The sequence below is a fragment of the Propionibacterium acidifaciens DSM 21887 genome (genome assembly GCF_000426605.1).
GTDB lineage: Bacteria > Actinomycetota > Actinomycetes > Propionibacteriales > Propionibacteriaceae > Propionibacterium > Propionibacterium acidifaciens.
The window spans coordinates 43,732-148,519 of the sequence record NZ_KE384545.1; the positions used below are offsets into that span (position 1 = coordinate 43,732).

The following is a 104,788-nucleotide window of genomic DNA, read 5'->3' on the forward strand; positions in this document are numbered from 1 at the left end:
GTCAGCCCCATGTCGTGGCACAGCTGCGCCACCCGCACCGAGCCCTGCATCGTCCAGAAGTGCGGGTCGGCCAGCGGGATCGACACCGCCTGGAGCAGCAGCGTCGAGGCCATCTCGCGCCAGGTCGTGGCGACCATGTTCGTGGCGGTGGGCATGCCGGTCAGACGGCGGAACTCGCCCAGGGTCTCGCGGCCGGAGAAGCCGTCCTCGGCGCCGCAGGGATCCTCGGCGTAGGCGAGCACGCCGAGCAGCGGTGCGCACAGCTCGACGGCCCGGTCCAGCGACCAGCAGCCGTTGGGGTCGAGGGTGATGCGCGCCTGCGGGAACCGCTCCTTGAGCCTCGTGACGGCCTCGACCTCCTGCTCGGGTTCCAGGACCCCGCCCTTGAGCTTGAAGTCGCGGAAGCCGTACTCCTCGTGGGCGGCCTCGGCCTGCCGGACGATGGCCTCGGGCGTGAGCGCCTCCTCGCGGCGCAGCCGGTACCACTGGCAGTCGCCGTCGTCCTCACGCAGGTAGTCCAGGTCGGTCCTGTCCGGGTCGGCGACGAAGAAGAGATAGCCGAGGACCCGGACCTCGTCGCGCTGCTGCCCCTCACCGAGCAGCTCGGCCACCGGAAGACCCACGAGCTGGCCGAAGAGGTCGAGCAGGGCCGCCTCGATCGCCGTCACGGCGTGGATCGCCGTGCGCTCGAAGGTCCAGAAGGCGGTGGTGTCGTCGCGCCCGGCCACGGCACGGGCGACATCGCGCAGGATCCTCCGGTGGCTCGTGACGGGCCAGCCGATGACGGCGGCGAACCCATCCCTGATCGCCGTCGTGATGCGTCGTGCCCCGGGGACCTCCCCGAGGCCGAGGCGGCCCTCCGAATCGGTGAGGACGACGACGTCGCGCGTGAACCAGGGCTGGTGGGCGCCGGCCAGGTTGAGGAGCATCGAGTCGTGTCCGGCGACCGGGTAGACGTCGGCCTTGACAATGGTGGGAGCCTTCATGGACTTGTTCCTCCTCTGCTGGGGGTGCGGCTCATGCGTGGATGAAGAGGCTCAGGAGCAGGCAGCCGGCCAGGCCGAGGACGGCGAGCACCGTCGTGTAGGTGGTCCGCACCTTGAGGGTGTCCTTGACCGACAGGCCGAGGAACTCCTTGAACATCCAGAACCCCGGATCGTTGAGATGTGAGGCGATGACGGAACCGCACGCCGTGGCCAGCACCATGAGTTCCGGGCTGACGGCCCCCGCGGCCACCAGGGGCTGGGCGATGCCGGCGGCGGCCACCACGGCCACCGACGCCGAGCCGAGGGCGATGCGCATGAGGGCCGCGATCGCCCAGGCGAGAATGATCGGGGAGACGTCCCACCCGCCGGTCAGCCCGATGATGTAGTCGGAGATGCCGCCGGCCTGGAGGACCTGTTTGAAGGCGCCGCCCGCGCCGATGATGAAGATGATCATCGCGATGGACTTGATGGAGGAGCTGCACGAACCCATGAGGGTGTCCATCGGCACCCTGCGCACCAGCGCGAAGTAGCAGATCGCGGCGAGGAGCCCGATGAGGAGGGCGACCGGGGCGTCGCCGATCGCGGCGAACACCCGGGTGATGATGTGATCCTCGCCGAGTCCCAGCTCGAAGACGGCCGATCCCGCGATGAGGAGGACGGGCAGGGCCGTGATGCCGAGCGAGACCCCGAAGCCAGGCATGGTCTCGTCGGTGAACTCCTTCTCGCTCACGAGCCCCTCGGGGGCGGTCGCGGTGACGTTGCGGACGAAACCGAGCCGGGGCCAGACGAGGGCGACCACGAGGCCGACGGGCAGGGCGATGATGAGCCCGAAGAGCAGGGTCTTGCCGATCGAGGCCTCGTAGATGCCCGCCACCGCGGTCGGCCCGGGGTGCGGTGGCAGGAAGGAGTGCATCGAGGACAGCGCGATCGCCAGCGGCATGGCCAGCCACATGATGGACAGTTTCTCCTGCCGGGCGACGGCGAAGACGATCGGGATGAGGATGATCCACGCCGTCTCCCAGAACAGGACGACGCCGACGAGGAAGGCCACGATGATGATGGCCAGCTGGGCGCGTTGCACGCCGAAACCGCGGATGAGCGTGGTGGCCAGCCGGTTCGCGGCGCCCATGTCGGCCATGAGGACCCCGAGCATCGCGCCGAAGCCGAGGATGAGGATGAGGTCATCGACCTGTCCGCCGACGCCGTCGACGATCGAACTCATCACCGTGACGTCGTCGCTGTCACCGCTGATGAAGGGCAGCCCCTGCAGGAGACCGACCACGACGGCGACGAGGACGAGTGAGATGAAGCCGTTGAGCTTGAAGACGAGCATGAGCAGCAGCAAGAGTGCTATGCCAACGGCGAGAATGACGAGGGGCATGGAGTCCTCCCAACGTGAGCCGGAGGTGCGGGAAGCCGCGCTGCGTCCCGCGACGCGTCCGGTGATGCAGTTTGCGGTTGTGGACCGGGGCGGACGAGCCCGCTCAGCCGGCGGTGACGGCGCGGACCGCCGTGCGCAGCGCTTCGCGGTACTGCTCGTCGAGCTCACGGGCCGGCGCGAAGCAGTACCCGGCCTCCACGCCCGCACACCTCAGGCCCTCCTTGAGAACGACCGGGAAGGTCGCCTTGTCGACGAGGTTGCGCAGCGGGGAGAGGCGCTCCTGCAGTTCGAGTGCACGGGCCCGGTCGCCGGCCACGAAGCTGTCGTACAGACCGGCGAGCAGTCGTGGCGCGATGTTCGCGGTGGAGGCGATCGCACCATCGGCGCCCATGGCAAGGGCGGGGTAGATGAGGGTGTCGCGGCCCATGAGGACGCTGAAGCCCTCCGGCGCCTCGCGGATGTAGTCAGCGGTCAGGGTCATGTCGCCGGCCGAGTCCTTGACCCCGATGATGTTGTCGACCTCGGCCAGCTCGAGGACCGTGCAGAGCGTCACCGGCACCTGGGTACGGCCCGGATTCGAGTAGACGAGGATCGGGAGATCCGTCTCGGCGGCGATCGCCCGGTAGTGCTCGACGAGTTCCGACTGGGTCGGCGTCATGAAGTAGGGGGTGAGGACCGACAGGGCCTGCACTCCCCCGACGCTCTGGACCATGTGCGCCGTCGCGATGCAGTCGCGCGTCGTGATCTCGGAGGCGCCGGCGTAGATCGGCACCCGGCCGGCCACGTGCTCGACGGTGATCTCGACGACGCGGCGTTTCTGGACCTCCGACAACCCGTAGATCTCGCCGGAGGATCCGAGGACGAAGACCCCGTGCACCCCGTTGGAGATCGTGTAGTCGAGCAGATCCCGCAAGCCCTGCTCCAAGAGCTCGCCGTCCCTGTCGAGGGGGGTCACGAGGGCCGGGATGATCCCGTGGGGCCTGAACGGCATGACCGTCTCCCTTCCCGCATCGCCGATGATGCGTTCGCGTCGTGCCAAGCCTAGCCTTTTCGTAGACTCATGTCCACATTTGTAGACATACGTCTTAAGAGGAGAACACTCATCGACCATCGGGGACAGTCGTCACGCGACACGCGCACGAATCGAGAGCCGACAAGGGATCGGGCTATCGTGTTGACGCGTCCAACGCCATTCGGCCCGTCCTCGCGACGGGACGAGACGGCGGGAGGCCTTCCGCGGGCGGACGCCACCGGTGAAAGGATCCCCATGACGAGCACTCACGACGCGACAGGTGGTGTGCGCGACGTGAAGTCCGCGGGCCGGGCGATCGAACTCCTCGAGTTCCTCGCGCGCCGCCGGGCAAACCCGCCCCGGCTGAACGAGATGGCACAGGCACTGGACGCCCCGCGGTCGTCCGTGTACGCGATCCTCAGGACGCTTCAGGCACGTGGCTGGGTGCAGACCGATGGCTCCGAGGGGTACTCCCTCGGCCTCAGAGCACTCATCACGGGCACCTCCTACATCGACGCCGATCCCCATGTGAGGATCGTCGGCCCGCTCCTGACCGACCTGGCCACCCAGTTCGACGAGACCTTCCATCTCGGACGCATCGACACCGACAGGATCGTCTACCTCGTCACCCAGGAGTCCCGCCAGGACATCCGTCCCTACTCGCGCGTGGGACGGCGCATGCCCGCCACCGCGACGGGGCTCGGCAAGGCCGTTCTCGCCGAGCGGCCCGAACTCGTCCCCGCCACGTTCGAGCAGCTCACGCCCCGCTCCATCACCGACACGGAGGCCTTCGAGGCCGAGATGAGGGCGACTCGCCTGCGCGGCTACGCCATCGACAACGAGGAGAGCACGACGGGCCTGCGGTGCATCGCGCTGGCCCTGCCGTACACCGAGCCCGTGACCGATGCGATCTCCTGCTCGATCCCCGCCTCGCGCTGGACCCAGCAGCGGGAGGACGAGATCGTCGCAGCGATGCGGCTCGCCGCCGAACGGGCGGTCGCCCAGGCCCCCCTGCGCTCCTGATCCCCCGCGCACGCCCGAGGTCACCGGCTGCGGCGCCCCACCGGGAGGACGGCACGGTCGACAGCCCGGCGACCGCGGGAAACCGCCTGCGAGGTGCGCGGGAGCCGACAGAAAAAGCCCAGTCCGCAACGGACCGGGCCTCGCTCTGCTCCCCCGACTGGACTCGAACCAGTAACCCTCTGATTAACAGTCAGATGCTCTGCCGATTGAGCTACAGGGGATCGGCCCGACGCTTCGTGCCCGAGGCGTCCGGCGCGTGAAAACACGCTACCAGCAGCCCACCCGAAACAAAAATCGGGGCCGGCGCCGTCACAGGCCGTACTCGGCGGCCAGCCGTTCGCCCTGGCCGACGATGAACTCCTGCACCGCCGGGTCGTCCATGGCGACCCTGGCCGAGGGCTCGGCCATCCACGTGACCCCGCCCGTGCCATCGGGGTTGCGACGGCCGCTGAGCACGACCGATCCTCCGCCGGGGACCTCGACCCGCTCCTGGACGAGGATCGAGGCCTGCACGCGCTCCATGAAGGCGCCGGGGAGCAGGCCGGCGCCGGGGAGCACGACGGCGTCCCGGGTTCCGTCGACGAGCTCCCACGCCAGACGGCCCTCGTCCTCGGCCCACGAGCCGTGCTGGATGCTCTGCCAGCCGACCTGGCTCCACCGTCCCTCGCGACGGACGGCGAGCGCGTCGCGCAGGGCCACGGCGAGCACGCCCTCGCCCCGCCCGTGGGCGATGACGTGCGGGGCGCGGCCCCGCAGCGCGCGCAGCTGCCGGAGCTCCTCGCGGGTGGGAGGGGCTGCGTCGTGTCCGGTCATGCGCATGACCCCATTGTGGCCGCCGCCGGGCCGGGTTCAGGCGGCACTCGCCTGCGCGGCGAGTCGCCGGCCCCGCTCCAGGGCGCGGCGCTTGGTGCGCGCCACGCTGGCCACGCTCACGCCCATGGCGAGGCTCATCTGCGCGAGCGTCCTGGGCCCGTGGCCGTCCAGACCGAAGGCCATGACGAGCACGCGTCGCTCGTCGCCGGGCAGGGCGGCGATCCACTCGATGCCGGCGCCGGTCTCGTCGTGGTACTCGGCGGCGAGGCGCTCGCCGACGTCGGGGCTGCTCGTCCACAGGGAGCTCAGGCGCAGCGGCTCGCCGTCCGCGCCGGACAGGCTCCTGGCGAGCGCGCGCCCACCCATGCCCGCGCTGTGCTCCTGGGCGCCGAGGGCGCCGACTCGCTGGGCGACGATGAGCCAGGCGAGGGTGCTGAAGCGGGCCCCGCGGCGCCAGTCCCAGCGGTGGATCGCCTCGACCAGGGCGGCGGAGCCCTCGGCGACGAGTTCGTCGAGCTCCGCCACGCCCGGCTTGTCCCACTTGCGCGCGATGCGGCGCACCATGGCCATGTTGGCCCGGTGGAAGACGAGAAGGGCGCGTTCGCCCTGCTCGGCGACCAGTTCCAGCTCGGCGGCGCTGGCGTCGGCGCCCCACAGGCCCCTGGTCAGGCAGCATCGGGCGTAGAGGCCGGCCTCGATGGCCTTCGCCAGGGCGACCTCCTGCTCGGCCCCGAGCCTGCTCGGTTCGTTCTCGATGACGTCGATGGCATCCATGGCCCCAGCCTCACGGCGGCCGCCGGGCGGCTCCAGCGCTGTGGATACCGGGGAACGGACAACACCGTTTCCTGTGGACAGGCCCCCGGCACGCCCGGTGCGTGCTAACGGCTCACTCCAGGAAGCCGATGCTGGTCTCGGCGAGCCTCTGACGGCTCGTCTCCAGGGTCAGCATCTCGTCGAACATCGCGTCGTAGCCGGCCTCGTCGGTCACCGGGTTGGTGCGCTGCAGCCGCGACTTGAGGTCGTCGATGCGCCGCATCGTGGTGAGCATGCGCAGCTTGGCGGTGTACGCGGCGGCGTAGCGCTCGGTCGGGTCCTCGCGCAGCAGCGGTTCGACGAGCAGGGCCACCTCGAGCTGCCGGGCCGTCGGGTCGGCCGTCGCGGCCTGCACCTGCTCCGCCCAGCCCTGGGGCCGGTAGCCGGTGTCGGCGATCGCCTCGAAGACGGCGCGCAGGGCCGGGTGGGTGAAGTCGTCGGCGGTCACGCCGTTCCAGGCGGTGTCGAACAGGGTGGGGCACTGGAGCATGAGCTTGAGGGTGCCGCGCTCGACCTCGAGGCGGTGGTCCCTCGGGTCGGGCCACGGCAGGCCCACCGGTGCGGGCATGACGGGCCCGGGCTCGACGATGCGCGCCGGTGCCTGCTCGGGCCCGGGGCGGCGGGGTCCGCGGCGGCGCTGGCCGTTGACGATCCGGCGCACCTCGTCGGGGTCCATGCCCACCAGGTGCGACAGATCGCGGAGGTACTGGTTGACCAGGGAGGAGTCGCGGATCGAGGTGATCATGTCGGACGCGGCGCGCACGGCGGCGACCCGGCCGTCGGCGCGGTCGAGGTCGTAGCCGTCGATCGTACGGGCCATGACGTACCGGTAGAGGGGCTCGCGGCGCCCGATGAGCTCGCGGACGGCGGCGTCGCCCTGGGCCATCCGCAGGTCGCACGGGTCGAGGCCCCCCGGCTCGACGGCGACGTAGGTCTGGGTCGTGAAGGAGCGGTCGAGCCGGTAGACCTTGAGGGCCGCCGCCTGGCCCGCGCGGTCGCCGTCGAAGGTGAAGACGACCTCCCCGCGCGTCGCGTCAGAGTTGCCCATGAGGCGCTGGAGGAGGCGGGCGTGGTCCTCGCCGAAGGCGGTGCCGCAGACGGCGACGGCCGTGTCGACGCCGGCCAGGTGGGCGCTCATGACGTCGGTGTAGCCCTCCATGACGACGGCCTGGAGCTTCCTGCCGATGTTCTGTCGGGCCAGGTCGAGGCCGTAGAGGACGTGCGACTTCTTGTAGACGGGGGTCTCGGGTGTGTTGATGTACTTGGCGGGCAGGCGGTCGTCGTCGTAGAGGCGGCGGGCGCCGAAGCCCAGGACGGAGCGGCCCGAGTCCTTGATGGGCCAGATGACGCGGCCCTGGAAGTAGTCCCAGCCGCCGTGCTCGCGGATTAGGCCGGCGCGGACGAGCTCGTCGTCGCGGAACCCCGCCCTCGTCAGGTGGCGGTGCAGCGCCCGGCCGTCCTTGGGGGCGTAGCCCACGCCGAACCGCTGGGCGGCGGCGCGGTCGAAGCCGCGCCCGTCGAGCATGCGGCGGGCCTCGATGGCCTCGGGGGAGGCGAGCTGGGTGGCGAAGAAGTCGGCGGCCACCTGGTTGGCCTCCATGATGCGCACCCGCTGTCCGGGCGGCGCCGCCGGGCGGCCGTCGTCGACGATGCGCAGCTGCACGCCGGTCCGGTCGGCCAGGGCCTGGACGGCCTCGCCGAACGAGAGGTTGTCGATCTTCTCCATGAAGGTGATGACGTCGCCGCCCTCGCCGCAGCCGAAGCAGTAGAACAGGCCGCGCGCCGGCGTCACCTGGAAGCTCGGGGTCTTCTCGTCGTGGAACGGGCACAGGCCCTTGAGCGAGCCGCCGCCGGCGTTGCGCAACGTGACGTACGAGCCGACGACCTCGTCGATCCGGGCGCGCTCTCTCACGAGGGCGATGTCCTCGTCGTTGATGCGTCCGGCCATGCCCGAATTCTATGCGTCCGGCCCCTCAGCCCCTGCCCTCGGCGACGGCGACCATGCGCAGCGCCGCGACGGTCGCCTCGTAGCCGTGGTCCTTGGCGGAGCCGGGCAGCCCGGCGCGGTCGCGGGCCTGCTCGGCGTCCTCGCAGGTCAGCAGGCCGAAGCCGACGGGCTTGCCGGCGTCCAGGCCGACGCGGGTGAGGCCGGCGGTGGCGGCCTCGCAGACGTAGTCGAAGTGGGGGGTGCCGCCGCGCACGACGACGCCGAGGGCCACGACGGCGTCGTGGCCGTGCAGGGCGGCCTGGGCGCCGAGCGGCAGCTCGAAGCTGCCGGGCACCCGCACGATGTCGGGCTCGATGGCGGCGTCGGCGCAGGCCCGGACGGCGCCGGCGATGAGGCCGGCCATGATCTCGTCGTACCAGCTGGCCGCGACGATGGCGACGCTCACGGGTCGTCCGTCCTCGTGCAGGCCGGCGTCGGCGGTGAGGGTGGGAAGGTCGATGGCGTTGGCCGGGGCCCCGTCGGTGCGGGTCATGGTTTCCTCCTTCAGTCCAGGTCCAGCAGGTGGTGCATGCGGTCGCGCTTGGTGCGCAGATAGCTGATGTTCTCGGGCCGGGCTCGCACCTGATCGGGCTCGAGGGCGACCACCTCGATGCCCGCGGCGCGCAGGCCGACGGCCTTCGCGGGATTGTTGGTGAGCAGCCTGATGCTCGTCATGCCGATGCCCCGCAGGATCGTGGCGGCCGACCCGTAGTCGCGCGCCTCGGCGGGCAGCCCGAGCAGCTCGTTGGCCGTCACGGTGTCGGCCCCCTGCTCCTGGAGCCGGTAGGCGCGGAGCTTGTCGAACAGGCCGATGCCCCGCCCCTCGTGGTCACGCAGGTAGACGAGGGCCCCTCCCTCGTCGGCGATCCTGTCCATGGCGGCGTGGAGCTGCTCGCCGCAGTCGCAGCGGTGGGAGCCGAGCACGTCGCCCGTGAGGCACTCGGAGTGCACGCGCACGAGCGGGGCGCCGGCGGCCCCGATCGGCGAGACGAGGCTCATGTGCTCGACGCCGTTGATGCGCCAGCACTGGGCGGTGAAGGTGCCCCACTGGGTGGGCAGCGTGACAGGGTCGGTGCACTCCACTCCCGGCGCGATCTCGGTCATGGCGGCCTCGGCGGGCATGGCGTCCATCCGCTGGGCGCTCACGTGCGGTTCCCCGCGCAGGACTCGTCGGGCCCGGACGCGAAGGCCATGAGCCGGCTCACGTACTTGGCGAGGACGTCGGTCTCGATGTTCACCAGCTCGCCCTCGCGCAGTCGGCCGAGGCGGGTTCCGGTGAGGGTGCTGGGGATGAGGCCGACCTCGAACCAGCCGTCGCCGTCGTCGGGGGCGCCGACCGCGGTGACGGTGAGCGAGACGCCGTCCACGGCGATGGCGCCCTTCTCCGCGATCTGCGGGCCCAGGCGCGCCGGGACGCCGACGCGCAGCGTCGTCCACCCTCCCTGCGGGGTGATCGACAGCACACGGCCCGCGCCGTCGACGTGGCCCTGGACGACGTGGCCGTCCAGACGCCCGTCCGCGGGCATGCAGCGCTCGAGGTTGACCGCGTCGCCGGGGGCGACCCGGCCGAGGCTGGTGCGGTCCATCGTCTCGCCCATGAGTTCGGCGACGAACAGGCCGGGACGCGCGGGGTCGGCGATCGAGGTCAGGCAGACGCCGTTGACGGCCATGGAGCCGCCGGCCGGCAGGTCGTCGGCGATGCCGTGGGCGTCGACGACCAGGCGCGCGACGCCGGGGGCCGCGCCGGGGTCGAGCTCGACGACGGTTCCCAGTCCATTCACGATTCCGGTGAACATGCTTCTCCTAGTGGGGTTGACGGTTCCGCGGCCAGGGGGCGGCGGGGCGCGGGTCGAAGAGTGATCTCGAGGTCCCCCCCGAGGACGCGGACGGGCCCGTCCAGCCGCCAGTGGACGGCCTCGCCGAGCGTCCCGACGGTCAGGGGGTCGGTGGCCCCGGCGCCGGGGCCAAGCATGAGGGGGGCCTCGTGGACGACGAGCGTGTCGACCAGGTCGGCCCCGATGAAGGCGCTCGTGACGGACGGGCCGCCCTCGACCAGGACGTGCCCGACGCCCCGGTCGGCGAGCTCGGCGAGGACCCGGGCCGGGTCGTGGTCGGCGATCCGCACCCAGGGGCCGTCGCGCAGGGCGGCCCCGGCGGGGACCGGGCGAGCGCCCATGACGACGTGGAGGGGCTGGTGCTCGAGCGGCGCGTCGTGCTCGTCGCGGGCGGTGAGCCTCGGGTCGTCGGCGAGCACCGTGCCGGTGCCGACGAGGACGGCATCCGCGCGGGCGCGCAGGGCGTGTCCGCTGCGGCGCGCTTCGGGGCCGGTGATCCACTGGCTCGTGCCATCGGCCGCGGCGACACGGCCGTCGAGGCTCTGGGCGATCTTGGCCGTCACATAGGGACGGCCCTGCGCCGTGGCGAGCAGCCAGCGCTCGTTGAGCTCGCGGGCGCGCCCGGCGCCCGGCCCCTCGACGGTCTCGACGCCGGCCGCGCGGAGCCTGACCGCACCGCCCGAGGCGACCGCATGCGGATCGGCCATGGCGTAGACGACCCGGGCGATCCCGGCGTCGACGAGCGCCCGGGCGCAGGGGCCGGTGCGCCCGGTGTGGTTGCAGGGCTCGAGGGTGACGACGGCGGTGGCACCACGGGGGTCCTCGCCGCGCTCACGGACGGCGCGCAGGGCGTCGATCTCGGCGTGCGGGGTGCCCGCCCCCCTGTGGCGACCGACGGCGAGGATCCGCCCGTCGTGGATGATCGCCGCTCCCACGAGTGGGTTCGCGCCGCGGACGCCCTCGGCGGCGGCCCGCAGCGCCAGGTCCATGGCCCGCGCCTCGAGCCGCGTCACGGCGGGACGCGCCTGTCCGGCGCCCCGGTCCGTCTGCGGGCTCATCGGTTCCCCTCCCAGGCTTCCTCGCCCGGGGTCGTGGGACGTCGACGGGAGGTGCTCGGCGGCCGGCGACCGCGCGCCGCGCCGGCGTCATGCGCCTCCCCTCCAGACTCTGACTGTCGGTCCTGGAATTCCACCAGATCGGCCGGCCCACTGGCCGGTTCGCGGACTCTCACCGCCGGTACGGAGTTCCACCGTCCCCGGGACATGACAGGGCAAGTATGCCACTCGCCGGCGGACGCCGCGGACCGTCCGGCGGTGGCAGGGCTGCGGCGGCAGGCCTAGTGTTGGCTCGGTCCGGACGGAGGGAGGCCCATGCGGCACAAGATTCACATGGAGCTGGGCGAGGTGCGTCTGCGCCCGGCGAGGGCGCAGGACGGCGCGGCCCTCCAGCCGCTGCTCGACGAGCGGATGTGGGCGGGCATGGCCACGCCCTTCCCCGCGAGCCCGCAGGAGTTCGCCCGGGCCTACGGGGAGAAGATCGCCGACCCAGCCACCGTGGTCTTCAGCGTCGAGTACCGGGGCGAGCTCGTGGGCCGCACCTGCTTCTACGACATGCACGTGCCGCTGCGCCTGGAGCTCGGCTCGACGTTCTACCTTCCGGCGGCTCAGGGCACGACGGTGAACCCGTCGTGCAAGTATCTGCTGCTCGAGTACGCCTTCACGGTCTACGAGGTGCAGCGCGTGGGCCTGCGCTGCGACGTGCGCAATGAGCGCTCCGCGAGGGCGATCGCCGCGCTCGGCGCGACCGAGGAGGGGGTGGCGCGGGCATTCCGGCGCGGCCCGCACAGCGAGCCCGTCGACACCCGGGTCTTCTCGATCACCGACGGCGACTGGCCGCGCGTGCGCGGCACGCTCCGTGAACGCCTGGGGCTGCCGCCGGATGGCTGAGCCCGGGTGTCAGGAGCCGGGGCGGTCCCGGTGGATGCGGTGGCCGGCCTCAAACATGGCCTTCACGGCGACGCCCGCCAAGGCCCGATCGAGCAGGTACGGGTCGGTGACGACGAAGCCGGTAATGGTGTCAACGCCGTAGTCGAAGAGCATCGGGGGCAAGGGCGTGGAGGGGCCGACGAGCACGGTGTGAGCTCGGCGTGACAACTCCAGCAGCCGCGGCGCGGTCTTGTCGACGAAGCTCGAACTCGAGATGAACACGTAGTCGCACTCGGGCAGGAGGTACTCGCAGGCGGTGTCGGGGTGATCGCCCGGCCGGGGGACGCGTTCCGGACAAGTAGTATTCAGCGGCCCGTTCCAGCGCCTTCCGGGGCGGAATCGAAGTGCCCAACGACGGCCACCCCCTTGCCGGCGACGGCCTGCGCGCAGGGGGCGAAGACCCGCTGTCAGGCGAGGGCCTCCCCCGTCGCGACGAAGCCCTTCTCGGCGGCCGACTCGGGACGCGAGTACCACGAGTCGATGGAGGCCTGGCCGATGGAGGCCTCGGCAGGGTTCCAGCTGCAGACGAGCCCGGCCGCAGTGCGCATCGGCAGACCGTCGAGCACGGCCCCCTCGAAGATCTCGGGCCGCGACCGCTGGTCCATCGTCCAAGCCATCCCGCCGCCCCCGGCGGAGTTCACCACCCGGGTCCACCGGACGCCGACGTTCACCGTCCCGACCACCACGTCCTGAGGAATCTCGGCGATGAGGTCCTCGTAGACACGCCATGCGTCAGGCATCGTCATCCCTCCTTCGTCCCGTCCGTCCAGATGCCCATCACATTGAAGGCGAGGCCACCCTAATTAAACACGGCGTCGCCCAGAGCCTTGGGGCGGACAGCCGGACGTGTCCGCCGATCCGGGGCCAGGCCGGCCGCCATGGCGCTGGTGTTGCTCGTCGCCCTCACGATGCTGACCGCCGGGCCAGCCGCTTCGGCCTCCTCCGATCCGTGCCGCCAGCCGCAGTGCGCGCCGTGATCCAACCGTTCGCCGTCCCGTTCATCGTCGTCGCTGCGGTGACGAGGCTGGGGCGGTCGTGCTGTTCGTCCTCGCGATGTTCGTCGTCGTGGACGACGACCGGACGGGTCCGGAGCCGATCGGCGCCGACGATCTCGGCGGGGTCCAGACGGTATGGCGATCGTCTTCGCCACCGGCGCGGCCCCGCTGAACGGCACATCGATCGTGCCGATCGGCTCCATCATCATCGGCAATGCGATGAGGACCCCACGCTGAACGGGCAGTGGGCCTCACCGCGCCGTGCGAGGGGTGCGAGGTCCTCGGCGGCTCTCACCCTCGGATCCATCCGGCCCGAGACGATCGGCGTCGTCGCCCGCCCCGTCGCCTGGGAATCGCTCATGCACCCTCGGCACGACACGGAGGGCGGGTCTGGTGACGCGCCTGGGGCCTTCATCGGCGTCCTGCTCGGCGGCAGCACGGCCCTCCAGGGCCGGCGCCGCGCAGGTTCCCGTGGTCAGCGGGACCTCGCCGGGGGTCGGTGGCGGTGCTCGTGATGAACGCGCTCGTCACCGCGGCGAGGCCCCTGCCAGGGATCTGGCCGGGACGCTGCGCACCTGAGCGCCGCACGAGGGCCCCGGCGGACCGGGGACGATCCTCAGGCCCCGTGGCCGATGCCCCGCGGCAACCTGGCCGGCTCCCAGCCGAGCAGGTGCTCGGCGCAGTCGAAGGCGAAACGGTCGGTCATGCCCGCGACGTAGGTGACGGCGCTGCGCATCGGGTCGTCGCGGTCGCAGTGCTCGGCGGGCAGGTCGTCGGGGTGGTGGAAGTAGTACGAGACGAGCTGCTGGAGCACCTCGATCATCGTGTGCGACTGGGCCAGCGACTCCGGGCGCGTGTAGATCTGCTCGTAGTTGAAGCGACGCAGCACGGCCAGCGCCCCGGCGGTGCGGGCGTCCATGCCGACGACGCCGGTGCGGCAGGTGGTGTCGACGACCGCCCTGATGAGAGCGGACAGCTGCTCGCGCAGGGGCAGCCCGATGACGTCGACGACCCGCCCGGGCACGTCGCCCGGATCGACGATGCCGGCGCGCAGGGCGTCCTCAAGGTCGTGGGCGCAGTAGGCGATGCGGTCGGCCCAGCTCACGATCTCGCCCTCGACGGTGGACGGCGCCGGGCTCGACCAGGAGTGCCTGGCGATGCCGTCGAGGGTCTCGGCGCACAAGTTGAGCCCGGCGAGGGCCACCCGGGCACCCCACGGGCCGTGGTCGAAGCCCTCGGGCAGGAAGACGTCGAAGGCCTCCTCGGAGGCGTGCCCGCCGGGGCCGTGGCCGCAGTCGTGGCCCAGGGCGATGGCATCGGTCAGCGCCATGTTGGCCCCGATGCCCCGGGCGATGGAGCCGGCGACCTGGGCGACCTCGATGGCGTGGGTGAGGCGGGTGCGCTGGTGGTCGGTCGGGTAGACGACGACCTGCGTCTTGCCCGCCAGGCGCCGGAAGCTGGTGGAGTGGACGATGCGGTCGTGGTCGCGCTCGAAGCAGGTGCGCTCGGCGTCGGGGGCCTCGGGGCGGGCCCTGTCGCCGGCGCCGTGCGAGCGGGCCGCGCCCTCGCGCAGCGTCGCGGCCTCGAGCTCCTCGCGGGCGAGCCGCCCGATGGGCTCGCCGCAGCCGATCCGCAGGTGGGAGTCCGCGTGGGGACGCACGACGCCGTCGCCGTCGACCTCGTGCTCGTGTCCGCTCATGGTGGTGGCCCACGCCCTGGCGCGCGCGGTGGGGACCGGGACGCGACCGCCGTCGCCGGCCTGCTCGCTGCTGCTCGTCATGGTCCCAGTATGGCGGCGGGCGCCGACATTGCGGTCGCGAGCCGCGGGGCGCCCGGGGAGGCTCAGGCGATCCTGCCGGAGTAGCCCAGCTCGGCGTCGGACAGGTCGAGGTCGCGCCCGTCGCGGTCGTCCAGCCAGCCGGTCGGCATGGCCACTCTGCGGCGCGCCGAGCCCTGGCGCCCGCGAGGGCGGCCCAGCTCGCGGACCGGGTAGGGGCAGTCCACGCCGGCCTCGTCGATGAGTGAGGCCAGCAGTTCGTCGAGGCGTTCGAAGGAGTCGATCATGCCGAGCGCGTGGCGCAGTTCGCCCCCGACGGGGAAGCCCTTGAAGTACCAGGCCATGTGCTTGCGCAGGTCGGTGAGGCCACTCCTCCCGCCCATCTGGCGGGCCAGCAACTCACCGTGACGGCGCACGACCCGGCAGATCTCGCCCAACGTGGGCAGGGTCAGGCGCTCGACGCCGGTCATCGCCGCGGAGAGGTCGGCGAACAGCCAGGGGCGACCGAGACAGCCCCGCCCGATCTCGACGCCGGCGCAGCCGGTGCGCTCCATCATGGACACCGCGTCGCTGGCCTCCCAGATGTCGCCGTTGCCGAGCACGGGGATGTCGACCCGATCGACGAGCTCGGCGATGACGTCCCAGTGGGCATGGCCGGAGTAGGCCTCCTCGACGGTGCGCGCATGGAGACAGATGGCGGCGGCGCCGGCCTCCTGAGCGATGTCGGCGATGTCGCGCCACGTGGTGTGCCCCTCATCGATGCCGATGCGGGTCTTGACGGTCACAGGCACGCCGTGCCGGTCGCCGGCGCGGACGGCGGCGGTGATGATCTCGCGCACGAGCCCGGTCTTCCAGGGCAGGACTCCCCCGCCGCCCTTGCGCGTGACCTTGGGCACCGGGCATCCGAGGTTGAGGTCGACGTGGGCGGCGCCGTGACGGGTGCACAGCAGCTCGACGGCCCGCGCGACGACCGGCGGGTTCGTGCCGTAGGTCTGGACGCTGCGGATGCGCTCCTCGTCGAAGAAGGTGAGCATGGCGTCGGTCCGGCGGTCGCCGCACACGAGGCCGCGGCTCGTGATCATCTCGCAGAGGTAGAGCCCCGCCCCCTGCTCCCGGCACAGCGTGCGGAAGGCCGCGTTCGTCACGCCGGCCATCGGCGCCAGGACGACGGGGGTCCCCGCCTCGACGCGCCCGCCCGAGGGCGAGCGGAGGACGAGCGGTTCGGCCGGAATCACCAGGCAAGTCTAGGTGCCGTCGGTCATGGTGGCGCGGACGCCCCGGCCGGCGGGGCGGCGCTCCGGCGTCGAGGAGCAGCGGTGCCGGCTCACACCGCGGGGACCGACCGCAGGACCGCGCGCACGCTTACACCTGCCTGCGCGCAGCTCCAGGCCCGCCTGGTCGGCGTCGAGAATGCGGAGCATGCCCGTCAGGGCCGCGGGGCTGTACCGGCCCGTCCGGTTCACCGCGAGCAGGGCCTTCCGCTGGGCGTCGATGACCTCGAGGGCGTGCCGGCCGGCCAGTTCGGCGAGCCGCCGGTCGGCGGGGAGCCGCCCGGCGGCGCCGGCCCTGCCCAGCAGGTTCTGGGCTCGGGAGACGAGCTCGGTCTCCTCGTCGGCCCCCTCGCCGCCACCGCCGTGCGCGGCGGCCGCGCGCAGGTCGTCGAGGGCCTCCCGCAGCTCCTCGGGCACCGGCACCCGCAGCGCCGCCTCGCGCATGACCCGGTGCAGCTCGGCCCTCTCCTCGGCGAAGACCGGAGCGGCGGCGGCCGGGTGCACCCCGGCGACGAAGCGCCCCAGAGTGCCGCCCTGCATCCCGAGGGAGATCGCGGCGACGCAGAAGGCGATGAGGATCATCGCCGTGCGCCCGGGCAGCCCGCTCGGCAGCGTCTGCGCGGCGGCGACGGTCACGGCGCCCCGCATGCCGGCCCAGACGATGGTCGCGCCCTCCCGGGTGCCGAGGCGCTCCTGCACGTAGTAGTCGATGTCCGACAGCGTCCGCTCCATGCGCCGGATGAGGCGCACCACCCTGCGGCGGCTCCGACGCGAGGCGTGGTGCTCGCGCTGGTTGTGCCAGACCGTCATGAGGGCGCGCTCGACGGCCGGCCTGCGCCTCACGTGCCGGGACGAACGGTGCCTGGCCGCGGCGAGCATGAGCGCGACGACGAGCGCCTGGACGACGAGCAGGAGCGCCAGGACGACGGCCCGCGTCGGCGGCACGTCCTGCTCGTCGGCCAGGGCCGCGGGCAGCTGGAGCCCCATGAGCAGGAAGACGCTCGACTCGAGCACGAGGGAGATCTCGGCCCAGGTGGCCTGGTTCGTCGACCGCTGGGCGGCCTCGAGCGCCCTCGAGCACGGCGATGATGCGCTGGCTGACGCCGGCCCGGCGGACGATCGACGTGGCGACGGCGTCGGTCGGGCTGACGACGGCGCCCAGGGCGATGGCGGCGGCAAGTCCCAGCCCGGGCACGAGCGTGTGGAGGACAGTCCCGACGACCACCGCCGAGAGCGCCACGAGCAGCACCGACAGGGTGGCGATCGGGCCCAGGTTGCGTCGGAACTCGGGCATCGGCATCTTGACGGCCGAGGCGTGGAGGAGCCCGGGCAGGATGACCTCGAGGATGATGTCGGGGTCCGCGTGCATGGCGGGCACGGCCGGGATCGCTGCGACCCCGGTGCCAAGGACCAGGAGCAGCACCGGGGCGACGACGCCCGCCCGATCGGCCGATCGCTCGCTCATCGCGATGACGAACAGGGCGACGACGGCGATGGGGAGCATGACGGACACGGCCTCCAGGATCCACGCGCCGGCCGCGTCGGGGGCGGATCCGTCCACCGCCCGGAGACGACGGGGCCCCGACCTCGACGCACCCGCCCGAGGACGTGCGGAGAACGAGGGTCCTGATGCGTGGTACCGTCAGATCCAGGCGGTGGGATCAGCCGCATGTCCCGGCCCTCCGTCCGTCACGTGAGGGTGGGCCCGAACCTCATGAGGCGCCCGCCCCGCCGGCGTTCCGATCACCTCCATGTTCAGCCGAGCCGCTGCCCGCGGCGCTTCATGAGGGCGGACACCGAGGATCCGGCCAGGGGCAGACCGCCAGTGATCAGGAGAAGATCACGGGCCGGGCCGCCGCCGGTCGGGGGCAGGGGTCGCGCCCCGAACTCCTTGTTGACGAAGGCATCGCTGAACTCGTACCGACGGGTCAACGGGTCGGTCTTGAACTCGTGCTCCTTCTCGTCGGTCACGTAGCCGGACGGCGCCTGCACCTCCTTCAGGTGGAAGGGGGAGGCTGGTGCGGCGGTCAGCCCCTTCACCATGAATCGAGCCCGGAGCCGGGTCCTGGTCCGCGCAGGGATCCTTGCCGCACCCGTCAGCGTTGTCCGCGACACAGTCGGTCACGTCGACGGCGACCTTGCCCGCACCGCCCCTGACGTGCCAGACGGAGCCGGCCAGCGGCTTTCCGGAGTCATCGTCCTTCCTCCACACGACCGTGCCCTTGGGGTTGTTGACGATCTGCCCCCGGTCATTGACCAGCAGGATCCTCGGACTGCCCCGATCCAGACCGGCGCGGCGCTCGGCTTCCCCGGTCATCGATCAGCAGGACCTCGGACTGCCCCCGGTGCTGCGCGGCTCGAGTCTCGCGCTCAGGCCACCGACCTTGATCGAGGGGAAGACACAGGTGGCCGTGGAGAACTTGTCGTAGCCCTCGGGCGCGTTCAGCTCCTTGATCCAGTAGTAGAACAGGCCGAGCCCATCGATCCTGAACCTCCCCGGTTCGGGGTCCTGGTCCGCGCACTCCCCCGGCCGGCAGTCGCCGGTGCAGCCCTCGACCGTCGTCCAGTTCTGGGTGTCGTAGCCTCCTTGGATCCGCCAGGACGACCCCGCCAGCAGATTGCCCTCGGCATCGACCTTCTCCCAGGAGAGGGAGCCGCGGAGCTCGGCGGTGGTGCAGGCATCGTTGTTCTCGGGGCCGTCGGCATCGTCCTCCATGGTGACCTTGTCGCAGAGGCCCCCGGTCGGATCCGAGTCGTTCCCGCCGTCGCAACTCCCGAGAGCATCCCGTCCGCTCGCCGTGATCGCATTGGGCTCCACCGCATAGTGCACGGTGATCCTGTCCTGCTTCTCCTGCCCCGGATCCAGGTGGTCGCCCGAGCTGAGTCGGTAGGCACCGCCGCCGAGTGCGGCCGCCGGCTGTCCATCGACATCGACGCCGTCCAGCCGGAAACCCCCCCCCGGGGACCCCCGGACGGTCGATGATCTCGGGGAGGCCACCGCCGGCGGGGCCGGTGGTGCGGGCAGTCACCGCGTACCGACGGTGCAGCTCGGTGTCGCCGCCGTTGATGATCGCCCTGTCCTCGGAGGTCCTCCTCCCGGCGGTGAAGATGGGGATGTTTCCGGGGAAGGTGTTGACGACGCAGATCCTTCACATCCGCAGGCGCGTTGTCGGCGAAGGTCAGGGTCGCCGTGTTGTCGCCGACCGTTGCACCGCTGTCGGGATTGGCCACCGAGTAGCGCACCGCCACTTCCCGGGGGAAGGTCCTTCTCGCGGATGGTGCACGTGGCGGAGGACTTCGTCGATGCCTTGTTGGTGCTCCCCCGACAGTGGTCGGGAAGAACGGCATGAAGTCGTCTCCGAGGCACTCGTACTCGAAGACGAACTCCTGGCCCGCCTCAGGCTGACCGTCGCCATCAGCGTACTTGATGATCGAGAAGGTCGCGGTCTCGCCGATTCCAGAACCACCGGATTGCGGCACCTCGGCATAGGCCCTCCATGTGGTCCGTCGTCATGCCCGGATCGGGCCGACTGGCCTCCTGAGGACTGTTGTCGACGTCGACCACGTTGTGCAGGCGGTCCCAGTCCTTGTAGTCGGGGGTCAGCCGCCCGTTGACGATGATCATCAGTGCTTCGTTCCACCGGACGTATCGGCCGAAACGATCCGGTTCGAAGGTGACGGTGACCCCACTGTTCTCCTCCCGGCAGGACCAGCGGTCGGTGTCGACGTAGTTCTCGTCGTCGATGCCCGTGTACGGCGAGGGGTGCGATCGGCGATGGTCATCCCGTCGCAGCCGAGTACATAGCCGTCACCACCGGGGTCGTGGATGACCGTCGGCTCGTGGACGTCGCCGGCGGTGGCGCTGTTGAGACCGATCCACCGGATGATGTTGGAGTCGGCCTCACTGACCGAGCCGCTCTTGCCGTTCTTCTGGAAGTAGCCCGGCGGGGGCTCCTGGAGCAGGTGCGCGGGCAGGGTGCCGCCGCTGCCGTCACAGCCCCCGAAAGTTCAACTGGTAATCACCGGGGCGGGTCTCGCCCTGCCAGTCGACGCCGAAGTTCGCATCCCCGGAGACATTGCTGTGGGTCTCGACGTAGTCCGTCAACGTGAACTCTGGTGGTCTGCCCGTCCCAGGTCACACGGGCGATGTGCTCACCGGTGGGCGAGTCGAGCCAGAACGGAGCGAGCGTCCGCTCGCGTCTGATGGGTTCGGGGATCTGCAGGGTGAAGTAGTCGCCAGCGCGTGAGCCCTCCTTGACCGACCAGTGGAAGACGACCGTGGCGGCCCCGCCGAAGGCGGCTTTCGAAGACGCCGTCGTCGGTCACGCTGACGCCCTCGCGCCAGGAGAAGTCCAAGAACGAGCCGGCGCAGGACTGCTCCGCGAAGGCCGGCTCCCAGTGCCCCTGGAGTACGGCGAGCATGGTCATGAGGAGCGCACACCAAGTGCAGCAGCCAGCAGACGACGCGCTGATCAGTGCCGCGGAGGGCGCCGCGAGCAGCAGGTTCGCAGACACGTTGACGGCCTTGTCAGCCCCGGGAGCATGGCGTTCCACCCTTCAGGTAAATCTGATTTTCAATCTTTTCACACAAGAGTCCGCACCGACCCTGCCTGTCAAGCCGCCTCGCCCCGGAAGCGCCAGGGATCCGAAAAATGATGAAATACCTTGTGAAGACGGCGAAACGATGATGCTGGCCCCCTGATGACCACCGACGCGTCACATGATGGGGCAGTTGACAGAGACCATGGGTCGCCTCTCGGCGATGGAACGCGATGACCGGACCCGGATCCGGACCGGATGACGGAAGGGTCCGGTGCTCCGGCACCGGACCCTTCCGTTCAGGATGATCGATGGTCGCGATCAGTTCTCACGCGAGTGGCGCCCGCGCAGGACGGAGCGCCAGCGCTCCTTGTTCACCGTGGCGATGGCCGCCAGGGAGATGCCCGCCGGGCAGGACACGGCGCACTCGCCGTACAGCGAGCAGGGGCCGAAGTTCTCGTCGAGCATCGAGACCATCTTGCGGGCCCGACGGCTGCGCTCCTGCCTGCCCTGCGGCATCTTGGCCAGGTGAGCGAGCTTGGCGCCCGCGAACAGCATGGCCGAGCCGTTCGGGCAGGCGGCGACGCAGGCGCCGCAGCCGATGCAGATGGCGTAGTCCATGGCCTGCTCGGATGTCAGGTGGTCCTGCGGCACGGTGTCGGCGTCCGGGGCGGTGCCGGTCATGACGTTCACGTGGCCGGCGGCCTGGACGAGCTCGTCGAGGGCCGAACGGTCGATCGCGAGGTCGCGGATGACCGGGAAGGCCGCCGAGCGGAAGGGTTCGATCGTGAAGTGCGTGACCTCGGGGAACGAGCGCAGGTGCTGACGGCAGGCCGGCGTGTTGGCCAGCGGGCCGTGCGGCTTGCCGTTGACGAGGAAGCCGCAGCATCCGCAGACACCCTCACGGCAGTCCGACTCGAAGACGATCGGCTCGCCGCCGGCCCCGACGATCTCGTCGTTGAGCTGATCGAGCATCTCGAGGAGACTGAGCTCGGGCTCGACGTCCTCCATGACATGGGTCTCGAAGTACCCCTCGGCGTCGGGTCCGTCCTGACGCCAGATATCGAGTGTGACCTTCATCGGTAATCCCTCACCTGCAGATCGATCAGCGAGAAGTTGAGCGGTTCGCTGTGGCGGACATGGGTGCCGTCGGGACGGGTCTCCCACGCGGACACGGCGCACCACTCGTCGTCGTTCCGCTTGGCCTCGCCCTCCGGGGTGGCGTACTCGGTGCGGAAGTGCGCACCGGCCGACTCACGGCGGTCGAGGGCGTCGAGGACCATGACCTCGGCCAGTTCGAGGAAGTCGGCCACCCGGCCCGCCTTCTCGAGCTCCTGGTTGAGACGGTCGTCGGAGCCGACGACCGTGACGTCGCGCCAGAACTCCTCGCGCAGCTCCCGGATCTCGCCGAGGGCCCTGCTCAGACCGGCCTCGTCGCGGCTCACGCCGCAGCCCTCGTAGAGGATGTCGCCGAGGCGGCGGTGGAACCACTCGGGACGACGAGTGCCGTTGTTGCTCGTCAGCTTGTTGATGCGGTCCTCGACGTAGGCGATCGACTCGCGCACCTCGGGGGCCTCGGTGGACAGGACCGGCTTGCCGACGAACCCGGCGAGGTAGTTCGGCACCGCCAGCGGCAGGGTGAACCAGCCGTCGACACTGGCCGACAGGAGCGAGTTGGCGCCCAGGCGGTTCGCACCGTGGTAGTTGTTCGACGCCTCACCGCCCACGAACAGGCCGGGGATGTTGCTCATCTGGTCGAAGTCGACCCACAGGCCGCCCATCGAGAAGTGGGCGCCGGGGGCGATGCGCATGGGCACCTCGTACGGGTTCTCGCCCGTGCAGTCGAGGTACATGTCGAACAGGTTGCCGTAGCGCTCCTTGATCGTCTCCTTGCCGAGACGGCTGATGGCGTCCTTGAAGTCCAGGTACACCGAGTTGTGCAGCGGGCCGACGCCGTGGCCGGAGTCGATCTGCGTGCGGGCGTTGCGGGAGGCGACGTCGCGGGGGGTCAGGTTGCCGAACGACGGGTACTTGCGCTCCAGGTAGTAGTCGCGCTCGTTCTCGGGGATGTCATTGGCGGGACGGTCGTCGCCGGGCTTCTTCGGCACCCAGATGCGGCCGTCGTTGCGCAGCGACTCGCTCATGAGCGTGGTCTTGGACTGCCAGTGCTGGCTGACCGGCAGGGCGGTCGGGTGGAACTGGAGGAAGCAGGGGCTGGCGAAGTAGGCGCCGTGACGGTGCGCGCGCCATGTGGCGGTGGCGTTCGAGCCCTTGGCCAGCGTCGACCAGTGGTAGACCGAGCCGTAGCCGCCGGTGCACAGCACGACGACGTGAGCGGTCCAGCCGCGGACCTCGCCGGTGAGCAGGTCGCGGGTGACGATGCCCTGGGCGCGGCCGTCGGCCACGACGAGGTCGAGCATCTCCATGCGGTTGTGCATCTTCACGGTGCCGGCGTCGACCTGCTCCTGGAGCGCCTGCGAGCAGGCCACCTCAAGCTGCTGGCCGGTCTCGCCGCGCGTGTAGTAGGTGCGGGAGACCTGCACGCCGCCGAACGAGCGGGTGGCCAGCTGGCCGCCGTACTCGCGGGCGAACGGGGCGCCGATGGCGTACATGTGGTCGATGACCTTGACGGACTCGATGCCGAGGCGCACGGCGTCGGCCTCGCGACCGCGGTAGTCGCCGCCCTTGACCGTGTCCTTCACGAAGCGCTTGAGCGAATCGCCGTCGATCTTGCGGGCGCGGGCCGCGTTGATGCCGCCCTGGGCGGCCACCGAGTGGGCGCGCCGCGGCGAGTCGTGGAAGCAGAAGCAGTCGACGTCGTAGCCGAGTTGGCCGAGCGTGGCCGCCGCGCCGGAGCCCGACAGGCCGGTGCCGACGATGATGATCTTCATCTTGCGACGGTTGGCCGGGTTGACAAGCCTGTACTCGTCCTGACGACGGCTCCAGGCGGTCAGCGGATCTCCCTCGGGGACGTGGGCGTCGAGCTCGGGGCCCACCTCGTAGCCTGCGGCCTTCTGCGCCGGGCCGAGCACGTCGCGCTTGCGCGGGGCGTCGTTCGGACGGACGAGGGGGCGGCTGGGGTCGTGCCCGGCGGCCGCGGGGGCCGGAACCGGGGTCGCGCCCGCCGGCGGCGTGACGTCGAGCTTCTCGGCGACCGCGCCGATGACGTTCTTGATGATGTTGGTCATGAGATCACCCCAGACAGGACGAGCATGGGCAGGGCGCCATTGCAGACCATGATGATGAGCGCAATGAGCAGGAAGGCGATGAGCCAGATCTTGCGCAGACGCGGGCCGGTGCCGCCGAAGTCGTTGACGGCGTTCCAGCCGCCCTGGCCGATGTGCAGTGCGGCGACGATCATGATGACCGTGTAGAAGATCGCCATCCACGGGCGGGAGAAGCTGGCGACAAGGTTCTCGTAGGCGTGCGCGTGGACGACCATCTCGTTGCCGACCATCTCGTGGGTGGCCTCCTGGAACCGGGAGGGCGCGAGGCCGCGGCCGATGGTGAGGTCGAGCAGGTGGACGATGATGAACGCGAGGAGCAGGACGCCCTCGACGACCATGTACTTGGCGAACCAGGCCTTCTTCTTCATGCCCTTGCGGGAGAACCCGCCGCGGGCCCTGCGACCGCGGACGTAGATCGTCAGACCGGCCCACACGTGCAGGATCAGGCAGACGCCGAGCGCCAGGCGCATGACGTAGAGCAGACCCTCGTAGGGCAGGAACGGGAAGAGGAAGGTGCGCAGGAAGGCCGCATACGCGTTGTAGTCCTCGGCGCCGAGGAACAGCTTGAGGTTGCCGACCATGTGGACAAAGACGAAGAGAACGAAGATCGTGCCGGTGGCGGCCATGATCAGCTTCAGGGTCACGTTCGACGGATGCTGGTTCAGCTTCTGCCGGACGACCGTGTCCCCCTGTCCTCGCGCCTTCTCGGTGACGCTCATGGGTTACTCCAATCGGGTGATGAATTGGTCCTACCATATGCCCTTCGCCGGGGGCACGCGGCATCGGGACGCACCTTTGGGACGATTTGCAGACCTATTCGGTCGGGGCGACCGGATTCACTGGTCTGAGAACCGCAAACGGGTCCGTCACGCGGTAGCCGGATGATCCAAACCTATAGGTGCGGGCGGGCCGCCCTCCACCGGCCCCGGGGGTCGACAGGCGGCCCGTCGCGACGATCTCGCCCCGTCTGCCCAGGACGCGGCCCAGGTTCGTCGCGTCGACGTCGTGGCCGAGCACCTCGATGTACAGGTCGCGCAGCCGCGCGAGGGTGAACTCGGCCGGGGCCAGGGCGTACGCGATGTTGGTGTACGACAGCTTGGCCCGCACCCGCCCCAGGGCCGCCGTGACGATGCGGCGGTGGTCGAAGGCCATCCCACCCAGCCCCGCGAGGGGCTCCCAGCGGCCTGCCGAGTCGCCGCCGGGCTCGACGGACGGCCCGACGAGCCCGACGTAGGCGGTGGCGATGGTGCGCTCGAAGGGGTCGCGCCCGGGGTCGGACAGGGTCACGAGCTGCTCGCAGTGCCCCAGGTCGGTCAGGTCGAGCTTCGTCGCCAAGTGCCGCTCCAGGGCCTCGTCCATCGTCTCCCCCGCGTCGACCGGGCCGCTGGGCAGGGCGAGCCTGCCGGTGAAGGGTTCACGGGTCCGGCGCCAGACCAGCACCTCGAGCCGCGCGCCCCCGACCGGCGACACGCGGAGGATCACGGCGATGACCTCATGGCGGAACTTCGCCACGCCATGACCATCGCGGAAGGGCTCACTCGACACGGCATGATGGTACCGCCCCCGAATTTTCGACTTGGAGACGATATTAAGCTATGTTATCGACTCATGAGCAGTAACTTGATCGGCAGCGATCCCGAGGACGGGAGGAACCCAATGACCACCACCGCGACCACCGATCCCGCACCGGCCGTCCGCGCCTGGGCCGACGCCGTGCGCCGGGAGGCCGCCGGGCAGGATGCGGTCATCCTGGCTCACAACTACCAGCCGCCGCTGATCCAGGACGTCGCCGACCACGTCGGGGACTCGCTCGCGCTGTCGCGCATCGCGGCGGACTGCGACGCGGGCACCATCGTCTTCGCCGGGGTGCACTTCATGGCGGAGACCGCCAAGCTCCTGTCCCCCGGCAAGCGTGTCCTCATCCCCGACGCGGGGGCCGGCTGCTCCCTGGCCGACTCGATCACCGCGGACCAGGTGCGGGGCTGGAGGCGCGAGCACCCCGGCGCGGTGGTGGTGAGCTACGTCAACACGACCGCCGAGGTGAAGGCCGAGTCGGACATCTGCTGCACCTCGTCGAACGCCGTCGAGGTCGTGGCCTCGGTGCCGGCCGACCGGGAGGTGCTCTTCTGCCCCGACCAGTTCCTCGGGGCGCACGTGCGGCGCATGACCGGGCGCGACACCATCCGCGTGTGGCCCGGGGAGTGCCACGTCCACGCCGAGATCTCCCCCGCCGAGCTCATCGACCGGGTGCACGAGCACCACGAGGCCGAGCTGTTCGTCCACCCCGAGTGCGGGTGCACGACCGCCGCGCTGTGGCTCGCCGGACGCGGCGAGCTGCCGCCCGGGCGCACCAGGGTGCTGTCGACCGGCGGCATGCTCGACGCCGCGAGGAGCACGCGGGCCGGCGAGGTGCTCGTCGCGACGGAGGTGGGCATGCTCCACCAGCTGCGCCGGGCGAACCGCGCCACCCGCTTCACCGCGGTGAACCCGCGCGCGGCCTGCCCCTTCATGAAGCTCACGACCCCGGAGAAGTTGCTGCGCTGCCTGCGCGAGGGCCGGGACGAGCTCCATGTGGACGAGCGGATCGCGGCCCGCGCCCGCGTCGCCGTCGAGCGCATGATCGCCATCGGGCGCACCGGCGGGGGCGAGTGAGGGTGGGCGCCGTGCACGGCTGGGAACTGCCCCACGGAGCCGAGGACAGGCCCCTGCGCACCGGCGTCCTCGTCGTCGGTTCCGGCGTGGCCGGGCTCACGACCGCCTGGTGCCTCTGCCGCTCGGGCGTCCCCACGACGATCCTCACGCGGGCCTCGCTGTCCGACTCGAGCACCGACTGGGCGCAGGGCGGGCTCGCTGCGGTGTGGTCGCCCGAGGACTCGACCCGTTCGCACGTCGCGGACACGCTGACGGCCGGGGCCGGGCTGTGCGAACCGGGCCCGGTGCGCGCGCTCGCCGCCGAGGCGCCGGAGGCGCTGCGCCGGCTCATCGCGCTGGGCGCGCGCTTCGACACGGGCCCCGACGGAGGCGCCGACCTGCACCTGGAGGGCGGCCACAGCGCCCGGCGCATCCTCCACGCGGGCGGCGACCGGTCGGGGCACGAGGTGCACCGGGCCCTCGTGGCGGCGCTCCGCGGTCGGGCCCGCCTGGACGTCCGCGAGTCGGTGCGCGTCGTCGACGTCCTCACCGACGCCGACGGCGAGGCCTGCGGCGCCCGGGTCCTCGACGGACGCGGCCGGACGGGAAGCATCCTCGCCGGCGCCGTCGTGCTCGCCTCCGGCGGGATCGCCGGCCTGTGGCCGACCTCGACGAATCCTCCGGTGTGCACGGGCGACGGCCTCGCCGCGGCGCTGCGAGCCGGGGCGCGGGCCCGCGACGTCGAGTTCCTCCAGTTCCACCCCACGGTGCTCGTCGTCCCGCCGCGATGGCGCCGACCCGGCGACCGCGGCGTCCTCATCTCGGAGGCCGTGCGCGGGGACGGCGCCCTCCTCGTCGACCACGGGGGCGCGCGGATCATGGCGGGGGTGCACCAGCTCGCCGACCTTGCGCCGCGCGACGTCGTCTCGTCCGCCGAGCACGCCCACATGGCCCGCACCGGGGAGCCCCACCTGTTCCTCGACGCCACCGCCTTCGGCGCCGCCGCCTGGCGGGAGCGGTTCCCCTCGATCCTGCGGATGTGCCGCGAGCGCGGCGTCGATCCCGTCACCGAACCGATCCCCGTGCGCCCCGGCGCCCATTACCACTGCGGCGGCGTCCGGGCCGACATGGCGGGACGGACCGACGTGCCCGGGCTCCACGCCGTCGGCGAGGCCGCCTGCACCGGGGTCCAGGGGGCCAACCGTCTCGCCTCGAACTCCCTCACCGAGGGGCTCGTCATGGGGCGGAGGGCCGCCGAGGCCATCATCGCCGACTTCCCCCGTCCCGGACCGCCGGTCGCGCGCCCCTCGTCCCCGCCGGCGGACGGCGGCGCCACCGGGGGCATCCGCCGGCTCCTCGCCGAGTACGCCGGGGTGCTGCGCACCGACGAGGGCCTCGCCCTGGTCGAGGCGGCGGCGCAGGAGCCGGGGCGGGCCGCGGGGCTGGACGACGCGAGCCTCACGGCGACGAACACGGCCCTCGTCGCGGCGCTCCTCGCCCGCGCCGCCCGGCGCCGACGCGAGTCGCGCGGCTGCCACCGCAGGGCCGATCTGCTCGTGGAGGACCCCGCCTGGCTGGTCCACCAGGACTGGAGTCTGGACGACGAGCGCCGACCGCGCGTCCGCGACGTCCCGGTGGGCCGGTGCGACGACGCGGAGGGTCCGCGATGAGCGCCCCGGGGACGGCGCCCGGCGTCCTGGGGCCCGAGCGGGTGCCGGATGCCCTGCGCGCCGCCGGTCTCGACCCGCGCGGCGTGCTGGAGGTCGTCGACGGGGCGCTGCGGGAGGACCTGGCCCTGGGCCCGGACGTCACGACGGACGCGATCCTTCCGGCCGGGGCGCGGGGCTCGGCATCGGTCGTGGCGCGGGGCGACGGCCGTCTGGCGGGGATCCCGGTGGCGGCCGCGGTCGTCCACCGCCTCGCCCGGGCCCGGGGCGTCGACGCGACGGTGGAGGTCCTCGTCGAAGACGGGCGGCCGGTGTCCGCCGGACGGACGGTGCTGCGCATCCGGACGCAGCTGCGCTGCCTGCTCACCGCCGAGCGCACGATGCTCAACCTGCTGGGGCAGCTCTCGGGCGTGGCGACCGCGACGGCCGCCTGGGCCGACGCGCTGGCGGGCACGGGAACGGTCGTGCGCGACACCCGCAAGACGGTGCCCGGTCTGCGGGCCCTTCAGAAGTACGCCGTGCGCTGCGGAGGAGGGGCGAACCACAGGATGGGGCTCGGCGACGCGGCACTCGTCAAGGACAACCACGTCGCGGCGGCCGGCTCGGTGGCGGCGGCCCTCGAGTCGGTCCGGGCGCACGCGCCGCGACTGCCCTGCGAGGTGGAGTGCGACACCCTCGAGCAGGTGCGGGAGGCCGTCGCCGCGGGGGCCTCGCTCGTGCTCCTCGACAACATGGAGCCGGCGTCCATGGCCGAGGCCGTGGCGCTGTGCCGGCCCGTGGGAGTGCGCACCGAGGCGAGCGGGGGCCTCGTGCTGCCCGACGCGGCGGCCGTCGCCGCCACGGGGGTCGACTACGTCGCCGTGGGGGCGCTCACCCATTCATCCCCCGTGCTTGACCTGGGCCTGGACCTGGACTGACACGGCGGGGCCGACGCGGACGCGGCGCCGGGCGGGCTCAGCAGCCGGCCAGCCGGACGGCCAGGTAGTCCTTCACCCGGGCGAGCCCGACTCGCTCCTGGGTCATGGTGTCGCGCTCGCGGATCGTCACGGCGTCGTCGTCGAGGGTGTCGAAGTCGACCGTCACGCAGAAGGGGGTGCCGATCTCGTCCTGGCGGCGGTAGCGCTTGCCGATGGCCTGGGCATCGTCGAAATCGACGTTCCAGACCCCGCGCAGCTCGTCGGCCAGGGAGCGCGCCTTCGGGGAGAGCCGCTCGTTGCGGCTCAGCGGCAGCACGGCGACCTTGACGGGGGCCAGGCGCGGGTCGAGCCGCAGCACGGTGCGCTTGTCGACGCCGCCCTTCGTGTTCGGGGCCTCGTCCTCGGTGCAGGCGTCCACGAGGAAGGCCATGAGGGAGCGGGTCAGGCCGGCCGAGGGCTCGATGACGTACGGCAGGTAGTGCTCGTTCCTGGCCTGGTCGAAGTAGGTCAGGTCGGCTCCGGAGTGCTCGGCGTGGGTGCCAAGGTCGAAGTCGGTGCGGTTGGCGATGCCCTCGAGCTCGCCCCAGTCGCCGCCGGCGAAGCCGAAGCGGTACTCGATGTCGACGGTCCTCTTGGAGTAGTGCGAGAGCTTCTCGGCCGGGTGCTCGTAGAGGCGCAGGTTCTCCTCGGCGATGCCCAGGCCGGTGTACCAGGCCTTGCGGTGGTCGATCCAGTACTGGTGCCAGTCCTCGTCGGTGCCGGGCTCGACGAAGAACTCCAGCTCCATCTGCTCGAACTCGCGGGTGCGGAAGATGAAGTTGCCGGGCGTGATCTCGTTGCGGAAGCTCTTGCCGGTCTGGGCGACGCCGAACGGGGGCTTCATGCGCGTGGTGGTGAGGATGTTCTTGAAGTTGATGAAGATCCCCTGGGCGGTCTCGGGGCGCAGGTAGTGCAGCCCGGACTCGTCCTGGACCGGACCGAGGCAGGTCCTGAGCATCATGTTGAAGTCGCGCGGCTCGGTGTACCGGCCGCGGGTGCCGCAGTTGGGGCAGGGGATCTCGGCGGCCTCGACGGTGTCGGGGTCGGCGATGCCCTTGCGGTTCGCGTACTCCTCGGCCAGCTGGTCGGCGCGGAAGCGCTTGTGGCAGGACAGGCACTCGACGAGCGGGTCGTTGAAGACCGCGACGTGGCCCGAGGCCACCCACACCTGGGGCGGCAGGATGACCGACGAGTCCAGACCGACGACGTCGCCGCGGCTCGTGACCGTGCTGCGCCACCACTGGCGCTTGATGTTCTCCTTGAGCTCGACGCCCAGCGGTCCGTAGTCCCAGGCCGCGCGCGTCCCGCCGTAGATCTCGCCGCAGGGGAAGACGAATCCGCGCCGCTTGCACAGGCCGATGACCCTGTCGAGTTTGCTCTCTGCCACTGATGGCTCCTTCGTCATGCCGGATGACCGGCGACGGGCCGATACCTGGCTGGCACCGGCGCGGGCCCGCTGGCCCGTGGCCCATCATGCCCGAAGCGGGTCCGGCGGTGCCCCGCGCACCGCAGCGCGGACGCCCCGGCGGGCCCGGGCCGGGGCGACCCATCTTCTTGCGAATCATTTGCATTTAGAGCCGAGCCGATCCAGAATGGCTCTCATGAGACTTCGATCCGCACCCGTGACCCTGCGCGCCGCCGCCGCCGTGCTCGCCGGCGCGCTGACCCTGAGCGGCTGCTCGTCGTCCGGCGCCGGCGGGAGCACCGACGGCCTCGACGTCGTGGCCGCCTTCTACCCCTTCCAGTTCGTCGCCGAACAGGTCGGCGGGGACCTCGTGCAGGTCACGAACCTGACCCAGCCCGGCTCCGAGCCGCACGACCTGGAGCTCACCGCCCAGCAGACCGCCTCCCTCGGCCAGGCCGACCTCGTGCTCTACCAGACCGGATTCCAGGCGGCCGTCGACGACGCCGTCGCGCAGAGCGCGCCGAAGGCCTCGATCGACGTCGCCTCGATCGTCCCCCTCGCCGATCCCGTCGAGTCCGTCGACCTCGGCGAGGACGACGCCGGGGACGACGACGAGCACTTCGCCAAGGACCCCCACGAGTGGCTCGATCCGCGGAACATGATCACGATCACGAACGCCGTGCGCGACGAGCTGAGCGAGCTCGATGCCGAGCACGCCGAGCAGTACCGGGCGAACGCCGACACCCTCGTCGAGCGACTCACCCGGCTCGACGCCGACTTCGCCGCGCTCGGGGAATGCCAGCAGAAGACCTTCGTGACGACGCACGCGGCGTTCGGCTACCTGGCCACCCGCTACGGGCTGAACCAGATCGGCATCTCGGGGCTGTCCCCGGACGAGGAACCCTCGCCGGCGCGCATCGCGCGGGTGCAGCAGCTGGCCCGCGACAACGGCGTGACGACGATCTTCTACGAGACCCTCGTCTCCGACAAGGTCGCGAGCTCGATCGCCGGGGACCTGGGCCTGGCCACAGACGTGCTCGACCCGCTCGAGGGCATCACCGACCAGTCGCGGGGCGACGACTACATCGAGGTCATGGAGTCGAACCTCGCCGCCCTCAGGACGGCGAACCGGTGCGGGTGAACCGCCGGGCGCCGGACACGGCACGCCGGGCACGACGAGGAGGAGCAGGGATGGACGGGACGACGAGGGGGCGCACGGCCGCCCCGGAGGACGGGGACGGGACGGTCCTGGAGTGCCGCGGGCTGTGCGTCACCCTCGACGGGCACCAGATCCTCGTCGACATCGACGTGCAGGTGCACCGGGGCGAGGCGGTCGCCCTCCTCGGCGCCAACGGGTCGGGCAAGTCGACCCTCGTCAAGGCACTCCTCGGGCTCGTCCCGACCAGCGCCGGCAGCGTCCGGCTGTTCGGTGAGCCGCTCGCCCGCTTCACGCGGTGGCGTCTCATCGGCTACGTGCCCCAGCGCGGCGAGTCCTCGGTGAGCAATGCCACCGTCCGCGAGATCGTCACCACCGGGAGGCTCGCCCACCGCAGGCCCTTCCGTCCGCTGAGGGCCGCCGACCGTGCCGCCGTCGGCGAGGCCCTGGAGCGCGTCGGCCTGACGGACCGGGCCGGCGACCCGCTGCGCATCCTCTCGGGCGGGCAGCAGCAGCGCGCGCTCATCGCACGGGCCCTCGCCGGCCGGGCCGAGCTGCTCGTCATGGACGAGCCCCTGGCCGCCCTCGACGTGGACACCCAGGAGAGCCTCGCCGGGCTCTTCGGGACGCTCAAGGCCGACGGCCTGTCGATCCTCGTCATCATGCACGAGCTGGGGCCGATGGCCGGGCTCATCGACCGCTCGATCGTGCTGCGCACCGGGCACAAGGTCCACGACGGCCCGCTCGAACCGACCGGCGGCGGGAGCGGCGACCACCACGTGAACGCGCCGCGGGCGGGCGCCTACCTGCCCGACCCCCGGATCCTGCCCGGCCCCAGGGTCGTACGGCTCCACGCCGGACAGGAGCACTGAGATGTCCTTCCTCGCCCTCGCGTTCATGCAGCGCGCGCTCGTCGCGGCGCTGCTGTCCGGCGTCATGAGCCCGGCCGTCGGCACCTACATCGTCCAGCGGCGGCTCTCACTGCTCGGCGACGGCCTGGGCCACGTGGCCATCGCCGGCGTCGGCCTCGCCCTGATCACGGGCTGGGCGCCCACACCGATCGCCATCGCCGTGTGCGTCGCCGGCGCGGTCGCCATCGAGCTCGCCCGCCAGAGCGGCCGGGCGCCGGCCGACGTCGGGCTGGCCATCCTCTTCTACGGCGGGCTGGCCACCGGCGTCCTCATGGCGGGCATCTCGGGCCGGGGTTCGGGGGTGCTCTCGCAGTACCTCTTCGGCTCGCTCACCACGGTGAGCACCTCGGACGTCGTCGTCGTCGCCGTCATGGCCGTGGTCATCGTGACGCTGTGCCTCGGCCTGGCACCGCAGCTGTTCGCCGTGTGCGCCGACGAGGACCACGCCCGGAGCCAGGGCCTGCCGGTGCGGGCGCTCGAACTGTGCATCGTCGTCATGGCCTCGGTCACCGTCGCCGTCTCGATGCGCACCGTCGGACTCCTGCTCGTGAGCGCCATGATGGTCGTGCCCGTGGCGGCGGCGAACAACCTCGTGACCGGCTTCCACCGCGCGCTGCTCACCTCGATGGGGATGGGCCTGGTGGTCAGCGCGGTCGGCGTGATCGGCTCGTACTACTGGAACACCGCCTCCGGAGCGACGATCGTCGTGAGCGCCATCGTCGTCTTCATGGTCAGCGCACCGATCGGCTCGTGGCTGACCCGCAGGAGGTCGCTGAGGGCCTCCGACGACCCTATAGTGAGGACAACGGGCGGGGGTCCCGACCCCCGGTGCGCCATGACGCGCCACGACACCGCGGACGGGGGCGCCGACGGCGGGGGCGTCCCCGGGAGGACACGGACGAGGATCGGTGACGCGGGCGATGAGCACTGACAGGGCCGGCACCACGGACAGGGCGCAGCCGCGCAACACGCGCCAGCGCCGGCTCATCCTGCGAACCCTCGGCGAGGGCCGCGGCTTCCGCACCGCCCAGCAGCTGCACGCCGAGCTCGTGGAGGCCGGCGAGCAGGCCTCGCTGGCCACCGTCTACCGCGTCCTCAGCTCACTGGCCGACAACGGCGAGGCCGACACCTGGCGCACCCCCGAGGGCGAGATGGCCTACCGCCGCTGCTCGACGGTCCGGCACCACCACCACCTGATCTGCCGCACCTGCGGTCGCACCGTCGAGGTCAGCGGCGGCCCGGCCGAGCGGTGGTCCGAGGCGATCGCCGCCGAGCACGGTTTCATCCAGCCCGAGCACCACGTCGAGATCTTCGGGATCTGCCCCGAGTGCGCCGCCCGCGGGCCGCTCGAGGACTGACGGTCGCGGGACGACCCCGCCGGTGGATCCGGGGCCCCTGGCGATAGGATCGATCCGTACAACACACATCACCTCTGCGAGGGAAGCCGGTGGGAATCCGGCGCTGACGCGCAGCCGTGAGTCGGGGACGCCCCGACGAGTCGGAATGCTCGCTCCGGTGATTCCAACCTCGACCGCTGCCGCGAACGCACCGGCGACCGTGATGTCGTCGTGCATGCAGCACAAAGGATGACATCATGAGCGCCACGACCTGGCCGCTCGGACAGCCCCACGAGACCGAGCCGAGCACCGCACCCTCCCTCCACCCGCTGCCGACCGCGCAGATGATCCCGCGTCTGGACACCTACCTCCATGCGTGGCTCGCCACCCGCGCCGGAACCGTCGCCGACAAGACCCTGCGCACCGACCAGGATCTGCTCCGCCTCATCCCGCAGCCCTGGATGCGCCAGGATCCGTGCACCTTCACCCAGTCCGACGTGCGCCAGCTCCTCGCGCACTTCCGCTCGCGGGGACTCGGCGAGCTCTCGGTGCGCCGCTACCGCGCCAGCCTCTCGTCCTTCTTCACCTGGCTGCGCGAGGGCGGGCTCATCGACCGCTCCCCCGTGCCCCGGTCCGCCCGCCGCCCCGCCGAGCCGACCACCTCGGCGATGCCGTTCACCGCGGACGAGCTCCACGAGGCCTTCCGCCAGTGGCAGGCCCAGGACCGCCGCCTGGCGCTCGTCATGCTCGTCCTGTCGCACACCGGGCTGCGCTGGGCCGAGGCCCGCTCCCTGCTCGTCGGGGACGTGCACCTGCGCGAGGGCTTCCTCGTCGTCCACCGGTCCACGCCCGAGGGGGTGAGCACCCGCGAGTTCGGACCCGAGCTCGTCCGGAGGGTCCCGCTCTCGAAGTGCGCGACCCGCGCGCTGGCCGAGCTCACCGCCGGGGCCCGCCCCGATCAGCTGGCCATGACCACCGACCGCGGCTGCCAGCTGCACCGCACCTCGGTGCTGCGCACGCTCGACTGGCCGCGCACGGGCCGGGGCCGCCGGCTGGTCGACCTGCGGCACACCGCCGCCCAGCTGTGGCTCGACTGCGGCCGTTCCCCGGCCCAGGTGCGCTCCTGGATGGGGCACAGCCTCATCACGGGCTGACCCCCGCGGCCCGGCCGGCCCCGTCCACGGCCCCGGCGGGGCCCGCCTCACTCGACCATGTCGAGGCTTCGGCGCTCGGGCAGAAGCAGGGCCGAGGCGGCGATGACGAAGCTGATCGCGAAAACACGGCGGGGACGATCCCGACCAGCAGGGCCCACCGCCAGCCGGGCACCCCGCCGAGGGTCCGCGGCACGAGGAAGCGGCCGAGCAGGGCGGCCAGGATCCAGCCGAGGGCCCAGAGGCTCTCGAGCCAGACCACCATGCGCCCGCGGATGCGCCGGGGGGGGCGAACTCGCTCACGAGGGTCGAGGCGACGGGCGGCTCGGCGCCCAGGCCGATGCCCACGACGAGGCGCAGGACGATGAGCATGCCGACGCCGACCGACAGGGCCGCGGCGCCGGTGGCGATGCCGTGGATGAGCAGGATGAGGGCGAAGACGGTGCGCCGGCCGAGCCGGTCGGCGAGCAGGCCCCCGACCGAGACGCCGATCATCATGCCGACGAAGCCGATCGAGCCGATCCAGCCGAGCCGGCTGTTCGACAGGCCCCACTGGGCGGCGAGGGCCGTCATGACGTCGCTGATGAGGAGGCCCACGTCCATCGCGTCGAGCGCCCAGCCGACGCCCGAGCCGACGAGCAGCCTGGCGTGCTCGGGGGCGAAGCGCAGACGATCGAGTCTGCCGCCCTGGTGGGCAGGGGGGAGGCGCTCATGGCCGGCTCCTCGGCGTCTTGGCCCCGGACGCCGGGGCCGACAAGCTTTCGACACGGAGACAATAACATCTGCGGGGCACCCCGAACCCGCTTCTCAAGGGCGGTTGGGGGTATCTGCGGCCCGGGTCGACCGGTAATCTCGCGCCATGGAGAAGAACAACCCCGACGGCGGCGCGGCCCCGCGGACGGCCGGCGACGGACCCGTCATCCTCACCCGGGGCCTGACGAAGGTCTTCGGTTACGGCGACAACGCCGTCACCGCGCTGAACCAGGTGACCGTGGACATCGCCCGGGCCCGTTTCACCGCGATCATGGGCCCCTCGGGCTCGGGCAAGTCGACCCTCATGCACTGCCTGGCCGGCCTGGAGAGCCCCACCGCGGGCTCGATCGTCCTCGACGGCCAGGAGATCTCCTCGATGAGTCAGCGGCGCCTGACGAGACTGCGCCGCGAACGCATCGGCTTCGTCTTCCAGTCCTTCAACCTCGTGCCCTCGCTGACCGCCGAGGAGAACATCACCCTCCCCATGGACATCGCCCACCGCAGGATCGACCGAGCCCGCTTCGAACGCATCGTCGAGGCGGTGGGGCTGAAGGACCGTCTCGGGCACCGCCCGGCCGAGCTCTCGGGCGGCCAGGTGCAGCGCGTGGCGTGCGCCCGGGCGCTGATCGGCGAGCCGGCGGTGGTCTTCGCCGACGAGCCGACCGGCAATCTCGATTCGCAGGCGACAGAGCAGATCCTCCGGGTGCTGCGCTCCAGCGTCGACGATCTGGGCCAGAGCGTGGTGATGGTGACGCACGAGCCCGATGCCGCGGCCTGGGCGGACGTGGTCTCCTTCCTGCGCGACGGCGGCTTCGTCGCCCAGATCGACCAGCCCGACCGCACCAGGGTGCTGAGCTTCCTCGACCGGCTCGGCGCGAACACGGGCCCGCCCGCGCCCGGCCCGCAGGCCCCGGCCGACCGGCAGCAGGAGAGCCCGGCCGAGGGCGGGCAGGAGAAGCCCCGGAGGTCGCTCACGTGAGACGAGTCGCCTGGCGCTCCGTGCGCTCCCATGCGGGCCAGTTCATCCTGACGACGCTGGCCGTCGTCCTGGGCGCGGCCTTCCTCTCGGGCACGCTGGCCCTGCGCGGCGTGCTCTCGGAGACCTTCTCGGCGCTGACCTCCTCCACGTTCAAGGCGGATCTGTACGTCAGCGGCTCCCGCGTCGAGGAATCGGGCTCGAGCTCAAACTCGAGCTCGGGCGTCCTCACCCAGCCGATCGACGGCTCGCTGGCCGAGCGGATCTCCGCCCTCGACGGCGTCGCGGCGGCCCGCCCCTACTCCTCGACCACCGTGACCCTCGTCGGCGCCGACCAGACGCCGGTGAGGAGCAACGGGGCGCCGTCCATGCTGCTGCCCGTCTACCCCGACGAGTACGACGAGCAGCTCGTCTCCGGCTCCCGGCCGACGGGCCCCGACCAGATCGTCCTGGAATCAGACGCCCTGAAGCGCTCGGGGCTGAGGATCGGCGACAGCACCCACATGGTCGTCAACGGCGAGCCGCTCGAGGTCAGGGTCGTCGGCGAGATCAGCTACGGCGCCTCCATGGCCGGCGCGACCATCGTCGGCATGGACCCGTCCTGGCTCATGCCGACGATCGCCCCGGACGGCAAGGTCTCGTCCATCTCGATCCATCTGTCCCCGGGAGCCCGGACCCAGCAGGTCTGCGACGAGATCAGGGCGCTGCTGCCCCAGGGCGAGCGGTTGCAGACCCGCGCCGAGGCTATCGACGAGCAGAACGAGGCGGTCGAGAACATCCTCGGCTATGTGCAGACCTTCCTGCTGGTCTTCGTGGTCCTGGCCATGTTCGTCGGCTCCTTCATCATCATGAACACCTTCGCGATGAGCGTGCGCCAGCGCGTCAAGGAGTTCGCCCTGCTGCGCGCGATCGGCGCCTCCGTCTCGTCGGTCTTCGCCGTCGTGATCTTCCAGGCCGTCGTCATCGGCATCATCGGATCCGCGCTGGGCGTTCTGGCTGGCACGGGCCTGACGCGCCTGCTCATGGTGATGCTGGAGGCCGGCGGCATGCCCCTGCCCGGCGGCGGGATCCCGATGACGACGCGGATCATCACGGTCTCGCTCATCACGGGCGTGCTCGTCACCGTGGCCGGCGCCCTGCTCCCGGCCAGGGACGCCGCCCTGACCGCCCCCGTCGAGGCCATGCGCGCCACCTCCGGCTCGCGGGAGAGGCCGCTGAGACTGCGCGGCGCCGTCGGCGCCGTGCTCGCCGCGGCCGGAGCGGCCGGGGTCACGGCCGTGTGGACGACCGACGGTCTGACGCATCGCTCCGCGGTCCTCGGCGCGGGCGCGGGCGCCCTCGTCATCGGGCTGCTCGTCCTCTCCCCCGTCCTCGCCAGGCCCGTCGTCGCCGTCCTCGGGCTGGCGACCAGGATCATCCGTCCCGGCGGGCGCCTGGCCGTGCGCAATCTGGTGGCCAACACCCGTCGCACGGCGGCGACCTCGGCGGCCCTGCTCATCGGGATGTCCCTGGTGTGCGCGGGCGCCACCGTCGCGGCCTCGATGCGCTCCTCGATCGAGAGCATCGTCAACGACTCGATGCATGCCGATCTCATGGTCCGCTCCGCGAGCACCCGGCAGGCGGTCCAGCTGCCGGCCGGGACGGCCGAGCGGATCAAGGAGCTCGACGGCGTCGAGTCGACGACCGGCTACGCCCTCTCCGTGGCCGCCCTGAGCGGCCGGAACGGCACGAGCGGGACCGGCTACCTCGCCACCGTGGATCCGCAGCACTACGGGGAGTTCTACGACCCGGGGATCACCAGCGGTTCCCTGGACTCGCTGGACGCCACGCACGTGGCCGCCTTCGCCGACACCGGCTACGCGCTCGGCGACCAGCTCACGGTGAACGGTCCGAACGGCGCCGTCACGGCCACGGTCTCGGCCATCGCCGATCCGAAGGGGATCTCCGCCTCCCTCTACGTCGCGCCCGAGCTGAGCGCCGCCGTCGGCTCCTGGCAGGGCTACGTGCCGACCGACCCGACGCAGGTGCTCGCCAGCCCGAGGGGCATGATGATCAACCTCGAACCGGGCGCCGACAAGGAGTCCGTGCGCAAGCAGATCCAGGAGATCGTCGCCCCGAGCTACGTCTTCGAGGTCCTCGACGCGGACCAGCTGTCCGATCAGACCGGCCAGCAGGCCGCCCGGATGCTGTCGGTCCTCTACGCGCTGCTCGGCCTGTCGATCGTCATCGCCATCCTCGGCATCGTCAACACGCTCGTCCTGTCGGTCTCCGAACGCATCCGGGAGATCGGCCTCATGCGGGCGGTCGGGCTGGGCCGGGCCCAGCTGGCCGGGGAGATCATCTGCGAGTCCGTGCTGACCGCCGTCTACGGCACGGTGATCGGCGGCGCCACCGGGGTGCTGCTGGCCGGGGCCCTGCGCAGGGTGCTGGCCGACGAGGGGCTGACCGAGCTGGTCATCCCCTGGTCGCAGCTGGGCGTGATGCTGGGGATCGCCGTCGTCGTCGGCGTCATCGCCGCCCTGTGGCCGGCCCTGCGGGCCACCCGCCTGCCGGTGCTGAGGGCCATCGCCACCGAGTGAGCGCACCGAGGCGCCGCGGGGAGCGCCTCGAGGTCGCACCGGGCGCCTTCGGCCTCGGTGCGCGGGGGCCGAGGACGCCCGGTGCGACGCTCAGCGCACGGACAGGCCGCCCTTGAGGACGCAGCGGCGCCGACGGGCGAAGTTGCGGGCCGAGGTCAGGCCCTCTCCGGTCGGGCCGGCGATCGTGAAGGTCGCATGGCCCTCCCCTCCGATGCCGATCCCGTTGTAGGACGGGCCGTTCTTCACGAAGATCGTCGTCTGGATCCGCTTGCCCATCCGCGTGAGGGCCCGGACGTCGAGGGAGTGCATGACCGCCGTGTGGCGGTTGCCGTGCTCGGCCTCCACCGCCTTGTCGATGGCCTCGTCGACGTCCTTGACCCGGACGATGCCGAGGATCGGCATCATGAGCTCGGTCTGGACGAAGGTGTGCTCGAAGGGCACCTCGGCGATGAGCAGGCGGGTGCCGTCCGGAACGCTCAGGCCTGCCTCGGCGGCCAGGGCGGTCGCCGGCTTGCCGACCCAGGACGCCACGGCGTGGCCGTCCTTCGCGACGAAGGAGGCGAGCCGCTCGATGACGGCCGGGTCCCTGACCTCGACGGCGCCGTGCTTGAGCATCTCGAACTTGAGCAGGTCCGTGATCGAGTCGACCGCGATGACCTCCTTCTCCGCGGTGCAGGGCAGGTTGTTGTCGAAGCTGGCTCCGTCGACGATGTCCTCGGCCGCCTGGGGGATGTCGGCGGTGGCGTCGACGACGGCCGGCGGGTTGCCGGCACCGGCGCCGATGGCCTTCTTCCCGCTCGACAGGACCGACCGCACGATGCCGGGGCCGCCCGTCGCGACGAGCAGGCGCACCGCCGGGTGGGCCATCATCGCATTCGTGTTCTCGATCGAGGGCCTCTCCACGGTGGTGATGAGGTTCGCCGGGGCGCCCGCCTCGGCCAGGGCCGCGTTGATGCGGCGGATGAGCCAGTGGGTGATCCGGGTGGCGCGGGGATGGGGGCTGAAGACGACGGCGTTGCCCGCGGCGAGCATGCCGATCGAGTTGTTGATGACGGTCTCGGTCGGGTTCGTCGTCGGGGTGATCGCGCCGATGACGCCGAAGGGCGAGAACTCGATGGTGGTGAGGCCGTCGTCGCCGCTCCAGGCCTCGGTGACGATGTCCTCGACGCCGGGGGTGTCCAGGGCGGCCGCGCGGTTCTTGAGGCACTTGTCGCGCGCGTCGCCCATGCCGGTCTCCTCGACCGCGGCCTCGGACATGCGCCGGAGCGCGGCATCGTCGGAGCAGACGTCGCGGATCGTCTGGACGTAGCACCGGCGGTCGCGCATCGAGCAGTCGAGGTACTGCCGCCAGGCCCGGTCGGCGGCCTCGACGGCGTCGTCCATGGTCGCGAAGATCCCGCCGCCGTCGCGCCCGCCCGGGGCCGGGGCGGCCCGTCCGGGCTCTTCGGGGCGCCGCGCGACGACCTCCTGGACGGTCTGGCGGACGATCCTCGAGACGAGTTCGGGGCTGATGCTCATGAACGGTGCTCCTTCCGGGCTGCTGCGAGTGCGTGCGTGACGATGGACACGTCCTGGTCGACCGTGCCGCCGGAGACGCCGATGCCTCCGACCAGTTCGCCGTCGACGAGGACGGGGAGCCCTCCCCCGAAGACGACCACGCGGCCGCCGTTCGAGTTCTGGATCCCGTGCAGCTCCCCGCCGGGGCCCGAGGCGTCCCCGAGGTCGGCGGTGGGCCGCTTGAAGGCCGCGGCGGTGAACGCCTTGCCCTGGGCCAGGTCGAGGCTGCCCAGCAGCGAACCGGCCATGCGCTCCAGGAGCACGAGATTGCCGCCGGCGTCGACGCCGGCGAAGACGCAGGGCACGCCGAGCTCGGCGGCCCGCTCCTGCGCCGCGGCGGCCATGGTCCTGAGCGCGGCGAGGTCGTAGCGGGGCAGCTCGTGCGGGTCGGACGGCCCGGCGCTCCCGGCCGCGGCGGGGCGCGGGTCGCCGGCGGCGCCGCCGCTTCCCGCGGGGTCCTGGGGCCCCGCGAGCGCCCGGGTGACGGCCTCGCGCACGAGCCCCTCGAGGCGGGCCGTGTCGTGGCGGTGCTCGGCCAGCCGGGCCAGCGCGAAGAGCGCATCGGAGAGCCGGTTGAGATAGGTGACGATCTCGGGGCGTATCGGCTCGTGCTCGGCGGCGGTGAGCACCCGGCGCTCGGCCCGGCGGACGACCGTGCGGGCGCGGTGCAGGACCGCCGAGACCGGATCGCGCCCCGGGATGACGAAGTGGTGCTGCGGGCCCGTGACGGCCAGGCAGTCGTCGATGAGGCGCTCCAGCCCGGTGACGTCGTCCTCGCCGATCCGGTCCGTGAGGAGCCCGCGGCCCTTCTCGTCGCTGGCCAGCTCGGAGGCCAGGGCGAACAGGCGCCGCTGGATGCGGTGCAGCTGGTCGCGGGAGCGGGGATCGTCCATGGCCGCCTTCGCCTCGCCGATCGCGACGTTGGCCTCGTCGACGGTGCCGTAGGCCTCGACGAGGGGCGACTGCTTGGGCACGCGGGAGCCGCCGAGGAGGCCGGTCGTGCCCTTGTCGCCGCTGCGGGTGTAGACGTCGGGCACGATCAGTCCCCCGCCAGCTCGACGGAGTCGACGATGCCGACGACCGTCGAGTCGATCGGCGACTCCTTCCGGGACGCCGCGAAGCGGGCCGAGGAGCCCTTGGTGACGATGACCGTGGCGCCGATGCCGGCGCCGACGGTGTCGACGGCGATCTCGGGCCGGCCGGTCGGGCCCCCGTCGACGTCGAGGGGCTGGACCAGCAGGAGCTTGAAGCCGACGAGCCGTTCGTCCTTGCTCGTCGAGACGACGGTGCCGCGCACCGTGGCGAGGAACATCTCAGGCCTCCCTGATGATCGTGACGGAACGGGTGCGGGCGACGTCCGCGGCCATCGCCGTGATCTGCGCGCCGGCGGGGACCCGCAGCACCGTGCCGACCGGCAGGCGCTGGACGACGCGCTGGCTGATGAGCCGCAGCTGGACGCTGACGGCTCCCGTCCGGGGCGCCGGGGCCGCAGCGGCCCGGGCCGCCCGCCCGCCGACGGCGACGGGGGTCGCCGGGGCGGGCGCACCGAGCCTGTCCAGCAGTTCGCGGCGGCTCATGCCCAGAGCCGTGGTGAGGGGGGCCGTCCTGGCGCGCTCGGCGCGCTCGTAGGCGGCCAGGACCGTGCGGGCCAGGGCCCCGGCGCGGGCGGTGCGCACGCCGAAGCCGCGCAGCGTCTCGAGGTTCTCGCGCATCACCGCGGCGAGGCCCTCGGGAATGGTGGGGAACCAGCGCCGCTTGTCGGGATCATCGGGGTCGCAGCCCGACGCGGCGGCGACGACGGGCCTGCCGGCCAGCAGGTAGTCGTTGAGCAGATTGCTCGCCAGGCAGTCGGCGATGCCGTGGGCGGTCTTGGCGGCGGCGTTCTGCGTGAGCGTCGCGACGACGAGCGTGTCGTGGGAGCCCGTGAGGTGCCGGTCGGCCGGTCTCATGGGGACCGAGGCGATGAGTCGCTGGTCGAGGATCCGCTCGGCGCTGGGGGTCTGGACGTACTCGAGCTCGACGCCCGAGGCGGCGAGCAGATCCAGCTCGCCGATGACCCGCTCGAAGCCGACGAGCGCCCCGGTGAAGAGCACGAGGGCGCGGCGGGGCGGCGGGGTCACGAGCTCGGCGAGGGCCCGGCGCACGAGGGCGCTCACGTCGTCGGCGGTCATGAGGGATCCTCCTCCCCCGCCGTCATGGGGATGCCCAGCGGCGTCACGAACAGGGGCTCGATCGGGCGGACGACCGGGCGGTGCAGCCGCGCCGCGAAGACCTCGGGGGCGTTGGAGAAGGAGCTCGAGCCGCCGACGAGGTGGACGACGGGCACGTCGACGCCCGCGAGGACGCGGTCGGCGATCGAGGCCATCTTGTCGAGCGTCGGGCGGATGACGCCCAGCACGCCGTCGCGGCGCCGCGGGTCCTTCTTCATGGCCTCCGCCTCCTCGTAGCTCAGCCCGTGGGCGCCGGCCAGGACGAGCGTCATGTGGTGCCCGCCGGTGGCCTCGTCGACCGACAGCCGCACGCGGCCCCCCTCGAGCACCGAGACCCCGGTGGTGCCGTGACCGATGTCGATGACGCACCCGTCGGTGACGCCGAGCGCGCGGGCAGCCGCGACCGGCTCGTCGACGATCTCGTCGGGTTCCGGGCCGGCCGCCGACACGACGTTCTCGAAGACCCGGACGTCGCCGGCGCCGATCCCGGGCGGGACCGCGACGCTGGCCCGGTCGAACCGGTGCCCGAGCCGCGACTCGAGGTCCGCGAGCAGGCCGCGCACCGCGCCGGTGGCGCCGGCCCAGTCGACGACGACCCCGTCACGGACCACCGACGAGTGGACCCACCCGCCGGCGACGGGGCGGTTGGCGGCATCGACCACGGACACGACGACGTTGGCGGTGCCGAGGTCGATGCCGAGCCGCAGCCCGCCCCCGTGCTCCTCGACCTCGCCCGTGCGCACGAGCTCGGCGAACCGGGCGATCGCCCGTTCGCGCCCGGACGGCGCCGTCGTGTCCGTGGTCATCCGCACCTCACTCGATCGGATCCGTTCACCGGCCTGCTTCTTCTCAGGCCTGCTTCGGCAGCAGCTTCTCCACGTCCGTGTGCGGACGCGGGATCACGTGGCGGGAGAGAACCTCCTCGCCCACGTTCGTGGCCGCGACGTGGCCGGCGTCGACGGCGGCCTTCACCGCGCCGACGTCGCCGCGCACCATCACCGTCACCAGCCCGGCGCCGACCTTCTGGTAGCCGATCAGCGTCACGTTCGCGGCCTTCGCCATGGCATCGGCGGCCTCGACGGCCCCGACGTAGCCCTTCGTCTCGATGAGACCCAGCGCCTCACCCATGGTCATCCCTCCTTCTGTCGTTCCTTCTCGGTCGACGGTCCGTCACCGCCGACGGAAGCCCTGCGCCCGGACGGGCGGTTCGCCCGGCCCGTTCCGATCGTCGAGGGCGCGTCCTTCTGACGCGCCCCGCCCCGGGCCCCGTCCGGCGCGCAGCCGGAGCCCTCGTCGCCGGCCTGCTCGGCCCCGTCCTGCGCGGGCTCGCCCCGCTCGGATCCGGCACCGTCCTGGTCGGCATCGCCCTGCCCGGGCTCGGGCTCGGCCGGCGCCTCCTCGGGCGGGGTCGGGACGGCGGCCCCGTGGCCCGGCCGGTCCGCGCTGGTCGGCGCGCCGAGCCCGACGGTGAGCGGCGACAGGACGACGTCGCCCAGCTGGGGGTCGGGCCGCGGGATCACCGAGGTGGCGAAGACGGTGCTCACCCGGGCCGCCGCCGCGGCGGCCGCGGCGACCGCCGCGGAGACCGAGGAGACCTGCCCCTCGACCTTGACGGTGACCATGCCGGCGCCGTCGGTGGTCTCGTACCCGATGAGCCGGACGTTCGCGGCCTTCACCGCGACGTCGGCGGCCTCGATGGCCGCGGCCAGACCGAGGACCTCGATCTCGCCCAGGGCGTTCGTGAGCATTGCCTCTCCTCCACTCCTCATTGATGGCCCCGATTCCTCGACGACCCCGATCGGTCGCCGCCGATCCCGATGAGCGGCATGCGCTTGACGAGCCGGGCCGCGTCGGCGCCCATGGCGCGGACGCGCTCGGGCCCCGCGTCGACGTCGAGGACGAGATAGGGGCGCGCGGCGTCGAGCTTCTCGGTCGTCACGGCGACCCGCCTCCCGTCGACCCCGACGCCGACGCCGAGCCGGGAGGCCAGCGCCGCCCCGTGGGCCAGCGCGGCGGCGTCCCCGGCGTCGGCGCGCGTCACCGAGCCGGGCACGCCCTCCTCCTCCATGCCGACGCGGATGAGGTCGATGCACTCGGCGCTCGCCCCCGGGCCGACCCCGACCCCGATCGTCGGCCTGGTCTGCTCGACGATCCTCATGGCCACTCCTTCCGGGACAGCACGAGACCGGTGGCCACGGCGTTGCGCGGGCCCTCGGTGCCGCGGATGTTGGCCCGCCCGGCGACGACCCGGTACTCCCCGAGCGCCCTCGTGACGAGCTGCGGGATCTCGAAGTCGAGGGCCGAGCCGCCGACGAGGACGACATGGGCGATGTCGCGCACATTGCGGGTGGGGCTCACCGCGGCCAGGGCGCGCAGGGCGTTGGTGACGAAGACGCGCTCCTTGGCGCGGATCCTGATCCGGCGGATGGCCTCCAGCGGCTGGCGCAGCGGCAGCGGCAGCATCCCCTCGGCGTCGAGGACGACCGTGCGGGCGTACAGTTCGGGCGCCAGCGGCTCGTCGAAGAACTGGACGGTGCCGTCCTCGTGGCGGATGTTGAACAGGGTCTCGACGCGGGCCAGCGGGTGGCGCTTGATGCGCTCGGCGAGGTCGGTGCCCTCCAGGCCCAGCTCGGAGGCGATGAGCATGGTCACCATGTCCCCGGCCCCGGCCAGGTGGATCGAGACGGCCTCGTCGCCCTCGCGCAGGACCGAGGCGTCGGTGGACCCGGCGCCCATGTCGAGGATGGCGATCGGCAGCGAGGTCCCGGGGGTCGTCAGCGCACCGCGGATCGCCATGTCGGCCTCGACCCCGCCGATCTCGACGCGGATGCCGAACTGCCCGGTCATCTCCTCGGCGATGCGCTGCATCTGGAGTCTGTCGGCCTTCACCATGACGGCCATGCCGACGGCGGCCTCCAGCGAGAACTCCCCCGCCAGGCCGCCGGTGACCGACTGGGGGACCTGGGTGTCGACGGCGAGCAGATCGGTGATCTCGATGTCGGACGGCTCACGGCCGGTGAGCCGCGCCATCGTGACGCGGACCTTCTCCATCATCCCGCCGATGTTCGTCCCGGGCTCGCCCCGCACGTCGCGCAGGAGGCCCGCTCGGGCGGCGGCGCGCATGATCTCCTCGGCGCCCGCCTCGACGTCGACGTCGACGGCGCGCTCGCCGAGCAGATGCAGGGTGCCCGCGGGGATGCGGCGCTCGGTGACGTCGCCGGCCGGGGTCTTGATGACGACCGCGGAGCGGTTGCCGACGAGGGCGCGGGCCATCGGGACGACGGCCGCCGTCTCCGAGGCGGACAGGCCGAAGAGGGTGGCGATGCCGTAGGGGTTCGACAGGGTCTCGATGACGCGGCCGGCCTCGGCCACCTCGATCGCCGCCGGCATGCCGGTCGGCACCCTGTCGATGAGCCGGACCTCGTCGACGATGGGCATCCTGCGTTCGAGCCGGTTGTCGACGAGGACGCCGTCGTCGAGCTGCAGGATGGCGCCGGTGACCGTGACGCGTTCGGCGTGCTCGTTGATGCGCCGGGCCACGTCGCGGAAGTCGTGGGTGCGGTCGGCCAGGACGATGTACTGCTCCCCCGCCCTGGCGAGCCCGAGGTCCTCGATGCGGATCGTCGTGCCGACCGCGACGCCGAGCCCGCCGGGGGTCGACGGGTTGTGCCCGATCATCGTGGACTCGGTGATGATCGTCTCGGAGATCGTCTCCATGGCCACGTCGCCGATCACCGGCGCGGCCTCGTTGATGCGGATCAGGTCGAGCTCGCCGAGCTCGCGGCCGGCCCTCTCGAGGGCGACGGTGAGCCCTTGGAAGACCCCCTGGGTGTTCTGGGGGGTGCCCTTGATGCCCGTCGTGGGGATCGTCGCCGTGGCCAGGAACCGCGGGGCGGCGCCGGCGGGGACCTCCGCCAGCGCCACCTCCGTGGTGGCGTTGCCGATGTCGACACCGGCGATGAGGGTCATGGCACGAATCTCCTGCTGCTCGAGGCGGGCTGCTCAGCGGGCCGGGCTCACTCGCTGTCCTTGAGGCGGCCGCGCTTCTCGTAGACGTCGGCGCCCTCGCGGATGAAGGCCGCGTTGATGGTGCAGCCGTAGTCCTTCTCGAGCTTGTCGGCGATGGCGTAGAGCTCGGCCTTGGTCGAGCGGTACGGGCGCAGCGCGCCGTAGACCTCGAGCAGCTCGTCGTCGGGCACGGCGATGAGCTCCGCCGCGCGGCGCATGTTGCGCGCCAGGGCGTCGCGGCCCGCGGACTCGGCGACCTGGGCCTGGAGCTCGAGGGTCTGCGGGGCGATGCGGAAGTCCTCGGCCTGCAGCTCGCCGCTCTTCAGCTTCTCGAAGGAGAACTCCGACAGGGGACGGCCGTTGGCCGCCCTGATCCTCTCGGGCGCCTTCTCGCCGAGCGGGTACTGGGACGCGTCGACGCGCCCGGCATCTGCCGCGGCGCCCCTGCCGGCCGCCGCGGCGGGGGCGACCGTGTCCTTGTCGAGGTCGAGGTTCGCCATGACCTCGTTCATGACCTGGCGGATCAGCTCCTCGGTGTCCATGGCTTCTCCTCTCGGTACTCGACCCGCAGGGCCTGGGGCTTCTTCCTCAGGTCGCACAGGCCGGCCTCCTTGATGTGGAACAGTGCGGCGATGGCCTGGTACTTCGGGCGGGCCATCTGGTCGTTGCGCACCGGCACGGGGTCCGGCGACTCGCCCTTGGCGTAGCGGGCGGCGTTCCTGCCGATCGCGCGGAAGGTCTCCAGGTCGATGAGCGGCGCCTGGCTGAACAGCTCGAGGTTGGACAGCGGGGGCAGGTCCTTCTGGTGGATGACCGTGGTACCGCGCGACTGGATGCCGATGCCGACGCCGGAACCGGAGTACTCGGCGGCGTCGTGGGCGATGAAGCCCACGTCGGCCGTGCGGAAGATCCTGATGAAGCGGTGGCTCAGGCCCTCCTCCTCGATGCCGGCGCAGACCTCGCGGATCACGTCGGCGTGCGGCAGTCCGATGATCGTCCGCTGCATGGCGCCGCCGAAGGCCGGCGCCAGGGCGATGACGACCTCCCGGGGATCGGTGCCGCGCTGGGCGGGACCGTCCTCGGTGACGACCAGCTCCTCCCCGTCGTCCGCCGACGTCCCGGCGGCCGGCGAGGTCGCGCCCCCGGTACCCGAACCCGTCGCGACGGGTTCGGCGACGGCCGTGGCGGTCGCCGCCGGCGCGGCCTCGACGCCCCGGCCGGCGGTGAGCTCGTCGACGACCTGCTCGATGATGCTGCGCAGTGTCTTCTCGTCCATGGTGCTCACCTCAGATGCTCTCGGGGCTGATGGCCTGGCGGATGTTCGAGAGCCTGGCCCATCTTTCGTCGCTGATCTGGTAGCCCGTGAGCGGCCCGGCGTAGGTGTTCGGGTAGTTGACAGAGCTGATCACGTGGAAGTCCTCGTCGAGGATTGCCGAGGTGTGCAGGTAGTCGCCCGCGACGCGCTGGATCAGCATGTTGTAGACGGACTCGGCGACGTCCTCGAAGCCGCCGCGGATGAGGGCCCGGACGATGTCGACGCCGGTGAGGCCCCGGTTCATGAGGTCCTCGGCCGCCTTGAGGTCCTCGACGACGTTGCGGGCGGGCATGTCCTGGGAGCCCCGGGCGTAGGTGGCCGCCTCGACCTCCTCGTCGGTGATCTCCGTGAGGCCGAGCTCGCGGAAGATCGCCTGCATGGCGCGGGCGGCCTTGTTGCGGGCCCTCACGACCTCCTCCTCGGTGACGGGCACGAGACCGCCGTCGATCCTGAGGTCGCGCTGGATGACGAGCCAGTCGTCGAAATCGTCGGCGTCCCAGTTCGAGCCAGCGAACATGTTGTCGTAGTTCGGCGTGGCCGAGTAACCCGAGCAGATGAAGTCCGTGCCCGGCACGAACTGCATGAGCGAGCGGGCGACCCTGCGCAGGTCCGAGTGGGTGAAGGTCTGGTCGTTCGACGAGGCGCACTCGAGGTCGAGGGCCATGGCGATGAGGTTCTCGGCCAGCACGGCGCGGATGCCGCCGGGGACGGCGGCCGGGACGCCGATGCAGGAGACCGAGCCGTTCTGGATGCCCTGAGAGCCGGCGCTCTTGGTGAAGTAGAGGCAGCGGGCCTCCAAGTAGAGCATCGACTTGCCCTCGGCGTAGCCCATCTGGACCTCCGAGCCGGTGCCCGAGGTGAACCGCATCTTGAGACCGCGGGACGCGTAGCAGGAGGCGAGGAAGGCCTTCGACCACGGCGTGTCGTCCCCGTCCATGAACACCTGCTCGGTGCCGTAGACCGACACGGTCTCGGCGTACGCGGTGAAGCCGCGCATGCCGAGGGCGAGCTCGGTGGCCTCCTCGACGGAGCACTGGGTGAGGATGCCGGGGCGCCCCACCTGGGCGCCCACCATGTTGGCGATCGCGTTGAACGGCGCGTAGCGCACGATGCCGACCGTCGTCTCCTCCTCGGCGAAGCCGCGCAGCGAGCCCTCGGCGGCGTCGGCGGCGATCTGCACCGGGTTGTCCTTGAGGTTGGTCACGTGGGCCTGGTTCGCGGGGAACAGCCGCGACCGCATCTTGGTCACGGCCATCATCATCTCGAGCACGTTCATCGTGCCGACGACCTCGACCATCTTGGCGGGGGTCATGGCCGTCGTGAGCTTCACGACCTCCTCGCGCGGCACGGTGAAGTCGACCATCCTGCGGGCCAGCTCCAGCGAGGGCGTCGCATTGACCTCCACCGCGTTGTCCAGGCGGATGCCGTAGTCGGCGATGAAGGTGTCGATCATGTCGAAGTCCTCGCGGCGCTTGCCGTCGAGCTCGACGACCACGCCGCCCTCGATCCTGATCGAGGGAGTGGGATCGGACGGCGAGTTCATGGCGATGAGACCCACCTCGGGCCACTCTCTCACATAGCCGTCCTGGCTGACCGGACGCGCGTCCAGAGCCTCGAAACGCTTGCTTCTCACAGCGGATGCCTCGTTCCTCAGATGTACGGGGTGGTGGTCGAGACGGGGGCGTCGCCCATGGCGCCGAGCAGGCCGAGACCGACCTCGCGGGCCGCGACGATGGCCTGGCGCACCGCCCCGGAGTCGCCGGTGAAGGCGGAGATGACCTCGTTGGAGTGGCTCGTCCCCTTGCTCGGGCTCGAGTAGGCGATGACGTCGATCGTCGACGCCTTGACCGCGGTGTCGGCGAGGACGACGCCGATGGCCGCCGGGGCCCCGACCGTGATGCCGAAGGACTTGCCGAGCGGGGCGCCGAAGGCCTTGTTGAGGGCGTGCGAGGCGCGCGCGGTGTACTGGAACTCCAAGTGGCCGGCGTCGTTGCCGTAGACGTCGCCGAAGGTCCGCTCGAGCTCGCCGAGGGTCACCTCGACGGCGCGGCGGGCGTCCGAGACGTCCTCGGCGCCGAAGACGATGAGGCTGCCGTGGCCGGCGCCGCCCTTGGTGTCACGGGCCAGCTCGATCGAGACGATCTCGGTGTTGGTGGCCTTGACGCCCTCGTCCGCCGCGAAGATCTGCGGTCCGGCGCCGGTGCGGTCGCCGATGATGCCGATCGAGCGGAACCCGGGGTCGATGCCCATGAGCGCGTGGAGCTGCGGGTCGACGTTGGGGATGACCAGGCCGATGGTGTCGCCGAGCGCGGTGGTGCCGACGAACTGGGTGGCCTCGGGCACGGTGACCTGCTGCCTGGCCGCGGGCGCGGCGGGCCGATCGGCGGAGATCTTGGTCATGACGGCCGACATGATCTGGTCGACGAGCTGGTCGTTGGTCATGATCGTTCAGCGCCTCACTTCGCGTCGACGGACGGGAGGATCTTCTCCACGTCGGTGTGGGGACGCGGGATGACGTGGACCGAGACGAGCTCGCCCACGTTCTGCGCGGCGACCGCGCCGGCGTCGGTGGCGGCCTTCACAGCACCGACGTCGCCGCGCACGAGCACGGTCACCAGACCGGAGCCGACGCGCTGACTGCCGACGAGCACGACATTGGCCGACTTCACCATCGCGTCGGCGGCCTCAACGGCGGGGACGAAACCCTTCGTCTCCACCATGCCAAGGGCTTCCTGCATTCTGAACTCCTCCGTTGGGTGTGAACACGAGCCGCCGTCGACCTCTCCGGCCACGGGCGGGAAGTACTGACGACTCTAAGCCAGGAAATCAGAGAGAAGGTCACGTGGAGCTCCACTTTTCAGCCCTTCTCGAAAGACCTGGAACGACCAAAAAGCACCCCGGGGACCAAAAAGTGCAACTGGCCGGGACGCCCGGCGACAATACCGTCAGGACCGTCGCGCGGGCCTTGACCCGGAATGCGACGGCGCGGCGACAATCAGGAGTGGTGCGCCCGGTGGACGCGCGGATCGGCCCGTCACCGCCGGCACCACCCGCCGGGACGCCGGGCCGGAGGGGGCGCCGGGCGGACCGCCCGGCGCCGAACCACAGGAGCCGACCCGTAGGAGAGAGGCGATGGCGACCGCGAAGCAGCGCATCATCCAGGAATTCGTCCCCGGCAAGCAGGTCACGCTCGCGCACGTCCTGTCGAACCCGGACGACGGCCTCCACCCCAAGATCGGCCTGCCGAACAACGGCGGCGCGATCGGCATCATGACCATCACGCCGAGCGAGGCGGCGATCATCGCCGCCGACGTGGCGACCAAGGCCTCCACCGTCGAGCTGGGCTTCGTGGACCGCTTCTCCGGATCCCTCGTCGTGCTCGGCCGGCTCGCCGACGTCGAGGCCTCGATCAGCGCGGCGACCGACGTCCTGTGCGACGAGCTCGGCTTCGCCCCCGCCCCCCTGACCCGCACATGAGGCGCCTGCTCATGGTCGGCAGCGTGGGCTGCGGCAAGACGACGCTCATGCAGCGCCTGCACGGGCAGGAGATCCGCTACGCGAAGACCGAGACGATCACCGCCGAGGACGAGGTCGTGGACACCCCCGGCGAGTACCTCGAGCTGCCCTTCTACAAGCACGCCCTCCGCCTGGCCTCCTTCGACCGGGAGCTGGTGGTCATGCTCGCCTCGGCCACCGCCGCCGAGAGCAGGTACCCGCCCGGTTTCGCGACCTTCTTCACCGTGCCGGTGCTGGGCGTCGTCACGCAGATCGACCGCGCCGGGCCGGACGCCGTCGAGGCGGCCGAGGCCCACCTGCGCCTGGCAGGGGCGACCGAGGTGCTCCGCGTCTCGGCCGTGACCGGCGAGGGCATGGCCGAGCTCGAGGCGCGTCTGGCGTGAGCCCCCGGGCCCCGCCAGGGCGAGGACGCCCGGAGGGACGCACTGCCCGAGGCCCGGGGGGCGGGCGCTCAGACCAGTGCGCGGAGGATCGCCACGACCTCCTCGTGGGTGGGCACGACGGGGTTGCCCCCGCTGCAGAAGTCCGCCAGGGCCGTCGTGGCCAGGTCCGGGACGGCCGCGGTGAACTCGCCCCGGTCGACGCCCGCCCCGGTGACCCTGTCGGGCATGCCGAGCGTCTCCCGCAGCCGCACGACGCGACGGATGAGGGCGAGGACCAGGTTGCGGGCCGTGGTCGCCTGGAGGCCCGAGTGGGCGGCCAGCCGGGAGTAGCGCAGGGCGGGCCCGGACAGCGTCCCGCCGGCCGACAGGTCGCCTGCGTTGAGGGCCATGACGTGGGGCATGATCATCGCGTTGAGTCGGCCGTGGGCGACGTGGAAGCTGCCGCCGATCGCGTGCGAGATGCCGTGGACGAGCCCCAGGCCGGAGTTCTGGAAGGCCACGCCGGCCATGGTGGCGGCGTTCTGCAGGTGGTCGCGCGCCTCGAGGTCGTCCCCGTCGGCCCAGCTGCGGGGCAGGTGGCGGAGGATGATGCGCACCGCCTTCTCGGCCAGGGCGTCGGACAGGTCGTTGTGGCCCCTGGCGACGACCGCCTCGATCGCATGGCTCAGCGCGTCCATGCCCGAGTCGGCGGTGAGCCCGGGCGGGCAGGTGCGGACGGCCTCGGGGTCGAGGATCGCCACGTCCGCGATCATGTCGGGGGACGTGAGCGGGACCTTCGCTCGGCTCGCGGGATCGGTGACGACCGCGAAGGAGCTCACCTCGGAGCCGGTGCCGCTCGTGGTCGGGATGACGATGAAGCCGGCCGGCAGCTCCTCGCCCCGCTGGCGGGCCATGTGACGGACGGCCTTGGCGGTGTCGATCGGGGAGCCGCCGCCCAGGCCGATGAGCGCCTCGGGCCCGAACTCGAGATAGGCCCCGAGCGCGGCGGCGATGGCGTGGGTGTCGGGATCGGGCCGCACGTCGGAGAAGACGCGCAGCACGGCGTCGCCGAGCCGGTCCCGCACCTGGTCCATGAGCGGTGCGGCGGCCATGAAGCCGTCCGTGATGACGAGCACCCGACGACCGGACAGGGCACTCAGCGCACCGAGCGCGTCAGGCCCGGAGACGACCCTTGTCGGAACCTGGAACTGCAGCACCGGTGTGTCCCTCCTCGCGCGACCGGCAATGACGCCGGTACTCGCTCGGAGACATTCCCGTACTCGCCCGGAAGACCCTGGAGAAGTAATTCACCTGGCTGAACTCGAGCTCCGAGGAAATCCTCTGGACCGGCATCTGCGTTGACGCTAGCATCAGTTTCGCCCGCTCGACGCGGCGCGCGGTGACGTAGGACACAAAAGTGCATCCGGTGACGGATTTGAACAACTTCGACAGGTGACCGGGCGACCAGTGCAGGGAATTCGCCGCCTCGCTGAGGGAGATCGCCTGCTCGGGGTGCCGGGCGATGTCGTTGAGCAGGTCGCCGATCTCGCGGCGCCGGCGCGGACGGTGGCGCTGGAACTCGTCGAGCACCATGCCGATGAAGCGCTCGGCGGCCAGCTGCGCCCCGAAGCGGTCGATCCCGCCGCGGCGCCGGTCGCGCTCCACGAGCTGGCGCAGGTGGGGGACGATGCGCGGCGAGCACGCCGCGGCGGCGGCCAGGATCATCTCGTCCAGCCGGTCGCGACCCGCGAGGACGGCCTCGGGGGAGCCCTGGGCGTACACGGTGTCGAGGAAGGTGCCGGCCTCGAGGAAGGCGGCCCTCAGGTCCTCGCGGCGCACGGCCGCCGTGATGAACTCGGTCGGGTTGCGCTGTTGCGCCTCGGGCGGGCGGGCGTCGGAGGCCGCTGTGGCGCGCGAGGGCGGGACGACGGAGAGCCGGGCGGCTCCCTCGTCCTGGGGGCGGACCGTCCCGGCGCGCAGGGCCAGGTCGACGAGGTCGTGGAGGCCGAGCAGGGTCTCCGCCGCGGCGGTGACCCGCCGCCGGCTCACCACCGGCACCCTGTCGTAGAGCTCCTGGAGGAACGGGTCGTCGTGCCAGCCCGACTGGGCGAGCAGGGGCGCGGGCATCTCGTCCTCGGGCATCCTCACCTGGCCGCACAGGATGGCGCCGACGTAGGCGTCACCGTCGGTCAGCGGGATCGAGAAGTCGACCAGCCCGGCGTGGCAGCGGTAGATCTGGGGGGTGCCCTCGAGGAGGGCCTGCAGGCCGCCGTGGGCGTCGCAGCCGTGGCAGGCGCGCGAGCGCAGCGGATCGGCGCGCATGGCCTTGCAGAACTCGGTGAAGGCGCACAGCCTCGTCACCGGAACACCCTGGGTGTCCACAGCGACCGTCGCCAACCCTGTCGCCTCGGAGAAGTCCTCGAGGATCCTCTGCAGTTCTTCGGGGTCCGGTCGTCTCGGCGTCCATTGCTGGGGCATCGTCAACCTCCGCCCTCAGGGTAACAGGTGAGAAGGTCAGGGGAAGGGGGTCCCTCCCCCGGGCCCGCCTCGGTCCGGTCGGCCCCGCCCCGGGCGCCCGCTCAGTCGCCGGGGATCATCCGCAGGGAGCGCAGCCCGTGGTCCATGTGCCAGGTGGCGAAGGCGGAGACCAGCCCCGCCGTCCGGCGCTCGACATCCTCGCCGACGCCCCTCGTGGCGGGCCAGTCGCCGCAGACGAGGGCGCTCAGCAGCGCCCAGCACTCGGGGCCCGGGCGGGTCGAGCCGGGCGGGCGGCAGGAGTTGCACACCATGCCCCCCGCGGCGGGCGCGAACCACTCGTGCGGCCCCCGCAGTCCGCAGCGCGCGCAGGAGTCCAGCACCGGCGCGTAGCCGGCGATCGCCAGCGCGCGCAGCAGATAGGAGCCGAGGATCATCGAGGCCGGCCGGGACCCGTCGCTCGTGCCCCGGCCGAGCACCCGCAGGGCGCCCTGGAGCAGCAGGTACTGGCGCCGGGAGGGCTCCTTCTCGACGACCATGAGCCGGTCGGCCGTCTCGAGCATCGTCTCTCCGCTCGTGTACAGGGTGTAGTCGCCGACGAGGGCGTCCCCGTAGTGGTGCAGCGACTCGGCCTGGGCGACCACGTCGAGGCTGCGGCCGACGGCCAGTTGGACGTCGACGTGGCTGAACGGCTCGAGGCGCCCGCCGAACCGGCTGGAGGTGCGGCGCACCCCACGGGCCACCGCGCGCACCTTGCCGTGGTCGCGGCACAGCAGGGTGATGATGCGGTCGGCCTCGCCCAGCTTGTGGGTGCGCAGCACGATGGCCTCGTCGCGATAGGTGGGCACGACTCCATTGTGCCGCCGCGCGGAAGGTCCGAGGGGGCGCCCGGTCGTCCGGTCGTCCACCTCCGCCGGGGACGGGGACGCCGTTAGGCTGGTGCCCGTGAACGCATCGTCCCGTCATCCCGTGCGCCCGCCGGATCCGCACCCGAGCGGCGTCCGCCCCCCGCAGCTGCCCGCGCGGTTCGTCCCGCGGCACGTGGCGATCGTCATGGACGGCAACGGACGCTGGGCGAGATCGCGCGGCATGGCGCGCACGGAGGGCCACGAGCGAGGCGAGGCCGTGCTCATCGAGGTGCTCCAGGGCGCCATCGAGATGGGCATCGGCACGCTGTCGATGTACGCCTTCAGCACCGAGAACTGGCGGCGCTCCCCCGACGAGGTGCGCTTCCTCATGGGCTTCAGCCGCCGCATGATCCACACCCACCGCGACCTCCTCGACGGGCTCGGCGTGCGCGTGGCCTGGGCCGGGCGCCGGCCCAGGCTGTGGGCGAGCGTGCTCCGCGAGCTCCAGGCGGCCGAGGAGCAGACCCGCGACAACACCGTCATCACCCTGCAGCTGTGCCTCAACTACGGCGGCCGCGCGGAGATCGCCGATGCGGCGCGGGCCATCGGCCGCGACGTGCGCGCCGGCCGGCTCAACCCCGACCGGGTCGACGAGAGGACGCTCCAGCGCTACCTCTACCACCCCGAGCTGGGTGACGTGGACCTGTTCATCCGCACCTCCGGCGAGCAGCGGACGAGCAACTTCCTGCTGTGGCAGAGCGCCTACGCCGAGCTGGTGTTCAGCGACAAGCTCTGGCCCGACTGGGACCGCCGGGACCTGTGGGCCGCCGTCGAGCAGTACGCCCGCCGCGACCGCCGGTTCGGCGGCGTACGGGCCTGAGACGGCGATGGGATCGACGCTGCGCCAGATCGCCCTCGAGTGCGGAGTCGCCGTCTCAACGGTCTCGCGCGCCCTCAACGGGCACCCGCACGTCAACGAGGAGACTCGTCGGCTCATCCGGGAGACGGCCGAGCGCCTGGGCTACCGGCCCTCGGCGGCGGCGCGCGCCCTGCGCGGCTCGGGGACCCGCACCGTCGGCGTCGTGCTGCCCGACATGATGAACGCCTTCTACGCCCGGACGATCTCCATGGTGCAGGACCAGCTCGAGGAGCGCGGCCACAGCGTCGTCATGGCGGTGACGAACAACGAGGGCCGGCGCGAGCGAACGGGCCTCGAGCGGCTCATCGCGAGCGGGGTCGACGGCATCATCGTCGTCCCGACGCCGACCCGCCGGCCCCCGACCCCCGAGGGCCCGCCCCTCGTCGAGATGAACCGCCGGTCGAGCAGGCGCGTCGACTGGGTGGGCTACGACGAGGACGAGGGGGCCCGCACGCTCGCGGGGCTCCTCGTCGGCGCCAGCCATCACGACATCGCCTTCATCGGCGGACAGCCCTCGTTCAGCACGACCCGCCGCCGGCTGGAGGGCTACCGCCGGGCGCTCGCCGAGGCCGGCGTGGAGCCCGATCCGCGGTGGGTGCAGCTGCGCGCCTACTCCCCCGACTGGGGCTCGGAGGCCCTCAGGCGCCTGCTGGCGCTGCGCCCGGCGCCCACCGCCGTGTGCGCGTCCTCGAGCGAGCTGGTCCTCGGGCTGCTCACCGAGGCCCGGCGGCGGGGTCTGCGCCTGCCGTCGGAGCTGTCGCTCGTGGCCTTCGGGAAGACGGACTGGTACGCCGTCACGGATCCCGGCATCACCACCTACGAGCAGCCGATCGAGCAGGTGGCCCACATCGCCGTGCAGCTGCTGGCCGACCGCATGGCCGGTTCGACGGCCGACCCGACAACGGTCCTGGTCGAGGGCCGTGTGGTCGAGCGCGACAGCGTCGCGGCCCCGCCGACGGGCCCCGAGCCGCCCTGCGGCACCGCAATTTAACTGCAAACGATTCCAGTTCCATCGTCATGATGCGGAGCGTCTCGCCGAATTTACGCTGAATCCATCCTGCAAGCGTTTCCATTCAATGGCGAAAGGCGACACGATGTCCTACGCAGCCCCCTTCTCCCTCCTCTGGCGGAACGCAGGCGACCCGGTCCAGGCCGAACTCTTCGGCGAGGACTCCTGCATCGAGTCGTGGCTGAGCGTCGAACGGGCGCTGGCCACGGCGCAGGCCTCGCTGGGCGTCATCGGGCCCTCGGACGCCGAGGCCATCGTCCGCGCCGCACGGATCGGGAACATCGACCGCGACCGGCTGTGGCGGGACGCGCAGAACGTCGGCTACCCGATCCTCGGGCTGGTCCGGCAGATCTCCGCCCACTGCCCCGCCGGCCCCGACGGGCGCGTCCACTACGGCGCGACCACCCAGGACATCATGGACACCGCACTGGCGCTCCAGATGTCCCGCTCCCTGGAGGCCCTGGACGAACGGCTCCAGCGCCTCGGCGACGCCCTGGCCGAGCGCGCCACCGAGCACGCCGGCACCGTGATGCCCGGCCGCACGCACGCCCAGCAGGCCGTGCCGACCACCTTCGGCGCGACACTGGCCACTCTGCTCGACCAGGTGCGCCGCCAGCGCACGCGTCTGCAGCAGGCCCACGAGCGGATCGCCGTCGTGTCGCTCTTCGGCGCCGGCGGCACGAACGCCGCCGAGGGGCCCCGCTCCGTCGGGATCCGGTCCCGGCTGGCCGCCGAGCTCGGTCTCGCGGACGTGCCCGTGCCCTGGCACGTCGACCGCGACGTCCTGTCCGAGTACGGCTGGATCTGCGCCACGATCGCCGGCACCTGCGCGAAGCTCGGGCGCAACATCGTCGACCTGTCGCGCACCGAGATCGGCGAGGTCTTCGAGCCCTTCACCAGCCACCGGGGCGCCTCGTCCACGATGCCGCAGAAGGTCAACCCGATCAGCTCGGAGCTCATGATCGGCATCGGCGCCGTCGCCGGCGCGCTGGCCTCGGGACTGGTCCGCATCCAGGAGGCCGGCCACGAACGGGCCGCCGGCGAGTGGCAGGCCGAGTGGTACCTCGTCCCGAACCTGGGCTGCCTGGCCGGCTCGGCCCTCGGCGAGGCCCTCGTCGTCGCCGAGGGCATGCGGGTCGACCCGCAGCGGATGGCCGCCAACCTCGACCTCGACGGCGGACTCATCATGGCCGAGGCGATGATGATCCAGCTCGCCCCGGCGATGGGCCGCGAGCACGCCCACGACCTCGTGTACGAGGCGGCCGAGCGGGCGCGCGAGCAGAAGCGGACCCTGCACGAGATCATGCCGGTCGTGGCGGCCGAGCAGGGCAGGGCCGATCTGCTGCCCGAGCACCTGGTCGGGCCGTCCGACTACGTCGGCGAGGCGGGTCGCATCGTCTCGACGGCCGTCGAGCGGTGGCGGACCACGCGGGCGCTGCCCGCCGGCCCGGCGATCGCGGACCTGGGCGGGTGAGCACCATGGCCGCAGCATCCGCCCCGTCGCAGGCAGACCGGCGGGGGAACGTCGAGGAGCGGGGCGGGCTCAGCCCGGCCCCCCTGCTGCGCGTTCTGGTCCCGCTGGTCGTCGGGGCGGTCATCTGGTTCGCCCCGCCGCCCGGCGGCGTCACCGGTCGCGCCTGGCACATGCTCGCGATCTTCCTCGCCACCATCGTCGGGATCATCGCCAAGCCCCTGCCCATGGGCGCGGTGACCATCATCGGCACCGTCGTGTGCATCCTCACCGGCACCGTCCCGCTGACCGCCGAGAAGGCGGGCGACCCGACCGCGCTCATGGGCTTCTCGAACTCCACCATCTGGCTCATCGTCGTGGCCTTCCTCATCTCGAGGGGCTTCATCACGACCGGACTCGGACGGCGCATCGCGCTCCTCTTCGTCTCCAGGATCGGCGGGCGCATGCTCGGCGTGAGCTACGGCCTGGCCCTGGCCGACCTGGTTCTGTCCCCCGCGATCCCGTCCGCGACCGCCCGCGGCGGCGGCATCATGGCGCCGATCATGCGCTCGGTGGCGCTCACCTACGACTCGACCCCCGGCCCGACGGCCCGACGCGCGGGATCCTTCCTCGCGATCAACGTCGGCCAGGTCAACGCGATCACCTGCGCCATGTTTCTCACCGCGATGGCGGGCAACCCGCTCATCGCCTCGCTCGCCTCCTCCCAGGGCGTGACGCTCAGCTGGACCTCCTGGGCACTGGGCGCCATCGTGCCGGGCCTGTGCGCCCTGGCCGTGGTGCCGCTGGTCGTCCACGTGGTCTACCCGCCCGAGCTCGAGGAGACTCCCGAGGTCGTCGCCATGGCCAAGCGCGAGCTGGCGACCCTCGGCCCGACGAGCCCGGCCGAGAAGATCATGGCGGGCACCTTCGTGCTGCTCCTGCTGCTGTGGACGGTCGGGGACATCGTCCTCGGCGTCAACGCCACGACGACCGGCCTCATCGGTCTCGTCGTCCTGCTGCTGAGCGGCGTGCTCACCTGGGAGGACGTCATCCGCGAGAAGGCGGCCTGGGACACGATGGTGTGGTTCGCGGTGCTCTACATGATGGCCACCGCCCTCGGGAAGTACGGGCTCCTCGGCTGGCTCGCGGACGTGATCGCAGGCTCGCTCGGCGGCATGCGCTGGCAGTTCGCGTTCATCATCCTCACGCTGGTCTACTTCTTCAGCCACTACCTGTTCGCCTCCGCCACGGCGCACATCTCGGCCATGTACGCGGCCTTCCTGGCGGCGGCCGTCGCCGTCGGGACTCCCCCGCTCATGGCCGCCCTCGTACTGGGCTACATCTCGAACCTGTTCACCTCGATCACCCAGTACTCCGGCGGCGCGAGCCCGGCCCTGTTCGGCACCGGCTACAACAGCGTCGGAGACTGGTGGCGGGTCAGCTTCATCGCCGCCCTCGCCTCGATCGCCGTGTGGATGGTCGTCGGCGGCGGCTGGATGAAGCTGATCGGCTACTGGTGAGGAGAGGACGATGACGACGATGACCACCGGGACCGCGACGACCGCCGGAGGCGGGGGCCTCAGCGGCATCTACCCCTATCCGGTGTCACCGCTCGACGGGCGCGGCCGGGTGGACGAACGGGCCCTGCGCCGCCTCGTCGGGCATCTGCTCGACGAGGGGTGCACGGCCTGTCCCCGTCGGACTCCACCGGCGAGGTGACGCACCTCACGCCCGCCCAGCGGGAGCCCGTCGTGCGGATCACCGTCGACGAGGCCGCCGGCCGGGTGCCGGTCGTCGCGGGGGTGGCGGCCTTCGCCATCGCCGATGCCGCGACCCAGGCGCAGGCCATGGCCTCGTGGGGTCGACGGCCTCGTCTGCATCCAGCTGGTCCACGGCCAGCCGTCCCCCGACGAGATCGTCGACCACGTCCACGCGCTCGCCACGGCCACGGACCTGCCGGTCGTCCTCTGCACGAATCCGCGTCTCGGACCTGCCCCTGTCGGCGCTGGAGCGGATCGTCGCCGACGAGACGGTGCAGTACCTCGAGGACGCGTCCGGGGTGACCGGCAGGCTGCTGACCATCCGGCCCGCGCTGGACGAGCGGCTGCGGTTCTTCGCCGCCTCGGCCCACCTGCCCGCCGCGGCCCTCGACCTCGGCGGGGTGGGCCGGATGGCCGGGCCGGCCTGCGTCGCGCCCGCGGCGGCGGTCGCCCTGTGGGATGCGCACCGCCGCGGCGACCTGGCCCGCCGGGCGAGGCTCCAGGAGGCGATCTGGCCGCTCAACGCCCTGTTCGTCCGGCACGGGGCGGCCCCGCTCGTCAAGCTGGCGCTCGACGAGGCCGGGTACCCGTGCGGCGATCCCGTGCGCCCGCAGCGGCCGGCGCCGGAGTCGGTCCGCGGCGAGCTGCGGGCGGTCCTGGCCGGCATCGCCGAGGCGCTGGACGCCTGAGCGCCGCCCCGGGTGAATCGTCCGGCCCGGCGCCGTGCACGTCGGGCAGGCCGCCCGGAGCCGTGACCGATGCCGGCGACGCGGGACCGGTCGGCGGCGCACGGCGAACCCGCCGGCGGCGGCCCTGTCGCGCAGGCCCTGCCGTCGGGGGTCGGCGGCTCGGAGCGGCAGCGGGACCGGCCGGGCGACACGGATCGCGCCGGGAACCAGGATCATCTGCGGGTTGCCGGCCCTCCTCCCTGAGTCCGGAGGAGGGCCGGCCCCTTCCGCGGCCCTCCTCCGGACGGGGCGAGGGCCCCCTCTCGGAGGCCCGGTCCGCCGACTGGGCCGGCGCGCCCCTCCCCGGCGGACGCGGGCCCTGACGAACCGAGCGCTCCGGAAGGAGCCCCGCGCCCCGTGACCGCCGGGGACCGCTCGTCGGGGGGCCGCTCCGGCAGGTCTCCGACGAGCGGGTCCGGGCTCCTCCCGGGACGGATCCCGATCATCCGCTGGCCCCGGAGCCCTCCCCATCCGCCCGGTCGCTCGGGCCGTCCCCGACCCACCGCCGACGCCCCGACCGTCGGACGCGCTCCGAACCGCGAGGCGATCGCGACGAGCACCCTCGGTGGAGCCGGTCAGGGGACGATCAGGGCACCCCCGGCGGGAGGGCGCCCCGGGGGAACGAGCCCAGGACTCATCATCGGACCATGACGCACGAGGTGTTTATCCTGAACACGGAGCTGGCCCACGGCATGGGCCGGCCCACGGCAGGGCCCGCCGGCCCACGGCAGGGCCCACGGTGGAACGGACCGAGTGGCGTTCGGTCCCGAGTCCCAGGAAGTCCCTGTCACCGCGCCACCGGCGCACCCGCACGAACCCACCGCCCGATGCGCTCGGACAACACATCCACAGGCAACACATTCAGAACATCCAGACAGGAGACACTCATGGATCGACCGGACCGACTGCTCATCGGGGGGAGCTGGCGGGCCGCATCGGACGGCGGCACGCGACGCATCCTGTGTCCAGCGGACGGGGAGCAGGTGGCCGAGGTTCCCGAGGCGACGGTCGAGGACTGCCGGGCCGCAGTCGCAGCGGCCCGCCGCGCGTTCGACCGGGGCCCCTGGCCGACGACCCCGTCACCGGAGCGGGCCGGGCTCCTCATGGCCGTCGCCGACCGGCTCGAGGCCGAGTCGGACGAGGTGGCCCGTCTGGAATCGCTCGACACGGGCAAGCGCCACGTGGAGAGCCTCCTCGACATGGCCGACATCGTGAACGTGTTCCGTCACTTCGCAGCCCTCGCCCAGAGCGAGGCGGGCCGGGTGGTCGACACCGGTGTACCGGACGTCGCGAGCCGCGTCGTGACCGAGCCCGTCGGGGTCTGCGTGCTCATCACCCCGTGGAACTACCCGCTCCTCCAGACGGCATGGAAGGTCGCACCGGCGCTCGCCGCGGGCAACACGTTCGTCCTGAAGCCCTCGGAGCTCACCCCGCAGACCGCCATCTGGCTGTGCCGGACGCTCACCGAACTCGGCCTTCCCGAGGGCGTCGCCAACTTGGTCCTCGGCCCGGGGTCTGTCCTGGGCCCGACCATGACCGCCTCTCCGGACGTCGACCTGGTGTCGTTCACAGGCGGTGTGGTGACCGGACGCTCGATCATGACCTCTGCGGCCGGCACGGTGAAACGGGTGGCGCTCGAGCTGGGCGGCAAGAACCCGAACGTCGTCTTCGCGGACGCCGATCTGGATGCCGCGATCGACAACGCGCTCACGGCCGTCTTCCTCGACTCCGGGCAGGTCTGCTCGGCCGGCGCCAGGCTCGTCGTCGAGGAGTCGGTCCACGACCGGGTCGTCGACGAGCTCGTCCGGAGGGCCCGGGCCATTCGTCTCGGCGGGCCCTTCGATCCGAACGCCGAAACCGGTCCCCTCATCAGCGAGGCCCACCGCGACAAGGTCGAGCGCCACGTGGCCCAAGCCCTGGCGGAGGGCGCCGTCCTGCGCTGCGGCGGCCAGCGCCCCGGCGGGGACCTGGCCTCCGGCTGGTACTACCTGCCGACGATCCTTGACGACTGCGCGTCCCCGATGGCCTGCGTCCACGAGGAGTCCTTCGGGCCCGTCCTCACTGTCGAGAGCTTCAGCGGGCCGACGCCCGAGGAGGCCGAGGACGCCGCGGTGGCGATCGCCAACGACACCGTCTACGGGCTCGCGGGCGCCGTCTGGACCGAGAACGCCGGACGCGCTGAACGCGTGGCCCGACGGCTCCGCCACGGGACGATCTGGATCAACGACTACCACCCCTACGTACCGCAGGCGGAATGGGGCGGCATGAAGCAGTCCGGCATCGGTCGCGAGCTGGGGATCGCCGGGCTGGGCGAGTACCAGGAGCACAAGCACATCTGGCACAACCTCCGACCGGCACGAGCCGGATGGTTCGACGATCCCGCAGACAAGGGCTGAGGCCCTCACCTCATCCCCACCGTTTTTCCGCCGTGGCACCGCCGCGGCGGTGCGCCCCCGCGATGAATGCGTCCGGGGCCGTCCCGGGCCGTGGGATCGGCTGTCCCGTGGCCCCGCCACCGGATTCCGCGGCACTCCGCAGCACCGGGAGTCCGCAGTACCCAGAAGAAGGAGAAGAGCTCAGTGAAGAAGCGCTACGACTACGTCATCGTCGGAGGGGGCTCGGCCGGATCGGCCCTCGCGAACCGTCTCTCGGCGGACGCCTCCGCCTCCGTCCTCGTCCTGGAGGCGGGCCGGGCCGACTTCATCATCGATCCCCTCGTGCACATGCCGGCAGCGCTGATGTTCCCGTCCGGCAACCCGCTCTACGACTGGGCCTATGAGACGGACCCCGAGCCCTTCATGGGCGGGCGTCGCGTTAAGCACACCCGTGGCAAGCTGCTGGGGGGCTCCTCATCGATCAACGGCATGATCTTCCAGCACGGCAACCCGGGCGACTACGACCGCTGGGCCGCCGCCCCGGGGATGCAGGAGTGGGACTTCGCGCACTGCCTGCCCTATTTCAAGCGCATGGAGACCCGTCTGGGCGGCGCGAACGCATGGCGCGGGGGATCCGGCCCGCTCCACCTGGAGCGCGGCCCCGCCACGTCGCCACTGTTCCAGGCGTTCTTCGAGGCGACCGTCCAGGCCGGCTATCCGCGCACGGATGACGTCAACGGCTACCGTCAGGAGGGCTTCGCGCCGTTCGACCAGAACATCAACCACGGCTCACGCTGGAGTGCGGCGCGAGCCTATCTGCGCCCGGTCAGGGGCCGGAGGAATCTCGACGTCACGACCCTCGCGTACGTGACGGGCCTGACCTGGAGGGGCACCCGCGTCACCGGGGTCGACTTCCACCGCATGAACCGGACCCATCACGTGGACGCCGGTGAGGTCATCCTGTGCGGCGGCGCGTTCAACAGCCCCCGCCTGCTCGAGCTGTCCGGCGTGGGGGATCCCCAGGTGCTGCGCGCCGCCGGCGTGACCCCGCGCATCGAGCTGCCGGGCGTCGGCGAGAACCTCCAGGACCACCTGGAGGTCTACCTCCAGCACGAGTGCCTGCAGCCCGTCTCGATCGCCCCGTGGCTGAAGATGTGGAAGGCGCCCTGGATCGGAGCCCAGTGGCTCTTCCTCGACTCGGGCGTGGGGGCGTCCAATCACTTCGAGGGAGGCGGCTTCATCCGCACCAACGACGAGGTCCCGTACCCGAACCTGCAGTTCCACTTCCTTCCCATCGCGGTCCGCTACGACGGATCCGCCCCGGCGTCCGAGCACGGCTACCAGGTGCACATCGGACCGATGAACTCCGACGTCCGCGGACACATCCACATCACGAACCCGGACCCCGCCGTGCGCCCGTCCATCCTGTTCAACTACCTGTCGACCGAGCGCGACCGCCGCGAGTGGGTCGAGGTCATCCGCGCCGCCCGCCACATCCTGGCCCAGCCGGCCTTCGCCCCGTTCGACGCCGGCGAGATCTCCCCCGGCCCTCAGGTCGAGTCCGACGAGGAGATCCTCAGCTGGGTCGCGCGGGACGCCGAGACCGCACTGCACCCGTCCTGCTCGACCAGGATGGGCACGGACGACATGTCCGTCGTCGATCCCGCGTCCATGCGGGTCCACGGGGCCGAGGGCCTCCGCGTCGTCGACGCGTCCGTCTTCCCGACGATCACGAACGCCAACATCTACGCGCCGGTCATGATGGTGGCCGAGAAGGCCGCCGACCTGATCATCGGCAACACGCCCCTCGCACCCGAGCGTCCCCCCGTCTACAGGGCTGACGGATCGATGCCGATCTACCCGCCGGGCGATCCGCGCAACAAGGCCTGGGACGCCGTCCCGCGCGTCCCCAGCGCCGCACAGGCGGAGGCGGAGCACCCGGTTCCGCCGCGACGCGTCGGGAGCCACCGGTGACCGGTACCGGTCACCGGGCGGCCGCCCGCACCGACAGGCCGCCCGTCAGGTGGCCCGTCTTCATCACCGCCCTGTCGATCACCGGCTTGGTGGCCGCGTGGTGCCTGGCGGCCCCGGAGTTCGCGGGCGGGGTCCTCGGGAAGACCGTCTCCCGGGCCGCCGACCGCCTCGGCTGGTTCTACATCGCCCTCGCCACCGCGGCGCTGCTCTTCGTGATCCACCTGGGCCTCCGCTATCCGAGGGTCCGCCTGGGCGGCGACTACGACCGTCCCGAGTACTCCACCTTCTCGTGGGCGGCCATGCTGTTCGCGGCGGGCATCGGCACGGACCTCATGTTCTACGCCGTCGCCGAGCCCGCCGCGCAGTTCCTGTCGCCGCCCCAGATCCCCGGCGGAACCGTGGACGCGGCCCGACAGTCGACCGTGTGGGCGATCTACCACTACGGGATCACGGGCTGGGGGATGTACGCCCTCATGGGACTCGCCCTGGGGTACTTCGCCCACCGCAAGAAGGCGCCGCTGGCCGTCCGCTCGGTGCTGGCGCCCCTCTTCGGCAAGCGGGTCCGGGGACTCATCGGGCACTCGGTCGACATCGCGACGGTGATCGGCACGATCTTCGGTGTCGCCACATCACTCGGGATCGGCGTCGTGATGCTCAACGTGGGGTTGAACATCCTCTTCGGGATCCCCCAGGGCCTCGGCGCCCAGACGGCCCTGGTCGTCCTGGCGGTCGTCCTGGCCACCATCTCGGCGACCACCGGCGTCGACAAGGGCATTCGCAGCCTCTCGCAGCTGAACGTGGCGCTGGCGGTCGTCCTCGCGGGCTGGGCGCTGTTCACGGGCAACACCACCTTCCTGCTCCGCTCCATGGTGATGAACATCGGCGACTTCGTCACGATGTTCCCCGGCATGACGCTCGACACGATGGCCTACGACTACCCGGCCGGCTGGATGCAGTCGTGGACGCTGTTCTTCTGGGCGTGGTGGATCGCGTGGTCGGCCTTCGTGGGCATGTTCCTGGCCCGCATCTCGAAGGGGCGCACGATCGGGCAGTTCGTCCTCGGCACGCTGATGATCCCGTTCTCGTACATCGTCATGTGGATCTCGATCTTCGGGAACAGCGCCGTGAAGCGGATCATGGACGGGGACGCCGCGTTCGGTCAGGCCGCGACGGCGTCGCCGGAGCAGGGCTTCTTCCAGCTCCTCACCACGATCCCGGGGACGCCCGTCCTGATCGCGCTGTCCACCTTCGTCGGGCTGCTGTTCTACGTCACCTCCGCCGACTCCGGCGCGCTCGTCATGGCGAACCTCTGCAGCGAGCTGCCCGCGGCCGACACGGACGCGCGACCGTCGCTGCGCATCCTGTGGGCCGCCGCCACGGGGATCCTGACCATCGGCATGCTGATGGTCGGGGGCATCCCGGCGCTGCAGAGCGCGACGATCATCATGGCGATCCCCTTCGCCCTCGTCCTCATGCTCGTCATGGTCGGCCTCAACCGGGCCCTGCGCGAGGAGCACCTGCACGAGCAGGCCGTCCAGCGCTCGTTCACCGCCCAGTGGGCGAGCCCCGAGACGGCGATCTCGAGTGGATCGTGGCGCCGCCGCCTCTCGCTGTCGCTCGACTCGGTGTCCTCGCGCCAGGCCGAGGAGAGGCTCCAGAACGTCATCCGCCCGGCTCTGGACGAGGTCGCCGAGGCCCTGCAGGAGCGCGGGGTCCCGGCCGTCGTCCGCGAGGTCTCGAACGGGCTGCAGCAGAACGTCTCGCGGCGTGTCCAGCTTGAGGCCCTCTCGGAGAGCGAGGACGGCGAGGACTTCGTCTACCCCGTCCAGATCCGGCGCTCGTCCGCGACGTCCTGCGGTGCCCGCACGATCGGGACGGACGACGTGACGATCCATCTCGAAGTGGCATTCGGAGAAGGGCTGAGTTACAACATCTACCCCTACGAGTGCAACCAGATCTGCAACGACGTGCTCGACCATTACGAGCGCTACGAGCTGGTGGCAGCATCCAGGCAGGAGGAGGCCACCCTCCAGGCCGCGGTGCAGCACTGAGGCCGCCGGCGACGGCACGGCAGGAACCGACAGGAGGGGTCATCCGCTCTCCGACCAGGCCGAGACCAGCGCCGTCGAGGAGGGAGAGGCCGGGCCCGGGGGCACGGGCCGTCGGCGTCCGTGCTAGACCGGAGGGCATGGAGATCGTCATCAAGCGCGCATACGAGCAGGCATCGGACGAGGACGGCTACCGGGTGCTCGTCGACCGGCTGTGGCCGCGGGGCGTCTCGAAGGCCCGCGCCGCGCTGGACGAGTGGTGCAAGGACGTGGCCCCCAGCCCCGAGCTGCGGGTCTGGTTCGGGCACCGGCCCGAGCGCTTCGAGGAGTTCGCCGCCCGCTACGCGAAGGAGCTGGACGCCTCCGGGGCCCCGGCCGCGCTCTTGGAGCGCGCGGCGGCCTCCGGCAAGGGGCGGCTCACCCTCGTCTACGCGGCGAAGGACGCCGGCAACGATCACGTCACGGTCCTCGCGGACCGCCTGAGCCGACTGCCGGCCTGAGCCGGCGGTCGGCCCGGACCCGGCTCAGGCCCGGTTCACGGCGCTGACGGCGGCCTTGAGGGTCGCCGTCGTGATGTCCGGGTCGATGCCGACGCCCCACAGGACGACGGCGTCGTCGCCGCGGCCGACCTCCACCTCGACATAGGCGGCGGCGTAGGCGTCGCCGCCCGAGGTGAGGGCGTGCTCGGTGTAGTCGAGCACCTTGACCGTCAGGCCGACCTGCCCGAGCGCGTCGATGAAGGCGGACAGCGGGCCGTTGCCCTCGCCGTTGATGCGCTCGTCCCGGCCGTTGAACCCGATCGTCGCGTCGACGCTCGTGAGGCCCCTCGCGGCGCCGACGGTGAAGTCGAGGGCGCCGATCGGTTCGGCGCGCTCGAGGTACTCGTCGTGGAAGAGCCGCCACAGCTCCTCGGAGCTGATCTCCCGGCCGCTGGCGTCGGCGCGGTCCTGCACGACGCGGCTGAACTCCATCTGGAGGCGCCGCGGCAGGTCGAGGTGGTGGTCGCTCTTCATGAGATAGGCCATGCCGCCCTTGCCGGACTGGCTGTTGACGCGGATGACGGCCTCGTAGGTGCGCCCGACGTCATGCGGGTCGATGGGCAGATACGGGGCGAGCCAGTCGACCTCGTGGATGGTCCTGCCCTGCGCCCGGCCCCTGGCCTCGAGGTCCTCCAGGCCCTTCTTGATGGCGTCCTGGTGGGAGCCGGAGAAGGCGGTGTAGACGAGGTCGCCGGCGTACGGCTGGCGGGCCGGCACGGGCATGCCGGTGCAGTACTCGACGGTGCGGCGGATGCGGTCCATGTCGGAGAAGTCGATCTGCGGGTCGACCCCCTGGCTGTACAGGTTCATGCCGAGGGTCACGAGGTCGACGTTGCCGGTGCGCTCGCCGTGGCCGAACAGGCAGCCCTCGACGCGCTGACCGCCGGCCATCATGCCCAGCTCGGTGGCCGCGACGGCGCAGCCCCGGTCGTTGTGGCAGTGCATGGAGACGCAGACGTTGTCGCGGTGGGCGATGGTGCGGCCGAAGTACTCGATGCGGTCGGCGTAGACGTTCGGGGTGGAGACCTCGACGGTGGCCGGCAGGTTGAGGATGATCTCGCGCTCGTCGTCGGGCTGCCAGACGTCCATGACGGCGTTGCACACCTCGACGGCGAAGTCGACGGGCGCCTGGGTGAAGATCTCGGGGCTGTACTCGTAGCCGACAGGCGTGTCGGGCAGGTGCTCCTCGATGGCCCGGATCACCCAGCCGGTGCCGCGCCGAGCCAGGTCGACCGTCTCGGCCTCGGTGTTGTGGAAGACGACGCGGCGGAAGAGCTCGGCGATGGCGTTGTACATGTGGATGACCGCGTGGTGCGCGCCGACGAGCGACTGGGCGGTGCGGTCGATGAGGTCCTCGCGGGCCTGGGTGAGCACCGAGATGGTGACGTCCTCGGGGATGGCGTCGTCCTCGATGAGCGAACGGACGAAGTCCCACTCGGTCTGCGAGGCCGACGGGAAGCCGACCTCGATCTCCTTGTAGCCCATCTGGACGAGCAGGTCGAACATCTTGCGCTTGCGCCCCGGGGTCATCGGGTCGATGAGGGCCTGGTTGCCGTCGCGCAGATCGGTGGACAGCCAGCGCGGGGCCTTCGTGATGCGCCGGTCGGGCCAGGTGCGGTCGGGCAGCGGGATCGTCTCGGCCGGACGGTACCGGCCGACGCTCATGCCGCTGGGCCGCTGGACCGGCGCCGCCAGCGGGCACACGTGGGGGACGGGGGGAACGGTGGTCATGTGAGGATCCTTCGTCAGGAGAGGACTCCGGGCACTGGCCCGGGCGCCGGCGCGACAGCACTCCGCAGCGAGACTGGCCGACTACTCGGAACGGATCTCACTGCGGCACAGAAGTAGCAGCCCCCTCAGGGCGGCACTGTCCACAGCCACGGACCCATGCTAGCTCACAGCCCCGGCACGACGCGACAGCATGTCCTGACGCCCCGGACACCCCTCCGGGCCCATTGCGTCGAGGGGTTTGATGGGGGCATGAGACTCCGCAATGCCAGGATGGTCGACCTCGCGACGGGCGTGTCGGACCGACCCCGCGACATTGTGATCAGCGGCTCGCGCATCTACCGCTCCGACGTGTCGACGACGGGCGCCGGCGACGACGGCGCCGAGATCGACCTGCAGGGCCGCTGGGTCATGCCCGGGCTGTGGGACGCGCACGTGCACTTCGACCTGTGGGCCATGGCCTGCCGTCGCCCCGATGCGGGCCGGGCCGACAGCGCGGCCGAGCTGTGCGCAGGCCTGCGACGCATCGTCGAGGCCGGCTCGGACGAGGATCCCGTCATCGCGATGGGCGCCCAGCACTGGGCCTGGGCCGACGACCTGGACGGCAGGATGCTCGACGCGATCAGCGGGACCCGGCCCCTCGTCGTCGTGGCGGCGAACCTCCACACCGCCTGGGCGAACCGGGCCGCCCGGCGCCACTGGGGCATGGACCGCGAGGATCTCGCCGACGGCGTCCTGCGCGAGAAGGACGCCTTCCGGCTCGAGGACCGGTTCAGCGTCGTGGACGAGGCCCTGCTCGACGACTGGGTCGCCAGGGCGCAGGAGCAGGCGGCCTCCCGCGGCATCGTGGGCATCGTCGACATGCAGCACGGGCCCGAGCGCATCCGCACGTGGCGGCGCCGCGCCGCCCGGACCGACCAGCTCCTGCGCGTCGTCATCGCCTGCTGGGCCGACAGCATCGACGAGGCCATCGGGGCGGGGATGCGCACCGGCCACCCCATCGACGAGGCCGGATGGCTGCGCGGCGGGCCGCTCAAGATCATCACCGACGGCTCCTTCACCGCCCAGACCGCCTGGTGCACGCACCCGTACGGGGATCCGGACAGCGGCCTGGACCCGCACGGCTCGCCGAGCATCAGCCGGGAGAAGCTCGCCACCCTCATGAGCCGCGGCGAGCTGAACGGCCTGCAGCTCGCGGTCCACGCCATCGGGGACCGGGCGATCGCCATGACGCTCGACTGCTTCGCCGAGACGGGGGCCTCGGGCAGCATCGAACACGCCATGGTGCCGAGCGCAGCGGACATCGCCCGCATGGCCGAGCTCGGCCTCCACGCGAGCGTGCAGCCGGTGCACATGCTCGCGGACCGGGAGCTCATCGAGGACAGCTGGCCGACCGGGGCCGGACGCTCCTTCCCGCTGCGCTCGATGCTCGAGGCGGGCGTACCCCTCGCCTTCGGCACCGACGCCCCGGTCACGCCGATCGATCCGTGGCTGGCGATCCGGACCGCGGTGCTGCGCGCCGCCCCGGGGCAGGAGCCGTGGAACGCCTCCGAGTCGCTGAGCATCGCCCAGGCCCTGCGCTCCTCGACCGGGCGCATCGCCGCGCTCGTGCCCGGCGGCCACGCCGATCTCATCGCCCTCGACGAGAACCCGCTCGAGACCGATCCCGAGCACCTCGCCGAGACGCGGGTCCACCTCACGATGGCCAACGGCGAGCTCACCTGGTGGGCGGACGCCGCCGACTGAACGCGCCCGGGGCCGGGATGCGCGGGGAGGGACCGGCCCATGGGCCGGTCCCTCCCCGCGCATCCGCCTCGTCCTGCGCCCACCGGCTCCCGCACGCACCGGGCGCCGAGCCGCTCCGCACCGGACGGTCGGCGCAGGGCCCTCGGGCCGGCGTCGGGGCGCCGACCCCGGACCATCGGACGCCGGCGGTCCCGACGCGGGGTCCGCGGCGGAACTCAGGCGTCCTCGCCGTCCCCCGTCCCGGGGCGGCCGAGGTAGGCCATGGCACCGACGATGCCGCCGAGGACGAGTGTGCAGACGAACAGCCTGCGCACGCAGCGGCCGAGGAACGAGCCCTTCCTCCTGGTCTGGGCCTCCTCGGCCCGGGCAGCGGCCTTGGCGGCCCTCTTCTCCGCCTTCTTCGCGGCACGTTTCTTGCAGATCGCCATGATTGCCTCCTAGTGCGTTGTGCGGTTCCATCGTCTCACGGCCGCGGCCCTCGTCCGGTCATGGCACCGCGGGAACGGCTCATCGCCTGTTCGCGTCCTTCATGAAGTCGATGACACGGTACCGGATGGCCGGCGCGATGTCGGACAGCAGGTCGTCCTCATCGGCGGCGAGCACCGCGGTGAGGGCGCCCTGCTCGCTGGAGACGATCCGCTCGGAGGCGACCGTGTAGCGCCGGCGGAGCGCCCCGTCGAGGGTCCAGGTGATGGTCCCGGGCCCGGTCCAGGTGAAGACCGCCCGGTGCCGCCCCCCGGTGATCTCGTCGATCATCGTGCACGCGATCGGGGCGTGCTCGGGCTTGTCGGCGAGGTAGGTGGCGATGGCGTACTCGGTCCGGCCGGGCACGCAGGGATCGGGCATGTCGGGGGTGCGCTCCAGGTCGTGGAGCCGATCGTCGACCCTGGTCAGGGCGTGCGTCCAGGTGAAGGGGTTGGCGTTCTTGCACTCGATGCGCGAGCTCACCTCGACCAGGTCCCCGTCGACGGGCCGCACCGAGAAGCTCAGGACGTTGGTCGCGCCGAGGTCGTGCACGATCGCGCCCACCTTGTCGCCCTGCGCGTTGACGAGGCCCTCGAAGATGAGCCGCGTGCCGAATGCGGCACGGCGTTCGCGTCCGATGAGTGCCATGACGGTCCCCCTCAGAATCCCAGTCGGTTCAGCTGCTTGGCGTCGCGCTGCCAGTCCTTGACCACCTTGACCCTGAGGTCGAGGCGCACGGGGGTGCCGAGCAGCGACGAGATCTGGCGCCGCGCGCGGGTGCCGATCCGTTTGACGCGCTCGCCGCCCCTGCCGACCATGATGCCCTTCTGCGAGTCCCGCTCGACGACGAGGTCGGCATGGATGTCGAGCAGCGGACGGCGCCCGTCGCGGTCCTCGCGCAGACCCATCTCGACGACGGACACGGTGATCGAGTGCGGCAGCTCGTCGCGCACCTCCTCGAGGGCGGCCTCGCGGATGAGCTCGGCGGCCAGGGTCTCGTCGGGCTCGTCGGTGATCTCGCCGTCGGGGTAGAACGCCGGCCCGGGCTCCATGAGGCCGAGCAGCACGTCGGCGACCTCGTCGACCTGGTCCCCCACGAGCGCCGAGCACGGCACGACCTGCTCGAGGGCGAGGCCGCACTCGTCCTCGAGGGCGCCGATGCCGGCCAGGTGCCGGGCCAGGCGCGGCGGGTTCACGAGGTCGGTCTTCGTGGCGACGGCCACGACCGACGGGCCACCCCGCAGCCGGGCCAGCTGGCCCGCCAGGTATCTGTCGCCGGGGCCGATCCGCTCGTCGCTGGGCAGCACGAGAGCGACGACGTCGACCTCGGCCCAGGTGTCGCGGACGAGGTCGTTGAGCCGGTTCTGGAGCAGCGAGCGGGGTCTGCTCACGCCGGGCGTGTCGATGACGACGAGCTGGCCCTCGGCGCGGTGGACGATGCCGCGCACCGTGTGGCGAGTGGTCTGCGGCTTCGGGCTGGTGATGGCGATCTTACGCCTGACGAGGGCGTTCATCAGCGTCGACTTGCCCGCGTTGGGGCGGCCGACGAAGCAGACGAAGCCGCTGCGGAATCCCTCGGGGGCACTCGCGGGCTCACTCATCGGCGTCCTCCTGCTCGTCGGCCGTCGGCTCCGGAGGCCGGGAGACGACGATGGTGTCGATCTGGTGGCGCCGGCCGGTGGCCCGTTCGGCGGTGAACTCGACGCCCTGCCACGCGACGTGCGCCCCGGGGATGGGGACGCGGTTGAGCAGCTTGGCCATGAGTCCTCCGGCGGTCTCGACGTCCTCGTCGGCGAGCTCGAGGTCGAACAGGTCGCCGACCTCGTCGAGGGGCATGCGGGCCGAGACGCGCCAGCGGTCGGGACCGAGCTCCTCGGCCATGTCGGGCTCGGCGTCGTACTCATCGGTGATCTCGCCGACGATCTCCTCGACGAGGTCCTCGATGGTGGCCAGGCCGGCCGAGCCGCCGAACTCGTCGACGACGACGACCATGTGGTTGCGGCTGGCCTGCATCTCGGCGAGCAGCTCGTCCACCGGCTTGGAGTCCGGGCAGAAGGCGACCGGACGCATGTGCTGGTCGACGGTCTCGGCGCGCTCGGCGTCGGGGTTGTCGAAGACCCGCTGGGTGAGGTCCTTGATGTACATGACGCCGCGCACGTCGTCGAGGTTCTCGCCGATGACGGGGATGCGGCTGAAGCCCGAGCGCAGGGCCAGGCTCATGCCCTGGCGCAGCGTCCGGCCCGACTCGATGAAGACGACGTCGGTGCGGGGCACCATGACCTCGCGCACGAGCGTGTCGCCCAGCTCGAAGACCGAGTGGATCATCTCGCGCTCGCCGTGCTCGATGGCGTCGTTCTGCTCGGCGATGTCGACGAGCCGGCGCAGCTCCTCCTCGGAGGCGAAGGGCCCGTCGGCGTAGCCGCGGCCCGGTGTGACCGCATTGCCGACGAGGATGAGCGCGCTGGTCAGCCAGCCGAGCAGCGCGGTGCACAGGCGCAGCGGGGCGGCGGCGCGCACGGCGACGGTCTCGGCGCGCTGGCGGCCGAGGGTGCGCGGCATGACGCCCCAGAGGATGAAGGCGACAACGGTGAGGATGAGCACGGGCACGACGAGACGCGCCCCGGTGCCCTTCAGGTGCTCGGAGAGCACGTGGAGGACGGCGCAGGCGGTGACCATCTCGCACCCGATGCGCAGGAGCATCGCCGTGTTGATGGTCGGGGCCGGATCGGCCTCGATCTCGGCGACGCGCGCGGCGCCGGCGATGCCGTCGTCGACCATGTGCCGGGCCCGCGAGGGCGTGATGACCTGCAGCGCCGTCTCGCCGGCCGCGAGCAGGCTGGCGAGGACCGTCGCGAGGAGCGCGACGGCCAGCGCGATCCACTGGCCGGAGGTCATCCGGCCTCCCGCCAGCCGGCGATGACGCGGTCGTTGAGGTCGAACATGACGGCCTTCTCCTCGGGCTCGGCGTGGTCGTGGCCGAGCAGGTGGAGCAGCCCGTGGACGAGCAGGTACTCCATCTCCTCCTGGTTGGTGCGGCCGTTGCCCCCCGCCTGGGCGTCCGTGAAGGACGGGCAGATGACGATGTCGCCGAGCAGGCCCTGCGGGGGCTCCTCCTCGTCGTCGGGGACGCGCAGCTCGTCCATGGGGAAGCTCATGACGTCGGTCGGGCCCTCCAGGTCCATGAACCGGCGGTGGTAGGCGGCCATGGTGTCCTCGTCGACGAGCAGGATCGACAGCTCGGCTTGCGGGTGGATGCGCAGCGCCCCGAGGGCGTAGCGCGCCAGCCGGACGAGCGCCTGGGTGTCGACCTGCTCGCCGGACTCGTTGTTGATGTCGATCACTGCTGCTCCTGGCGGCGCCCCGAACGGCGCGCATGGGTGGTGTCGTATCGGTCGTAGGCGGCGACGATGCGCCCGACGAGCCGGTGCCGGACGACGTCGTGGCTGGTCAGCCTGCAGAAGGCGATGTCCTCGATCCCGTCGAGGATGCCCTCGACCTGGCGCAGGCCGCTCGGGGCCCCGCCGGGCAGGTCGACCTGGGTGGTGTCGCCCGTGACGACGATCCTCGAGTTGAAGCCCAGCCGGGTCAGGAACATCTTCATCTGCTCGGGGCTCGTGTTCTGGGCCTCGTCGAGGACGATGAAGGCGTCGTTGAGCGTGCGGCCGCGCATGTAGGCCAGCGGGGCCACCTCGATGACGCCGCTCGTGATGAGCTTCGGCACCCGGTCGGGGTCGAGCATGTCGTGCAGGGCGTCGTGGAGGGGGCGCAGGTACGGGTCGATCTTGTCCGAGAGGGTGCCGGGCAGGAAGCCGAGCCGCTCCCCCGCCTCGATGGCCGGACGGGTCAGGATGAGGCGGTTGACCTGCTTGGACTGCAGCGCCTGGACGGCCTTCGCCATGGCCAGGTAGGTCTTGCCGGTGCCGGCGGGACCGACGCCGAAGGTGAGCGTGTGGGTGTCGATCGCGTCGACGTAGCGCTTCTGGTTGAGGGTCTTGGGCCGGATCGTCCGGCCCCGATTCGACAGGATGTTCTGGGTGAGGACCGCCGAGGGGTGCACCCGCGGGTCGTCCGACTCCATCGCGACGATGCGCTCGACGGCCTCGCCGGTCAGGCCCTGGCCGGTGCGAATGATGGTGATCATCTCGGTGAGCACCCGCCAGGCCAGCTCGACCGCGTCGGCGGGCCCGGTGAGGGTGATGCGGTTGCCGCGGACCATGACGTCCGCGTCGAGGCGCCCCTCGAGCAGGCGCAGGAACTCGTCGCGCGGACCGAGCAGGTTGACCATGTCGAGCGAGGCGGGCACGAGGATGGTGCGCACGCCTTGGTCGTCGGTGTCGTCGGCGCCATCGGCGCGCCGGATGTTCGTGCTGGTCAGAACGGGGCCTTTCACAAGAGAACGATCTCCCCCGAAGGGGCGGTGCCGGCCCCCATGCTACGCGGCGACCGCCCCCGGCGGACGTCCGCCGCACCCGGGCGACGCCGGACGCGGCGGGCGCGGGTCAGCCCTGCGCCACGACGACGACCGTGCCGTCGCGGCCCACGGTGTCGAGGTCGAGGTCCTTGGTCTCCCTCATGGTGACGAGCGAGGCCAGGGTGCACAGGGCCATGGCGATGAGGTAGAGACCGACGGCGCCCGGGCCGAAGCGGCCGGCGAGCCAGGCGGCGATGAACGGGGCCACCGAGGCGCCCAGGATCGAGGCCACGTTGTAGCTGATGGCCGAGCCGGTGTAGCGCACATTGGTCGGGAACAGCTCGGGCAGCAGGGCCGACTGGATGCCGAAGGTCAGGCCCATGAGGGCCATGCCGATGAGCATGAAGACGGTCATGCGGACGAGGTTGGCGTCGGAGCCGGTGCCGATCCTCTCGGGGCTCAGGAAGAAGCCGAAGCTGGCCCCGAAGAGCACGATGGCGGCGGTGACGATCGTGAGGAAGCGCTTGCGCCCCCAGCGGTCGCCGAGGATGCCCGAGATCGGGATGGTCACGGCGAACGCGCAGATCGTGATGAGCTGGACGACGAGGAAGTCGTGGTAGCCGATGCCGAGGAGGCCGGAGCCGACCTTGCCGATCGAGTAGGACAGGATCCACGTCGTCATGAGGTAGAAGAGCGTGTAGGTGGCGACCATGAGGAAGGTGCCGCGCACCAGTGGGCCCCAGGAGGTCCGGAAGACCTCGACGACCGGGGCCTTCACCACGTCGCCCCGCTGCTGGGCCCGCCGGAAACTCGGGGTCTCGTCCAGCGTGAAGCGCACCCACAGGCCGAGGACGACGATGACGGCCGAGAAGAGGAAGGGCAGGCGCCATCCCCAGGCGAGGAAGACGTGGTTGCTCGGGGCCGTCGTCGAGTCGTAGTCCATCGCCACGGTGAGCAGGAGGAAGAAGCCGTTGGCCAGCAGGAAGCCGATCGGGGCGCCCAGCTGGGGCCACATCGAGTCGAAGCCGCGCTTGCCGGGGCGGGAGTTCTCACCGGCCAGCAGCGAGGCGCCCGACCACTCGCCGCCGAGGCCCAGACCCTGGCAGAAGCGCATGAGGGCGAGGAATGCGGGGGCGGCGATGCCGACCGCCTCGTAGGTGGGCAGCAGGCCGATGAGGACGGTGGCGATGCCCATGGTCAGCAGCGAGGCGACGAGGGTGGCCTTGCGCCCGGCGCGGTCGCCGAAGTGGCCGAAGAGCACGGAGCCGACGGGACGCGCGACGAAGGCGACGCCGAAGGTGGCCAGCGAGGCCAGCAACGCGCCGGTGTCGGTCGCCGTCCTGAAGAACAGGAGCGGGAAGACCGAGATGGCCGCCGTCGCGTACGCGTAGAAGTCGTAGAACTCGATGGTCGTGCCGACCAACGAGGAGACGATGATGCGCCATGCGGAACTGCCGCCGGCAGGGGCTCCCCGGTCGGCGGTCATGGCGTCATTCGTGAGATCGGTTGCTGTTGACACGTCCTCCAGGATAAGTATGTCTCACGAAACGAGACAGTTATTTCGTCATTCGAGACGCATGCCGTGAGCGAACCACGCCCGGGCGGGGCGGACGGCGGACCGGGGGCGCGGGGCTCAGCCGTGGGCGGGGCGGGACCCCGCCGGCTCGTCGTCCTCGTCGCCGCGGCGGGCGAGGTCGTCCTCGTCGATGATGTGCATCGCGGCCTCCTCGGCGCTGGCGGCGCCCCCGGAGATGCCCACGTCGGAGGCGACCGCCTGGGACTCCGTGTCCGGGCCGTCGACACCGCCGCCCGCGGCCACGAGCCGTCCGGCCCGTGTCGAACCGACCTGGCGCTTCTCGCCGCCGGGGTTCCAGTCGGGGCCGGGCTCGCCGCTGGGCTCGGGCTCCTCCTGGGCGGCCCGCTGGTCGATGGTCTCCCCCTGCGCCATCTCCGCCGGGGTGTTCCCGAAGCGCTGGGCCGCGGACCAGTGGTCGGGGGCGACGAAGCCCTCGTCCAGGGGATCGGCGACCCCCCGGTCGATGAGCGAATCGGCCTGGGACAGCTGGGCCAGATCGCTGTTCTCCGCGCTCTCGCCGACGGGCAGCTCCTCGTTGATCTCACTCATGTCTCGATCCTGCCATGACAGGGCCGCCGATGGCGGCATTGCCGACGATGATCCCGAACGGATTCGCCCCGCCCGACGGGACGTCACGGCGAGGCGGCCCGCCCCCCGTTGGCGTTGTAGCGGCCGAGCCACTCGGCGCGGAAGTCCTCGAAGTCGCCGTCGGCCATGGAGCGGCGGATGCGGTCGACGAGCCGGACGGTGAAGCGCTCGTTGTGCACCGTCGCGAGGACCTTCCCGTTGATCTCGTGGGCCTTGAACAGGTGGTGCAGATAGGCGCGTGTGCAGTGCGTGCAGGTGTAGCAGTCGCAGCCGTCCTCGAGGGGGACGAAGGCGCGGCGGTTCGCGGCGGTGGTGACGTTGTAGCGCCCGTCCGCCGTGTAGATGGCGGCGTTGCGGGCCACGCGGCTGGGGTTGACGCAGTCGAAGGTGTCGGCGCCGGCCGCGCAGGCGGCGAAGAGGTCGTCGGGCTCGCTGATGCCGAGCAGGTGGCGGGGCCGGTCGTCGGGCAGCTCGTCGGCGCACCAGCCGACGATCTCGCCCAGGCGGGCCTTCTCGATGGCGCCGCCGATGCCGTAGCCGTCGAAGGGCAGACCGCCGTCGGACGAGCGCATCGCCGACAGCTCGCGGCAGGCCCTGCGGCGCAGGTCCTCGTACTGGGCGCCCTGGATGATGCCGAAGAGCGCCTGGTAGGGCCGGTGGCGGCGCGCCCCGGTCAGGCGCGCATGCTCGTCGAGGCAGCGCCGGGCCCAGCGCCGGGTGCGCTCGAGGGCCTCGACCTGGTAGCCGCGAGTGTTGAACAACGTCGTCAACTCGTCGAAGGCGAACATGATGTCGGCACCGAGGCGGTGCTGGACGTCCATGCTCACCTCGGGGGTGAAGCGGTGCGGGGAGCCGTCCAGGGGGCTCTTGAAGTCGACGCCGTCGTCGTCGACGCGGGCCCGGCGCTCATGCCCGGCGGCGATGACGTCGTCGTCCTGGAGGCCCGTGGTGTCCATGGCGAGGGTCTTCCGGAAGCCCGAGCCGAGGCTCATCACCTGGAAACCGCCGGAGTCGGTGAGGGTGGGCCCGGGCCAGCCCATGAAGCGGCCCAGGCCGCCCGCCGCGTCGACGATCCCCGGCCCGGGCTGGAGGTACAGGTGGAAGGCGTTGGCCAGCACGGCCTGGCCTCCGGCGGCCGCGACCTGCTCGGGCAGCATGGCCTTGACGGCCGCCTTCGTCCCGACGACGACGAACGCCGGGGTCCGGACCGTCCCGTGCGGCGTCGTGATCGTCCCCGTGCGCCCCAGGCCGTTGGGCAGCCGCGCGCCCGGGGTGAAGCCGAAGTCGTCCTGGGAGGTCATGGAGATGATTGTGGCAGAACCACCGCCGCGCCCGGTCCCCGCGAACGGGTGCGGCCCCTCGCGGCCGTCGGCGCCCGGGAGGCCCCTCCCTTCCGTGGCGCGGGGCCGCCCCGGGCCTCCGGGTGCGGCCGCCCCGCGTGCACCGGCATCGGCGGAACCGGCGAGCTGGCACCCGGCCGCGGGCCGGAGCGCAGTAGTCTCGGCCCGTGCCGAAGCCCTTCCTAGCGACCGATCTCGAAGTCCTCACCATCACCCCCACGAGCGTGGTGATCAGCTGGATCACGCGATGCATCCGCCACGGCAGGCTCGTCCCCCAGCCCTACCGCACCGACGCGCGGGTCTGGCTGGCCCCGGCCGGCGCCCCGCTGCGGCTCGTCCACGAGGACAGTCGGCCGACCGCCTTCCACAAGGTGCGGATCGACGGTCTGGAGCCAGGGTGCGAGTACCACTTCCGCGCCATGTCCGGCGACCAGCAGCCCACGCCCGGCATGGCCATCACGAACCGTCGCCACAGCCCGGAGCGCACCCACCGCTTCATGACGCTCACCCCTCCGCCCGGGCACTACCTGGAGACGATCGCCCTGGCCAACGACTCGCACCTGGGCGAGAAGCGCCAGGGCATCGTCCTCGGGCCGCTGCCCACCTCGGTGAAGCCGGGACCGGGGCAGAAGAACTACGCGCAGGCGATGTTCACCGCCATGCTCGACGAGCTCGACTCGCGGCGGGGTCACCCCTTCCTCGTGCTCGGCGGCGACGTGACCTCCAAGGGCACGGCCGAGCAGACCGCCTGCGCCCGCGCCCTGCTGGACAGCTACGGCCGGCGCCACGAGTCCTGGCTGGCGGTGCGCGGCAACCACGACAGATCGCAGCACGACGGCACCGATCCCTTCGCCGAGCACTTCACCGACTACCAGGCGATGTGCACCACCACGACGACCTCGGGACTGCGCATCATCGGCCTGGACACCACCCGCGGCGGGGGCGGCGGCTGGATCACGCCGGCGCAGATGAGCGACTTCCGGTCCCTCCTGTCCGAGGACCACGACCGGCCCACCATCGTCACCGCCCACCACCCCGCGACCAACGATGCGGCCCTGACCTATCCGTCGGGGCCGCAGTTCATGCTGCGCATGCGCGACCGCATGGAGCTCCAGCTCGCCGAGCGGAAGGCCCGCGGGCTGTTCCTGCACCACGCCGGGCACACCCACCGGATGCGCCGCGGCCGCGCCGACGTGCAGGGGGCCAGCGCCGAGTACCTCGAGGTGGCGGCCTGCTCGTCCTACCCGGCCGGCTACGCCCTGCTCCATCTGTACGAGGGCGGCTACCTGGTGAACTTCTGGCGCATCGGCGGCGACGACGCAGCGGCCTGGCAGATGCGCAGCCGCTGGCAGTCGATGGGCCTGGGCCCCCTGTTCACGGTGGGCTCGACGAACGACCGCAACCACGTCGTCCTCAAGGACCTGTCCGGCCTGCGCCCCTCGGGCATGCCCGTACCGCCCGAACTGCGGGTGTGAGAACCCGACGGCCCCGCCCCGACGGCGAACACGACGCCAGGAGTCAACGACCCGCGAGGGCCCGCACCTGGGCGAGCGCGACGACGCCCGCCGTCGAGCTGCGCAGCACCGCGTCCGAGACGAGGACGGGTCGGGCACCGGCTGCGGTGAACGTCCCGAGCTCGTCGGGGGCGATGCCGCCCTCGGGCCCGATGACCACGACGACGCGGCCCGTGGACGGCACCGGCACCTCCGACAGCGGCTGCGCGGATCCCTCGTGGAGGACCAGGGGCAGGTCGGCGCCGGCGAGCAGCTCCGCGACGGAGCCGGTGCCGGCCGCCTCGAGCCGCGGGACGCGCAGACGGCGCGACTGCTTGGCGGCACGGGCGGCTGCGGCGCGCCACCTGGCGAGGCCCTTGTCAACCTTGCCGTCCCAGCGCACGACGCTGCGCGAGGCCTGCCAGGCGACGATGCGGCGGACCCCCAGCTCCGTCATGGCCTCGATGGCGATCTCGGAGCGGTCCCCCTTGGCCAGGCCCTGGACGGCGACGAGCTCCAGGGGCTCGGCGGGGGCCTCGAGCAGTTCGTCGACCGCGACTTCGAGCGAGGACCCCCCGATCGCCGTGACGCGGCCGCGCACGCCGCGACCCTCGCCGTCGGCCAGCACGACGGACTCGCCGACGCGCAGGCGCCGCACGGCGGCGGCGTGACGGCCCTCGTCGCCCTCGAGGAGGATCGTGGCGCCGGGCCGGGCCGCGGCGACGTCCTCGGGACCGGCCCAGAAGAGCGGATCGGTCATCCGTTGAAGGCCTCGCGCAGCCGGTTGAAGAAGCCCCTGTCGGCGCCGGGCCGCACACCGACCCCGCCATCGCCCTCGCCGCGCAGCTCCGCGAGCCGGGCCAGCAGCTCGCGCTGCTCGTCGCTGAGCCGGGTCGGGGTCTCGACGACGACGGTGACGCCCAGTTCGCCGCGCCGGCCCTTGTCGCGGCCGCGCAGGGCCGGGACGCCGCGGCCCTTGACGACGAGCCGGGTGGCGGCCTGGGTTCCGGCCGGGATCGCGAGCTCGACCGTCGAGTCCTCAGGGGTGGCGCCCTCCAGCTCGGCCTCGAGCGTGGTGATCGGCACGGTGCAGCCGAGGGCGGCGGCCGTCATCGGGATGGTCAGGACCATCTCGAGATTGTCGCCGTCGCGCCGGAAGACCTCGTGCTCGGCCACGAGGACCTCGACGTACAGGTCTCCGGCCGGGCCGCCGCCGGTGCCGACCTCGCCCTGGCCGCGCAGGTGGATGCGGTTGCCGCTGCTCACCCCGGCGGGGATCTTCACCGAGATCTGGCGGCGGGTGCGCACCCTGCCCTGGCCGGAGCACTCCGGGCAGGGGTTCGGAATCGTCGAGCCGTAGCCGTTGCACGTCGGGCAGACGGTGGTGGAGCGGATGTCGCCGAGGAAGGAGCGCTGCACCTGCGTCACCGAGCCGGAACCGTGGCACTGGACGCAGATGACCGGCTCGGAGCCGGCCGCCGAGCCCTTGCCGGAGCAGGTCGGGCAGACGACGTAGGTGTCGAGGTCGAGCTTGCTCGTCGTGCCGAACGCGGCCTCGGCCAGGCTGAGCCGCACGCGCAGCAGCTGGTCGGAGCCCTGGTGGACGCGCGAGCGAGGGCCGCGGCTCGAGGCGCCCCCGGCGCCGCCGAACATGGCGCCGAGCAGGTCGCCGACGTCGAAGCCGCCGGCGCCGGAGAAGCCGCCGAAACCGCCCATGCCGCCGAAGGGGTCGCCGTAGCCGGCACCGCCGGAGCCGCCGGCGCCGTTGCGCATGGGGTCGCCGCCGCGGTCGAAGACCGCCTTCTTCTGCGGATCGGAGAGCACCTCGTAGGCCTCGTTGACGGCCTTGAACTTCTCCTCGGCGTCCGGATCGTCCGTGACGTCCGGGTGCACCTGCATCGCCTTCTTCCGGTAGGCGCGCTTGATCTGCTCGGCGGTGGCGTCGCGGGGGACGCCGAGGACCTCGTAATAGTCAGTACTCATCGGTGAAGTTGATCAACCTTCTGTCAGGAACTGGCCGACATAGCGGGCGACGGCACGCACGATGGCCATCGTGGACGGGTAGTCCATCCGGGTGGGACCGACGATACCCAGGTGCGCCGGCGAATCGGAGGGCCCGTAGCTGCTCGCCACGACGGAGGTCGTCCGGAGCGGGCCGTAGGGGTTCTCCTCGCCGATGCGCACGGCGACGTCACCGGGAAGGTCGGCGGCGGCGGCGCCGAGCAGCTTGAGCAGGACGACCTGCTCCTCGAGGGCCTCGAGCATCGGCTTGACGGTCGTGTCGAACTCGGCGCCGAGGCGCGACAGGTTCGGCACGCCGCCGACCGCGATCCGCGGGGCGGTGTCGGCCGCGAGCATGTCGTCGAGGGCGCCCAGGACATCGCCGGCGACCGACGGCAGGCCGCGCGGGTCGAGGCCGCGCAGCGCCTCGAGAGCCGTCGAGACGGTCCGGGCGCCCACCGCGGAGTTGATGCGCTCGCGCAGCAGGGCCAGGTCGTCCGCCGAGTGCTCGGGGACCAGCAGACTGCGCTGGTGGATGCTGCCGACCGAGGTGATGAGGATCACCATGACCGTCTGGGGGGCCAGGGTGACGAGCTCCACGTGGCGCACGCGCACGGAGCCGACGGCCGGGTACTGCACGAGGGCGACCTGGTGGGTGATCATGGCCAGCAGCCGCACGGTGCGCGTGACGATGTCGTCCAGGTCGACGGCCCCGTCGAGGAAGGTCGAGATGGCGCGGCGCTCGGCCGGCGACAGCGGCTTGACCTGCGCGATCCGGTCGACGAAGAGGCGGTAGCCCTTGTCGGTGGGGATGCGCCCGGCGCTCGTGTGCGGCTGGGTGAGGTAGCCCTCCTCCTCGAGGGCCGCCATGTCGTTGCGCACGGTGGCCGGCGAGACCTTCATGTGGTGGCGCTCGACGAGGGCCTTGGAGCCGACGGGCTCGCGGCTCGAGACGTAGTCGGTGACGACAGCCCTGAGCACGTCGAGCTTGCGATCGTCGATCACCGCTGCCCCCTCTGCTGGATCCGCCGTTCCCCGATCCGCCGACGCCGGTCGGGCCCTCGCGCGCCGGGCTCTGGCACTCTCGGCCACCGAGTGCCAGCATAGCGCGCCGCCCGCCGCCGTCGGGCGCCCGCACCGCCCCGGGACGGGTCAGGAGCGCAGGGTGTACGGCAGCCACAGGGCGCCGACGCGCCGGGCGGTGTCCAGGTCGCGGCTGCTGATGATCGGGGTCTCGGGGCCGCCGGGCGTCCACGGGGAGCCGTCGAGGTGGACGATGCCGCCGCCCATCTCGGTGAGCATGAGGCCGCCCGCCAGGTGGTCCCAGGGTCTGGGGCGGCGGTAGGCGACGAAGTCGAGCAGGCCGGTGACGACCTGCGGGTAGTCGACGCCGGCGCAGTGCGAGGACTCCCGGAGCGGGGCCAGGCGCCCGGCGGCGTCGAAGCCGCGCCACAGGCGCTGCCCGGTGGCGCCGGTCGGGCGCGGATGGGTGGGGCTCGGCGTGACGGGCGCGCCGTTGCGGGTGACTCCCCCGCCGACCGTCGCCTGGTAGCCGAGCCCGTGGCGGGGCTGCCAGATCCATCCGGCGACGGTCCGCGGCCCCCGCATCTCGGCGACCATGACGGCGAAGTCGTCGCTGCCGCGGACGAAGTTGCCGGTTCCGTCGACCGGATCGATGACGAAGCAGTGCTCGGCGGCGCCGATGGCGCCCATGAGGGACGGGTCGGCGTAGCAGCTTTCCTCGCCGACGACGACGGCGCCGGGGAAGGCCCGCCCGAGGAGCCGGATGAACTCCGCCTCGGCCTGGCGGTCGGCGACGGTGACGAAGTCGCCGGGCCCCTTCGTGCCCACGTCGCCGCTGCCGAGCGCGCGGAAGCGCGGCTCGATGATGCGGGCGCTGACGTCCTTGATCAGGTCCATCACGTCGTCGGGGTTCATGCCCTCTCCTGTCCGGTCCCCACCGGTCCCGCGGCCGGCATCAGCCCAGCTCGTCCAGGTGGTCCTGGGTGACGAAGTCGATGAGTCTCTCGACCTCGCGGACGAAGTCGATGTCGAGGTCCTTGTAGGTGCGCACGCGTGCGAGCATCGCCCGCCAGGCCCGGCCGACGTCGGCCTGGTCGATCTGCTCGTAGCGCTTGCCGCGGGGGATGCCCAGGCGCGCCAGCGTGCCCCGCTTCCAGTCCTGGTCGAGCGGCACCTGCGGCCAGGCGGAGAAGCCGAGCAGGTGCGGGTCGATGGTCTGCCAGATGTCGATGAACCGGTGCCCGGTGATCATGACGTGGTCGCCGCGGCCCGCGCGACGCACCTGCGCGGCGATGCGCGACTCCTTGGTGTCGGCGACCAGGTGGTCGATGAGCACGCCGAGGCGACGGCCCGGGCCGGGACGGAACTCGGCGACGATGCCGAGCAGGTCGTCCATGCCGCCCATGTACTCGACGACGACGCCGACGTGACGCAGGTCGGCGCCCCAGATCTTCTCGACGAGCTCGGCGTCGTGGCGGCCCTCGACGTAGATGCGACTGCCGAGCGCCGTCCGGGCGTCCTCGCGCGGGCCGGCGAGCGAGCCGGAGGCGGTGCGGCGGCGGGTGGAGCCGCGGCGCGGGGGGATGCGCAGCGCGACGGGGCGGCCCTCGACGAGGTAGCCGTACTCGCCGACGGGGAAGGTGCGGCGCCGTCCGGCCCGGTCCTCGAGGACGACCAGTCCATTCTCCCAGCCCACGACCTCGCCGCAGTAGCCGTCGGGGCCGACCTCGATGATGAGCCCGAGCTCCAGGGGCAGGTCGACCGTCCTCGGCCTGTTGCCGCGCCTCCAGTCCCCCGAGAGCACGTCGGCGCCGTAGCGATCCTGACCAGCCATGCTCCCCAGCCTAATGGTCGCGGTCGTCGCTCTCGTCCGGCGGGCGCCCCGCGACCGGTCGGGCGCTCAGCCGACCGCTGGACCGCGGGATCGCAGTCGAGATCTGCCAGCCGGAGGCCCCGGCGGCCGGCCGGACGCTCAGCCGACCGCTGGACCGCGGGATCGCAGTCGAGATCTGCCAGCCGGAGGCCCCGGCGGCCGGCCGGACGCTCAGCCGAGGATCTCCAGCGTCACGGCGTCGCCGAGCAGCCGCCCCGCCGGGGTGAGGCGCACCTCCCCGCCGGCCGTGGTGACGAGCCCGCGCTCGACCAGGCCGGGCAGCGGGGAGCGCTCGGGGCCGCTCAGCTCGGCCACGTCGAGGCCCTCGCGCAGGCGCAGCCGCAGCATGACCGTCTCCTCATGGCGGGTCCGCGCGTCGAGGATCTCGTGGCCGGCCCGCGGGCTGGCCCCGGCGGCGAGCATCGTCGCATAACGGCGCGGGTGCTTCACGTTCCACCAGCGCGCCGATCCGAGGTGGCTGTGCGCGCCGGGGCCGATCCCCCACCAGTCACCGCCGCGCCAGTAGGCGAGGTTGTGGACGGCCTCGCGCCCCGGACGGGCCCAGTTGCTGATCTCGTAGTTGGACAGCCCGGCGCTCCCCAGCAGTTCCTCGGCGAGCAGGTACTCGTCGGCCTCGAGGTCCTCGTCGGGCTCGGGCAGCTCGCCGCGGGCGATGCGCCGGGCCATGGCGGTTCCGGGCTCGACGATGAGGCCGTAGGCGCTGACGTGCTCGGGCTCGGCGCCCAGGGCGGTCTCGAGCGAGACCCGCCACTGGTCCAGCGTCTCGCCCGGCGCGCCGTAGATGAGGTCGAGCGAGACGTTGTCGAAGCCCGCCCGGTGGGCCCAGCGCGCCGCCTGCACCGCGCGGCCCGGGCGGTGGCGCCGTTCGAGGGTGGCGAGCACCCGCTCGTCGCCGGACTGCATGCCCAGGCTGAGCCGGTTGAAGCCCGCCGCCCGCAGGTTCGCCAGGCGACGCTCGTCGAGGGTCTCGGGGTTGGCCTCGATGGTGATCTCGGCGCCCGGGACGAGGGCGAAGGAGCGGTGCAGGTGCTCCAGCAAGCCGGCGAGCTCGTCATCGGTGGCCATCGTCGGGGTGCCGCCGCCGAGGAAGACGCTCGTGAGGGCCCGGCCGTCGCCGGCCAGCGCCCGTGCGGCCAGGTCGATCTCGCGGCGGGCGGCCCGCGCGTAGTCACCCGTCGACATGCCGGGCAGCTGGGCGGGCGTGTAGGTGTTGAAGTCGCAGTAGCCGCAGCGCGCCGCGCAGAAGGGCACGTGGACGTAGCACGACAGCGTCCGCCCGGGCGTCGTGACGAGGGCGCCCGGTTCGGCGGCCGCGGCGGGGCCGGCCGGCGGCACTACGCCCTCTTCCCGGCGGCGTCGACGGCGGTGAGGGCGGCGACGAAGGCCTCCTGCGGCACCTCGACGCGACCGACCATCTTCATGCGCTTCTTGCCCTGCTTCTGCTTCTCGAGCAGCTTGCGCTTGCGGGTGATGTCGCCGCCGTAGCACTTCGCCAGGACGTCCTTCCGGACCGCGCGGATGGTCTCGCGGGCGATGACGCGGGTGCCGACGGCTGCCTGGACGGGCACCTCGAACTGCTGACGGGGGATGAGTCTGCGCAGCCTGCCCGTCATCTCGACCCCGTAGTCGAAGGCCTTGTCGCGGTGGACGATCGCGCTGAAGGCGTCGACCGGTTCGCCGTTGAGCAGGATGTCGACCTTGACCATGTCGGCGCTCTGCTCGCCGGCCTCCTCGTAGTCGAGGCTGGCGTAGCCCTTCGTCCGGGACTTGAGGGCGTCGAAGAAGTCGAAGACGATCTCGCCGAGCGGCAGCGTGTAGCGCATCTCGACGCGGTCCTCGGACAGGTAGTCGACGCCGTCCTGGGTGCCGCGGCGGCTCTGGCACAGCTCCATGACGGGGCCGATGAACTCGGCCGGGCACAGGATCGTGGCGCGCACGACCGGCTCATGGACGGATTCGACCCTCCCGTCGGGGAACTCGGAGGGGTTCTGCACCCGGTGCTCCGTGCCGTCCTCCATGACGACGCGGTAGTCGACGCTCGGGGCCGTGCTGATGAGGTCGAGGCCGAACTCGCGTTCGAGGCGCTCCTGGATGATCTCCATGTGGAGCAGCCCGAGGAAGCCTGCGCGGAAGCCGAAGCCCAGGGCGCTGGAGGTCTCGGGCTCGAAGGTCAGGGAGGCGTCGTTGAGCTGGAGCTTCTCGAGGGCCTCGCGCAGCTCGGGGAAGTCGCTCGCGTCGATCGGGTAGAGGCCCGCGAAGACCATCGGCTTCGGGTCCTTGTACCCGGCCAGCGGCTCCGCGGCGGGCCGCGGGGCCAGGGTGATGGTGTCGCCGACGCGCGACTGGCGCACGTCCTTCACCCCGGTGATGAGATAGCCGACCTCGCCGACCGACAGCCCCTCGGAGGGGGCCGGCTCGGGCGCGTGGACGCCGATCTCGAGCACCTCGTGGGTGGCGCCGGTCGACATCATGCGGATGCGGTCGCGATGGCTCAGGCGGCCGTCGACGACGCGCACGTAGGTGACGACGCCGCGGTAGACGTCGTAGACGGAGTCGAAGATGAGTGCCCTGGCCCGTCCGTCGGCGTCGCCGACCGGCGCGGGGACCTGTTCGACGATTGCGTCGAGCAGCTCGGGGACGCCCTCGCCGGTCTTGGCCGAGACGCGCAGGACGTCGGAGGGCTCGCAGCCGATGATGCCGGCGAGCTCCGCGGCGAACTTGTCGGGCTGGGCGCCGGGGAGGTCGATCTTGTTGAGCACCGGGATGATCGTCAGATCGGCCTCGAGCGCCAGGTAGAGGTTCGCGAGGGTCTGGGCCTCGATGCCCTGGGCCGCGTCGACGAGCAGCACGGCGCCCTCGCAGGCCTCGAGCGAGCGGCTCACCTCGTAGGTGAAGTCGACGTGGCCGGGGGTGTCGATCATGTTGAGGACGTGCTCCCGGCCCCCGACGATCCAGGGCATGCGCACCGCCTGCGACTTGATGGTGATGCCGCGCTCGCGCTCGATGTCCATCCTGTCGAGGTACTGGGCGCGCATCTCGCGCTCGTCGACGATGCCGGTCAGCTGGAGCATGCGGTCGGCCAGCGTCGACTTGCCGTGGTCGATGTGCGCGATGATGCTGAAATTGCGGATGATGGCCGGATCGGTGGCTCCGGGCTGGACGGTCAAATCTCGTCGACTCCTCGATCGATCGTGCGCCGCCCGTGGGGCCGCCGTGGACGACGCGTTCTGGCCGGCGGCCGGGCCGCGGGCGAACCCATTGTCGCACGGCCGCGAAACGCGCCCGGCCCGCGCGGGGCCGTGTGATCGGCCATGCCGATCCTGCCCTGCGGATGCGCATCGGTCCGGCCCGCGCTGGGCCGTGCGATCGCGCGGAGGATCGACGCACGGGTCGACAACGCGTCCGGCCCGCGCGGGACCTCGGGGCGATCCACGGGGCCATCGCCGCCCCGCCGGCGCGTCCGGTCCGTACGGGGCCGGGCGGGTGCGCCGGCTCGCCCGGGCCCGGGCGCCCGCGCGTGGTTTGAGGCGGCATGCGTTCGGGTGATAGAATCTCTCGCTGTGTCTGTGCGCCGTCCGCGCGACAACGCCGGATCGTGCTCACGCGACACGAATCACCCAGTACCGGCACCAGAGGTTGAGGACACGTGGCAAACATCAAGTCGCAGAAGAAGCGCATCAAGACCAATGAGAAGGCCCGTCGGCGCAACAGGGCGGTGAAGTCCGCCCTGCGCACGCACGTGCGTCACTTCCGCGAGGCCGCAGCCGCAGGCGACAGGGAGAAGGCACTCGAGCTGGCGAAGGTCGCCAACCGCGCCCTCGACAAGGCGGCGTCCGCCGGCGTCATCCACGCCAACCAGGCGGCCAACCGCAAATCGGCCATCTCCCTGAGGGCCGACTCCCTCTGATCCTCATCCGAGTCCGCCGCGCCCGCACCGGGCCGGGGACTGACTCCCCGCAGCAAGCGCCCCGATCCTCACTGGGTGGTCGGGGCGCTTGCGCGCGCCCTGGACCGGCCGGCCGAGCGGGCACGGTCGACGGCCAGGAGCAGCTGCTCCAGGGCGAAGTGCGGATCGGTGGCGGCCCCCTTGACGGCGGCGTCCGCGGCGGCGACGGCGACGAGCGCCCGGGCGACACCGCCGGGCTGCCAGCCCCGCGCCTGGGCGCGCAGCGTCTTGACCTTCCACGGGCCGACGCCGCAGATCTCGGCCATCTGGTTGTCGCGCAAGCGCTCGCCCTGGGCGCCGAGGTAAAGGCCGAGGGCGCGCAGATCGGCGGCGAAGGCGGCGGTGACGGCCGCCGGGTGGACGCCGCACGACAGGGCCCAGCGCAGTTTCTCGAGGGCCTGGCCGGGGCGTCCGGCGAGCGCATCGGCGCTCACCGCGTAGCCGGTGACGTCGACGCGGCCCGCGAAGTAGCGGTTGACGACATCGACGGTGAGCCGCTCGCCCCGCCAGTCGGACGCGAGCTGCCCGACGGCGCCCGCCAGGGCGCGAAGGTCCTTGCCGACGGCCTCGACGAGCCCCTGGGCGGCCCGGCCGTCGATGCTCATGCCCTGCTCGCGGGCCTCCCCGGCAACGAAGTCGGTGAGCTCCCAGGCCTTGAGGGGCTCGGCGGCGATCCGGGCGACCCCGGCCTTGCGGAGCCTGGTGAGCAGCCCGCGGCCCTTCGTGCCGCCGGTGTGCTCGGCGACGACGCAGACCGTCTCGCTCGGGGTGGCGGCGAACTCGACGAGCCTGGCCCCCAGTCCGTCGTCGGCGCTGCCCAGGTCGTGGATGACGACGACGCTGTGGCTGGCGAACAGGGAGCCGCCGGTGGCCTCGAGGAAGTCGGCCGGGCTCGCCGAGGAGGCGTCGAGCTCGTTGACCTGGACGTCCGGCCGCTCGGCGCGGGCCCGCGCGAGGATCGCGGCCGTGGCGCGCTCGGCCAGCAGCGACTCGGAGCCGTGGACGAGTGTCGTCGTACCGAAGACGGAATCTGAACTCACCCTGCCATCGTGCCACCCGGCACCGGCGGCGGCGCCCCGGGCGCGTCGACGACGGGTCGTCGCAGCGCGTCTCATCGCCTGCTCACCGCCCTCAGCGCGCCGTCGCCGAGAACCACCACGGCGACGGCCCCGTTGCGGTCCGTGCGCATGACCCGCATGCCGAGCAGGCCCAGCGCGTCCACCGTCCTCGCGGCGGGGTGGCCGTAGGAGTTCCCGGCCCCGACGCTCACGAGGGCCAGTCGCGCGCCGGTGGCGGCGAGGAAGTCGGGGCTCTGCCGCGCTGAGCCGTGGTGGGCGACCTTGAGGACGTCGGCGCGCAGGTCGAGACCGGCCGTGACGGCCCTGTCCTGGCCGTCCGTCTCGAGATCGCCCGTGACGACGAGGCCGATCCCCTGCACCGTGATCCGGCCCAGGATGCTCGAGTCGTTCTCGGCCGAGCTCTCCGAGGCCGCCCGCTGCCCGCCGGCGTCGCCGGCGGCGGCCCGGGCCTGGTCGGGGCCCGCGTCCGCGCCGGCCTGCAGGGTCAGCCAGCGGACCGGGCCGACGTCGATGCGCTCGCCGGCCCTCGCGGTGCGGGTCGGCACCCCGGCGGCGTCGAGCAGCTCGTGCACCCGGCGGGCGTTGCCGGCCGGGGACTCCAGCGGGTCGAGGAGGGCCAGGTCGATGCCCATGTGCCCGACGATCTGGGGGAGGCCGCCGACGTGGTCGTCGTGGAAGTGACTCAGGACGAGCATGCTCAGGTGGTCGACGTGCTGCTCGCGCAGGCAGCGCGCCGCCGCGTCCCCGGGCGGGCCGGCGTCGACGAGGACGGCGGAGCGGGCGCCGGTGCGCACGAGGGTGGCGTCGCCCTGGCCGACGTCGCAGCTGACGATCGCCCAGCCGGACGGCCAGCCCGGCGCGGCGGGACGCCACAGGCAGCCGACGAGGAGGACGCCCGCCAGGGCGGCGCAGGCCCCCGGCCGGGCGGCCGCCCGGCCGATGAGTCGGACCAGGGCCAGGCACACGCAGCCCAGCACGGCCAGCGACCAGCCGGAGACGGGCCAGGCGAGCGTCGCTGCGGGCAGGCCGGCGCACAGGCGGGCGACGAGGATGATCGGCTCGGCGCACCAGCCGGCGCACCAGCCGAGGACCGCTCCGGCGGGCGGGCACGCCACCCCGCACAGGGCGGCCAGCAGCCCCAGCACGGTGACCGGCGCGACGAACGGCCCCGCGGCCATGTTGGCGACGAGCCCCGTCATGGAGACGGTGCCCGACAGGGCGGTGATGAGCGGCTGCGTCGCGAGCTGCGCGGCCGCCGGGACGCAGACCGACTCGGCGAGCCAGCCGGGCGCCCAGCCGCTCATCGCGCGCTGCCAGGGGCCGGCCCAGAGCAGGATGCCGCCGGTGGCGGCGACGGACAGCGCGAAGCCCCAGCTGCGGGCCAGCCACGGGTCGACGAGGAGGAGCAGCCACACGGCGCAGGCCAGCTGGCGCAGGCCCGACGGGCCCAGGCCCCTGCGCCCCGTGGCCGCCAGCGCCACGAGACCCATGGCGGCGGCCCGCACGACGCTGGGCTCGGCCCGGCACAGGACGACGAAGGCCGCCACGACGAGCACGGCGAGCGACCTCAGCGACCAGCCGCGGACGCCCGCCGCCCTGGCGACCGCGAGGAAGAAGGCGAGCATGAGGGTGAGGTTCGTGCCGGAGACCGCCGTGAGATGGGTGAGGCTGGACGCCCTGAAGTCCTCCTCGAGCGTCCCGTCGAGGCCGCTCGTGTCCCCCTCGACGAGGGAGGGCACGAGCCCCGCCTGGTCGTGGGGGCTCCACCGCATCGACTCGCGCAGACGCGATCGCACCGCGTTGACCGCCCGGTCGACCGGGCCGGGGCCCGCGAGCCGCTCGACGGGGCCCCGGGGGCGCAGCACGGCGACGAGGCCGTCGTCGTGGTCGTCGGGGGACGAGGCCAGGGCGAGCAGCCGGACCCGTTCCCCCACCCTCAGGCTGGCGATCCGCTCGCCCCGCTCGCCGGAGGCGGTGAGCTCGGCCCTGCTCCGGACGTGCCAGGACCCGCCCCTGACCCGCACGGTCTCGACGACGACCGTCACGCGGGTGGCGGCCGGGAAGGAGCCCCGCTGCTCGAGGGCCACCGGGTCGGCCGCCACCCGGGCGGTGACCTCGACGACCGCCTCGTCGGCGGCGGCCCCGGCCAGCGGACCGTGCTCGCACCAGTGGAGCTGGCCGAGGCAGCAGCCGATGGCGCTCGCGGTCACGAGCGCCGCACCGGCGAGCGCCCACCGGCGGCGGCGGGCCGCGTGGACCGTCAGGGCCAGGCAGAGCCCCAGCACAGGCCAGCTCACCCGGGGCGGGGCGCCGAGCGTCATGAGGGCCCCGGCCCATGCGCACAGCGCCGGGGCGACGAGCCGCAGGTCGCGGGCCGGGCCGCCCCGGCCCTGCGGCGGATCCGCGGCGTCTCGCCCGCCGGGGCGGACGCGTCCGCGCTCAGACCCTGACATGGTCCTTGACCCGCGAGTAGAGCTTCTCGCCGATGCCGTCGACCTCCTGGAGCTCCTCGACCCGACTGAAGCGGCCGTGCTGAGTGCGCCACTCGACGATGCGCTCGGCGAGCACCGGGCCGATGCCGGGCAGTTCCTCGAGCTGGGAGGCGGTGGCCGAGTTGAGGTCGAGCGCGTCGCCCTGCCCGGAGCCCGACGACGGGGCCGGCGCGGCGGGGGCGCCCCCTGCGGACCCCCGGTCGGAGGCCCCCGCCCCGCCCGGCCCGTTCAGCTCGCCCCGCGGGGCGCCGGTCGTGCCGATGACGACCTGGCAGCCGTCGCAGACGGTCTGGGCGAGGTTGAGCTCACCCGGGTCGGCGTCGGCCCCGAGGCCCCCGGCGGCGTCGAGGGCGTCCGAGACTCGGGATCCCTCGGGCAGCTCCACGACGCCCGGGGCCGCGACCGCGCCGATGACGTGCACGCGGATGGCTGCGGGCGACTGGGCCCCCTGGGGCGTCTGCCCGGCGGGCGGGGTCGGCTGCGCCGACGCCTCGGGCCCCGGGCCCTGCACGCCACCGGAGTCCTGAACGCTCGGGCTCGGCGCGTCGACCGTCGTGGCCCGGGCGCGCAGCACCTGGATGACGCTGAACACGAGGACGACGACGCAGACGACCACGATGACCGCGAAGTGCGCGCGGCCGAACTCGCGCAGCCGCTCCCCGGGCCCCGCGACGGGGCCGGGCCCGCGGCCGGGGCCCCGTCGCAGGGCCGGCTCCGCGCCGTCGACGCGGCCCGGTGGGGCGCCGACGAACGGCTCGTCGCTCTCGTCGCCGTCGGGGGCCTCGTCCGCGCCCGGCTCCTCGGGCCCGTCCCAGTCCTCGACGCCGTCGTACCCGGCGGGGTCGACGTCGCCGTACGGGGCGAGGCCCTCGTCGTCGCACCAGGCGGGACCGGCGGACCGTCCACCCCGTGCGCGCCGGGGGCCGCCGACGAGCGGGCCCGCTCCGGCCATGACCTCGCGCAGACGGGAGACCGCCTCGTCGGCGCCCGCGCCGCGCCCGAATCCGTGTGCCATGCCCGCAGTGTGTGCGGGAGGCCGCCGAGTCGATCAGACGGACAACACCCTGTGAGACGGGCGGCTCACAGCTGGTCGACGACCTCGACCTCGGGGTACTCGGCGCGCCACATGCGGTCGGCGATCGCCTGCACCGTGTCGTCGGGGACGACACGGGCCAGCCCCTCGTCGATGGCCTGCTGCGCCACGGCCAGCCCGACCTTCGCGCTGATGACGCGCAGCCGGTGGATGGAGGGCAGGAGGGAGGCGCCCTCGGCGTCCCTGGCCCCGGAGCGGGCGAGGCATGTCGCCGCGGCGCGGATCATGCCGTCGCTGACGCGCGAGGCCTCGACGGCGATGGTCCCCAGACCGATGCCGGGGAACACGAGCGCGTTGTTCGCCTGGGCGATCTCGTAGCGGGTGCCCCCGACGGTGATCGGTTCGAAGGGCGAGCCCGTGGCGATGAGGGCCCTGCCGTCGGTCCACTCGAGGAGGTCGGCCGGAAGGGCCTCGGCCTTCGAGGTCGGGTTCGACAGCGGCATGATGATCGGCCGCTCCTGGTGGGAGGCCATCTCGCGGACGACCCGCTCGGTGAAGGCGCCGAACTGGGCCGAGCAGCCGATGAGCATCGTGGGCCGGGCCCGGTGGACGACCTCGTCCAGGCCGTGGCCGTGCGGGGCGTCCGGCCAGTCGACGACGTCCGAGGCGGGGCGCGCGTAGGGCTCCTGGAAGTCGCGCATCCGGCCGCCCTCGACGATGAGGCCGCGGCTTCCCATCGCCCAGAAGCGGCGGCGCGCCTCCGCGGCGTCGAGTCCCTGCTCGACCATGACCTGCACGAGCAGGTCGCTGATGCCGATGCCGGCGGTGCCCGCGCCGAAGACGACGATCCGCTGCTCCTCGATCGGCACCCCGGAGCGCCTGATGCCGGCCAGCGCCGCGGAGACCACGACGGCCGCCGTGCCCTGGATGTCGTCGTTGAAGGTGCACATCTCGGCGCGGTAGCGGCTGAGGATGCGGTGGGCGTTCGACGCGCCGAAGTCCTCCCAGTGGAGCATCGCATGCGGGAAGAGCTCACCGACCGCCCGCACGAACTGCTCGATGAAGTCGTCGTAGCGCCGCCCGCGCACCCGCGAGTGGCGCACGCCGAGGTAGCAGTCGTCGTTGAGCAGCTCGAGGTTGTTCGTGCCGGTGTCGAGCACGACGGGCAGCACCCGGTCGGGGCGGATGCCGGCGGCCGCGGTGTACACGGCGAGCTTGCCGACCGCGATGGAGACGCCCCCGACGCCCTGGTCCCCGATGCCGAGGATGCCCTCGGAGTCGGTGACGACGATGAGGTCGACCTCGTCGGGGCCGTAGCCGTAGGCGAGGAGCGCCTCGGTCATGTCCTCGGGGTGGTCGATGTCGATGAAGACGCCGCGGGGCCGGTGGAACCAGTGGCTGTACTCCTCGATGGCCCGGCCGATGGTCGGCGTGTAGATGATGGGCAGCATCTGCTCGATGTGCTCGGACACGAGCCGGTAGAACAGGATCTCGTTGCGCTCCTTGAGCGTGTTGAGGAAGACGTAGCGGGCCATGTCGGTCGGCTCAGTGAGGTACTGGTCGTGGATGCGCCGGAGCTGGCCGTTGATGTCCACGACACCGGGCGGCAGCAGGCCGACGAGACCGAGGCGTTCGCGCTGGTCCCTCGTGAAGGCGGTGCCGAAGTTCGTCATCGGGTGGGTGAGCACGTCGCGGCCGCGCGCGGCGATGCGCACGACGTCGTGGCCGTCGCTGCGGACGTACTCGAAATTCTTGCTCACGTGATCCTCCTCCGTGCGGCGGGCGCGCTCAGCCCGCCGCGAAGACGCCGTCCAGGTCGAAGGTGGGACGGCCGTGCAGGACGGTGGCCACGACCCGGGCGTGATAGGTGCGCCCCTTGTACGGGGTGTTGCGGGCGATCGACGACAGCCCGGCGGGATCGACCGTCCAGGGCCGCTGCGGGTCGATCAGGCACAGATTCCCGGGCCGGCCGACGGACAGGTCGCCGCCGTAGCGGTGCCCGAGGCCGAGGAGGCCGGCGGGCCGGGTGGACATCCGGTCGGCCAGCTGCGCCCAGCTCATGCGCCCGGTGCGGACGAACAGCTCGGCCACGACGGCCAGGGCGGTCTCGAGACCGAGCATGCCGTTGGCCGCCCGGCTCCAGTCGCAGCCCTTGGCCGAGTCGGGGTGCGGGGCGTGGTCGGTGCCGATCATGTCGATGGTGCCGTCGAGGAGCCCTTCGCGCACCGCGGCGACGTCCGCGGTGCCGCGCAGCGGCGGGTTCACCTTGAAGTCGGGGTCGCCCGCGGCGGTCGCGCCCGAGTCGAGCGCCAGGTGGTGCGGGGTCGCCTCGGCGGTCACCTGGAAGCCCTGCGCCTTGGCCCAGCGCACGACCTCGACGCCCGTGGCGGTGGAGATGTGGCAGACGTGCAGGCGGGCGCCCAGGTGGCCGGCCATGATCGCGTCGCGGGCGATGATCGTCGACTCGGCCATCGCGGGCCAGCCCGTCATCCCGAGGGCCCGCGACAGCTCGCCCTCGTCGAGCTGGGCGCCCGCCGTGAGAGCCAGGTCCTGGCTGTGCTGGGCGAGCACCCCGCCGAGGGCGCTGATGCGCTCGAGGGCCTCGCGCATGAGATCGGAGCGCCCCACGCACATGCCGTCGTCGCTGAACATGCGCACGGCGGCGCGGCTGGAGGCCATGGCCTCCAGGTCGGCGAGCTCCTGCCCGGCGAGGCCCTTCGTGACGGCCCCGATCGGGTGAAGATCGCACAGACCCGCCCGCTCGGCGGTGTCGCGCTCGTACTCGACAACGGCCGCGGTGTCGGCGACCGGCTCGGTGTTGGCCATGACGAAGACCGCCCCGTAACCGCCAGCGGCCGCGGCCCTCAGACCCGTGGCGATCGTCTCGGCGTCCCCGGCGCCCGGGTCGCGCAGGTGCGTGTGCGGGTCGACGAGGGCCGGCAGCGCGACGAGCCCGGAGCAGCCGACGGACCGTGCGGCCGGCCCGACGAGGGCGGGGTCGATGATCGCGCCGCCGTCGAGGGCGATGTCGCGGCGCCCCCGCCCGAGGACGTCGACGTCACGCAGAAGCCACTGCACGGGGTCCTCCTCCTCGCTGTGCCGCCCTCAGCATGCCACGGGCCCCCGGGGGCTCCCGCGCCGGGGCGGCGCCCCGGTCAGCGGCCGGGGACGATGCTCACCATGCGCGGCAGCCGGGTGATCGTCTTCGCGACCGGGCGGCAGTCGAGGGCCCGACGGACTTTCGGGTCGGCCAGGGCCAGCGCGACGGCGTCGTCCTCGGCGATGTCGGGGGCGACCTGCAGCTTGGCGCGCACCTTGCCCTGCACTTGGACGACCATCGTCACCTCGTCGGCGACGAGCAGGGCGGGATCGGCGGTCGGCCAGGTGGAGTTGGCGATGGACGGGGCGCCGCCGAGCAGCTCCCACATCTCCTCGGCGACGTACGGGGCGAACAGGCTGAGGGCCTGGGCGATGAACTCGACCGCCTCGCGCACCGCCGGGTCGGCGGCGCCGGGACCGGTGTCGATGGCCTTGCGGGTCGTGTTGACGAGTTCCATGATGCGGGCGATCGCCACGTTGAAGCGGCCGGAGCCGACCAGCTCGGTGATCTCGGCGACGGCCCGGTGGGTGGCCCGGCGCTGCTGCCGGTCGCCGGCGGCCGGGTCGGCGCCGTGGGGGGCCCTCACGTCCTGGGCGAGGCGGTGGGCGCGCTGCAGGAAGCGCAGCGAGCTCGCCGGGGAGACGTCGGCCCAGTCGATGTCGTCGGCCGGCGGCCCGGCGAAGACGACGGTGAGGCGCACCGCGTCGACGCCGTACGCGTCGAGCTGGGCGCCGAGGTCGACGCCGTTGCCGAGGGACTTGCTCATGGCCTTGCCCTCGTTGATGACCTGGCCCTGGTTGAGCAGGCGCGTGAAGGGCTCATCGAAGTCGACCAGCCCCAGGTCGCGCAGCACCTTGGTGAAGAAGCGCGAGTAGAGCAGGTGCATCGTGGCGTGCTCGACGCCGCCGACGTACTGGTCGACGGGGGACCAGAGCCGGACCTGCGCGGGGTCGAAGGGGCCCTCGTCGTCCTGCGGGGAGCAGTAACGGAAGAAGTACCAGGACGAGTCGACGAAAGTGTCCATCGTGTCGGTGTCGCGCTCCGCGTCGGCGCCGCAGCGCGGGCAGGCCACCTGCTTCCACTCGGTCGCGGCGGCCAGGGGCGAGACGCCGCGGGGCGCCAGCGCCTCGCCGCGCAGGTCGGGCAGCCGGACCGGCAGCCGGTCCTCGGGGACGGGGACGTCCCCGCAGGCCGGGCAGCGGATGATCGGGATGGGGCAGCCCCAGAAGCGCTGCCGACTGAGCAGCCAGTCGCGCAGCCGGTAGGTGACGGTGGCCTCGCCGGTGCCGGCGGCCTCGAGCTCGGCGATGATGCGGCGCGCGGCGGAGGCCTTGTCGGACAGGCCGTCGAGCGAGCCGGAGTTCACGTAGGCGCCGTCGCCGGTGGTGGCGATGCCGGAGACCGCCGGGTCGGGCTCGCCGGTGTCGATGACCATGCGGACTGGCAGGCCGTACGTGCGGGCGAAGTCGAGGTCGCGCTGGTCGTGGGCGGGCACGGCCATGATGGCGCCGGAGCCGTACTCGGACAGCACGTAGTCGCCGGCCCAGATCGGGATCGATTCGCCGTTGACGGGGTTGACGGCGGTGACGCCCAGCGGCACGCCGGTCTTGACGTGCTCGGTGGACTGGCGCTCGATGTCATTGGTCCTCTTGACCCGCTCGAGGTACTCCTCGAAGGCCGGGCGGCACTCGTCCGAGACGATCTCCTCGGCCAGCGGGGCGTCGGGGGCGACGACCATGAAGCTGGCGCCGTGGAGCGTGTCGGGGCGCGTGGTGAAGACGGTGATGGGCTCGTCGCGGCCCTCGACGGCGAACGTCACCCAGGCGCCCTCGGAACGGCCGATCCAGTTGCGCTGCATCGCGAGCACCCGGTCGGGCCACGTGCCCTCCAGCTGGCCCATGTCGTCGAGCAGCTCCTGGGCGTAGTCGGTGATGCGGAAGTACCACTGGGTGAGCTCGCGCTTGGTCACGACCGAGCCGCAGCGCTCGCACAGACCCTCCTTGACCTGCTCGTTGGCGAGCACGGTCTGGTCGGTCGGGCACCAGTTGACGTAGCCGTCCTTGCGGTAGGCCAGGCCCTTGCGGAAGAACTGCAGGAAGAGCCACTGGGTCCAGCGGTAGTACTCCTCGTCGCAGGTGTGGATCTCGCGGCTCCAGTCCAGGCTCAGGCCGTAGCGCTTGAACGACTTCTTCTGCGTCTCGATGTTCTCGTAGGTCCAGCGGGACGGGTGCTCGTCGTTGCGGATGGCCGCGTTCTCGGCCGGCAGGCCGAAGGCGTCCCAGCCGATCGGGTGCATGACGTTGTAGCCCTGCATCCGCCAGATGCGGGCGAGCACGTCGCCCATCGCGTACGCCTCGGCGTGCCCCATGTGGAGGTCGCCGGAGGGGTACGGGAACATGTCGAGCATGTAGCGGCGTTCGCGGGGGTCGTCGTCGCGGGCCACGAACGTCCGGTCCTCGGCCCAGAACCTCTGCCACTTCGCCTCGGCGGCAGCGGCGTCGTAGCCGCCGCGCTCGGCCCGCGGCTGGCCCGCGCCCTGGCTCGTCTCCACCTGGCTCACTTCGAGCTCCTCCTGCGACTCGTGCCCGTGCCCCTGTCGGATGCCGGTCGTGCCGGCACAGCATACCGCCGCTCCCGCGAGCGTCCCGTGCCCCGCCGGATGCCGGCCGCCCGACGGCCCGTCCCGCCGGGCGGGCCCTCAGCGGTGCGGGCGCCGACGACCCCGGGGAGGGCGACGGGTGCGCAGATCAGTGAGGACGAGGATCATGCCCGACGCCGGGTCGAGCGCCTCGAGACGGGCGATCACCTCGCTGAGCAGCGCTCCCCCGCCGCGCCGCCAGGACGCGATGCCGAGCAGGCCGAGCACCGGGGGCGCCCACCGCGCGGGGGCGATCGCCACGGCGTCGGCCCACAGCTGCTCGTAGGCCGCTGGGTCGTCCTCGTCGAGGCCCGTCCGGACCATGACGTGCCGGCGCATGGGCCCGCCCGCGAGCACGCACAGCCGACGCAGCCGCTCGCGGTCCAGGCGCCGCCCGGCCTCGACGGCGTCGGCGAGGCAGTCGTCGACGAACGCCCGCTGGCGGCCCGGCGGCCAGCCCAGGCATTCGCAGGCCACGTCCCACGCCGCGGCCTCGTCGGGCCCGGGGTCGCCCGGCCCGGCGACGACGGCGACGAGCTCGTCGCGGCTGGCGTAGGCCGACATGCCCGAGGCGATCGCCTGGACGGCGACCGGGGAGGTGCTCGGGTCGAACTCGTGGCCGGGGGCCAGGCCTGGGACCTCGCCCGCGCCGACGTCCCAGAACAGGCGGTCGGTGACCACGAGGCAGCAGAGCATCTCGCCGGGGCGCAGCTCCTGCCGGACGGTCATAACGGCGGCGTCGGCCCATTCGGGCGGGCCGTAGCCGACGACGATGAACTCCGAGCCGGGGGTGGCGGCCCGCATGGACCCGATGATGGGCGTCAGGGAGTCGGGCTCGTCGACGAGGGCCCTGCTCATGCACGAGGACTGCGCGACGGCGCCGTCGCAGTGCGTCATGACGAGCAGCGCCTCGTCGGGCTCGTAGCCGATGAGATAGGGGATGAGCGCGAGCAGGTCCTCGCAGGAGCCGACGGTGAAGCGGTCGAGGGCGGTTGTGGCTGTCATGCCCTCACTGTGCGCAGCGAGGACCGACTTTCTCGCCTCCGGCGGAAGCTGTGGACAACTCCCGCCGTTCGGTCCGACGGCCCGGACGCCGACCGGCCGTCACCCGGCTGGCCTAGGCTGAGAACCATCATGAGCGAGCAGAGCAGCGACGGCACCAGCCCCGGCACGGGCCCGAACGCACCCGGGCCCGGCGCCGGCGGCCCGGCGGCGCCCCAGGGCCCCGCGCCCGGGGCCACGGCTCCGACGTGGGACCGCCTGAAACCGGCCGGCCGGGCCCCCGGACCCGCCCAGCAGCCGGCCGGCTGGTACCCCGGGGCCGAGCTGCCCGGTTTCGACGAGGCCGCTGCGGGGGTCCCGCCGGCCGCACCGGGCCCCCGGATCGATCCCTACGGCGACCGCAGCAGCGCGGCGACGAGCGCTCCGGTCGCCCCGCCGCCGCAGGAGCCGTGCGCGCCATCGGGCGCACCGACGGCGCCGAGCAACGCGATCGGGCAGTACGCGGTGCACCGCAACCGCACCTACCTCATCGCCGTCGCCGCCCTCGTCCTCGTGATCCTCATGGCGATGATGGCCGTGGCGATGCGCAGCCCCCGGCAGGACCAGGGCGGGCAGGGCGCCGCGCCGTCCACGAGCGCGGCGCCGTCCACCCCCGGCCAGTCGACGAGCGTCGTCGGCGCGATCCCCGTCGAGTCGGGCTCCTTCACCGGTACCTGGCAGATCAGCAGCTCCCGCTGGGACTCGAACGGGCTCGTGATCGACATGACGATCACGAGCACGAAGGGTCGGCTGGCGTTCACGACGTTCGCGATCGACAATGCGAGCACCGGGCAGACCAACGGCACCGGCGAGATGGCCTCCGGCACGGTCGAAGACGGACGGACGACGCAGGGCGAGGTGCGCTTCGGCAAGGACCGCAACGACACGACCATCGTGCTCGCGGACGCCAGCGGCCACCAAATCACCGCCCTCGTCGTGCCCGCCTGAGTCCCCGCGGCAGGGCCCGGAGCGGGACCCCGTCGGCGCCGGGGCACTGATTTTGCATCGCGCCGATGGTGCGTTACCATATGTCAGGCCGCCGCGGCCGACCGGCCGGCGCGGCACCCGTTCGGGGCTATGGCGCAGTTGGTAGCGCGCTTCCATGGCATGGAAGAGGTCAGGGGTTCGAATCCCCTTAGCTCCACCCCGTTGGTTTCGACATGGCCCCGCCCGATGGCGGGGCCGCTTCGTTTTCAGTCTCGAAGCGGGCGACCGTTCGGCCCGAACTGATGAGAAGACTGGTCCCGCTGGTGGGCGCAGCGTGGTCGAGAAACTACGTGCCTCGGGTGGCTTGGGCGAGCTGTTCGAGCTGATTGACTCCGGCCAAGTGGAGCTGACGGGCAGTGACGGGCTGCTGCCGGCACTGCTCAAAGAGGCTCTGGAACGGGGTCTGGCCGCCGAGTTGACCGATCACTTGGGCTATGAGAAGGGCGGGCCGACACCGGTGGCCCGTGGCAACGCGCGTAACGGCACCACGACCAAGACGATCGACTCCGAGGCCGGCTCGTTCGAGACCCGTGGTCCCCCGCGACCGCGCCGGCACGTACACGCCCCGCCTGGTCAGGAAGGGTCAGCGGCGCATGGACGGGTTGGACGCGATGATCATCAGCCTGTACGCCGGCGGAATTGAAGGTCCGCGAGATCCGCCATCGGCTGGACTCCACCCTCGGGGTGGAACTGAGCGCCGGCACGATCAGCAAGATCACCGACGCCGTGCCCGACGCCGTCCTGGCCTGGCAGGCCCACCCGCTGGAGGCCTTCTACCCGGTGATTTACCTCGACGCGATCCGCGTCAAGGTCCGCCATAACTCGCGCGTGACCAATCGGGCTGCTCACATCGCCGTCGGCGTCAATATGGACGGGATCAAGCACGTCCTGGGGATCTGGGTCCAAGCCGATGAGGGAGCCCCCTTCTGGGCTCACGTGTGCGCCGAGCTCGCCAACAGGGGCGTGAAGGACGTACTCATCGTGTGCTGCGACGGGCTGGCGGGCCTGGCCGAGGCCATCGAGGCCACCTGGTGGCCCGACTCGGTGGTCCAGACCTGCGTGGTCCACCTGATCCGTTCCTTGATGAGGTTCGTGGCCTACCAAGACCGCAAGAAGGTCGCCGCCGCCCTCAAACCGGTCTACGCCGCCCCGAGCGAGGACGCCGCCCGCAAGGCCCTGGCGGACTTCTCCGACTCTGCGCTGGGAGCCCGGTACCCCGACACCGTGACGACCTGGGAGAGAGCCTGGGAACGGTTCACGCCGTTCCTGTCCTTCCCACCCATGCTGCGCCGCGTGATCTTGGAGTGAAGTGGGTTTTCGGACAGTGGTGAACTTCTGGTTCAGGCTGTCTTATTATGGCGTCTCCATTCGGCGTCGACTTCGTTGGGTGTGCGGTAGTCGATCGCCGAGCGGGGATCGTTTGTGATTGTATGGCTGTCATGAAACAAAATCGTTTCTGGTTTCGCGGAGTGGGAGGTGCTCGAAGTCGTAGTCGAAGGCACGGCCGGTGATGTATGAGGCGAACGCGCCGAAGGTTTCTTCGGGGGTCTCGCGCTGGATGTTCGCGATGTTGTTCTTGGCCGTGTTCCAGACGTGCTCGACCGGGTTGTGGTCGGGCGCGTACGGCGGCAGGAAAACAGGGGTGATGCGCTCCAGCAGCCGGCCGGGCTCGTAGAGGGCGGTCAACGCTTTCGCGTGGTGGAAGCGGGCGTTGTCCAGGACAACTGCGATCTTCTCTGTCTCGGTTTCTCGTTGGAGCCGGTCCAGCGCGAGAATCGTCTGCTCGGTGTTCTGGTTGCCCTCGATCGGGTACAGTTTGACTTTTTTGCTGGTCAGGGAGAGCGCACCGAAGAAGGACTGGGACGTCTTCTTCCGGTCCACGGACAGCTTGGTGCGCTGCCCTCTGGGGAGCCACATGCGGCGGGTCTCGGCCTCGTGCTCCAAGCGG

General features: G+C 72.1%; 96 protein-coding genes, 2 tRNA genes, 4 pseudogenes and 2 riboswitches. Of the genes and pseudogenes, 32 read left to right on the forward strand and 70 right to left on the reverse strand.

The window, feature by feature from the left end; genetic code table 11:
• From K336_RS16510 to dapA, 3 genes are all read right to left on the reverse strand, one after another.
• Nucleotides 1-986, reverse strand: a 986-nt coding sequence (locus K336_RS16510) for an enolase C-terminal domain-like protein (protein ID WP_043151195.1), incomplete at its 3' end; no start/stop codon positions are given.
• A 31-nt stretch (nt 987-1,017) separates the two neighbouring features.
• Nucleotides 1,018-2,367 carry a gluconate:H+ symporter gene (locus tag K336_RS0112640; protein ID WP_021797237.1) on the reverse strand — a complete coding sequence of 450 codons (1,350 nt, stop codon included), beginning with the start codon at nt 2,365-2,367 and terminating at the stop codon, nt 1,018-1,020.
• A gap of 103 nt (nt 2,368-2,470) precedes the next feature.
• Nucleotides 2,471-3,406, reverse strand: a complete 936-nt coding sequence (dapA, locus tag K336_RS0112645; RefSeq protein WP_021797215.1) for a 4-hydroxy-tetrahydrodipicolinate synthase — start codon at nt 3,404-3,406, stop codon at nt 2,471-2,473.
• A 228-nt stretch (nt 3,407-3,634) separates the two neighbouring features.
• Here dapA and K336_RS0112650 point away from each other — a divergent pair, with 228 nt between their 5' ends.
• Complete coding sequence (locus K336_RS0112650; RefSeq protein WP_028707226.1) at nt 3,635-4,402, forward strand: IclR family transcriptional regulator; 768 nt, start codon at nt 3,635-3,637, stop codon at nt 4,400-4,402.
• 148 nt (nt 4,403-4,550) lie between these two features.
• Here K336_RS0112650 and K336_RS0112655 read toward each other — a convergent pair.
• The 8 genes from K336_RS0112655 to ribD all read right to left on the reverse strand — a co-directional run bounded on the left by K336_RS0112655 (nt 4,551) and on the right by ribD (nt 10,839).
• A tRNA-Asn gene (locus K336_RS0112655) sits at nt 4,551-4,623 on the reverse strand.
• Between the two features lie 88 nt (nt 4,624-4,711).
• Nucleotides 4,712-5,221 carry a hypothetical protein gene (locus K336_RS0112660; RefSeq protein ID WP_028707227.1) on the reverse strand — a complete coding sequence of 170 codons (510 nt, stop codon included), beginning with the start codon at nt 5,219-5,221 and terminating at the stop codon, nt 4,712-4,714.
• 30 nt (nt 5,222-5,251) lie between these two features.
• Nucleotides 5,252-5,989 carry a sigma factor gene (locus tag K336_RS17270; RefSeq protein ID WP_051245804.1) on the reverse strand — a complete coding sequence of 246 codons (738 nt, stop codon included), beginning with the start codon at nt 5,987-5,989 and terminating at the stop codon, nt 5,252-5,254.
• Nucleotides 5,990-6,101: 112 nt separating this feature from the next.
• The gene (gene dnaG / locus K336_RS0112670) at nt 6,102-7,976 is read right to left on the reverse strand and encodes a DNA primase (protein ID WP_028707228.1); all 1,875 of its coding nucleotides are present in this window, start codon (nt 7,974-7,976) and stop codon (nt 6,102-6,104) included.
• A gap of 25 nt (nt 7,977-8,001) precedes the next feature.
• Nucleotides 8,002-8,508: a 6,7-dimethyl-8-ribityllumazine synthase gene (ribH, locus tag K336_RS0112675; RefSeq protein ID WP_021797235.1), complete on the reverse strand. Its 507-nt coding sequence runs from the start codon at nt 8,506-8,508 to the stop codon at nt 8,002-8,004.
• An 11-nt stretch (nt 8,509-8,519) separates the two neighbouring features.
• Nucleotides 8,520-9,161 carry a GTP cyclohydrolase II gene (gene ribA, locus K336_RS0112680; protein ID WP_021797219.1) on the reverse strand — a complete coding sequence of 214 codons (642 nt, stop codon included), beginning with the start codon at nt 9,159-9,161 and terminating at the stop codon, nt 8,520-8,522.
• Complete coding sequence (locus K336_RS0112685; RefSeq protein ID WP_021797227.1) at nt 9,158-9,811, reverse strand: riboflavin synthase; 654 nt, start codon at nt 9,809-9,811, stop codon at nt 9,158-9,160. The genes ribA and K336_RS0112685 overlap by 4 nt, the downstream gene beginning before the upstream one ends.
• The gene (gene ribD, locus K336_RS0112690) at nt 9,793-10,839 is read right to left on the reverse strand and encodes a bifunctional diaminohydroxyphosphoribosylaminopyrimidine deaminase/5-amino-6-(5-phosphoribosylamino)uracil reductase RibD (RefSeq protein WP_051245832.1); all 1,047 of its coding nucleotides are present in this window, start codon (nt 10,837-10,839) and stop codon (nt 9,793-9,795) included. The genes K336_RS0112685 and ribD overlap by 19 nt, the downstream gene beginning before the upstream one ends.
• A gap of 155 nt (nt 10,840-10,994) precedes the next feature.
• Nucleotides 10,995-11,117: riboswitch (FMN riboswitch) on the reverse strand.
• Nucleotides 11,118-11,220: 103 nt separating this feature from the next.
• On the opposite strand from ribD, the gene K336_RS0112695 reads away from it, so the two are divergent.
• Nucleotides 11,221-11,796, forward strand: a complete 576-nt coding sequence (locus K336_RS0112695; protein WP_021797206.1) for a GNAT family N-acetyltransferase — start codon at nt 11,221-11,223, stop codon at nt 11,794-11,796.
• A gap of 9 nt (nt 11,797-11,805) precedes the next feature.
• On the opposite strand, the gene K336_RS19845 is transcribed toward K336_RS0112695, so the two are convergent.
• From K336_RS19845 to K336_RS20310, 10 genes and pseudogenes are all read right to left on the reverse strand, one after another.
• The gene (locus K336_RS19845; RefSeq protein ID WP_021797231.1) at nt 11,806-12,057 is read right to left on the reverse strand and encodes a Rossmann-like domain-containing protein; all 252 of its coding nucleotides are present in this window, start codon (nt 12,055-12,057) and stop codon (nt 11,806-11,808) included.
• Nucleotides 12,058-12,242: 185 nt separating this feature from the next.
• Nucleotides 12,243-12,575, reverse strand: coding sequence for a DUF4213 domain-containing protein (locus K336_RS19495; RefSeq protein ID WP_211223523.1), 333 nt, complete (start codon nt 12,573-12,575; stop codon nt 12,243-12,245).
• A gap of 871 nt (nt 12,576-13,446) precedes the next feature.
• Complete coding sequence (locus K336_RS0112710) at nt 13,447-14,529, reverse strand: HD domain-containing protein (RefSeq protein ID WP_028707232.1); 1,083 nt, start codon at nt 14,527-14,529, stop codon at nt 13,447-13,449.
• A 143-nt stretch (nt 14,530-14,672) separates the two neighbouring features.
• A complete protein-coding gene (gene dusB, locus K336_RS16525) occupies nt 14,673-15,842 on the reverse strand; it encodes a tRNA dihydrouridine synthase DusB (RefSeq protein ID WP_021797238.1) in 1,170 nt (389 codons plus the stop codon).
• Nucleotides 15,843-15,851: 9 nt separating this feature from the next.
• Complete coding sequence (locus K336_RS18880) at nt 15,852-17,057, reverse strand: cation:proton antiporter domain-containing protein (RefSeq protein WP_267879361.1); 1,206 nt, start codon at nt 17,055-17,057, stop codon at nt 15,852-15,854.
• Nucleotides 16,957-17,382: pseudogene (locus K336_RS20305) on the reverse strand (cation:proton antiporter domain-containing protein); the annotation flags it as partial. The gene K336_RS18880 and the pseudogene K336_RS20305, both read right to left, overlap by 101 nt.
• A 251-nt stretch (nt 17,383-17,633) precedes the next feature.
• Nucleotides 17,634-17,921, reverse strand: a complete 288-nt coding sequence (locus K336_RS0112730) for a prealbumin-like fold domain-containing protein (RefSeq protein ID WP_028707235.1) — start codon at nt 17,919-17,921, stop codon at nt 17,634-17,636.
• A 277-nt stretch (nt 17,922-18,198) separates the two neighbouring features.
• Nucleotides 18,199-18,594, reverse strand: coding sequence for a SpaA isopeptide-forming pilin-related protein (locus K336_RS0112735; RefSeq protein ID WP_155945133.1), 396 nt, complete (start codon nt 18,592-18,594; stop codon nt 18,199-18,201).
• A 699-nt stretch (nt 18,595-19,293) separates the two neighbouring features.
• On the reverse strand, nt 19,294-19,503 hold the full coding sequence (locus K336_RS0112740) for a hypothetical protein (RefSeq protein ID WP_028707237.1): 210 nt from the start codon (nt 19,501-19,503) through the stop codon (nt 19,294-19,296).
• A gap of 394 nt (nt 19,504-19,897) precedes the next feature.
• Nucleotides 19,898-20,143, reverse strand: a pseudogene (locus K336_RS20310) (hypothetical protein); the annotation flags it as partial.
• A gap of 179 nt (nt 20,144-20,322) precedes the next feature.
• Between K336_RS20310 and K336_RS18890 the strand changes: the two are divergent.
• Entirely contained in the window at nt 20,323-20,580 is a 258-nt protein-coding gene (locus K336_RS18890) for a hypothetical protein (protein ID WP_155945134.1), read from the forward strand.
• A gap of 158 nt (nt 20,581-20,738) precedes the next feature.
• Here the strand turns inward: K336_RS18890 and K336_RS0112755 are convergent, their stop codons facing one another.
• The 4 genes from K336_RS0112755 to K336_RS0112770 all read right to left on the reverse strand — a co-directional run bounded on the left by K336_RS0112755 (nt 20,739) and on the right by K336_RS0112770 (nt 25,189).
• Nucleotides 20,739-21,497, reverse strand: coding sequence for a succinate dehydrogenase/fumarate reductase iron-sulfur subunit (locus tag K336_RS0112755; RefSeq protein WP_021797211.1), 759 nt, complete (start codon nt 21,495-21,497; stop codon nt 20,739-20,741).
• The gene (locus K336_RS0112760) at nt 21,494-23,605 is read right to left on the reverse strand and encodes a fumarate reductase/succinate dehydrogenase flavoprotein subunit (RefSeq protein WP_021797221.1); all 2,112 of its coding nucleotides are present in this window, start codon (nt 23,603-23,605) and stop codon (nt 21,494-21,496) included. Before K336_RS0112760 ends, K336_RS0112755 begins: the two co-directional genes overlap by 4 nt.
• Complete coding sequence (locus K336_RS0112765) at nt 23,602-24,363, reverse strand: succinate dehydrogenase cytochrome b subunit (protein WP_021797222.1); 762 nt, start codon at nt 24,361-24,363, stop codon at nt 23,602-23,604. Before K336_RS0112765 ends, K336_RS0112760 begins: the two co-directional genes overlap by 4 nt.
• A 94-nt stretch (nt 24,364-24,457) precedes the next feature.
• Nucleotides 24,458-25,189 (reverse strand): NUDIX hydrolase, encoded by a 732-nt coding sequence (locus K336_RS0112770; protein ID WP_043151174.1) that lies wholly within the window; start codon nt 25,187-25,189, stop codon nt 24,458-24,460.
• A 111-nt stretch (nt 25,190-25,300) separates the two neighbouring features.
• Here K336_RS0112770 and nadA point away from each other — a divergent pair, with 111 nt between their 5' ends.
• The 3 genes from nadA to nadC are packed head-to-tail and all read left to right on the forward strand — an operon-like array spanning nt 25,301 to nt 28,859.
• Nucleotides 25,301-26,296 (forward strand): quinolinate synthase NadA, encoded by a 996-nt coding sequence (nadA, locus tag K336_RS0112775; RefSeq protein ID WP_028707241.1) that lies wholly within the window; start codon nt 25,301-25,303, stop codon nt 26,294-26,296.
• Nucleotides 26,297-26,307: 11 nt separating this feature from the next.
• Nucleotides 26,308-27,945, forward strand: coding sequence for an L-aspartate oxidase (nadB, locus tag K336_RS16530; RefSeq protein ID WP_051245834.1), 1,638 nt, complete (start codon nt 26,308-26,310; stop codon nt 27,943-27,945).
• The gene (gene nadC / locus K336_RS0112785) at nt 27,942-28,859 is read left to right on the forward strand and encodes a carboxylating nicotinate-nucleotide diphosphorylase (RefSeq protein ID WP_021796644.1); all 918 of its coding nucleotides are present in this window, start codon (nt 27,942-27,944) and stop codon (nt 28,857-28,859) included. The genes nadB and nadC overlap by 4 nt, the downstream gene beginning before the upstream one ends.
• A gap of 37 nt (nt 28,860-28,896) precedes the next feature.
• Here the strand turns inward: nadC and K336_RS0112790 are convergent, their stop codons facing one another.
• Nucleotides 28,897-30,303 (reverse strand): glycine--tRNA ligase, encoded by a 1,407-nt coding sequence (locus K336_RS0112790; RefSeq protein ID WP_043151176.1) that lies wholly within the window; start codon nt 30,301-30,303, stop codon nt 28,897-28,899.
• Nucleotides 30,304-30,499: 196 nt separating this feature from the next.
• Between K336_RS0112790 and K336_RS0112795 the strand changes: the two genes are divergently transcribed.
• The 5 genes from K336_RS0112795 to K336_RS16545 all read left to right on the forward strand — a co-directional run bounded on the left by K336_RS0112795 (nt 30,500) and on the right by K336_RS16545 (nt 34,861).
• On the forward strand, nt 30,500-31,444 hold the full coding sequence (locus K336_RS0112795) for a metal ABC transporter substrate-binding protein (RefSeq protein ID WP_226906029.1): 945 nt from the start codon (nt 30,500-30,502) through the stop codon (nt 31,442-31,444).
• Nucleotides 31,445-31,494: 50 nt separating this feature from the next.
• Nucleotides 31,495-32,331 carry a metal ABC transporter ATP-binding protein gene (locus K336_RS16535; protein WP_051245806.1) on the forward strand — a complete coding sequence of 279 codons (837 nt, stop codon included), beginning with the start codon at nt 31,495-31,497 and terminating at the stop codon, nt 32,329-32,331.
• 1 nt (nt 32,332) lies between these two features.
• On the forward strand, nt 32,333-33,301 hold the full coding sequence (locus K336_RS16540; RefSeq protein WP_081660876.1) for a metal ABC transporter permease: 969 nt from the start codon (nt 32,333-32,335) through the stop codon (nt 33,299-33,301).
• The gene (locus K336_RS0112810; protein ID WP_043120446.1) at nt 33,291-33,728 is read left to right on the forward strand and encodes a Fur family transcriptional regulator; all 438 of its coding nucleotides are present in this window, start codon (nt 33,291-33,293) and stop codon (nt 33,726-33,728) included. Before K336_RS16540 ends, K336_RS0112810 begins: the two co-directional genes overlap by 11 nt.
• A 14-nt stretch (nt 33,729-33,742) precedes the next feature.
• A riboswitch (cobalamin riboswitch) is annotated at nt 33,743-33,899 on the forward strand.
• Nucleotides 33,900-33,964: 65 nt separating this feature from the next.
• Complete coding sequence (locus K336_RS16545; RefSeq protein ID WP_021796649.1) at nt 33,965-34,861, forward strand: tyrosine-type recombinase/integrase; 897 nt, start codon at nt 33,965-33,967, stop codon at nt 34,859-34,861.
• On the opposite strand, the gene K336_RS19850 is transcribed toward K336_RS16545, so the two are convergent.
• Both K336_RS19850 and K336_RS19855 read right to left on the reverse strand, forming a co-directional pair.
• Nucleotides 34,851-35,123 (reverse strand): hypothetical protein, encoded by a 273-nt coding sequence (locus K336_RS19850; RefSeq protein ID WP_028707245.1) that lies wholly within the window; start codon nt 35,121-35,123, stop codon nt 34,851-34,853. The two genes, K336_RS16545 and K336_RS19850, sit on opposite strands and share 11 nt — an antisense overlap.
• Nucleotides 35,124-35,146: 23 nt before the next feature.
• Nucleotides 35,147-35,461 (reverse strand): annotated as a pseudogene (locus tag K336_RS19855) (MFS transporter); the annotation flags it as partial.
• Between the two features lie 256 nt (nt 35,462-35,717).
• On the opposite strand from K336_RS19855, the gene K336_RS16555 reads away from it, so the two are divergent.
• Both K336_RS16555 and K336_RS0112835 read left to right on the forward strand, forming a co-directional pair.
• Nucleotides 35,718-36,590, forward strand: a complete 873-nt coding sequence (locus K336_RS16555; RefSeq protein WP_021796652.1) for an ABC transporter ATP-binding protein — start codon at nt 35,718-35,720, stop codon at nt 36,588-36,590.
• Nucleotides 36,587-39,166, forward strand: coding sequence for an ABC transporter permease (locus K336_RS0112835; protein WP_021796645.1), 2,580 nt, complete (start codon nt 36,587-36,589; stop codon nt 39,164-39,166). The genes K336_RS16555 and K336_RS0112835 overlap by 4 nt, the downstream gene beginning before the upstream one ends.
• Before the next feature lie 90 nt (nt 39,167-39,256).
• Here the strand turns inward: K336_RS0112835 and K336_RS0112840 are convergent, their stop codons facing one another.
• The 14 genes from K336_RS0112840 to pduA are packed head-to-tail and all read right to left on the reverse strand — an operon-like array spanning nt 39,257 to nt 50,994.
• Nucleotides 39,257-40,684 (reverse strand): aldehyde dehydrogenase family protein, encoded by a 1,428-nt coding sequence (locus K336_RS0112840; RefSeq protein ID WP_021796648.1) that lies wholly within the window; start codon nt 40,682-40,684, stop codon nt 39,257-39,259.
• A complete protein-coding gene (locus tag K336_RS0112845; RefSeq protein ID WP_028707247.1) occupies nt 40,681-41,760 on the reverse strand; it encodes a cob(I)yrinic acid a,c-diamide adenosyltransferase in 1,080 nt (359 codons plus the stop codon). Before K336_RS0112845 ends, K336_RS0112840 begins: the two co-directional genes overlap by 4 nt.
• Before the next feature lie 2 nt (nt 41,761-41,762).
• On the reverse strand, nt 41,763-42,035 hold the full coding sequence (locus K336_RS0112850; protein WP_021798367.1) for a EutN/CcmL family microcompartment protein: 273 nt from the start codon (nt 42,033-42,035) through the stop codon (nt 41,763-41,765).
• Nucleotide 42,036: 1 nt separating this feature from the next.
• The gene (locus tag K336_RS0112855; RefSeq protein WP_021798364.1) at nt 42,037-42,894 is read right to left on the reverse strand and encodes a flavoprotein; all 858 of its coding nucleotides are present in this window, start codon (nt 42,892-42,894) and stop codon (nt 42,037-42,039) included.
• Nucleotides 42,891-43,739, reverse strand: coding sequence for an ethanolamine utilization protein EutJ (eutJ, locus tag K336_RS0112860; protein WP_021798362.1), 849 nt, complete (start codon nt 43,737-43,739; stop codon nt 42,891-42,893). Before eutJ ends, K336_RS0112855 begins: the two co-directional genes overlap by 4 nt.
• Nucleotides 43,740-43,782: 43 nt before the next feature.
• On the reverse strand, nt 43,783-44,061 hold the full coding sequence (locus K336_RS0112865; RefSeq protein ID WP_021798363.1) for a BMC domain-containing protein: 279 nt from the start codon (nt 44,059-44,061) through the stop codon (nt 43,783-43,785).
• A gap of 2 nt (nt 44,062-44,063) precedes the next feature.
• Nucleotides 44,064-44,681 (reverse strand): BMC domain-containing protein, encoded by a 618-nt coding sequence (locus K336_RS20010; RefSeq protein ID WP_051245809.1) that lies wholly within the window; start codon nt 44,679-44,681, stop codon nt 44,064-44,066.
• Nucleotides 44,682-44,698: 17 nt separating this feature from the next.
• Nucleotides 44,699-45,091: a glycerol dehydratase reactivase beta/small subunit family protein gene (locus tag K336_RS0112875; RefSeq protein ID WP_021797831.1), complete on the reverse strand. Its 393-nt coding sequence runs from the start codon at nt 45,089-45,091 to the stop codon at nt 44,699-44,701.
• The gene (locus tag K336_RS0112880; protein WP_028707248.1) at nt 45,088-46,902 is read right to left on the reverse strand and encodes a diol dehydratase reactivase subunit alpha; all 1,815 of its coding nucleotides are present in this window, start codon (nt 46,900-46,902) and stop codon (nt 45,088-45,090) included. Before K336_RS0112880 ends, K336_RS0112875 begins: the two co-directional genes overlap by 4 nt.
• Before the next feature lie 47 nt (nt 46,903-46,949).
• Nucleotides 46,950-47,483, reverse strand: coding sequence for a diol dehydratase small subunit (locus K336_RS0112885; protein ID WP_021797819.1), 534 nt, complete (start codon nt 47,481-47,483; stop codon nt 46,950-46,952).
• On the reverse strand, nt 47,465-48,217 hold the full coding sequence (locus tag K336_RS0112890) for a propanediol/glycerol family dehydratase medium subunit (RefSeq protein ID WP_028707249.1): 753 nt from the start codon (nt 48,215-48,217) through the stop codon (nt 47,465-47,467). The genes K336_RS0112885 and K336_RS0112890 overlap by 19 nt, the downstream gene beginning before the upstream one ends.
• Before the next feature lie 10 nt (nt 48,218-48,227).
• Nucleotides 48,228-49,889, reverse strand: a complete 1,662-nt coding sequence (locus K336_RS0112895; protein ID WP_021797825.1) for a propanediol/glycerol family dehydratase large subunit — start codon at nt 49,887-49,889, stop codon at nt 48,228-48,230.
• Between the two features lie 17 nt (nt 49,890-49,906).
• On the reverse strand, nt 49,907-50,698 hold the full coding sequence (gene pduB / locus K336_RS0112900) for a propanediol utilization microcompartment protein PduB (RefSeq protein WP_028707250.1): 792 nt from the start codon (nt 50,696-50,698) through the stop codon (nt 49,907-49,909).
• A 14-nt stretch (nt 50,699-50,712) separates the two neighbouring features.
• Nucleotides 50,713-50,994, reverse strand: coding sequence for a propanediol utilization microcompartment protein PduA (pduA, locus tag K336_RS0112905; protein ID WP_021797827.1), 282 nt, complete (start codon nt 50,992-50,994; stop codon nt 50,713-50,715).
• Nucleotides 50,995-51,388: 394 nt separating this feature from the next.
• Between pduA and K336_RS0112910 the strand changes: the two genes are divergently transcribed.
• Nucleotides 51,389-51,733 carry a BMC domain-containing protein gene (locus tag K336_RS0112910; RefSeq protein ID WP_021797824.1) on the forward strand — a complete coding sequence of 115 codons (345 nt, stop codon included), beginning with the start codon at nt 51,389-51,391 and terminating at the stop codon, nt 51,731-51,733.
• A gap of 11 nt (nt 51,734-51,744) precedes the next feature.
• Entirely contained in the window at nt 51,745-52,155 is a 411-nt protein-coding gene (locus K336_RS0112915; protein ID WP_162142634.1) for a EutP/PduV family microcompartment system protein, read from the forward strand.
• Between the two features lie 68 nt (nt 52,156-52,223).
• On the opposite strand, the gene K336_RS0112920 is transcribed toward K336_RS0112915, so the two are convergent.
• The 3 genes from K336_RS0112920 to recO all read right to left on the reverse strand — a co-directional run bounded on the left by K336_RS0112920 (nt 52,224) and on the right by recO (nt 55,457).
• Nucleotides 52,224-53,351: a 1-propanol dehydrogenase PduQ gene (locus K336_RS0112920; RefSeq protein WP_021797829.1), complete on the reverse strand. Its 1,128-nt coding sequence runs from the start codon at nt 53,349-53,351 to the stop codon at nt 52,224-52,226.
• Complete coding sequence (locus K336_RS17280; protein ID WP_081660878.1) at nt 53,308-54,612, reverse strand: PocR ligand-binding domain-containing protein; 1,305 nt, start codon at nt 54,610-54,612, stop codon at nt 53,308-53,310. The genes K336_RS0112920 and K336_RS17280 overlap by 44 nt, the downstream gene beginning before the upstream one ends.
• A gap of 101 nt (nt 54,613-54,713) precedes the next feature.
• The gene (gene recO / locus K336_RS0112930; protein ID WP_021797833.1) at nt 54,714-55,457 is read right to left on the reverse strand and encodes a DNA repair protein RecO; all 744 of its coding nucleotides are present in this window, start codon (nt 55,455-55,457) and stop codon (nt 54,714-54,716) included.
• A gap of 97 nt (nt 55,458-55,554) precedes the next feature.
• Here recO and K336_RS0112935 point away from each other — a divergent pair, with 97 nt between their 5' ends.
• The 11 genes from K336_RS0112935 to K336_RS0112975 all read left to right on the forward strand — a co-directional run bounded on the left by K336_RS0112935 (nt 55,555) and on the right by K336_RS0112975 (nt 68,220).
• Entirely contained in the window at nt 55,555-56,337 is a 783-nt protein-coding gene (locus K336_RS0112935; protein ID WP_021797832.1) for an isoprenyl transferase, read from the forward strand.
• A 7-nt stretch (nt 56,338-56,344) separates the two neighbouring features.
• Nucleotides 56,345-57,367, forward strand: a complete 1,023-nt coding sequence (locus K336_RS0112940; protein ID WP_028707253.1) for a LacI family DNA-binding transcriptional regulator — start codon at nt 56,345-56,347, stop codon at nt 57,365-57,367.
• Nucleotides 57,368-57,470: 103 nt separating this feature from the next.
• Complete coding sequence (locus K336_RS16570; protein ID WP_211223524.1) at nt 57,471-58,859, forward strand: class-II fumarase/aspartase family protein; 1,389 nt, start codon at nt 57,471-57,473, stop codon at nt 58,857-58,859.
• 5 nt (nt 58,860-58,864) lie between these two features.
• Entirely contained in the window at nt 58,865-60,355 is a 1,491-nt protein-coding gene (locus tag K336_RS0112950; RefSeq protein WP_081660884.1) for a DASS family sodium-coupled anion symporter, read from the forward strand.
• A gap of 10 nt (nt 60,356-60,365) precedes the next feature.
• Nucleotides 60,366-60,554 (forward strand): hypothetical protein, encoded by a 189-nt coding sequence (locus tag K336_RS16575; protein WP_043151178.1) that lies wholly within the window; start codon nt 60,366-60,368, stop codon nt 60,552-60,554.
• Complete coding sequence (locus K336_RS20315) at nt 60,551-60,898, forward strand: hypothetical protein (protein WP_390899228.1); 348 nt, start codon at nt 60,551-60,553, stop codon at nt 60,896-60,898. Before K336_RS16575 ends, K336_RS20315 begins: the two co-directional genes overlap by 4 nt.
• Nucleotides 60,832-61,284, forward strand: a complete 453-nt coding sequence (locus K336_RS19865; protein WP_411431129.1) for a dihydrodipicolinate synthase family protein — start codon at nt 60,832-60,834, stop codon at nt 61,282-61,284. Before K336_RS20315 ends, K336_RS19865 begins: the two co-directional genes overlap by 67 nt.
• Nucleotides 61,285-62,210: 926 nt before the next feature.
• Complete coding sequence (locus K336_RS0112960; RefSeq protein ID WP_028707255.1) at nt 62,211-63,719, forward strand: aldehyde dehydrogenase family protein; 1,509 nt, start codon at nt 62,211-62,213, stop codon at nt 63,717-63,719.
• Between the two features lie 183 nt (nt 63,720-63,902).
• Entirely contained in the window at nt 63,903-65,672 is a 1,770-nt protein-coding gene (betA, locus tag K336_RS0112965; RefSeq protein WP_028707256.1) for a choline dehydrogenase, read from the forward strand.
• Nucleotides 65,669-67,723 carry a choline BCCT transporter BetT gene (betT, locus tag K336_RS16585; RefSeq protein WP_051245817.1) on the forward strand — a complete coding sequence of 685 codons (2,055 nt, stop codon included), beginning with the start codon at nt 65,669-65,671 and terminating at the stop codon, nt 67,721-67,723. The genes betA and betT overlap by 4 nt, the downstream gene beginning before the upstream one ends.
• Before the next feature lie 137 nt (nt 67,724-67,860).
• The gene (locus tag K336_RS0112975) at nt 67,861-68,220 is read left to right on the forward strand and encodes a DUF488 domain-containing protein (RefSeq protein WP_021798681.1); all 360 of its coding nucleotides are present in this window, start codon (nt 67,861-67,863) and stop codon (nt 68,218-68,220) included.
• A 24-nt stretch (nt 68,221-68,244) separates the two neighbouring features.
• On the opposite strand, the gene leuA is transcribed toward K336_RS0112975, so the two are convergent.
• Nucleotides 68,245-69,924 carry a 2-isopropylmalate synthase gene (leuA, locus tag K336_RS0112980; RefSeq protein ID WP_051383863.1) on the reverse strand — a complete coding sequence of 560 codons (1,680 nt, stop codon included), beginning with the start codon at nt 69,922-69,924 and terminating at the stop codon, nt 68,245-68,247.
• 315 nt (nt 69,925-70,239) lie between these two features.
• Here leuA and K336_RS16590 point away from each other — a divergent pair, with 315 nt between their 5' ends.
• Nucleotides 70,240-71,733 (forward strand): amidohydrolase, encoded by a 1,494-nt coding sequence (locus tag K336_RS16590; RefSeq protein WP_043151180.1) that lies wholly within the window; start codon nt 70,240-70,242, stop codon nt 71,731-71,733.
• A gap of 215 nt (nt 71,734-71,948) precedes the next feature.
• Here the strand turns inward: K336_RS16590 and K336_RS18900 are convergent, their stop codons facing one another.
• From K336_RS18900 to tgt, 9 genes are all read right to left on the reverse strand, one after another.
• On the reverse strand, nt 71,949-72,161 hold the full coding sequence (locus tag K336_RS18900) for a hypothetical protein (protein WP_021798115.1): 213 nt from the start codon (nt 72,159-72,161) through the stop codon (nt 71,949-71,951).
• A gap of 79 nt (nt 72,162-72,240) precedes the next feature.
• Complete coding sequence (locus K336_RS0112995) at nt 72,241-72,846, reverse strand: hypothetical protein (protein WP_021798132.1); 606 nt, start codon at nt 72,844-72,846, stop codon at nt 72,241-72,243.
• 11 nt (nt 72,847-72,857) lie between these two features.
• Nucleotides 72,858-73,799 (reverse strand): GTPase Era, encoded by a 942-nt coding sequence (era, locus tag K336_RS0113000; RefSeq protein ID WP_021798125.1) that lies wholly within the window; start codon nt 73,797-73,799, stop codon nt 72,858-72,860.
• On the reverse strand, nt 73,792-75,093 hold the full coding sequence (locus tag K336_RS0113005) for a hemolysin family protein (protein WP_021798122.1): 1,302 nt from the start codon (nt 75,091-75,093) through the stop codon (nt 73,792-73,794). The genes era and K336_RS0113005 overlap by 8 nt, the downstream gene beginning before the upstream one ends.
• On the reverse strand, nt 75,090-75,539 hold the full coding sequence (ybeY, locus tag K336_RS0113010; protein ID WP_028707258.1) for an rRNA maturation RNase YbeY: 450 nt from the start codon (nt 75,537-75,539) through the stop codon (nt 75,090-75,092). The genes K336_RS0113005 and ybeY overlap by 4 nt, the downstream gene beginning before the upstream one ends.
• On the reverse strand, nt 75,536-76,483 hold the full coding sequence (locus K336_RS0113015) for a PhoH family protein (protein ID WP_043122388.1): 948 nt from the start codon (nt 76,481-76,483) through the stop codon (nt 75,536-75,538). Before K336_RS0113015 ends, ybeY begins: the two co-directional genes overlap by 4 nt.
• A 214-nt stretch (nt 76,484-76,697) precedes the next feature.
• Entirely contained in the window at nt 76,698-78,128 is a 1,431-nt protein-coding gene (locus tag K336_RS16595) for an MFS transporter (protein ID WP_233418774.1), read from the reverse strand.
• Between the two features lie 114 nt (nt 78,129-78,242).
• Nucleotides 78,243-78,734 carry a DUF5709 domain-containing protein gene (locus K336_RS0113025; protein WP_028707260.1) on the reverse strand — a complete coding sequence of 164 codons (492 nt, stop codon included), beginning with the start codon at nt 78,732-78,734 and terminating at the stop codon, nt 78,243-78,245.
• 83 nt (nt 78,735-78,817) lie between these two features.
• On the reverse strand, nt 78,818-80,074 hold the full coding sequence (tgt, locus tag K336_RS0113030; RefSeq protein ID WP_028707261.1) for a tRNA guanosine(34) transglycosylase Tgt: 1,257 nt from the start codon (nt 80,072-80,074) through the stop codon (nt 78,818-78,820).
• 206 nt (nt 80,075-80,280) lie between these two features.
• Between tgt and K336_RS0113035 the strand changes: the two genes are divergently transcribed.
• Nucleotides 80,281-81,588, forward strand: a complete 1,308-nt coding sequence (locus K336_RS0113035) for a metallophosphoesterase (RefSeq protein ID WP_028707262.1) — start codon at nt 80,281-80,283, stop codon at nt 81,586-81,588.
• A 43-nt stretch (nt 81,589-81,631) separates the two neighbouring features.
• On the opposite strand, the gene K336_RS0113040 is transcribed toward K336_RS0113035, so the two are convergent.
• From K336_RS0113040 to lepA, 7 genes are all read right to left on the reverse strand, one after another.
• The gene (locus K336_RS0113040) at nt 81,632-82,366 is read right to left on the reverse strand and encodes a 16S rRNA (uracil(1498)-N(3))-methyltransferase (RefSeq protein WP_028707263.1); all 735 of its coding nucleotides are present in this window, start codon (nt 82,364-82,366) and stop codon (nt 81,632-81,634) included.
• A complete protein-coding gene (gene dnaJ, locus K336_RS0113045; RefSeq protein WP_028707264.1) occupies nt 82,363-83,589 on the reverse strand; it encodes a molecular chaperone DnaJ in 1,227 nt (408 codons plus the stop codon). Before dnaJ ends, K336_RS0113040 begins: the two co-directional genes overlap by 4 nt.
• A 12-nt stretch (nt 83,590-83,601) precedes the next feature.
• Nucleotides 83,602-84,612, reverse strand: coding sequence for a heat-inducible transcriptional repressor HrcA (hrcA, locus tag K336_RS0113050; protein ID WP_028707265.1), 1,011 nt, complete (start codon nt 84,610-84,612; stop codon nt 83,602-83,604).
• A 147-nt stretch (nt 84,613-84,759) separates the two neighbouring features.
• Complete coding sequence (locus K336_RS16600) at nt 84,760-85,545, reverse strand: inositol monophosphatase family protein (protein WP_021798124.1); 786 nt, start codon at nt 85,543-85,545, stop codon at nt 84,760-84,762.
• A 40-nt stretch (nt 85,546-85,585) separates the two neighbouring features.
• Complete coding sequence (locus tag K336_RS0113060; protein ID WP_021798114.1) at nt 85,586-86,464, reverse strand: DUF3097 domain-containing protein; 879 nt, start codon at nt 86,462-86,464, stop codon at nt 85,586-85,588.
• Between the two features lie 210 nt (nt 86,465-86,674).
• Complete coding sequence (hemW, locus tag K336_RS0113065; protein WP_043151217.1) at nt 86,675-87,793, reverse strand: radical SAM family heme chaperone HemW; 1,119 nt, start codon at nt 87,791-87,793, stop codon at nt 86,675-86,677.
• A gap of 65 nt (nt 87,794-87,858) precedes the next feature.
• On the reverse strand, nt 87,859-89,691 hold the full coding sequence (gene lepA / locus K336_RS0113070; protein WP_028707267.1) for a translation elongation factor 4: 1,833 nt from the start codon (nt 89,689-89,691) through the stop codon (nt 87,859-87,861).
• A gap of 479 nt (nt 89,692-90,170) precedes the next feature.
• On the opposite strand from lepA, the gene rpsT reads away from it, so the two are divergent.
• Nucleotides 90,171-90,431, forward strand: a complete 261-nt coding sequence (gene rpsT / locus K336_RS0113075) for a 30S ribosomal protein S20 (RefSeq protein ID WP_021798133.1) — start codon at nt 90,171-90,173, stop codon at nt 90,429-90,431.
• Between the two features lie 68 nt (nt 90,432-90,499).
• Here the strand turns inward: rpsT and holA are convergent, their stop codons facing one another.
• The 7 genes from holA to K336_RS0113110 all read right to left on the reverse strand — a co-directional run bounded on the left by holA (nt 90,500) and on the right by K336_RS0113110 (nt 101,817).
• Nucleotides 90,500-91,510 carry a DNA polymerase III subunit delta gene (holA, locus tag K336_RS16605; RefSeq protein WP_021798123.1) on the reverse strand — a complete coding sequence of 337 codons (1,011 nt, stop codon included), beginning with the start codon at nt 91,508-91,510 and terminating at the stop codon, nt 90,500-90,502.
• 71 nt (nt 91,511-91,581) lie between these two features.
• Complete coding sequence (locus K336_RS16610; protein WP_051245823.1) at nt 91,582-94,002, reverse strand: ComEC/Rec2 family competence protein; 2,421 nt, start codon at nt 94,000-94,002, stop codon at nt 91,582-91,584.
• On the reverse strand, nt 93,989-95,056 hold the full coding sequence (locus K336_RS17285; RefSeq protein ID WP_051245825.1) for a ComEA family DNA-binding protein: 1,068 nt from the start codon (nt 95,054-95,056) through the stop codon (nt 93,989-93,991). The genes K336_RS16610 and K336_RS17285 overlap by 14 nt, the downstream gene beginning before the upstream one ends.
• Before the next feature lie 65 nt (nt 95,057-95,121).
• A complete protein-coding gene (locus tag K336_RS0113095) occupies nt 95,122-96,834 on the reverse strand; it encodes an NAD-dependent malic enzyme (protein ID WP_028707269.1) in 1,713 nt (570 codons plus the stop codon).
• Between the two features lie 28 nt (nt 96,835-96,862).
• Entirely contained in the window at nt 96,863-98,152 is a 1,290-nt protein-coding gene (locus K336_RS0113100; RefSeq protein WP_043151185.1) for a dihydroorotase, read from the reverse strand.
• A gap of 77 nt (nt 98,153-98,229) precedes the next feature.
• Entirely contained in the window at nt 98,230-100,725 is a 2,496-nt protein-coding gene (gene leuS, locus K336_RS0113105; RefSeq protein ID WP_028707271.1) for a leucine--tRNA ligase, read from the reverse strand.
• Between the two features lie 147 nt (nt 100,726-100,872).
• Nucleotides 100,873-101,817 (reverse strand): DUF4192 domain-containing protein, encoded by a 945-nt coding sequence (locus K336_RS0113110; protein WP_028707272.1) that lies wholly within the window; start codon nt 101,815-101,817, stop codon nt 100,873-100,875.
• Between the two features lie 129 nt (nt 101,818-101,946).
• Between K336_RS0113110 and K336_RS0113115 the strand changes: the two genes are divergently transcribed.
• The 3 genes and pseudogenes from K336_RS0113115 to K336_RS19870 form a co-directional block, all read left to right on the forward strand.
• A complete protein-coding gene (locus K336_RS0113115) occupies nt 101,947-102,801 on the forward strand; it encodes a hypothetical protein (RefSeq protein WP_028707273.1) in 855 nt (284 codons plus the stop codon).
• 123 nt (nt 102,802-102,924) lie between these two features.
• A tRNA-Ala gene (locus K336_RS0113125) sits at nt 102,925-102,997 on the forward strand.
• Nucleotides 102,998-103,114: 117 nt separating this feature from the next.
• Nucleotides 103,115-104,139: pseudogene (locus tag K336_RS19870) on the forward strand (IS256 family transposase); the annotation flags it as partial.
• 138 nt (nt 104,140-104,277) lie between these two features.
• On the opposite strand, the gene K336_RS17290 reads toward K336_RS19870, so the two are convergent.
• A partial coding sequence (locus tag K336_RS17290) for an IS630 family transposase (RefSeq protein WP_155945137.1) occupies nt 104,278-104,788 on the reverse strand: 511 nt, incomplete at its 5' end.

Excerpts from the sequence above, each read along its gene's own strand:
- K336_RS0112640 (WP_021797237.1), bottom strand. The coding sequence starts at position 2,367 with ATGCCCCTCGTCATTCTCGCCGTTGGCATAGCACTCTTGCTGCTGCTC.
- K336_RS0112650 (WP_028707226.1), top strand. The coding sequence starts at position 3,635 with ATGACGAGCACTCACGACGCGACAGGTGGTGTGCGCGACGTGAAGTCC.
- K336_RS0112660 (WP_028707227.1), bottom strand. The coding sequence starts at position 5,221 with ATGCGCATGACCGGACACGACGCAGCCCCTCCCACCCGCGAGGAGCTC.
- K336_RS17270 (WP_051245804.1), bottom strand. The coding sequence starts at position 5,989 with ATGGATGCCATCGACGTCATCGAGAACGAACCGAGCAGGCTCGGGGCC.
- dnaG (WP_028707228.1), bottom strand. The coding sequence starts at position 7,976 with ATGGCCGGACGCATCAACGACGAGGACATCGCCCTCGTGAGAGAGCGC.
- ribH (WP_021797235.1), bottom strand. The coding sequence starts at position 8,508 with ATGACCCGCACCGACGGGGCCCCGGCCAACGCCATCGACCTTCCCACC.
- K336_RS0112685 (WP_021797227.1), bottom strand. The coding sequence starts at position 9,811 with ATGTTCACCGGAATCGTGAATGGACTGGGAACCGTCGTCGAGCTCGAC.
- ribD (WP_051245832.1), bottom strand. The coding sequence starts at position 10,839 with ATGGACCTGGCGCTGCGGGCCGCCGCCGAGGGCGTCCGCGGCGCGAAC.
- K336_RS0112695 (WP_021797206.1), top strand. The coding sequence starts at position 11,221 with ATGCGGCACAAGATTCACATGGAGCTGGGCGAGGTGCGTCTGCGCCCG.
- K336_RS19495 (WP_211223523.1), bottom strand. The coding sequence starts at position 12,575 with ATGCCTGACGCATGGCGTGTCTACGAGGACCTCATCGCCGAGATTCCT.
- K336_RS0112710 (WP_028707232.1), bottom strand. The coding sequence starts at position 14,529 with ATGAGCGGACACGAGCACGAGGTCGACGGCGACGGCGTCGTGCGTCCC.
- K336_RS0112730 (WP_028707235.1), bottom strand. The coding sequence starts at position 17,921 with ATGGTGAAGGGGCTGACCGCCGCACCAGCCTCCCCCTTCCACCTGAAG.
- K336_RS0112735 (WP_155945133.1), bottom strand. The coding sequence starts at position 18,594 with ATGGAGGACGATGCCGACGGCCCCGAGAACAACGATGCCTGCACCACC.
- K336_RS0112740 (WP_028707237.1), bottom strand. The coding sequence starts at position 19,503 with ATGATCATCGTCAACGGGCGGCTGACCCCCGACTACAAGGACTGGGAC.
- K336_RS0112755 (WP_021797211.1), bottom strand. The coding sequence starts at position 21,497 with ATGAAGGTCACACTCGATATCTGGCGTCAGGACGGACCCGACGCCGAG.
- K336_RS0112760 (WP_021797221.1), bottom strand. The coding sequence starts at position 23,605 with ATGACCAACATCATCAAGAACGTCATCGGCGCGGTCGCCGAGAAGCTC.
- K336_RS0112765 (WP_021797222.1), bottom strand. The coding sequence starts at position 24,363 with ATGAGCGTCACCGAGAAGGCGCGAGGACAGGGGGACACGGTCGTCCGG.
- nadA (WP_028707241.1), top strand. The coding sequence starts at position 25,301 with ATGACCACCACCGCGACCACCGATCCCGCACCGGCCGTCCGCGCCTGG.
- nadC (WP_021796644.1), top strand. The coding sequence starts at position 27,942 with ATGAGCGCCCCGGGGACGGCGCCCGGCGTCCTGGGGCCCGAGCGGGTG.
- K336_RS0112790 (WP_043151176.1), bottom strand. The coding sequence starts at position 30,303 with ATGACGAAGGAGCCATCAGTGGCAGAGAGCAAACTCGACAGGGTCATC.
- K336_RS0112795 (WP_226906029.1), top strand. The coding sequence starts at position 30,500 with ATGAGACTTCGATCCGCACCCGTGACCCTGCGCGCCGCCGCCGCCGTG.
- K336_RS16535 (WP_051245806.1), top strand. The coding sequence starts at position 31,495 with ATGGACGGGACGACGAGGGGGCGCACGGCCGCCCCGGAGGACGGGGAC.
- K336_RS16540 (WP_081660876.1), top strand. The coding sequence starts at position 32,333 with ATGTCCTTCCTCGCCCTCGCGTTCATGCAGCGCGCGCTCGTCGCGGCG.
- K336_RS0112810 (WP_043120446.1), top strand. The coding sequence starts at position 33,291 with ATGAGCACTGACAGGGCCGGCACCACGGACAGGGCGCAGCCGCGCAAC.
- K336_RS16545 (WP_021796649.1), top strand. The coding sequence starts at position 33,965 with ATGAGCGCCACGACCTGGCCGCTCGGACAGCCCCACGAGACCGAGCCG.
- K336_RS19850 (WP_028707245.1), bottom strand. The coding sequence starts at position 35,123 with ATGGTGGTCTGGCTCGAGAGCCTCTGGGCCCTCGGCTGGATCCTGGCC.
- K336_RS16555 (WP_021796652.1), top strand. The coding sequence starts at position 35,718 with ATGGAGAAGAACAACCCCGACGGCGGCGCGGCCCCGCGGACGGCCGGC.
- K336_RS0112840 (WP_021796648.1), bottom strand. The coding sequence starts at position 40,684 with ATGAGCATCAGCCCCGAACTCGTCTCGAGGATCGTCCGCCAGACCGTC.
- K336_RS0112850 (WP_021798367.1), bottom strand. The coding sequence starts at position 42,035 with ATGTTCCTCGCCACGGTGCGCGGCACCGTCGTCTCGACGAGCAAGGAC.
- K336_RS0112855 (WP_021798364.1), bottom strand. The coding sequence starts at position 42,894 with ATGACCGCCGACGACGTGAGCGCCCTCGTGCGCCGGGCCCTCGCCGAG.
- eutJ (WP_021798362.1), bottom strand. The coding sequence starts at position 43,739 with ATGACCACGGACACGACGGCGCCGTCCGGGCGCGAACGGGCGATCGCC.
- K336_RS0112865 (WP_021798363.1), bottom strand. The coding sequence starts at position 44,061 with ATGGGTGAGGCGCTGGGTCTCATCGAGACGAAGGGCTACGTCGGGGCC.
- K336_RS20010 (WP_051245809.1), bottom strand. The coding sequence starts at position 44,681 with ATGCTCACGAACGCCCTGGGCGAGATCGAGGTCCTCGGTCTGGCCGCG.
- K336_RS0112875 (WP_021797831.1), bottom strand. The coding sequence starts at position 45,091 with ATGAGGATCGTCGAGCAGACCAGGCCGACGATCGGGGTCGGGGTCGGC.
- K336_RS0112880 (WP_028707248.1), bottom strand. The coding sequence starts at position 46,902 with ATGACCCTCATCGCCGGTGTCGACATCGGCAACGCCACCACGGAGGTG.
- K336_RS0112885 (WP_021797819.1), bottom strand. The coding sequence starts at position 47,483 with ATGGACACCGAGGAGCTGATCCGCCAGGTCATGAACGAGGTCATGGCG.
- K336_RS0112890 (WP_028707249.1), bottom strand. The coding sequence starts at position 48,217 with ATGGACGAGAAGACACTGCGCAGCATCATCGAGCAGGTCGTCGACGAG.
- pduB (WP_028707250.1), bottom strand. The coding sequence starts at position 50,698 with ATGACCAACGACCAGCTCGTCGACCAGATCATGTCGGCCGTCATGACC.
- pduA (WP_021797827.1), bottom strand. The coding sequence starts at position 50,994 with ATGCAGGAAGCCCTTGGCATGGTGGAGACGAAGGGTTTCGTCCCCGCC.
- K336_RS0112910 (WP_021797824.1), top strand. The coding sequence starts at position 51,389 with ATGGCGACCGCGAAGCAGCGCATCATCCAGGAATTCGTCCCCGGCAAG.
- K336_RS0112915 (WP_162142634.1), top strand. The coding sequence starts at position 51,745 with ATGGTCGGCAGCGTGGGCTGCGGCAAGACGACGCTCATGCAGCGCCTG.
- K336_RS17280 (WP_081660878.1), bottom strand. The coding sequence starts at position 54,612 with ATGCCCCAGCAATGGACGCCGAGACGACCGGACCCCGAAGAACTGCAG.
- K336_RS0112940 (WP_028707253.1), top strand. The coding sequence starts at position 56,345 with ATGGGATCGACGCTGCGCCAGATCGCCCTCGAGTGCGGAGTCGCCGTC.
- K336_RS16570 (WP_211223524.1), top strand. The coding sequence starts at position 57,471 with ATGTCCTACGCAGCCCCCTTCTCCCTCCTCTGGCGGAACGCAGGCGAC.
- K336_RS0112950 (WP_081660884.1), top strand. The coding sequence starts at position 58,865 with ATGGCCGCAGCATCCGCCCCGTCGCAGGCAGACCGGCGGGGGAACGTC.
- K336_RS16575 (WP_043151178.1), top strand. The coding sequence starts at position 60,366 with ATGACGACGATGACCACCGGGACCGCGACGACCGCCGGAGGCGGGGGC.
- K336_RS0112960 (WP_028707255.1), top strand. The coding sequence starts at position 62,211 with ATGGATCGACCGGACCGACTGCTCATCGGGGGGAGCTGGCGGGCCGCA.
- K336_RS0112975 (WP_021798681.1), top strand. The coding sequence starts at position 67,861 with ATGGAGATCGTCATCAAGCGCGCATACGAGCAGGCATCGGACGAGGAC.
- leuA (WP_051383863.1), bottom strand. The coding sequence starts at position 69,924 with ATGAGCGTCGGCCGGTACCGTCCGGCCGAGACGATCCCGCTGCCCGAC.
- K336_RS16590 (WP_043151180.1), top strand. The coding sequence starts at position 70,240 with ATGAGACTCCGCAATGCCAGGATGGTCGACCTCGCGACGGGCGTGTCG.
- K336_RS18900 (WP_021798115.1), bottom strand. The coding sequence starts at position 72,161 with ATGGCGATCTGCAAGAAACGTGCCGCGAAGAAGGCGGAGAAGAGGGCC.
- K336_RS0112995 (WP_021798132.1), bottom strand. The coding sequence starts at position 72,846 with ATGGCACTCATCGGACGCGAACGCCGTGCCGCATTCGGCACGCGGCTC.
- era (WP_021798125.1), bottom strand. The coding sequence starts at position 73,799 with ATGAGTGAGCCCGCGAGTGCCCCCGAGGGATTCCGCAGCGGCTTCGTC.
- K336_RS0113005 (WP_021798122.1), bottom strand. The coding sequence starts at position 75,093 with ATGACCTCCGGCCAGTGGATCGCGCTGGCCGTCGCGCTCCTCGCGACG.
- K336_RS0113015 (WP_043122388.1), bottom strand. The coding sequence starts at position 76,483 with ATGGTCAACCTGCTCGGTCCGCGCGACGAGTTCCTGCGCCTGCTCGAG.
- K336_RS0113025 (WP_028707260.1), bottom strand. The coding sequence starts at position 78,734 with ATGAGTGAGATCAACGAGGAGCTGCCCGTCGGCGAGAGCGCGGAGAAC.
- tgt (WP_028707261.1), bottom strand. The coding sequence starts at position 80,074 with ATGACCTCCCAGGACGACTTCGGCTTCACCCCGGGCGCGCGGCTGCCC.
- K336_RS0113040 (WP_028707263.1), bottom strand. The coding sequence starts at position 82,366 with ATGACCGATCCGCTCTTCTGGGCCGGTCCCGAGGACGTCGCCGCGGCC.
- dnaJ (WP_028707264.1), bottom strand. The coding sequence starts at position 83,589 with ATGAGTACTGACTATTACGAGGTCCTCGGCGTCCCCCGCGACGCCACC.
- K336_RS16600 (WP_021798124.1), bottom strand. The coding sequence starts at position 85,545 with ATGAACCCCGACGACGTGATGGACCTGATCAAGGACGTCAGCGCCCGC.
- K336_RS0113060 (WP_021798114.1), bottom strand. The coding sequence starts at position 86,464 with ATGGCTGGTCAGGATCGCTACGGCGCCGACGTGCTCTCGGGGGACTGG.
- K336_RS16610 (WP_051245823.1), bottom strand. The coding sequence starts at position 94,002 with ATGTCAGGGTCTGAGCGCGGACGCGTCCGCCCCGGCGGGCGAGACGCC.
- K336_RS17285 (WP_051245825.1), bottom strand. The coding sequence starts at position 95,056 with ATGGCACACGGATTCGGGCGCGGCGCGGGCGCCGACGAGGCGGTCTCC.
- K336_RS0113110 (WP_028707272.1), bottom strand. The coding sequence starts at position 101,817 with ATGACAGCCACAACCGCCCTCGACCGCTTCACCGTCGGCTCCTGCGAG.
- K336_RS0113115 (WP_028707273.1), top strand. The coding sequence starts at position 101,947 with ATGAGCGAGCAGAGCAGCGACGGCACCAGCCCCGGCACGGGCCCGAAC.